Annotated in this window: 101 protein-coding genes and 1 tRNA gene (2 of these 102 only partly in view); 52 read left to right on the top strand and 50 right to left on the bottom strand. The window is 60.9% G+C overall.

The annotated features are described in order from the left end of the window. Positions 1-1,143: the 3' portion of a glutamate synthase subunit beta gene (locus BLX89_RS12815; RefSeq protein ID WP_075291300.1), read on the top strand. 315 nt of this gene lie to the left of the window's left edge; only the last 1,143 of its 1,458 coding nucleotides appear in the window; the start codon falls outside the window, past its left edge; it ends in the stop codon at positions 1,141-1,143. A 62-nt stretch (positions 1,144-1,205) separates the two neighbouring features. Here the strand turns inward: BLX89_RS12815 and BLX89_RS12810 are convergent, their stop codons facing one another. Both BLX89_RS12810 and BLX89_RS12805 read right to left on the bottom strand, forming a co-directional pair. Beyond that, on the bottom strand, positions 1,206-2,438 hold the full coding sequence (locus BLX89_RS12810) for an SGNH/GDSL hydrolase family protein (RefSeq protein WP_083637474.1): 1,233 nt from the start codon (positions 2,436-2,438) through the stop codon (positions 1,206-1,208). 165 nt (positions 2,439-2,603) lie between these two features. Further along, positions 2,604-3,827: a lytic murein transglycosylase gene (locus BLX89_RS12805; RefSeq protein WP_075291533.1), complete on the bottom strand. Its 1,224-nt coding sequence runs from the start codon at positions 3,825-3,827 to the stop codon at positions 2,604-2,606. Between the two features lie 298 nt (positions 3,828-4,125). Between BLX89_RS12805 and galU the strand changes: the two genes are divergently transcribed. Then, entirely contained in the window at positions 4,126-5,016 is an 891-nt protein-coding gene (galU, locus tag BLX89_RS12800; RefSeq protein ID WP_075291299.1) for a UTP--glucose-1-phosphate uridylyltransferase GalU, read from the top strand. A gap of 72 nt (positions 5,017-5,088) precedes the next feature. On the opposite strand, the gene BLX89_RS12795 is transcribed toward galU, so the two are convergent. The 8 genes from BLX89_RS12795 to BLX89_RS12760 all read right to left on the bottom strand — a co-directional run bounded on the left by BLX89_RS12795 (position 5,089) and on the right by BLX89_RS12760 (position 15,453). Beyond that, on the bottom strand, positions 5,089-6,516 hold the full coding sequence (locus BLX89_RS12795; RefSeq protein WP_245292821.1) for an outer membrane beta-barrel protein: 1,428 nt from the start codon (positions 6,514-6,516) through the stop codon (positions 5,089-5,091). A gap of 129 nt (positions 6,517-6,645) precedes the next feature. Continuing rightward, a complete protein-coding gene (locus tag BLX89_RS12790) occupies positions 6,646-7,104 on the bottom strand; it encodes an NfeD family protein (protein WP_075291297.1) in 459 nt (152 codons plus the stop codon). 3 nt (positions 7,105-7,107) lie between these two features. Continuing rightward, on the bottom strand, positions 7,108-8,112 hold the full coding sequence (locus BLX89_RS12785; protein ID WP_075291296.1) for an SPFH domain-containing protein: 1,005 nt from the start codon (positions 8,110-8,112) through the stop codon (positions 7,108-7,110). Between the two features lie 95 nt (positions 8,113-8,207). Then, a complete protein-coding gene (hemH, locus tag BLX89_RS12780; protein ID WP_075291295.1) occupies positions 8,208-9,242 on the bottom strand; it encodes a ferrochelatase in 1,035 nt (344 codons plus the stop codon). Between the two features lie 129 nt (positions 9,243-9,371). Then, positions 9,372-11,264, bottom strand: coding sequence for a 5'-nucleotidase C-terminal domain-containing protein (locus BLX89_RS12775; RefSeq protein ID WP_075291294.1), 1,893 nt, complete (start codon positions 11,262-11,264; stop codon positions 9,372-9,374). A gap of 1,052 nt (positions 11,265-12,316) precedes the next feature. After that, positions 12,317-12,682 carry an outer membrane lipoprotein Omp10 gene (gene omp10, locus BLX89_RS12770; RefSeq protein ID WP_075291293.1) on the bottom strand — a complete coding sequence of 122 codons (366 nt, stop codon included), beginning with the start codon at positions 12,680-12,682 and terminating at the stop codon, positions 12,317-12,319. Positions 12,683-13,032: 350 nt separating this feature from the next. Beyond that, positions 13,033-14,484: a homospermidine synthase gene (locus tag BLX89_RS12765; RefSeq protein WP_075291292.1), complete on the bottom strand. Its 1,452-nt coding sequence runs from the start codon at positions 14,482-14,484 to the stop codon at positions 13,033-13,035. Between the two features lie 129 nt (positions 14,485-14,613). Continuing rightward, positions 14,614-15,453, bottom strand: a complete 840-nt coding sequence (locus tag BLX89_RS12760; RefSeq protein ID WP_075291532.1) for a heme-dependent oxidative N-demethylase family protein — start codon at positions 15,451-15,453, stop codon at positions 14,614-14,616. Positions 15,454-15,667: 214 nt separating this feature from the next. Here BLX89_RS12760 and BLX89_RS12755 point away from each other — a divergent pair, with 214 nt between their 5' ends. Then, on the top strand, positions 15,668-16,576 hold the full coding sequence (locus BLX89_RS12755; protein WP_075291291.1) for a GGDEF domain-containing protein: 909 nt from the start codon (positions 15,668-15,670) through the stop codon (positions 16,574-16,576). Positions 16,577-16,721: 145 nt separating this feature from the next. Here BLX89_RS12755 and BLX89_RS12750 read toward each other — a convergent pair whose 3' ends face one another. From BLX89_RS12750 to BLX89_RS12740, 3 genes are all read right to left on the bottom strand, one after another. Then, the gene (locus tag BLX89_RS12750; protein ID WP_075291290.1) at positions 16,722-17,354 is read right to left on the bottom strand and encodes an aminotransferase class IV family protein; all 633 of its coding nucleotides are present in this window, start codon (positions 17,352-17,354) and stop codon (positions 16,722-16,724) included. Then, positions 17,351-18,508 carry an aminodeoxychorismate synthase component I gene (locus BLX89_RS12745; RefSeq protein ID WP_075291289.1) on the bottom strand — a complete coding sequence of 386 codons (1,158 nt, stop codon included), beginning with the start codon at positions 18,506-18,508 and terminating at the stop codon, positions 17,351-17,353. Before BLX89_RS12745 ends, BLX89_RS12750 begins: the two co-directional genes overlap by 4 nt. 301 nt (positions 18,509-18,809) lie before the next feature. After that, the gene (locus BLX89_RS12740) at positions 18,810-20,672 is read right to left on the bottom strand and encodes a M3 family oligoendopeptidase (protein WP_075291288.1); all 1,863 of its coding nucleotides are present in this window, start codon (positions 20,670-20,672) and stop codon (positions 18,810-18,812) included. A gap of 558 nt (positions 20,673-21,230) precedes the next feature. On the opposite strand from BLX89_RS12740, the gene BLX89_RS12735 reads away from it, so the two are divergent. Continuing rightward, positions 21,231-22,775 carry a sigma-54-dependent transcriptional regulator gene (locus BLX89_RS12735; RefSeq protein ID WP_075291287.1) on the top strand — a complete coding sequence of 515 codons (1,545 nt, stop codon included), beginning with the start codon at positions 21,231-21,233 and terminating at the stop codon, positions 22,773-22,775. Positions 22,776-22,957: 182 nt separating this feature from the next. Beyond that, complete coding sequence (locus tag BLX89_RS12730) at positions 22,958-24,811, top strand: peptidoglycan L,D-endopeptidase MepK (RefSeq protein ID WP_075291286.1); 1,854 nt, start codon at positions 22,958-22,960, stop codon at positions 24,809-24,811. A gap of 75 nt (positions 24,812-24,886) precedes the next feature. On the opposite strand, the gene BLX89_RS12725 is transcribed toward BLX89_RS12730, so the two are convergent. The 3 genes from BLX89_RS12725 to BLX89_RS12715 form a co-directional block, all read right to left on the bottom strand. Beyond that, complete coding sequence (locus BLX89_RS12725; protein ID WP_075291285.1) at positions 24,887-25,150, bottom strand: DUF2312 domain-containing protein; 264 nt, start codon at positions 25,148-25,150, stop codon at positions 24,887-24,889. Positions 25,151-25,256: 106 nt separating this feature from the next. Further along, the gene (locus BLX89_RS12720; protein ID WP_075291284.1) at positions 25,257-25,550 is read right to left on the bottom strand and encodes a DUF1244 domain-containing protein; all 294 of its coding nucleotides are present in this window, start codon (positions 25,548-25,550) and stop codon (positions 25,257-25,259) included. A 14-nt stretch (positions 25,551-25,564) separates the two neighbouring features. Beyond that, on the bottom strand, positions 25,565-26,359 hold the full coding sequence (locus BLX89_RS12715; protein WP_075291283.1) for an N-formylglutamate amidohydrolase: 795 nt from the start codon (positions 26,357-26,359) through the stop codon (positions 25,565-25,567). Positions 26,360-26,600: 241 nt separating this feature from the next. Between BLX89_RS12715 and BLX89_RS12710 the strand changes: the two genes are divergently transcribed. Both BLX89_RS12710 and pyk read left to right on the top strand, forming a co-directional pair. Then, positions 26,601-27,029, top strand: coding sequence for a DUF1036 domain-containing protein (locus BLX89_RS12710; RefSeq protein ID WP_143523622.1), 429 nt, complete (start codon positions 26,601-26,603; stop codon positions 27,027-27,029). After that, positions 27,029-28,468 (top strand): pyruvate kinase, encoded by a 1,440-nt coding sequence (gene pyk / locus BLX89_RS12705; protein ID WP_075291282.1) that lies wholly within the window; start codon positions 27,029-27,031, stop codon positions 28,466-28,468. Before BLX89_RS12710 ends, pyk begins: the two co-directional genes overlap by 1 nt. Positions 28,469-28,518: 50 nt before the next feature. Here the strand turns inward: pyk and BLX89_RS12700 are convergent, their stop codons facing one another. The 6 genes from BLX89_RS12700 to BLX89_RS12675 all read right to left on the bottom strand — a co-directional run bounded on the left by BLX89_RS12700 (position 28,519) and on the right by BLX89_RS12675 (position 32,406). Next, positions 28,519-29,547, bottom strand: a complete 1,029-nt coding sequence (locus tag BLX89_RS12700) for an alpha/beta fold hydrolase (protein ID WP_245292820.1) — start codon at positions 29,545-29,547, stop codon at positions 28,519-28,521. A 37-nt stretch (positions 29,548-29,584) separates the two neighbouring features. Beyond that, positions 29,585-30,181: a tetratricopeptide repeat protein gene (locus tag BLX89_RS12695; RefSeq protein ID WP_143523605.1), complete on the bottom strand. Its 597-nt coding sequence runs from the start codon at positions 30,179-30,181 to the stop codon at positions 29,585-29,587. Between the two features lie 159 nt (positions 30,182-30,340). Then, a complete protein-coding gene (ykgO, locus tag BLX89_RS12690) occupies positions 30,341-30,466 on the bottom strand; it encodes a type B 50S ribosomal protein L36 (RefSeq protein ID WP_018327898.1) in 126 nt (41 codons plus the stop codon). Between the two features lie 177 nt (positions 30,467-30,643). Then, a complete protein-coding gene (locus BLX89_RS12685) occupies positions 30,644-31,693 on the bottom strand; it encodes a 5-(carboxyamino)imidazole ribonucleotide synthase (RefSeq protein WP_075291281.1) in 1,050 nt (349 codons plus the stop codon). Next, complete coding sequence (gene purE, locus BLX89_RS12680) at positions 31,690-32,154, bottom strand: 5-(carboxyamino)imidazole ribonucleotide mutase (protein ID WP_075291528.1); 465 nt, start codon at positions 32,152-32,154, stop codon at positions 31,690-31,692. The genes BLX89_RS12685 and purE overlap by 4 nt, the downstream gene beginning before the upstream one ends. 48 nt (positions 32,155-32,202) lie before the next feature. Next, positions 32,203-32,406 (bottom strand): YdcH family protein, encoded by a 204-nt coding sequence (locus tag BLX89_RS12675; protein WP_075291280.1) that lies wholly within the window; start codon positions 32,404-32,406, stop codon positions 32,203-32,205. Between the two features lie 213 nt (positions 32,407-32,619). Between BLX89_RS12675 and BLX89_RS12670 the strand changes: the two genes are divergently transcribed. Further along, a complete protein-coding gene (locus BLX89_RS12670) occupies positions 32,620-32,793 on the top strand; it encodes a YdcH family protein (RefSeq protein WP_075291279.1) in 174 nt (57 codons plus the stop codon). A gap of 60 nt (positions 32,794-32,853) precedes the next feature. Here the strand turns inward: BLX89_RS12670 and BLX89_RS12665 are convergent, their stop codons facing one another. Beyond that, positions 32,854-33,114 (bottom strand): ArsR/SmtB family transcription factor, encoded by a 261-nt coding sequence (locus BLX89_RS12665; protein ID WP_075291278.1) that lies wholly within the window; start codon positions 33,112-33,114, stop codon positions 32,854-32,856. A gap of 131 nt (positions 33,115-33,245) precedes the next feature. Next, positions 33,246-34,025: a sulfite exporter TauE/SafE family protein gene (locus BLX89_RS12660; protein WP_075291277.1), complete on the bottom strand. Its 780-nt coding sequence runs from the start codon at positions 34,023-34,025 to the stop codon at positions 33,246-33,248. Between the two features lie 97 nt (positions 34,026-34,122). Here BLX89_RS12660 and BLX89_RS12655 point away from each other — a divergent pair, with 97 nt between their 5' ends. The 6 genes from BLX89_RS12655 (at position 34,123) to BLX89_RS12630 (ending at position 41,060) form a co-directional block, all read left to right on the top strand. Next, on the top strand, positions 34,123-34,776 hold the full coding sequence (locus BLX89_RS12655; protein WP_075291276.1) for a thiamine phosphate synthase: 654 nt from the start codon (positions 34,123-34,125) through the stop codon (positions 34,774-34,776). A gap of 9 nt (positions 34,777-34,785) precedes the next feature. Beyond that, positions 34,786-35,952, top strand: a complete 1,167-nt coding sequence (locus tag BLX89_RS12650) for a tetratricopeptide repeat protein (RefSeq protein ID WP_075291275.1) — start codon at positions 34,786-34,788, stop codon at positions 35,950-35,952. 291 nt (positions 35,953-36,243) lie between these two features. Continuing rightward, complete coding sequence (locus BLX89_RS12645) at positions 36,244-37,044, top strand: inositol monophosphatase family protein (RefSeq protein WP_075291274.1); 801 nt, start codon at positions 36,244-36,246, stop codon at positions 37,042-37,044. A 137-nt stretch (positions 37,045-37,181) separates the two neighbouring features. Beyond that, positions 37,182-38,270, top strand: coding sequence for a MotA/TolQ/ExbB proton channel family protein (locus BLX89_RS12640; RefSeq protein ID WP_075291273.1), 1,089 nt, complete (start codon positions 37,182-37,184; stop codon positions 38,268-38,270). Positions 38,271-38,273: 3 nt separating this feature from the next. After that, positions 38,274-39,305, top strand: a complete 1,032-nt coding sequence (locus BLX89_RS12635) for a peptidoglycan -binding protein (RefSeq protein ID WP_075291272.1) — start codon at positions 38,274-38,276, stop codon at positions 39,303-39,305. Positions 39,306-39,422: 117 nt separating this feature from the next. After that, complete coding sequence (locus BLX89_RS12630; protein WP_075291271.1) at positions 39,423-41,060, top strand: FAD-binding dehydrogenase; 1,638 nt, start codon at positions 39,423-39,425, stop codon at positions 41,058-41,060. Between the two features lie 15 nt (positions 41,061-41,075). Here the strand turns inward: BLX89_RS12630 and BLX89_RS12625 are convergent, their stop codons facing one another. Further along, the gene (locus BLX89_RS12625) at positions 41,076-42,875 is read right to left on the bottom strand and encodes an ABC transporter transmembrane domain-containing protein (RefSeq protein ID WP_075291270.1); all 1,800 of its coding nucleotides are present in this window, start codon (positions 42,873-42,875) and stop codon (positions 41,076-41,078) included. Between the two features lie 205 nt (positions 42,876-43,080). On the opposite strand from BLX89_RS12625, the gene rpmE reads away from it, so the two are divergent. Together rpmE and BLX89_RS12615 are read left to right on the top strand one after the other, a co-directional pair. Next, on the top strand, positions 43,081-43,302 hold the full coding sequence (rpmE, locus tag BLX89_RS12620; RefSeq protein WP_023516320.1) for a 50S ribosomal protein L31: 222 nt from the start codon (positions 43,081-43,083) through the stop codon (positions 43,300-43,302). Positions 43,303-43,477: 175 nt separating this feature from the next. After that, positions 43,478-44,485, top strand: a complete 1,008-nt coding sequence (locus tag BLX89_RS12615; RefSeq protein WP_075291269.1) for an alpha/beta fold hydrolase — start codon at positions 43,478-43,480, stop codon at positions 44,483-44,485. Positions 44,486-44,500: 15 nt separating this feature from the next. On the opposite strand, the gene hisN is transcribed toward BLX89_RS12615, so the two are convergent. Further along, complete coding sequence (gene hisN / locus BLX89_RS12610; protein WP_075291268.1) at positions 44,501-45,274, bottom strand: histidinol-phosphatase; 774 nt, start codon at positions 45,272-45,274, stop codon at positions 44,501-44,503. Between the two features lie 429 nt (positions 45,275-45,703). After that, the gene (locus BLX89_RS12605; protein WP_075291267.1) at positions 45,704-46,588 is read right to left on the bottom strand and encodes an N-formylglutamate amidohydrolase; all 885 of its coding nucleotides are present in this window, start codon (positions 46,586-46,588) and stop codon (positions 45,704-45,706) included. Positions 46,589-46,782: 194 nt separating this feature from the next. Here BLX89_RS12605 and cpdR1 point away from each other — a divergent pair, with 194 nt between their 5' ends. The 3 genes from cpdR1 to ilvD all read left to right on the top strand — a co-directional run bounded on the left by cpdR1 (position 46,783) and on the right by ilvD (position 49,641). Further along, a complete protein-coding gene (gene cpdR1 / locus BLX89_RS12600) occupies positions 46,783-47,145 on the top strand; it encodes a response regulator CpdR1 (RefSeq protein WP_056324737.1) in 363 nt (120 codons plus the stop codon). 107 nt (positions 47,146-47,252) lie between these two features. After that, positions 47,253-47,327 (top strand) — tRNA-Val (locus BLX89_RS12595). Positions 47,328-47,796: 469 nt separating this feature from the next. Next, positions 47,797-49,641: a dihydroxy-acid dehydratase gene (gene ilvD / locus BLX89_RS12590; protein ID WP_075291266.1), complete on the top strand. Its 1,845-nt coding sequence runs from the start codon at positions 47,797-47,799 to the stop codon at positions 49,639-49,641. A 68-nt stretch (positions 49,642-49,709) separates the two neighbouring features. Here ilvD and BLX89_RS12585 read toward each other — a convergent pair whose 3' ends face one another. The 4 genes from BLX89_RS12585 to BLX89_RS12570 form a co-directional block, all read right to left on the bottom strand. Then, positions 49,710-50,912, bottom strand: coding sequence for an OpgC family protein (locus tag BLX89_RS12585; RefSeq protein ID WP_075291265.1), 1,203 nt, complete (start codon positions 50,910-50,912; stop codon positions 49,710-49,712). A 142-nt stretch (positions 50,913-51,054) separates the two neighbouring features. Next, the gene (locus BLX89_RS12580; protein WP_075291264.1) at positions 51,055-52,029 is read right to left on the bottom strand and encodes an alpha/beta hydrolase; all 975 of its coding nucleotides are present in this window, start codon (positions 52,027-52,029) and stop codon (positions 51,055-51,057) included. 176 nt (positions 52,030-52,205) lie between these two features. Further along, positions 52,206-52,613, bottom strand: a complete 408-nt coding sequence (locus BLX89_RS12575) for a VOC family protein (protein ID WP_075291263.1) — start codon at positions 52,611-52,613, stop codon at positions 52,206-52,208. Between the two features lie 53 nt (positions 52,614-52,666). Beyond that, entirely contained in the window at positions 52,667-53,113 is a 447-nt protein-coding gene (locus BLX89_RS12570; protein WP_075291262.1) for a MarR family winged helix-turn-helix transcriptional regulator, read from the bottom strand. Positions 53,114-53,187: 74 nt separating this feature from the next. On the opposite strand from BLX89_RS12570, the gene BLX89_RS12565 reads away from it, so the two are divergent. From BLX89_RS12565 to BLX89_RS12500, 14 genes are all read left to right on the top strand, one after another. After that, positions 53,188-53,916, top strand: coding sequence for a DUF899 domain-containing protein (locus BLX89_RS12565; protein WP_198935149.1), 729 nt, complete (start codon positions 53,188-53,190; stop codon positions 53,914-53,916). Positions 53,917-54,034: 118 nt separating this feature from the next. Continuing rightward, the gene (locus BLX89_RS12560; protein ID WP_083637512.1) at positions 54,035-54,805 is read left to right on the top strand and encodes a VOC family protein; all 771 of its coding nucleotides are present in this window, start codon (positions 54,035-54,037) and stop codon (positions 54,803-54,805) included. Positions 54,806-54,990: 185 nt separating this feature from the next. Next, positions 54,991-58,323: a transglutaminase family protein gene (locus BLX89_RS12555; protein ID WP_075291259.1), complete on the top strand. Its 3,333-nt coding sequence runs from the start codon at positions 54,991-54,993 to the stop codon at positions 58,321-58,323. A gap of 5 nt (positions 58,324-58,328) precedes the next feature. Beyond that, a complete protein-coding gene (locus tag BLX89_RS12550; protein WP_075291258.1) occupies positions 58,329-60,743 on the top strand; it encodes a circularly permuted type 2 ATP-grasp protein in 2,415 nt (804 codons plus the stop codon). A 61-nt stretch (positions 60,744-60,804) separates the two neighbouring features. Next, positions 60,805-61,683, top strand: a complete 879-nt coding sequence (locus BLX89_RS12545) for a transglutaminase family protein (protein ID WP_075291257.1) — start codon at positions 60,805-60,807, stop codon at positions 61,681-61,683. Between the two features lie 173 nt (positions 61,684-61,856). Continuing rightward, a complete protein-coding gene (locus BLX89_RS12540; protein WP_075291256.1) occupies positions 61,857-63,077 on the top strand; it encodes a vWA domain-containing protein in 1,221 nt (406 codons plus the stop codon). A gap of 238 nt (positions 63,078-63,315) precedes the next feature. Next, the gene (locus BLX89_RS12535; RefSeq protein ID WP_075291255.1) at positions 63,316-65,781 is read left to right on the top strand and encodes a glycogen/starch/alpha-glucan phosphorylase; all 2,466 of its coding nucleotides are present in this window, start codon (positions 63,316-63,318) and stop codon (positions 65,779-65,781) included. Further along, positions 65,778-67,976: a 1,4-alpha-glucan branching protein GlgB gene (gene glgB / locus BLX89_RS12530; RefSeq protein WP_075291254.1), complete on the top strand. Its 2,199-nt coding sequence runs from the start codon at positions 65,778-65,780 to the stop codon at positions 67,974-67,976. The genes BLX89_RS12535 and glgB overlap by 4 nt, the downstream gene beginning before the upstream one ends. A gap of 99 nt (positions 67,977-68,075) precedes the next feature. After that, complete coding sequence (gene glgC, locus BLX89_RS12525; protein WP_075291253.1) at positions 68,076-69,335, top strand: glucose-1-phosphate adenylyltransferase; 1,260 nt, start codon at positions 68,076-68,078, stop codon at positions 69,333-69,335. 2 nt (positions 69,336-69,337) lie between these two features. Further along, the gene (glgA, locus tag BLX89_RS12520; protein ID WP_075291252.1) at positions 69,338-70,777 is read left to right on the top strand and encodes a glycogen synthase GlgA; all 1,440 of its coding nucleotides are present in this window, start codon (positions 69,338-69,340) and stop codon (positions 70,775-70,777) included. Positions 70,778-70,781: 4 nt separating this feature from the next. Next, the gene (locus tag BLX89_RS12515) at positions 70,782-72,410 is read left to right on the top strand and encodes an alpha-D-glucose phosphate-specific phosphoglucomutase (protein ID WP_075291251.1); all 1,629 of its coding nucleotides are present in this window, start codon (positions 70,782-70,784) and stop codon (positions 72,408-72,410) included. Positions 72,411-72,435: 25 nt separating this feature from the next. Further along, positions 72,436-72,843, top strand: a complete 408-nt coding sequence (locus BLX89_RS12510; protein WP_075291250.1) for a GFA family protein — start codon at positions 72,436-72,438, stop codon at positions 72,841-72,843. 99 nt (positions 72,844-72,942) lie between these two features. Next, positions 72,943-74,922 (top strand): glycogen debranching protein GlgX, encoded by a 1,980-nt coding sequence (gene glgX, locus BLX89_RS12505; RefSeq protein WP_075291249.1) that lies wholly within the window; start codon positions 72,943-72,945, stop codon positions 74,920-74,922. Positions 74,923-75,004: 82 nt separating this feature from the next. Next, entirely contained in the window at positions 75,005-75,493 is a 489-nt protein-coding gene (locus BLX89_RS12500) for a MaoC family dehydratase (protein ID WP_075291248.1), read from the top strand. 160 nt (positions 75,494-75,653) lie between these two features. Here the strand turns inward: BLX89_RS12500 and soxG are convergent, their stop codons facing one another. Genes soxG through BLX89_RS12475 form a run of 5 tightly spaced genes read right to left on the bottom strand, consistent with a single transcriptional unit; the run spans position 75,654 to position 81,126 of the window. Then, the gene (soxG, locus tag BLX89_RS12495; protein WP_075291247.1) at positions 75,654-76,202 is read right to left on the bottom strand and encodes a sarcosine oxidase subunit gamma family protein; all 549 of its coding nucleotides are present in this window, start codon (positions 76,200-76,202) and stop codon (positions 75,654-75,656) included. Beyond that, positions 76,195-79,188 (bottom strand): sarcosine oxidase subunit alpha, encoded by a 2,994-nt coding sequence (locus BLX89_RS12490; protein WP_075291246.1) that lies wholly within the window; start codon positions 79,186-79,188, stop codon positions 76,195-76,197. The genes soxG and BLX89_RS12490 overlap by 8 nt, the downstream gene beginning before the upstream one ends. Beyond that, positions 79,185-79,523, bottom strand: coding sequence for a sarcosine oxidase subunit delta family protein (locus BLX89_RS12485; RefSeq protein ID WP_075291245.1), 339 nt, complete (start codon positions 79,521-79,523; stop codon positions 79,185-79,187). The genes BLX89_RS12490 and BLX89_RS12485 overlap by 4 nt, the downstream gene beginning before the upstream one ends. A gap of 55 nt (positions 79,524-79,578) precedes the next feature. Further along, complete coding sequence (locus BLX89_RS12480; RefSeq protein WP_075291244.1) at positions 79,579-80,832, bottom strand: sarcosine oxidase subunit beta family protein; 1,254 nt, start codon at positions 80,830-80,832, stop codon at positions 79,579-79,581. A 42-nt stretch (positions 80,833-80,874) separates the two neighbouring features. Further along, positions 80,875-81,126 carry a hypothetical protein gene (locus tag BLX89_RS12475; protein WP_075291243.1) on the bottom strand — a complete coding sequence of 84 codons (252 nt, stop codon included), beginning with the start codon at positions 81,124-81,126 and terminating at the stop codon, positions 80,875-80,877. A gap of 62 nt (positions 81,127-81,188) precedes the next feature. On the opposite strand from BLX89_RS12475, the gene rpsU reads away from it, so the two are divergent. From rpsU to BLX89_RS12460, 3 genes are all read left to right on the top strand, one after another. Next, the gene (rpsU, locus tag BLX89_RS12470) at positions 81,189-81,425 is read left to right on the top strand and encodes a 30S ribosomal protein S21 (protein WP_075291242.1); all 237 of its coding nucleotides are present in this window, start codon (positions 81,189-81,191) and stop codon (positions 81,423-81,425) included. A gap of 276 nt (positions 81,426-81,701) precedes the next feature. After that, positions 81,702-82,571 (top strand): tetratricopeptide repeat protein, encoded by an 870-nt coding sequence (locus BLX89_RS12465; protein WP_425348614.1) that lies wholly within the window; start codon positions 81,702-81,704, stop codon positions 82,569-82,571. A gap of 88 nt (positions 82,572-82,659) precedes the next feature. After that, positions 82,660-83,733, top strand: a complete 1,074-nt coding sequence (locus BLX89_RS12460; protein ID WP_075291241.1) for an NAD(P)/FAD-dependent oxidoreductase — start codon at positions 82,660-82,662, stop codon at positions 83,731-83,733. 54 nt (positions 83,734-83,787) lie between these two features. Here BLX89_RS12460 and BLX89_RS12455 read toward each other — a convergent pair whose 3' ends face one another. The 3 genes from BLX89_RS12455 to BLX89_RS12445 all read right to left on the bottom strand — a co-directional run bounded on the left by BLX89_RS12455 (position 83,788) and on the right by BLX89_RS12445 (position 87,454). Continuing rightward, complete coding sequence (locus BLX89_RS12455) at positions 83,788-84,012, bottom strand: aa3-type cytochrome c oxidase subunit IV (protein WP_075291240.1); 225 nt, start codon at positions 84,010-84,012, stop codon at positions 83,788-83,790. 202 nt (positions 84,013-84,214) lie between these two features. Then, entirely contained in the window at positions 84,215-84,982 is a 768-nt protein-coding gene (locus tag BLX89_RS12450; RefSeq protein WP_075291239.1) for an N-acyl amino acid synthase FeeM domain-containing protein, read from the bottom strand. Positions 84,983-85,144: 162 nt separating this feature from the next. Continuing rightward, positions 85,145-87,454, bottom strand: coding sequence for a putative bifunctional diguanylate cyclase/phosphodiesterase (locus tag BLX89_RS12445; RefSeq protein ID WP_075291238.1), 2,310 nt, complete (start codon positions 87,452-87,454; stop codon positions 85,145-85,147). 394 nt (positions 87,455-87,848) lie between these two features. Here BLX89_RS12445 and BLX89_RS12440 point away from each other — a divergent pair, with 394 nt between their 5' ends. Then, positions 87,849-88,613: a gamma-glutamyl-gamma-aminobutyrate hydrolase family protein gene (locus tag BLX89_RS12440; protein WP_075291237.1), complete on the top strand. Its 765-nt coding sequence runs from the start codon at positions 87,849-87,851 to the stop codon at positions 88,611-88,613. Between the two features lie 8 nt (positions 88,614-88,621). Here BLX89_RS12440 and BLX89_RS12435 read toward each other — a convergent pair whose 3' ends face one another. From BLX89_RS12435 to BLX89_RS12425, 3 genes are all read right to left on the bottom strand, one after another. After that, positions 88,622-89,593: a 2-hydroxyacid dehydrogenase gene (locus BLX89_RS12435; protein WP_075291236.1), complete on the bottom strand. Its 972-nt coding sequence runs from the start codon at positions 89,591-89,593 to the stop codon at positions 88,622-88,624. A gap of 28 nt (positions 89,594-89,621) precedes the next feature. Beyond that, complete coding sequence (locus tag BLX89_RS12430; RefSeq protein WP_075291235.1) at positions 89,622-90,650, bottom strand: LacI family DNA-binding transcriptional regulator; 1,029 nt, start codon at positions 90,648-90,650, stop codon at positions 89,622-89,624. A 77-nt stretch (positions 90,651-90,727) separates the two neighbouring features. Further along, positions 90,728-91,237, bottom strand: coding sequence for a MarR family winged helix-turn-helix transcriptional regulator (locus tag BLX89_RS12425; protein WP_075291234.1), 510 nt, complete (start codon positions 91,235-91,237; stop codon positions 90,728-90,730). A gap of 95 nt (positions 91,238-91,332) precedes the next feature. On the opposite strand from BLX89_RS12425, the gene BLX89_RS12420 reads away from it, so the two are divergent. From BLX89_RS12420 to BLX89_RS12410, 3 genes are all read left to right on the top strand, one after another. After that, positions 91,333-92,124 (top strand): creatininase family protein, encoded by a 792-nt coding sequence (locus tag BLX89_RS12420; RefSeq protein WP_075291233.1) that lies wholly within the window; start codon positions 91,333-91,335, stop codon positions 92,122-92,124. Positions 92,125-92,219: 95 nt separating this feature from the next. Continuing rightward, entirely contained in the window at positions 92,220-93,329 is a 1,110-nt protein-coding gene (locus BLX89_RS12415; protein WP_075291232.1) for a CobW family GTP-binding protein, read from the top strand. Then, the gene (locus tag BLX89_RS12410) at positions 93,329-94,318 is read left to right on the top strand and encodes a WD40 repeat domain-containing protein (RefSeq protein ID WP_075291231.1); all 990 of its coding nucleotides are present in this window, start codon (positions 93,329-93,331) and stop codon (positions 94,316-94,318) included. Before BLX89_RS12415 ends, BLX89_RS12410 begins: the two co-directional genes overlap by 1 nt. Positions 94,319-94,357: 39 nt before the next feature. Here BLX89_RS12410 and BLX89_RS12405 read toward each other — a convergent pair whose 3' ends face one another. Together BLX89_RS12405 and BLX89_RS12400 are read right to left on the bottom strand one after the other, a co-directional pair. Next, positions 94,358-94,813, bottom strand: coding sequence for a glyoxalase superfamily protein (locus BLX89_RS12405; protein WP_075291230.1), 456 nt, complete (start codon positions 94,811-94,813; stop codon positions 94,358-94,360). A gap of 273 nt (positions 94,814-95,086) precedes the next feature. Further along, positions 95,087-95,380, bottom strand: a complete 294-nt coding sequence (locus BLX89_RS12400; protein WP_075291229.1) for a hypothetical protein — start codon at positions 95,378-95,380, stop codon at positions 95,087-95,089. Positions 95,381-95,547: 167 nt separating this feature from the next. Here BLX89_RS12400 and BLX89_RS12395 point away from each other — a divergent pair, with 167 nt between their 5' ends. Together BLX89_RS12395 and BLX89_RS12390 are read left to right on the top strand one after the other, a co-directional pair. Continuing rightward, complete coding sequence (locus BLX89_RS12395; protein WP_143523604.1) at positions 95,548-96,777, top strand: hypothetical protein; 1,230 nt, start codon at positions 95,548-95,550, stop codon at positions 96,775-96,777. Between the two features lie 248 nt (positions 96,778-97,025). Further along, a complete protein-coding gene (locus tag BLX89_RS12390; RefSeq protein WP_075291227.1) occupies positions 97,026-98,942 on the top strand; it encodes a hypothetical protein in 1,917 nt (638 codons plus the stop codon). Positions 98,943-99,052: 110 nt separating this feature from the next. Here BLX89_RS12390 and BLX89_RS12385 read toward each other — a convergent pair whose 3' ends face one another. Continuing rightward, the gene (locus BLX89_RS12385) at positions 99,053-99,643 is read right to left on the bottom strand and encodes a GNAT family N-acetyltransferase (RefSeq protein WP_075291226.1); all 591 of its coding nucleotides are present in this window, start codon (positions 99,641-99,643) and stop codon (positions 99,053-99,055) included. A gap of 94 nt (positions 99,644-99,737) precedes the next feature. After that, positions 99,738-100,871: an ornithine/lysine decarboxylase gene (odc2, locus tag BLX89_RS12380; protein ID WP_075291225.1), complete on the bottom strand. Its 1,134-nt coding sequence runs from the start codon at positions 100,869-100,871 to the stop codon at positions 99,738-99,740. A 733-nt stretch (positions 100,872-101,604) separates the two neighbouring features. On the opposite strand from odc2, the gene BLX89_RS12375 reads away from it, so the two are divergent. From BLX89_RS12375 to BLX89_RS12365, 3 genes are all read left to right on the top strand, one after another. Further along, positions 101,605-102,498 carry a LysR family transcriptional regulator gene (locus BLX89_RS12375; protein ID WP_075291224.1) on the top strand — a complete coding sequence of 298 codons (894 nt, stop codon included), beginning with the start codon at positions 101,605-101,607 and terminating at the stop codon, positions 102,496-102,498. 106 nt (positions 102,499-102,604) lie between these two features. Further along, a complete protein-coding gene (locus BLX89_RS12370; RefSeq protein WP_075291223.1) occupies positions 102,605-103,246 on the top strand; it encodes a DUF1007 family protein in 642 nt (213 codons plus the stop codon). Between the two features lie 41 nt (positions 103,247-103,287). Further along, positions 103,288-104,262: a nickel/cobalt transporter gene (locus BLX89_RS12365; protein WP_425348613.1), complete on the top strand. Its 975-nt coding sequence runs from the start codon at positions 103,288-103,290 to the stop codon at positions 104,260-104,262. 17 nt (positions 104,263-104,279) lie between these two features. Here BLX89_RS12365 and BLX89_RS12360 read toward each other — a convergent pair whose 3' ends face one another. The 3 genes from BLX89_RS12360 to BLX89_RS12350 form a co-directional block, all read right to left on the bottom strand. Next, a complete protein-coding gene (locus tag BLX89_RS12360; protein WP_075291221.1) occupies positions 104,280-104,495 on the bottom strand; it encodes a hypothetical protein in 216 nt (71 codons plus the stop codon). Positions 104,496-104,639: 144 nt separating this feature from the next. Continuing rightward, positions 104,640-105,383, bottom strand: a complete 744-nt coding sequence (locus BLX89_RS12355) for a tellurite resistance TerB family protein (protein WP_075291220.1) — start codon at positions 105,381-105,383, stop codon at positions 104,640-104,642. Positions 105,384-105,500: 117 nt separating this feature from the next. Next, a complete protein-coding gene (locus BLX89_RS12350) occupies positions 105,501-106,139 on the bottom strand; it encodes a 2-dehydro-3-deoxy-phosphogluconate aldolase (RefSeq protein WP_075291219.1) in 639 nt (212 codons plus the stop codon). A gap of 220 nt (positions 106,140-106,359) precedes the next feature. Here BLX89_RS12350 and BLX89_RS12345 point away from each other — a divergent pair, with 220 nt between their 5' ends. From BLX89_RS12345 to BLX89_RS12320, 6 genes are all read left to right on the top strand, one after another. Continuing rightward, a complete protein-coding gene (locus tag BLX89_RS12345; RefSeq protein ID WP_075291218.1) occupies positions 106,360-106,833 on the top strand; it encodes a CYTH domain-containing protein in 474 nt (157 codons plus the stop codon). Between the two features lie 78 nt (positions 106,834-106,911). Continuing rightward, on the top strand, positions 106,912-107,871 hold the full coding sequence (trhO, locus tag BLX89_RS12340) for an oxygen-dependent tRNA uridine(34) hydroxylase TrhO (RefSeq protein WP_075291217.1): 960 nt from the start codon (positions 106,912-106,914) through the stop codon (positions 107,869-107,871). 244 nt (positions 107,872-108,115) lie between these two features. Further along, entirely contained in the window at positions 108,116-109,174 is a 1,059-nt protein-coding gene (locus tag BLX89_RS12335; protein WP_075291216.1) for a LacI family DNA-binding transcriptional regulator, read from the top strand. A gap of 9 nt (positions 109,175-109,183) precedes the next feature. Beyond that, positions 109,184-110,635: a xylulokinase gene (gene xylB / locus BLX89_RS12330; RefSeq protein WP_075291215.1), complete on the top strand. Its 1,452-nt coding sequence runs from the start codon at positions 109,184-109,186 to the stop codon at positions 110,633-110,635. Positions 110,636-110,667: 32 nt separating this feature from the next. Beyond that, positions 110,668-111,975, top strand: a complete 1,308-nt coding sequence (gene xylA / locus BLX89_RS12325) for a xylose isomerase (protein ID WP_075291214.1) — start codon at positions 110,668-110,670, stop codon at positions 111,973-111,975. A gap of 317 nt (positions 111,976-112,292) precedes the next feature. Next, positions 112,293-113,807 carry a methyl-accepting chemotaxis protein gene (locus BLX89_RS12320; RefSeq protein ID WP_075291526.1) on the top strand — a complete coding sequence of 505 codons (1,515 nt, stop codon included), beginning with the start codon at positions 112,293-112,295 and terminating at the stop codon, positions 113,805-113,807. Positions 113,808-113,840: 33 nt separating this feature from the next. On the opposite strand, the gene BLX89_RS12315 is transcribed toward BLX89_RS12320, so the two are convergent. Next, positions 113,841-114,872 carry a LacI family DNA-binding transcriptional regulator gene (locus tag BLX89_RS12315; protein WP_075291213.1) on the bottom strand — a complete coding sequence of 344 codons (1,032 nt, stop codon included), beginning with the start codon at positions 114,870-114,872 and terminating at the stop codon, positions 113,841-113,843. A gap of 166 nt (positions 114,873-115,038) precedes the next feature. On the opposite strand from BLX89_RS12315, the gene BLX89_RS12310 reads away from it, so the two are divergent. Continuing rightward, a protein-coding gene (locus BLX89_RS12310; protein WP_075291212.1) for a sugar ABC transporter ATP-binding protein crosses the window boundary here: on the top strand, positions 115,039-115,343 show its beginning. The gene runs 1,222 nt beyond the window's last position; the window shows 305 of its 1,527 coding nt (coding positions 1-305); the start codon lies at positions 115,039-115,041; the stop codon falls past the right edge of the window.

Raw genomic sequence — 115,343 nt, 5'->3', positions numbered from 1 at the left:
GCTTGCACGCTGAACCTCGAGGACGCCCCGGTCTCGATCAAGACCGTGGAGCAGGCAATTGCCGACAAGGCCTATGAGATGGGCTACATCGTGCCGCAGCCGGCCGTCGTGAAGACCGGCAAGAAGGTCGCGATCATCGGGTCTGGTCCCGCCGGCATGGCGGCAGCCCAGCAGCTTGCCCGCGCCGGCCATGAAGTTCACGTCTTTGAACGCGAAACCAAGCCGGGCGGCCTGCTGCGCTACGGCATCCCGGACTTCAAGATGGAGAAGAACTTCATCGACCGCCGTGTCGACCAGATGCGCGGCGAAGGCGTCACGTTCCATTGCGGCGTCAATGTCGGTGTCGATCGCACCGTAGACAGCCTCATCGAAGAACACGATGCCGTGCTTTACTGCGGCGGCTCGGAAACCCCGCGCGATGCTGGCATTCCCGGTGTCCAGTTCGCAGGCGTGCATGACGCGATGCCCTATCTCGTCCAGCAGAACCGCCGCGTTGGCCGCGAAAACATCGACAGCGTCGGCTGGCCGTCCGATCCGATCCTCGCCGGCGGCAAGCATGTCGTCGTCGTCGGTGGTGGTGACACCGCGTCCGACTGCGTCGGCACCGCGTTCCGCCAAGGCGCCGTCAAGGTCACCCAGCTCGACATCCGCCCGCAGCCGCCGGAAAAGGAAGACAAGCTTGCCGTCTGGCCCTTCTGGGCGACCAAGATGCGCACCTCCTCCAGCCAGGCCGAAGGCGCGATCCGCGAATTCCAGGTCGCGACGCTTGAATTCGTCGGCGACGAGGATGGCATCCTGACGGGCGTGAAGTGCTGCCAGGTCGACGAGCGTCGCAAGCCGATCGCCGGCACGGAGTTCGTCATCAAGGCGGATCTCGCCTTCATCGCCATCGGCTTCCGCGGCCCCTTCACCGACAGTGTCCTCAAGGATCTCGGCGAGCGTCTGGCGATCAACACCGACAAGCGCGGTTCGAGCAACGTCATCGCCGATGACAACGACTACAAGACCTCGGTCGACAAGCTTTGGACGGCCGGCGACGTTCGTCGCGGCCAGTCGCTCGTCGTCTGGGCCATCCGTGAAGGCCGTCAGGCGGCCCGTGCCATCGATGAGGCGCTGATGGGCTCGACCGTCCTGCCGCGTTGATCGAACCATTGATGAATCACGAAAGGCCGGAGCTATTCCGGCCTTTTTCATTTTTCAGCCGATCAGTTACGGATCACCGGGTTGCTCAGGATCGTCGCGGGTTTCGCCAGCCGGAAATCATCCACACGGCCTTCCGGGGCGGCCGCGACCTCTCCCTTCTCGACCAGCAGGTCGCGCGGGCTCTTGCCGCTGACGACAGGGATGGCGGCGGCGTCCATCAGCGCATTGCCGCCGTCGAGATCAGGATCGCTGAGGCTGATCGGCTGGGTCTGAATGATATCCTCGTTCGCCGCCGGCGCATTGACGATCAGATCCTTCAGATCATCCCCGCTCGGAATGTCGGAGTTCGCGGCGGCCGCATCGCCAAGTATCTGGCGGATGTCCTTCTCCACATAGAATGCAAGTTTGCGCTTGCCTGCCTTCGTCAGGTTGATGCCGTCGGAGCCGCGCAGGCGCACCTGCTGGCCGTTGATATCGGAGCCGGTGATGATGAACTTGCCGCCCTCGTCTACGAAGCCGTCCCAGACATCCACGAATGTACCGCCGACCTTCTCCGTCTCGGTGCGAAACAGCGTATTGAAAGTGACCATGTCCGCCGTCATCGCCGTGGATTGAAACGCGGGCATGCCGACCCAGAGCAAGGGCGTGCCGTTGCCGCGCACCACAGATGCCAGCGCCGCGGCACGGCGGGTATATTCGTTAATCCAGACTTCGGTTTTGAATTTTTCCTTGGCCGTGCCGATTGCCATCTGCTGGCGATCGTTTGCGCCAAGGCTGATGATGATGAGGTCAGGCTTCAGTTCTTCGATATAGGTGGGCAGCGTTTTCTGCCAGTTGAAGTAATCCTCCCGCACCAGACCCGAGGAGCCGCTGGCGCGACTTTCGACGACGATGCCGGGCGTGGTTTCGAACGCGCTGTCCAGTCCATCCGCGAGGCTGCCGGCAACGAAATCACCGACGACAAGGACCTTTTTGGCGGCCGCAGACTTCTCCACCACCGGCTTCGGAGGTTCCGTCGTCACGGTCACAACGGACTTCTGGCGCTTCTTCTGGTTCCGTGGCTGTTGTTGCCGCTGGCGCGATTGCCGCGGCTCCAAGGCCGGAACGTCATCATAAACGGGAGGCCGCTGTTGCCGGCGCCCGAAGAAGAATTCGAGCAACGTCCGCCGTTCCTGCGCGTTGGCCTCCCGAGGAACGAGAACGACCAGCGGCGGCGCGACGAATGCGAAGGCCATGACGACCAGAACGACGGAACGCTGGTATCGGCGAAAACTGAAAGCGGCCATCTTGTCCATTGTTGTGTTTCAACCCAGCCGTCAAGCGCTTCGACCCGTTGGCGAGTCAGCTCCCGCCAGAATGCAGGATGAATGCGCCGGAAAATGGGAGCATGACCTATATTGCCGCCAATGACTACCGCCTGCGCAAACGGGGGACAAATGTGCCCCCCGAACGCCGAAGGATCAGTTCCTGAGAGCCTTGAGCAATTTCTGTGTCGGCTGGCCATCCGGGGTCATGCCAAGGCGGTTCTGAAACGCCTGGATTGCCGCTTTTGAGCCGGAGCCGAAATTGCCGTCGACTTCGCCTTCATAATAGCCAAGTTCCTTCAGACGGCTCTGGAGCTCGAACTTCTGCTTGATATCCAGCGAACCATCCGGTCGTGCCCAGGCCTGCTGCATGCCGCCATAGCCGGCGATTTCGTCGGCAAGCAAGCCCACGCCGAGCGCGTAGGAATCCGAAGCGTTATAGCGTTTGATGACGAAGAAGTTCTTGGTCATCAGGAAACCCGGGCTGCCGGCACCGCCGGGCATCTTCAATTCGGCGCGTTGGCCGGAATTGCGGAAGCCCTTGCCATTGGGACGGGTAAAGCCGAGCGCTTCCCATTGGCCAAGCGTCTTCGTCTGGCCGGCATACTGGCCGCCGTTCTTCGGGACCGCGATTTCATAGCCCCAGGTCTGCCCCGTCTGCCAGCCGTTCTTCTTCAACAGGTTGGCGGTTGTTGCCAGCGCATCCGGGATCGAGTTCCAGATGTCGCGATGCCCGTTGCCGTCGGCATCGATCGCATAGAGCAGGTAACTCGTCGGAATGAACTGGGTATGCCCCATCGCGCCTGCCCAGGAGCCGTTAAGCTCGCGCGGCGTCACGTCTCCGGACTGCAGGATTTTCAAGGCTGCGATCAGCTGGGTCTTGGCGAATTTTGCCCGCTTCGGATCGGCATAGGCAAGCGTTGCGAGCGCTCGCGGCACGTAGTGAAGCCGGTCGTCCTTTTCGAGCACGGCACCGTAGTTCGACTCCATGGACCAGATCGCCAACAGAACGGACCGCTCGACACCAAAATGGCGCTCGAGAGCGGTAAGCGTCTTGGCATGCTTCACGGCCATTTCCTGCCCGATCCGCACCGTGTACGGATTCACCCGGCTATCGACATATTCCCAGATCTTGTGTTTGAATTCCGGCTGATATTGCGCCTTCTGCAAAACCGACGGATCTGGCGTCTTGATGCCCGCAAACGCGGCCCTGTAGGTCGCCTTGGTGATGCCAGCCTTTGCGGCGGTGTCGTAGAAGCTGTTGATCCAGGTCTGGAATCCCTGATCGGCAAAAGCGGGTGTCGACGCCATAACAGCGGCAGCTGTCATGAAGGCGGCGGTTGCGGCGCGGCAAAGCAGGGATGTGCGGTTCTTCGTCATCGGCGTCGTTCCGTTTTCATCGCCGCTTCGCCTGGAGAACACGAAGCGGATCAGGTCCACATTTACTGACTTGCAACGGACCTCTCGTGAAAATATGAGAAATCTATTGCGTCGTTTCGAGGCATTCTGCGTTAACAGCGATGCCGAAAGCGAAGTCTAGGAAAATGAGGTCAACAAATTCTTTACCATGAAGGGGCGGATTCGTCTTCCTTTGTAAAAAAATAGCAATTTCCCTGTATTCCCGCCGCATTGCTACCAATTCAATTAAAAGTCACATTATCGTGATTCGGAGATGTCAATGACTGACAAGCGTAAAGTTCGTAAAGCCGTGTTCCCGGTTGCCGGTCTCGGCACCCGCTTCCTGCCGGCCACCAAGGCCGTGCCGAAGGAAATGCTGACCGTCGTGGACAAGCCGGTCATCCAGTATGTCGTGGACGAGGCTCTCGAAGCCGGCATCGAACATCTGATTTTCGTCACTGGCCGCGGCAAGGCCGTCATCGAAGACTATTTCGATATTCAGGTCGAACTCGACCAGACCCTGCGCGAGCGCAACAAAAAAGCCGAGTTGACACTGCTCGATGGCATTCTGCCGCCCGCCGGCACCACCAGCTTCACCCGGCAGCAATCGCCGCTCGGCCTTGGCCATGCGGTGTGGTGCGCCCGAGAGCTGGTTGGAAACGAGCCTTTTGCGCTGCTTCTTCCCGACATGATCATGCAGGGCGAAAAAGGCTGCCTCAAAGGCATGGTTGAACTGTACGAGCAAAGCGGCGGCGGCAATGTGATCGCGGTTGAGGAATGCGCCCCCGATCAGGCCCACAAATACGGCATCGTCGGCGTGGGCGACCGCATCGGCGAAGGCTACAAGATCACCGGCATGGTGGAGAAGCCGGCGCCGGGCACGGCTCCCTCCAATTTCTACATCAACGGCCGTTACATCCTGCAGCCGGAAATCTTCCCGATCCTGGCAACGCAGGAACGTGGCGCCGGCAACGAAATCCAGCTGACGGACGGCATGATCAAGCTTGCCAACGAACAGGACTTCGCTGCCTACCACTTCCAGGGCACCACCTACGACTGCGGCGCCAAGGACGGTTTCATTCTGGCCAACGTCGCGTTCGCGCTGCAGCGTTCGGACATCCGCTCAGTGGTCGAAGGGCCGCTCAAGGAACTGGTCGCCGGCCTCAAGTAACTGCGGGCTGCGAAATCTCAAATATGCGCCGTGCATCCCTCCGATGCGCGGCGCTTTTGCGTTATGCACCGCTTATCGCCGCAAGGTCAGGCCGACACCAAGCTTGGTAACGCTGGACGACGGGCTGCTGTCCTGATCGGTCTTCTCGTAGCTGACATCGCCGGTCAGTGCGAGATAACGGTTCAGGTCCCAGGTGAGACCCGCGCCCGTATTCCATACGGTCTGGTCGCTGGAAAGGCTGTCACCGGAATAGTTGCGGAACGTGTAGCTGTTTGAGAACCGCGCCATCAGGTTGGAGCGCAGTTCATGGGTTGTCTGGGCGTTGAGCGTATAGACCAAGGCGCCGTTTTCGCCCGCCGTGGTCGATGGCTCTATGCCTGTCGAAAGGCCGTAGGCGATATTGGTTCCGCGCAGGGGCGACCAATTGAGCGTGCCGTCTACGGTAAAGCCGTCCAGGTCATTCAGGCGATCGTCATCGAACCGGTAGGTTTCGTAGCCGAGGGCGATTTCGCCGTTGACCTTCTCACCGAAATCGACCTGCACCCCAGCCCGCCCGGCATAGGTGTCAGAGGAGCGCTCGTAGCCGAAGCGGTCGAATTGCTCGTCATAGATCGACTTGCCGGCGGCGGCCTCGAGGAAGGGAATGATCGCAGGCGAAATCTCGTAGCCGATCCGTCCCGTAACCGTGCCGGCATTCCGGTTCCGGTCATCCATGGAAATGGTCGTGCCGCTGTCGAACTCCGCATCGCCATACTGGTAGCGGTCGAAATCGACCCGCGCCGAGCCGCGCAGCAATCCGAAATTATGTTCGATGCCGGCGCCGAGCGTATATTGGTTGATGCCGGATTGGGTCGTGGCCGCCTCGATCGCGTTCGGATCGGTCGAATCTTCCCGCTCGAAGTGGTAGCCGGCCCGCAGGCGGCCAATCGTTTCTTCGCTGAAATCCAGACGAAGCTCGGCTTCGACGTCGGCGAGCGGCTCGGTTTCGGCGTCGCCGGAGACGTTCTTCTGCCAGATGCCCTCGCCTGTCACGGTAAGCTGATGCCGGGACCAGTCCGAGGTCAGCGTGCCCTTCAAGCCTGTTTCGAGGTAACTGCGATCGTCCTCGCCGCTATCCTTGTTGATTTCGTGATTGAAGCTCTGGCCGAGAGTCGGCTTCAGAATGAAGGTGCCGATGCGGACGCCCGACGCGTCATCGCGATTGTTGTCATAACGGGTGCGCAGGCCATCGACAGTGCCTTCCCGCAGGTTCATGCGGCCGAAATCGTCGGGTATGGCGGCCTCTGCCCCCGGCGCATCGACCAGATCGGCCTCCTGCCCTGCAAGCGCCTGATCGGTTACCGCCAGCCCGCCGGGCTGTGTCGCGACGGGATCGACTGACAACGGCGCACCGTAAGGCTGCTGGGCAGGTTCGCCGGAAAGGCTCTGGGCAAAGGCGAAGCCCGGAAATACCACGGCGCAGCCTGCCAGCAGCACGGCAAGCCGCGTTGCCGGGCGCAAGCCGTTGCGACCTCTGGTCGGTTGAAAATCTGGCGTTCTCTGCCGCATAAGCTCGCAAACCGTCTTAAAGTGTTGATCAACCGTAAACCGTTGTGGTTAATCAATCCTTTAAACGGCGCGGAATTCCGCTCAGGCGGCCTCCACGGTCAGCTGTCGCCCACTGCTTGCCACCACGCGAACCCGCGTTCCCGCAGGCATGTCGGGTCCGTCCACCGGCCACGTCGTGTCGTCGAGCCGGATGCGGCCGCGGCCCTCGCTGATCGGCTCTTCCAGAACGGCAGTGCGCCCGACAAGCCGGGCGCCTCGCTGGTTCAACAGCGGTTCGTCGGTCACCTGACCGGAGCGGGCAACAAGCCGACGCCCGATCAGCACCGCCGCCACCGAAAACAGCGCAAAAATCACCAGCTGCATCTGCCACAGCCAGAAGTCAGAAGACCAGAAAAGCAGGGAGAGAACGCCGACGAGGATTGCAGCGATACCGATCCAGACTATAAACACCCCAGGCAGCACCATCTCGGCGGCCAGCAGGATCAGGCCGAGAACCCACCACGCCCAAGGGCCGAGTTCGAAGAGAATACGCTCGATCATCGATCAGGTCTCAGTGCGGGAGGGATCGAAGGGGTTGCGCACGGTGGGTGTTCGCGAGGCGGCAGGTCGAGGTGGTTGGGCCGGGCCGGCATCGCCGAAGACGTCGCGCGCGATCGCGCCGATCCCGCCGAGCGAGCCGATGAGCGATGATGCTTCCATCGGCATCAGAACGATCTTGGAGTTGCCGGCCGTGCCGATCGCGGTCATCGCTTCTGTGTATTTTTGCGCCACGAAGTAGTTGATGGCCTGCACGTCGCCGGAAGCGATCGCCTCGGACACCATCTTGGTCGCCTTGGCTTCGGCTTCCGCCAGACGCTCGCGGGCTTCGGCATCCCGGAACGCAGCCTCGCGTTGGCCTTCCGCCTGAAGGATTGCCGATTGCTTGGCGCCTTCGGCGCGCAGGATCTGCGCGTTGCGGGCACCTTCCGCCTCCAGCACCTGGGCACGTTTTTCACGCTCGGCCTTCATCTGCCGGGCCATGGCATCGACAAGATCCTTCGGCGGCTGGATGTCCTTGATCTCGACACGCGTGACCTTGATGCCCCAGGGACCAACCGCCTCGTCCACGACCCGCAACAGGCGATCGTTGATGGTATCGCGGTTAGAGAGCAACTCGTCGAGATCCATCGAACCCATGACCGAGCGGATGTTGGTCATGGTGAGATTGAGGATGGCGCTTTCCAGGTTGGACACCTGATAGGCGGCCTCGGCCGCATTGAGGATTTGGTAGAAGGCGACGGCATCGGCCGAGCAGCTGGCATTGTCCTTGGTGATCACCTCCTGCGTCGGGACGTCGAGCACCTGCTCCATGACGTTCATGCGCGCACCGATCTTGTCGATGAAGGGTATGATCAGGTTGAGCCCCGGTTCCAGCGTTCGGGTATAGCGGCCGAAGCGCTCCACCGTGTAGCGAAAGCCCTGTGGCACGGTCTTGATCCCGGCAAACAGCACCAGGATGACGAAGACGACGAAAGCAATGACGGCGATATCGAGACCGGCTAAAGGCATGGTTCTTCCCCCTTTTTGGCAGAAACGCCAAAACATCTGCTGTCAAGACGTGGGACATCCCACGATTATTTGCAACCCGCCGTCGCTCGTAAAGATCAGACCCAGCCTTGCAATTCCCGGCGCACGACATGCTCGAGCACGGCCATGCCATCCGCACTGTCGTTCAGGCAGGGGATATGGGTGAACTTCTCGCCGCCGGAATGGTGGAAGCTCTCCGCCGCCTGCTCGGCGATTTCCTCTAGCGTTTCCAGGCAATCGGAGACGAAGCCGGGGTTCAGCACGGCGATACGCTTCACGCCCTCCTGCGCCAGCTTTTCGACCGTCTTGTCCGTGTAGGGCTGAAGCCATTCCTCAGGCCCGAAACGGGACTGGAAGGTGACCTGCAGCTTTTCCTTCGACCAGCCGAGCTTCTCGCGCAAAAGCCGTGCCGTTTTCTGACATTGGCAGTAGTAGGGGTCGCCCTTGTCGAAATAGGATTTCGGGATGCCGTGGAACGAGGTCAGCACGACTTCCGGCTCCCAATCCAGTGTCGACAGATGCTGGGTGATCGAATTGGCAAGCGCATCGATATAGACCGGATCGTCGTGATAGGGCGGCACGGTGCGCAGCGCCGGCTGCCAGCGCATCTTCAGCAGCGCCTTGAAGGCCTCGTCGTTGACTGTCGCCGTGGTTGCCGCCGCATATTGCGGATAGAGCGGGAACACGAGAATCTTTTCGCAGCCCTTTTTCTGCAAAGCCTCGATGCGCGAGGGGATGGACGGCTGGCCATAGCGCATGGCCCAGTCGACCACGACGTTGCTGTGGCCTGCAAGCGACGTTGCAATCAGTTCCGCCTGGCTGCGGGTATAGGTGCGCAGGTAGCTCTCGTTGCGGTCCTTGTTCCAGATCGTTTCATAGGCCTTGCCAACCTTGGCCGGGCGGGTGTTGAGAACGATGCCGAACAGGATCGGATACCAGAAGAACGGCGACCACTCGATGACCCGGCGATCCATCAGGAACTGCTTGAGATAACGCCGCATCGACACCTTGTCAGTACCATCGGGTGTGCCGAGATTGACCAGCAGCACCCCGACCTTTCCAAAGGCGACGGGGGGATGATTGACGGGGAGCGTTGCGACAGCGGTGGACATGGGGGTTCCTGCAAAAAAATCGGGTTGCGGCGCTTTTACGGATGACGCGACCGTTGGGTTTCCGTTCTTTAAAAAGAAAAGCCGGTCCGGGAAAGCCCAGACCGGCTGGGTTTGTCGAGACAAATTGTCTTATTTCGCCGGAATCGTCAGTTCCGTTCCCACCAGAAGCCGGCGCGGCGTCGGGTTTCCATTGGCGTCGGAAATACGGCGCCACTCCTCGCCATCGCCATAGGCGGTTTCGGCAAGGTCCCAGAGCGTATCGCCCTTAACGATCACATGCTTCGTTTCGGCAGCCGGAGCAGCCGCCGTTTCCGCGACGGGCTCCGCAGGCTTTGCTTCCGTCGCGGTGGCCGGCTGGGCGGCAGGTTCGGCCGGTTTCGCCTCTGATGCGGGCTCGGCCGGTGCGGCTGCGGCAACGGCGGTGATGCGACCGTCGGTATAGGGCGCGTAAGGCCGGTTCGCCGACAGATAATCGGCAACGACGGATTCGAGATTAGGCCCGAAGTCGTAAGCGTTCATGCCGGCGGTCGCAAAAACCCCGTAGCCATCGCCGCCGGAACGCATGTAGTTGTTCGAGACGACGCCGTAGGTCTTTGCCGTATCCAGCGGCACGAAGGTCTCGCCTTCCTTGACCTCGACCGAAACCACCCGGCTTCCCGGCGGCTTCGATTTATCGAAACTGTATTTCAAGCCGGCGACCTGCGGGAAGCGGCCTGCACCCTCTTCGATCTGGCTGAGGCCGTTCTCCAGTGCCGCAACCACGTCCGAACCCTTCAGCTGGAAGGTGGCAAGCGAGTTCTGGAACGGCAGCACCGTCAGCACCTCGCCCATCGTCACCACGCCCTTGTCGATCGAAGCGCGAAGGCCGCCACCGTTCTGAATGGCGATGGAAATACCCTGAGACTTCACGCGATCGAGGATCGCATCCGCGACGAGATTACCCATGCTGCATTCCTGGGCGCGGCAAGTCTCGCGGGAACCGTCGATCGCCTCGGAGGTTTCGGAGACCTCCTTCTTCTTCAGTTCCTCGATCGGCGCGCCGAGTTCCTTGACGCGCGCGACGTAACCGGCATCCGGCGTGATCGACGCATCCAAGAGAAGGGGCGCGCCCGTCGAGGACTTCACCTTGCCGCCGTCGTCAAAGACAACTTTCAGTTCGCCGAGGTATTTGGAATAGGCGTAGGCCTGCACGATGGGCACTTCGACGCCAGCGGGGTTCTTGACGATGGTCGGGTAGGGTCCGGCAGCCTTTTCATCGGTGCTGGACAGCAGGGTATGGCTGTGGCCGCCGACGATGACGTCGATACCATCGACCGCAGCGGCGATCTCCTGATCCTTCTTGTAGCCGACATGGGACAGCAGGATGATCTTGTTGACGCCTTCGGCTTCGATCGTCGGAATGACGCCCTTCAGATAGGCGATCTCGTCCTCGAAGAAGACGCTTTTGCCGGGCGAGGAAGTCTCGGAGGTGTCCGTTGCGAGAACGGAAACCACGGCAACCTTCTGGCCGCCGATGTCTTTCACGATATAGCCCGGGATTCGGTTGGCGATCGGCGTATCGGCGCCAGCGACGGTGTTGCCCGAAATGACAGGAAACTTGACCTGGTCGAGGAACTTGGCGAGTTCTTCCGGCCCATCGTCGAATTCGTGGTTGCCCACGGCCATCGCGTCAAAGCCGATGCCGTTCATGAACTCGGCAACCGCCTCGCTTTTGTAGGTCGAGTAAAACAGCGAGCCCTGGAACTGATCGCCCGCATCGAGAACCAAGACATTCGCTTTGGCATCGGTGAGCTTTTTGCGCTGCGTATCGATCGCCGTCTTCACCCGCGCGATCCCGCCGAAGCATTCGTTCTTGCCTTCTTCCTCGGCCGAGCAGGTGGAATCGTATTTGTTGATCGCCTCGATGCGCGAGTGCAGATCGTTGATATGAAGGATGTTCAGCTCATAATCGGCAAAGGCGGCGCCAGATGAGAGGGCAAGGATCGAGGCCGTCATCAGCCCGGTTCGCAAATGTCTGATCATGGAAGTCTCCCGTTTTCGGATCGCCGATTTCCGGCGGCGGCTTGGAGCGCCGCGCGTCTTGGGACATCGCGGCTCGACAGGGATCGTTTCATCCGATCGCGCCGACATCAAGCCGTAATTTCGATTCGGCCACCGAAAGCGTATCGCGATCTTCCAGATTCGCTCCTATGCTTTAGGTCTTTGTTTTAACGCATGTCTTCCCCAAAATCGCAGTGCACTTTTGCGAGACGTGCGTTCGTCGATTCGCTTTTCCATTTCCGTCCGTGACCAGATTTAGCGAACCGTGCGGATCGGGGGCGAGCCGCAAGCATCCCGGCCATCCGGAGCGCACACTTCCCGCCGACGTGGCTTTTCCGGCGGCGGACACACGTTTTCGGCCCGCCGGGTGCGGGTTGGAGGTCAAGGGGACGGGGCACTGGAAAGGGCCTCTATGATTTGTAAAAATGTGGCTCTCGCCAGCGCCCCGTTCAGTGGTTTTTGCCCGCAACTCCGATCCCTCTGCTTCCCTTTCCTGAGAAAGGGCGTTGTGTGCCGCACAGGCACGCCCGAAGCGAGAATCGGAAACCGGCTTTCACCGGCCCCGCCGTCTCCGGAAGGGGACCATTTTCTGCGGACCCCGAGGGGATGGCTTTGCGTCTGCTCCATCCACCCGGCACCGGCCCCGCCTCGCCATCACGCCTGACGGCCTATCCTTGCGACGGGACGAGGCCAGTATGGCGCCGGCTTTTGGCAAGGGGATTTTCGGGGATGAGATTTTTCGTACTCTGGGCATGAGGCTGCCGAGAGGCCGTATGAAGGGGGACGCACACTCTGGATTCGCGGCCTCACCCCCCTCTGTCACGCAGTGACAGAGGGGGGTAATACCGCAAACTCCGAGATTGCCTCCACCTCTCCTTTTCAGAGAAGAACAGCGGGCATCTCCCCATCAAGCGGAAGAAGGGGGATGCCAGGCCAAGCTGGAGTGCCGGGTACTGTGTTCGGGTTTAATGGACAAGCTGAAGCCAGCGTAGACACGTTACGGCCGGCTCTCGGAATTGGGAGATGGACTGGCGTCAGACGCGACGGGTCAGCGAGAACTGGGCGCCGCTGTCGGTCGTGCAGTTGAGCTGCGACGGGGTGACGAGCGCGCAATTAACCTTGGACTGGGTGTTGCGGACCATTGAGGTCATGTTGATCTCTACGAGAGACGGGGAGACGTTGATGTAGTTGCCGGAGGCGAGCAGCTGGTTGGTATCGGTCGTGCGCGTAGCGAACGTGCCACCCGAGAAGGTGGAGACGATGCCGTTCGGATCGACCCAGTTGCCTTCGACACCGATGGGCGCGACGCGCTGCGGCTGGGAAACCCGCACCTCCCGTGGCGCCTGGCAGGCGGCAAGACCGACTGCGGACAGGATGGCGAGGATGGTCATCGGCTTCATTACTATCTCCCGGAATGCGCGAAAAAGCGCGCGTCTTTTCGTAAAAACCATGCCGCGAACGCTGGTTGAATGCAAGTGCAGCCAAGCCACGGTCATCGGTCTTAAAGTAGGTCGCGATCTTTCGGATCACAGTACATTGCACACCATTTCTGGTGCGGCCTTTGCCCCTCAACCTAACCCCTCCCCGCAGGCAAGGAGAGCGGAGGACTGAGTTTACCGCTTGCCCCTTCTCCCCGTTCTGCGGGGAGAAGGTCGCCGACAGGCCGGATAAGGGGCAGACATTTATGCCAAATGAAAAACGCCCGGGGATGTTCCCCAGGCGTCTTCGAATATTCAATCGGCAGCAGAGCTTAGCGAACGAGGATGTTCTTGAACTGCCACGGATCCTTCTCGTCCAGGTCTTCCGGGAAGAGACCCGGACGGCCGTCGAGCGGGGTCCAGTCGGTGTAGTGGCCTTCCACCGGGCCGAGATACGGCGTCTGCACTTCGAGGCAGCGCTTGTAGTCGATCTCGTCAGCTTCGACGATGCCGGCCTTCGGGTTTTCGAGAGCCCAGACCATGCCGGCGAGAACGGCAGACGTCACCTGCAGGCCGGTCGCGTTCTGATACGGTGCGATGCGGCGGGTTTCTTCCAGCGACAGGCGCGAACCGTACCAGTAGGCGTTCTTGTCATGGCCATAGAGCAGCACGCCAAGCTCATCCAAGCCATCGACCAGTTCGTTCTCATCGAGAACGTGGAGAACCGGCTGCGGCTTGCCGCCATTGCCGAACATTTCGTGCAGCGACAGCACGGCATCGTTGGCCGGGTGATAGGCGTAGTGGCAGGTCGGACGGAAGGTGACGTCGCCGTCCTTGTCGCGGACCGTGAAGTAATCGGCAATCGAGATCGACTCGTTGTGGGTGACGAGGAAACCGTATTGCGGGCCGGGGGTCGGGCACCAGGTACGGACACGGGTGTTGGCGCCCGGTTGTTCCAAATAGATGGCAGCCTGGCAGCCCTTCTTGTGCTTCTTGGCGTTCTTCGGCATCCAGTTTTCGTGCGTGCCCCAGCCAAGCTCTGCCGGCTGCAGGCCTTCCGAGATGAAGCCTTCAACCGACCAGGTGTTCCAGAAGACGTTCAGCGGCTTCGGGTTCTTCGTCAGCTGGGTGTCGCGCTCGGCGATGTGGATGCCCTTGACGCCGACCTTCTTCATCAGCTTGGCCCAGCCTTCGCGGTCGTGCTGATCCGGCTCTTCGAACTTCAGTTCGAGATCCTTGGCAAGGTTCACCAGCGCCTGCTTGACGAACCACGAGACCATGCCCGGATTTGCGCCGCAGGTGGAAACGGCGGTGGCGCCGCCCGGGTTCTTGGCCTTTTCCTTGCGAACGGTTTCACGCAGCGCATAGTTGGTGCGGTCGGCGTTCTTCATGCTCTTGTCGAAATAGAAGCCGAGCCACGGCTCGACGACGGTATCGATATAGAGCACGTCGAGCTTGCGGCAGAGCTTCATCAGGTCCAGCGAGCCGGTATCGACCGAAAGGTTGACGCAGAAGCCCTGGCCTTCACCTTCGGTGAGCAGCGGCTTCAGAAGATCCTTGTAGTTGTCCTTGGTGACATGCGCCTTGATGTGGCGAACGCCGTGCTTGGCAAGGATTTCCATATCTGCAGCGTCATCACGGGGATCGATGACAACCATCCGGCTCTTGTCGAATTTGAAGTGGCGCTCGATCAGCGGCAGGGTGCCGCGGCCGATAGAGCCGAAGCCGATCATGACGATCGGGCCGGTGATTTCACCATGAACCGGATAGGTGGTTTCTGCCATTTTGGGTTCTCTCCTACGGACAGCGCGTTGTTTTGGGGCAAAATCGCCCCGATATGTGCCTTTGCAAGGCCCTAGAGCATAGTTCTCTGTCACAATAAAGAGGTGCCCGGCAAGGGGCATCCATCGTGCTTAATCGTCGCAAATGCTTCGAAGCGCTTTGAAAAGAGCCTCCTTTTTGCTGGCCAGCCCCTTATACGCCGCCTCTTGTGGCTGGAGCGCCTCCAGTTGCGCGGCAAGCGACGCCGCAAGCGTGGTACGGTCCGGCCGCCCCTTCAGAACCGTGATGGGATCAGAATAGATGCGGATTGTGAAGACGATATCGCCGCTAGTTGGCAGTTTGCGCAATGTCTGCCGCTCGACGCGCAGGAAGATCTTATCCTCCGTGAGCATGACGGCCTTTGCCGCCATCTCTTCCGATTTCGACTTCGGCAGGTGCAGCGCGCCTTCGGAATTGATCGCCCAGTTGAAGCGTTCGACAAAGCGGCCGGGCGAGAGATTGTCGAACATGCGCGAGATCAGCTCCGCATTGCGGGTGCCGGCCTCGAAGCCCGGCACGGGCGCATGGATATCCTCCATGCTGCGGCCGTATTTCTCGGCCAGCGACCAGGACGAGGGAAAGGCGATAAAGGCGGCGACCAGATGCCAGCCGGTCTCCTTGCGCCGCATGATGGCGAAATCATCCTGGACAAGCAGGCCTGCGGTGACGAGCGGGGCCTCCCCGGAGAGCGGCACGGTGCGGCCGGCGATTTCAATGGCATCGTTGCGGCGGCAGTAAAGCGAGGGATGCTGCCGCGGCAGGAAGTCGGCGAGCAGATCGAGCAGCTCCCGCTGCGCATCTTCGGTGCCCGGTTCTGCGGCGAAGACTGTCGCGCGGGCAGTTTCGAGGAGAGCGCGCTTTTCGGCGAGATAGGTTTCGAGATCATCATCCGGCTCGATCCAGTGATCGGGATCAAGCTGCGCAAGCCCGATGGTGAAAGGCCTGGAGGAGCCGTCATAGGGGTGTGCGCGGGTTTGGTGACGATGCGCTCTTCCATGCGCGGCCTGTTCCTTATCCGGACAATTCCGGCTGTTTGTTAGCCATAGGCATGGCACGGGCGCGCGTCAGCACGCAATCCATAATATTTTGCGGTTCAAGCGATTCCCCCTTGGCTGTAGAATCGGCCGCGCACGCAGGACCGATGCCATGGATGAAATAGCTGCCAGCTTGGCCGAATTGCGGGACAGGACGGATGTCTTGATCGCCCTCTACGATGCCGAGGACTGGCTGCGCTATGCCAATGTCGCCTTCCGCAGCACCTTCGCGCTCGAACCAGACGAAACCCCGCTCTGGCCGGAGCTGATGCGACGCAACAGGGCGCGGGGCTTGGGCACGATTATCCGCGTCGACGATTTCGAGGCCTGGGTAACCTCCGCCCAATCCCGCCGCGGCAAGGTGCCGTTCCGGGCCTATGAGACCGATCTGGTGGACGGACGGTGGCTCTGGATGACGGAAACGGTCAATCGTGGCGGCTGGATGCTCTGCATCGCCAGCGACATCACCCATCTGCGTGCCGACGAACGCGACCTGCGCCAGGATCGCGATCTTGCCATGCGCGCCTCGCAGACGGACGAGCTGACCGGCATCTCCAACCGCCGCTATGTCATGGGCAAGCTGGAAGAGATGACGGTCAGCAACCTGCCGCAGCAGCCGCGCGATGGCTGCCTGTGCATTCTCGATATCGATTTCTTCAAGGGCATCAACGATCTCTATGGGCACCAGACCGGCGATGAGGTGTTGCTCGACTTTGCCCGCCGGGTGCAGCCGATCGTGCGGCGGCATGACTGTTTCGGCCGGGTGGGCGGCGAGGAGTTCATGCTGCTCCTGCCGGACACGACGATCGAGGAGGCGGAGGGCATCATTCGCCGGATCATGGAGATCATCAGGGCCTCGCGTCCGCTCACCGGCGCGCCGCTGTTTCGCTACACCTGCTCGGCCGGGCTGGCCGCGATGGTCTTGGGCGACAGCGCAAAGGCGCTCTACGGCCGCGCGGATGCGGCGCTTTACAATGCCAAGCAGTCGGGGCGGGACCAGATTATCATTGCAGCAGCGTGATCTTCAGGATCAGAATTGCCCCTCACCCTGGCCCTCTCCCCGCCTGCGGGGAGAGGGGACGACGGAGCGCGCCGCTTGTCCCTTCGCCCCGTTTACGGGGAGAAGATGCCCGACAGGGCGGATGAGGGGCCAGGCGGGCTTCGGTTCAGATTTCCAGCCTGCAGCTAATCAGCCCGCGCAGGGAATTGCCCATCAGCAGTTTGCCGGTTTGCAGATCGGCAAGCGTCAGCCTTTGTACCCGTGCGCGGCGTTCGCAGATGAACTGCGTGCGCAGGACGCCGGCCAAAAGGCCGCTGGAGATCGGCGGGACTTTCAGGACACCGGAGCCGTCATCGACGAAGCAGGAGGTGATCGTCCCCTCGCAGAGTTCATCCTTCTCATTGAGGAGAAGCACCTCATCGGCCTGATCGGCACTATATTCCGCCCGCGCCGAGTCATAGACGGCGCGGCGGGAGGTCTTGTAGCGCAGAAGCGGATCGCCGGAGTTCAAGCGTTGCGCAGCGATGCGCACCCGCCACATGGTGCTTTGCGCCAAGGGCGCGAAGGGCGCTGTGGTGATGGAGATTTCGCCCGTAGGAGACAGCGTCAGGCGGACCCGCAAAGGCTGTGCTGGTTGCGTTTCCTCAAGCGTCTTTGCTAAAGCGGCCTTTGCTTTGTCCGCACCCAAAAAGCCGAGGCGCGCGGCCGAGCGCTGCAGGCGGGCGAGATGCAGGCGCTCGCGGACGATGCCCGTGTCCGGCTCGTAGCGCATCGTCTCGATCAGCGAAAAATCCGTCATTGCTCGACCGTCATGTCGCCCAGCGCGAAACGGGCCTTGAGAAGGCATTCGGCATATTCGGATTCCGCATCCGAATCGAACACGATGCCGCCGCCGACATGGAAGACGGCCCTGCCCTCCGGGAAAAGCGAGACAGTGCGGATGGCGACGTTGAAGCGCATGGTGCCATCCGGCGCGATGAAGCCGATGGCGCCGCAATAGGCGTCACGCGGGCCGTCCTCGAGGTCGTGAAGGATTTCCATGGCGCGCATCTTCGGCGCGCCGGTGATGGAGCCGCACGGGAACAGCGCCTCGAAGATATCGCGGATGCCAACCTCGGGAAGCAGCTTTGCTCGAACGTGGCTGACCATCTGGTGCACGGTCGGATAGGTCTCGACATCGAAAAGCTTCGGCACATCGAGCGTGCCGACTTCGGTGATGCGGGAGATGTCGTTGCGCAGGAGATCGACGATCATGCGGTTTTCGGCCTGGGATTTCGGATCGGCCTTCATTTCGGCGATGAGGGCCTCGTCCTCGGCCGCCGTCGCGCCGCGTGGGGCGGTGCCCTTCATCGGATGGGTCTCGATCCATCGATCCTTGTCCACCCGGAAGAACAGTTCCGGCGAGCGCGAGAGAAGCATAGGGCCGTCGAGCTTGGCGAAGGCGCCGTATTTCACTGGCTGGCGTTCGATCAGCGACCAGAAGGCGGAGAGCGGATCGCCGGACCAGCGGGCGGTGATCGGCATGGTGAGGTTTGCCTGATAACAATCGCCCTGCCGCAGATGCTGGTGCAGTTTAAGGAAGCGCTCGCGATAGGTGGCAAAATCCCAGCCGGCCTTTGGCTCAGTCAGGAACGGTTCGTTCTCGACGCGCCGCTTCGGTTGCAAAAGGACGTGATCCTCCTGCGGCGCATCGAAGACGCCGAAGGACATCAGCGGGGTTTCGCGATTTTCGTCGGCGAAGGGGGCAAGCTTGTCTTCGAACAAATGGCCGGCCTCGTAGCTCATGAAGCCGGCAAGCCATTTGCCTGAACTTTGAGCCTTTTCCATTTCGGCAAGACCGCGCCAGAATTCGGACTTGGTGCGCGCGGTGATCACGCACGACGGCGCAGCGAAAACAGTGGTTCTGTCTTCGCTGTCATCCCGGAAGAGGACGAAGGGGTCGTGATCAGTCATCTCTTAACCTGAGGCTAATGCATTTCCGGTGAACTCCTAATTCCACAATACACGACACTCACCAAAGCCTGCGGCCAATATCCGCCCCTCATCCGCCCATCCTTGCTGGAGGAGAAGGGACAAGCGTCAAACTCCGTCGTCCCCTCTCCCCGCCTGCGGGGAGAGGGTTAGGGTGAGGGGCAACGGACATGTGGAATGTTGTGTCGTGTACTGTGTCGGAATTCACCGGAAATGCTCCAGTTTTTTTTGTTTCTGGCGCATTATCCGACGCCGAAGCGATGCCGCTTCGGCTGAAAATGCTCTACGCCTTATCAAGCCCTTCCAGCTCGTCGATCAGGCCTTCCAGCATCGACAGGCCCTTTGCCCAGAACGACGGATCGCTGGCATCGAGGCCGAAAGGCTTGAGCAGCTCGGAATAATGCTTGCTGCCGCCGGCCTTCAGAAGCTCGAAATACTTGTCCTGAAAACCGCTCTCGGCCTTCTGGTAGACGGCATAGAGCGAGTTCACGAGGCAATCGCCGAAGGCATAGGCGTAGACGTAGAAGGGCGAGTGGATGAAGTGGGGGATATAGGACCAGTAGGTCTCGTATCCCTCCGAAATGCGGATCGCCGGCCCGAGGCTTTCCGACTGCACGGAGAGCCAGAGCTTGCCGATATCCTCGGCGGTCAACTCGCCCTCCTTGCGGGCGGTATGCACCTTGCGCTCGAACTCGTAGAAGGCGATCTGGCGCACGACCGTATTGATCATGTCCTCGACCTTCTGGGCGAGCATCGCCTTGCGCTCTCGTCTGTCCTTCGTTTTTTCAAGGAGGGCGCGGAAGGTCAGCATTTCACCGAAGACGGAGGCGGTTTCGGCAAGCGTTAGCGGCGTCGATGCCATCAGCGCGCCCTGTTCGCCGGCCAGAACCTGATGCACGCCATGGCCAAGCTCGTGGGCGAGGGTCATCACGTCGCGCGGCTTGCCCATATAGTTGACGAGCACATAGGGGTGCGCCGACGGCACAGTCGGGTGCGCGAAGGCGCCCGGCGCCTTGCCGGGACGGACCGGCGCATCGATCCAGCCGCCGTCGAAGAAACGGCCGGCAATGTCAGACATCTCAGGGGAAAAGCCGTGATAGGCGGACAGAACCGTGTCCTTGGCATCTTTCCACGAGATCAGCGCCGTCGGGGTTTCCGGCAGCGGCGCATTGCGGTCCCAGAATTCCATCTGTTCCATGCCGAGCCACTTGGCCTTCATCTTGTAATAGCGATGGGACAGGCGCGGATAGGCGTCCTTCACCGCGGCAGCCAGCGCATCGACGACTTCGCGCTCGACGCGGTTGGCAAGGTGGCGGCTGTCGGCAATGTCCTCGAAACCGCGCCAGCGGTTTTCGATGTCTTTGTCCTTGGCGAGCGTGTTGGTGATTAGCGTGAAGATACGGCTGTTGGCCTTGAAGGTCGCGGTCAGGGCTTCGGCTGCCTTCCGGCGGGTATCGGGATCGGCTTCCTGCAGCATGCTGAGGGTTACTTCGAGCGGCAGCTCCTCGCCATCCACGGTGAAGGTCAGCGAGGCCATGGTCTCGTCAAACAGTCGGTTGAACGCGCCGGAGCCGGTCATCGATTTTTCAAGGAAGAGCTGCTCCAGCTTGTCGTCGAGCTGGTAGGGCTTGTCGAGGCGCAGGTCGATCAGCCATGGGCGATAATGCGCGGCGAGCGGATCGGTCGCGAAGGCGGCATCAATGACGGCATCATCAATGCGGTTCAGCTCCAGCGCAAAAAACAGGAGGTGGCTGGCGAGATCGGTAAGCTTGGCCTGCGCATCGCCGTAGAACTTGCCGTTGGCGGGGTTTGTCGTATCGGAGAAATAGGTGAGGCCGGCATAGGAGCCGATCTTGCCCATCAGGTCTTCCAGTGCCTCGAATTCCCTGATGGCAGCACCAAGGCCGGCATCACCGGTCTTCGTTGCGGCGTCTGCGAGCTTGCCCTTCCATTTCGCCTCAAATGTCAGTGTGTCAGCCTCAGCCTTGGCGAGATCGTCCAGATATTCCTTCGAGGTCGGTGCCGGATAGAGGTCTTCCAGCCGCCAGTTCGGCAGGTCTCCGAGATCGGCCTTTGCCTGCGCGCCACCGGCAGCGGCCGTGAAAACAGGGGTGTTCGGGATCAGGGCGGCAAACGGACGATACATGGCTTTCACTCTCGTTTCGGGGCACTTCCGCTTCGATAAAGCGGCGCGATGGGTTGCGACCCTAGCCTATCACTTCAGAAACCGGAACCGGTTTTGACGGCGATTTCCTTTCGGATTTCGAGACGTGATGTGCCTCGGGAGGCGCTGTTCACAGTGTGTGAAGGGTTGATGGGGTGCACCTTCTGAAGGTGCAGCCTTCACCCCCCTCTGCCCTGTCGGGCATCTCCCCCTCAAGGGGGGAGATCGCAGGAGGCAGGTTCTCGCTTCAATCACGGGAGCCGGCTAGGAAAAGAATGATCTCCCCCCTTGAGGGGGAGATGTCACACAGTGACAGAGGGGGGTACGGCAAACTCTGTCGTTCCTTCTCCTTGGCTGGGGGCAGGACGAGGGGCAAAAAAAATCTGGCGATGTTGTGTTGCCTCCCGTGAACGTTGTTAGGCTTCGTTAAAATGCGAGCATTTCTCAAAAGAGGATGTTCAGGGCTCATGTGACAGGAATGTCTCATCGTGCGGCACATGAGGGTTGCCGTGTTGTCGAAACAGTGAGCAGGAGGCTTCCATGACGTCACAGATTCTTGTCATTGATGATGATCCGGTCCAGCGTCGGCTTTTGACCAACATGATCGAGCGGCTGGGCCATATCGCCCACATCGCCGACAACGGTCGCAGCGGTCTGGAGCTGCTGGAACGCAAGCGCGGCAATATCAGCGCCATCCTGCTCGATCTGATGATGCCGGAAATGAACGGCCACGGCTTTCTGGAAGCGATCGCCGAACGCGGCATCAATATTCCCGTGATCGTCCAGACGGGACAAGGCGGCATCGAAACCGTGGTGCTCGCCATGCAGGCCGGCGCTTTCGATTTCGTCGTGAAGCCGGTTTCGCCCGAGCGTCTTTCCGTCGCGCTGACCAATGCGCTGAAGATGGAAAATCAGGAGACGCGCCAGCGCCCCGCAAAGCGGTCGCGTTCCGGGGCGGTTGGCTTTGACGATGTCGTTTCCGCAAGCCCCGCGATGATCCGCGTGCTGGATCTTGCCCGCCGCGCCGCCCAGTCGAATATTCCGATCGTGCTGGAAGGCGAATCCGGCGTAGGCAAGGAAATGGTGGCACGCGCCATCCAGGCCGCCAGCGACCGCCACAGCCGACCCTTCATCACGGTCAATTGCGGCGCGATCCCGCACAATCTTGTCGAGAGCATTCTCTTCGGTCACGAGAAAGGCGCCTTCACCGGCGCGACCGAGAAGCACACCGGCAAGTTCGTCGATGCGGATGGCGGCACGCTGTTCCTCGATGAAATCGGCGACCTGCCGCTTGAAGTGCAGGTCAAGCTGCTGCGCGCGGTGCAGCAGGGCGAGATCGAGACCATCGGCGCCCGCCATCCGCAGAAGGTCAATGTCCGGCTGATTTCGGCCACCAACAAGGACCTGATCAACGAGGTGCGTGAAGGCCGCTTCCGCGAAGACCTGTATTACCGCCTGAACGTTTTCCCGATCACCATTCCGGCGCTGCGCAAGCGCAAGGAAGACGTGCCGGTTCTGGTACGGTCCTTCGTCGAGCGCTTCTCTGCCGAGCAGGGGCTTCCCGCACCGCTCACCGTGACATCCGGCGCGCTGGCGCTGCTGACCGCGTACGACTGGCCGGGCAACATCCGCCAGCTGGAGAACGCGATCTTCCGCGCGGTCGTGCTCGCGGAAGGCAACGAGCTGACGGTCAAGGATTTCCCGCAGATCGCAACCCAGATCCCGGGCTATGTCGTGGCCGAAAAAACCGGCTTCAGCTGGGGCGAATCCGGCCCTTCCGCGATGCCGATCGTCGGCGCCCAGCCCCTGCCCCCGGTCTATCCGGATTTCGGTCCGGCCGAAAAACCTGTCGCGGCGAGCGAGGCCGACGCCTCACCGGGCAATGCGATCTCCAGTGTCGATGGCGGTGGAAATGTTCGCAAACTCGCCGATGTCGAGGAAGAATTGATTCGCTTCGCGCTGAAATTCTATCGCGGCCAGATGAGCCAAGTGGCGCGCAAGCTCGGCATCGGGCGCTCGACGCTGTACCGGAAACTCAAGGATTACGGCATCAATCCGGACGATCCGTTCAGCGAAGCCGCATAAATCTAGGGATAACGAATCATTACGATCCGTCATATTCCACAGTCGTCGTTTAGACCTTGTTAGTGATCCGTTCACTATATTATAAGGATAAGTGACGACTGTGGCATATTTGCCATGCTGTTACCTTAATTGACAGTCAAAGGCAGCCACTGGACACGTTGTCCGTCGGACGGGGATCAGGTTTGAAAAATTTGTTCGGATTGAGACAGCCCAACGGCACGGCGCTCCGCAACTTTTGCGGCCGCGCTGCCCGTAAGATGCCGCGCATTTTTGCTTCGCTTCTGCTCGCGGCTTCCATGGTGACACCTCCGGGTTTCGTACCGCCTGTTGAAGCAGCCGGCCAGACCCGCACGCTGAAGATCTATTTCATCCATACCAAGGAAAAGGCGCAGATCACCTACAAGCGCAATGGCCGCTACGACCAGAAGGGCCTGCAACAGGTGAACCGCATGCTGCGCGACTGGCGCCGCAACGAGCCGACCAATATGGATCCCCGCCTGCTCGACCTGATCTGGGAAGTTTACCAGAAGAGCGGATCACGCGATTACATCCACGTCGTTTCCGCCTATCGCTCGCCGGCCACCAACAACATGCTGCGTTCGCGCTCCAAGGGTGTCGCCAAGAAGAGCCAGCACATGCTCGGCAAGGCGATGGACTTCTACCTGCCCGACGTGAAGCTGAAGACGCTGCGTGAAATCGGCATGAAATTCCAGGTGGGCGGCGTCGGCTATTATCCGACCTCCGGCTCACCTTTCGTTCATATGGACGTCGGCGGCGTGCGCGCCTGGCCGCGCATGAACCGCAACGACCTGGTTCGCCTGTTCCCCGATGGCAAGACCCTGCATGTTCCCTCCGACGGCAAGCCGTTGCCCGGATACGAACTGGCTGTGGCCGACTACAAGCGCCGTGTCGGCGACAAGACGATCGAGGTTGCCGGCGGCGGCACCAAGGGCCCGGGCGACAAGGACACGACCAAGCGCAAGGCGACGCTGTTTGCCATGCTGTTCGGCCAGGGCGGCGACGAGGATGAAGAACCCGAAGCCATCGCCAGCGGTGCCTCGGACGAAGGCGGCGGCGACGAACAGCCGGTCGCCAAGCCCGCACCCGCCGCAAGCGAACAACAGCAGCAGCCCGTTCTGGCAGGCGTGATCGGCGCGGAAAACCAGCAGGTCGCGCTCGCCGAGACAGAGGTCAGGGCTCCGGTTCCGGCCGTGCGTCCGGCCTTCAAGGAACCGGCGGCCCAGGATGGCGTTGCGGTCGCGCTCGTCGCGCCGACCCAGAACCCGGCTCAGGAAGCGCTTGCCGCCGCCATGCCGGTCGAAGAGACCCAGCCCGAATTTGCCGATCTCAACGGCTACAAGATCCCCGTGCCGCAGATGCTTGGACCGCGTGGTCTGAATGGCGATGCGGGCAGCGAAATGTTGCTCGCCTCTGCCGAGACGACGGACGCGGATGCCGAGGCACTGGGCTTCGTGCCGGTTCCGGCCATGCGCCCGGCTGGCGAAGCTGCTATGATGGCGGCGGCCGCAGCCTACGTGGCCGTACCCGAATTCGTCGAACACGCAAAGCCGCAGGGCGAAGCGCTGGCGCAGGAGCCGGTCGAGGCGAAGGCCGCAACCCGGGTCGCGCTTGCCACCCCGACGGAACGACCGGTCGAACTGGCCGCCTATGCGCCGCAGTCAGCCGCCGACACCCGCGCAACCGCTTTCGACGACGTCTTTCACGGCGCGGCCCAAGCGCCTGCAAAGGGCAAGCGCCCTGACAAGCAGGAAGCGGCAGCCGCTGCACCATCTTCCGTGCGCACCGAGCCGAAGCTGACCCAGCAGATCATTTCCGAATGGGCGCTGACCACCGGTCGCATGGCGACGCTTTCCAAGCCGGTGAAGGCGCCGCGCTTCGTCAGCAAGACGCTTCGTGCCTCGCCGACCACCGTTTATTCCGCTGGCTTTCAGACGACGCCGGGAGCGATCGATACGGCCCGCTTCAGCGGCACGGCTGTCAACTTCATGGAAGTGAAGCGCTTCGACACCAATTGATCGCATCAACTGATCTGAGCGCGATACGCATAAAAAAACCCGCCGGCGGCGGGTTTTTTTGTGAGGTGTGATGGCTTATTCGGCGTCCGGAGCGTCGATCATGCCGAGCGCGGCGAGATAGGTATCGAGGATCGCTTCCTGTTCCATGCGCTCGTCCTTATCCTGCTTGCGGATCTGGATGACCTTGCGCAGGATCTTCGTGTCGAAGCCGGTGCCCTTGGCTTCGCCGTAGACGTCCTTGATATCGTCCGCGATGGTCTTCTTTTCTTCTTCGAGGCGCTCGATGCGCTCGATGAACGAGCGGAGCTGGTCGCGTGCGACGCCGTGTGCATCCGACATGATGATCTCCTTCTGGGGATAGAAATTCGAAGGCTGTGACCTGCCGCGAAGTCGGGGCGAGGTCAAGGGAGATTGCAGTGGAAACCGCGCAATTCTCGAAATCGCCTTATTCTTTGGGGCGGTTCTGCTCGAAGGCCACCTGCTGCTGCGGCGACGCTTCGCGCTGGTTCATCTGACGCCATTCCTCATAGGGCATGCCGTAGACGATCTCGCGCGATTGCTCCTTGTCCATCTCGACACCGGCGGCATTCGCCGCTTCGCGGTACCAGTTCGACAGGCAGTTCCGGCAGAAGCCGGCCAGATTCATCAGGTCGATGTTCTGCACGTCGCTGCGCTCGCGCAGATGGGCGACCAGGCGGCGAAAGGCGGTGGCTTCAAACTCGGTCTGCGGATTGCTCATGATGGTCTCCTGCCTCAGAAGGCATAATCGCCGGTGCGCGAAGGATGGCGTTCGATAACGTGAAGATCGGGGCGAGCGTTCAGATCGTCAAGGATCGGGGCAAGCCGATTTTGCCATTCGGCGACGCCGGCATCGTCGCCGATCAGATCCTGCCGTACCTCGATCAGCGCATGGGGAATGCCGGTTTCCATGCAATGCCTGTACATCGTATCGCCCCGCAGTGCGCCGTCGTAAGGCTCGTTGTTGCCGATCAGCACATCGCCCGGCGCCTCCAGCGCCTTTATCAGAGGATGCACGGCGCGAGGATCGCCGTCCCACAGAACCGCCGCATGCCACGGGCGGGGCACACCCTTCCAGGCCGGCGTGTAGGAATGAAGCGAAATGACCAGCGGCGCCTTGCCGCTTTCGGCGCCAACCCGCGCGATCACTTCGGACACGGCGCGATGATACGGCCGGTGAAAGCGATTGAGGCGGTTTTCCCATTCCTGCGATGTGATCGGATGGTTGCCGGGGATGATCGCACCGTCGGAAATCTTCATGATCAGCGTCGGATCGTCTTCGCCGCGATTGGGGTCGATCAGCAGGCGGGAAAAGCAGCTCATGACCGCTGGAACGCCCAAACGGGCAGCGAGGCCACGGGTCAGCGCCTCGATCCCGATGTCATAGGCGATGTGACGCGCGAAAGCGCTGGCGGGCAGGCCAAGACTGCCATATTCCGGTGGCAAGCGATTGGTAGCGTGATCGGCAAGAACGACGAGACCGCGCGTGGCATCACCGTCGATGATTTCAAAAGCCTGGGTATCCTGCATGTGCCGCTATCTGTGTTTGCCGTTCCTGAAAATTTGATGACATGCCATCAGGGGGATCGCAAGGAAAAGCCCGGTTTTCATGTTTCTGTTCAACAAAAAGCCCGATGTAATCGATTAGACTTTCGTTGACTTTCAAACCGCACCGTCGCAAGAAAGTGCCTCGACAAATCGCAACGGAGACCCAGTGGAAACCGTGTCCGACCATCCTTCCAAAAGGTTCACCATGCCGCGCCGTTTTCTGATGGCGCTGATGTTTTTCCTGCTTGCCGGAGGCGTGCCTCTCCTGATGCCGCAAGAGGCCCATGCCGAGTTCCGCGTCTGCAACGGTACCCAGAATCTGGTCGGCGTCGCCATCGGGTATCGCGCCAAGGAAGGCTGGATCACGGAAGGCTGGTGGCAGGTTCCGGCAACGACCTGCGCGACGCTGATCGAAGGCGAACTGCAATCGCGCTATTATTATCTTTATGCGGAAGATGCGGCCCGTGGCGGCCGCTGGACAGGCGACATTAATATGTGTGTCGCAGAAAACGAGTTCAAGATAACCGGCGTGCAGGACTGCTTCGCACGCGGCTTCCAGCGCATGGGATTCAAGGAATACGACACGGGTCGTCAGGGAAGCTGGATGGTTCAGCTTTCCGATACCCCCGGCACACAAGAGAGCCCAAATTGATGAGACGGAACAGAAAAGCCAAAATCCTCGCCACGCTCGGCCCCGCCTCGGGCGAAGAGGAGATGATCCAGAAGCTTCATGAAGCAGGGGCCGATCTTTTCCGCATCAACATGAGCCACGCCAGCCACGACCTGATGCGCACGCTGATCAAGCGCATCCGCAACGTCGAGGCGCGCTGCGGCCGGCCGATCGGCATTCTCGCCGACCTGCAGGGTCCAAAGCTGCGTGTCGGCAAGTTCGCGGAAGGTAAGGTCGATCTGGTTCCCGGCCAGACCTTTACGCTCGACAACAACGAAGCGCTGGGTGACAACACCCGCGTCTACCTGCCGCATCCGGAAATTCTGGAAGCCGTGAAGGCCGGCCACCGCCTGCTGATCGACGACGGCAAGCTGCATCTCGAGGCCGTCAGCTCCGATGGCAAGAAGATCGTCTGCAAGGTCATTTCCGGCACGAAGATTTCCGACCGCAAGGGCGTCAGTCTGCCGGATACGCTGCTTGGCGTCGGCGCGCTGACGGAAAAGGACCGGGCCGACCTTGATGCGGTTCTGGAAACCGACGAAGTCGACTGGGTGGCCCTCTCCTTCATCCAGCGCCCGGAAGACCTTTCCGAAGTGCGCAAGGTTTCGCGCGGCCGCGTCGGCCTGATGTCGAAGATCGAAAAGCCGCAGGCGATCGAACGGATCGACGAGATCATCGAGCTTTCCGACGCACTGATGGTGGCGCGCGGCGACCTTGGTGTCGAAATGCCGCTGGAAGCCGTTCCCGGCCTGCAGAAGCAGCTGATCCGCGCATGTCGCCGCGCCGGCAAGCCGGTTGTCGTTGCAACCCAGATGCTGGAATCGATGATCTCCGCCCCGGTTCCGACCCGTGCGGAAGTCTCCGACGTCGCAACGGCCGTGTTCGAAGGTGCGGATGCCGTGATGCTCTCGGCCGAATCCGCTTCCGGTGACTATCCGGTCGAGTCCGTTGCGACCATGGCGTCCATCGCCAGCAAGGTCGAGCGCGATCCGCATTACTCCGGCATCATCTATGCCCAGCGCACCCCGCCGGAAGCGACCGGCGCCGACGCCATTTCGCTCGCAGCCCACCAGATCGCCGAAACGCTGAAGCTTTCGGCCATCGTCTGCTACACCTCGTCCGGCACCACCGGCCTGCGCACTGCGCGTGAACGTCCGCAGGTGCCGATCCTCGCCCTGTCGCCCGTCATCCAGACCGCACGCCGCCTGTCGGTGGTCTGGGGCCTGCACTGCGTCGTCACGGGCGACGCGACCGACCTCGATGACATGGTCAACCGCGCCTGCCGCATCGTCGCTGCCGAAGGGTTCGGCAAACCGGGCGATCGTGTGATCATCTCGGCCGGTGTGCCGCTCGGAACGCCTGGCGCGACCAACATGCTGCGTATCGCCTATATCGGCTCTGATGGCCTGAGCGGCATCTGATTGCGGCTCATGGAATGACGAGGCCGGCCGCTGTCGAAGCGGCCGGCTTTTTATTGACCGTCGCCGGCGATCCGCGCCTCCACCGCGCGGGTGGCCGCATCGAGATCGCGCGGCTTTCCAGCGAGCGTCTCGATGGCCGCGACCGCAAGATCGGTCGCCACATAGTCGGGCTTGTGGCCAAGATTATGCACGGTGATCAAGCGCGATCCGGCGATCGCCTCGTGAAGCTGCTTCGAGTGGATATGGGCGTAGACGACGCCGTCGCGATCGCCGGTCAGGATGATCGTTGGCGCCTCGATCTCCCGATAACGCGGCGCAACGCGCGTCACGTAGTCGAACAGATTGGCGACATCGGTGGCGTTGTTGCGAAACGCGGCCGGGCGCAGGGCGAGAAACGTATTCGTCTCCTCGATATAATCGGCAGGAACCTCATTGGGTGCGAAGACGGACCCGACGCCTTTTTCTAGCAGCAGACTTCCGACCGGCGCGGCGATGAGCCTTGAGAACCACCAGCCGACGAACGGCATCCGCGTGATGCCGTAGTACCAGTCGAGGCCCCCTGGCCATGGGTGTGTCGCCGGGGCGAGAAAGAGCATCGCCTCTACCTTTTCAGGATGATAAAGTGCGAAACTGGCCGCGATCGCGCCGCCGAAGGAGTGGCTGACGATGATCGCTTTCCCGATGCCGCGCTTTTCCATGAGCGTCGCAATGGCGCGCGCCTGCCCGTCCGGAAAGGCATTTTCCGGCCCTCCCCGCTCGGAGTAACCCAGACCGGGCCGATCGAGAAACAACATCTCCGCCCGGCCGGAAAGGGGTTCTAAAAACGCATGAAGCGGATCCAGCAAACTGCCGCTGGCGCCATGGATGAAAACGATGGGCGGCAGATCGGCGGTGGCGGGACGGGGCACATGAACGCTGTTCATGCGGAAACCGCCCACATCGATCAGCTCGCCCTCATTCTTCCGGCGTCCCTCGAAGAGACCGGACTGGTAGGCGCTGTATCCATAGCCCGTGGCGATGACGAGAAGAGCGAGAGAAGACAAAAGCAGCATCAGACGCGCCAGAAGACGAAGCACCATTGCGAATATGTTGGAATGACCGGGCGTCTCAACGATGTCAGGTCCGGTTGCCGGCAAGCTTTTCCTCGATCTCGCCGAACTGCTCCTGCGCCTTGCGATCGGCCGGGTACACCGTCAGAAACTCCTCCCAGGCCCGCAGGGCCAGTTCATCCTTGCCTGCGGCGGAAAGAATTGCCGCCATGCCCGCCAAAGCACCGAAATGGCGCGGCTCCAGCGCCAGTACATGGTTGATATCCGACATCGACTTGCGATAGTTGCCCATCTGATAGTGCAGCGTGGCCCGCTGGTTCCAGCCTTCCACGTAATCGGGGGCGAGCGCGATCGCCTGATCGTAAAGATCGAGCGCGACCGACCGCTTGTTGGTTTCGGTCGCCTTCGCCGCCCATTGCATCAGCAGATTGACGGAGGCGCTGCCGGAATCCTGCCACTCCGTACGGATGCGGTCGGCGACATCCTTTGCTTTGTCCGAATCGCCGGTTTTCTTCAACTCGGAGAAAAGCGTATCGAGGCGCTGCTTCTGTGTGGGCAGCTCCGCAGATGCGGCTGCGGGCGTTGTCGCCGTATCGGCAGCGCGCGCGGCAGGAAGGGTCGGCGCGACAAGAACGGCGAGAACGAGGAAGAGATATGAAGACATGCTTTTAGCCATGACGAAAGGGTATCGCGCCATGACCGAAGTTCAAATCAAATTTATGGTATCAACAAACGAATAAGGCGCCGGGATCGGCAAAGATGCCCCGCGCCTGTCCGCATGCCCGCTCGTTCCGCCGGAGATACCTCCGGCAGGAAACATCAATCAGCCCTGACGAGCCTTAAAGCGCGGGTTCAGCTTGTTGATGATGTAGATACGGCCCTTGCGGCGAACCAGACGGTTTTCGCGGTGACGAGCCTTCAGCGACTTGAGCGAATTTTTGATCTTCATTTTTCTGATCCGCAGTTTCGGGGGAACACGTTCCCGGGTCTTTAACAATCAAAAGCGCACCGACAGGCCGATAAGGACGGGTGCGCTCTTAGGTTGGCAGGCAAGTAACCCGAGGGCGGAAAATTGTCAACCGCGATGAGCCGGTTTTCATCTGTTCGACCGGCTTTTCTGTGGCTTTCAGGCTCTCGTGAGCCAGGTGACATGGCCCATTTTGCGGCCAGGACGGGCTTCGTTCTTGCCATAGAGATGGACAAGCGTCGACGGTTTTGCCAGCCATTCCGGCACATCGTCGATATCGTCGCCGATCAGGTTTTGCATCACGCAATCGGAGTGGCGCGCGCCATCCGACAGTGAAAGGCCGGCAACGGCGCGGATATGCTGTTCGAATTGCGAGACCACGCAGGCCGCTTCCGTCCAGTGGCCGGAATTGTGCACGCGCGGAGCGATCTCGTTGGCGATCAGCCCACCGTCTGCCGTCACAAAGAACTCGACGCCGATGACGCCGACATAATCCAACGCCTCAAGAATCGCCTTGGCGGCTGCCTTCGCAGCGGTTCCCGTTTCTCCGGAAATGGCGGCTGGAACCGTCGACGTGTGGAGAATGCCGTTGCGATGAACATTTTCGGCCGGATCGAAACAGGCAATGGCCCCATCCTGGCCGCGGGCGGCAATGACCGAGATTTCGCGCACGAAGGGCACGAAGCTTTCGAGAATCATCGGTACGCCCCCGAGTGCGGCGAAGGCACCGGCGGGGCTATCGCCGTTGAAGACGCGCTGGCCCTTGCCGTCATAGCCGAGACGCCGGGTTTTCAGGACGCCCTTGCCGCCGAAATCGGCAAGCCCGGCATCGAGATCGGCCTGGCTGTCGATGACGTGGAACTTTGCCGTCTCGATGCCGCTCTCGTTGAGAAAGCGCTTTTCCGTCACCCGGTCCTGCGCGACTTCCAGCGCCTTCGGTGGCGGATAAACCGGCTTTGAACGAGCAAGAAGCGTTGCGGCGGCAACCGGCACGTTTTCGAATTCATAGGTGATGATGTCGCAAGCGCCCGCAAGCTGCGCGAGCGCGGCCTCATCGTCATAGGCGGCAACGATCTGGTCGTTTGCCACCTGCGCCGCCGGGCAATCCGCCTGCGGCTCGAGGATCACGGTGCGAAAATTGAGACGCGCGGCGGCCATGGCCAGCATGCGGCCGAGCTGGCCGCCACCGATGATGCCGATGGTCTTCATGCCTGATCGACCGGATATTCGGCGACCGATGCCGACTGCGCCTCGCGCCAGTCGTCAAGCCGACCGGCAAGCTCCGGATCGTAGAGCGCAAGAACGGCAGCAGCGAGCAGCGCGGCATTGACGGCGCCGGCGCGGCCGATGGCCAGCGTGCCGACGGGAATGCCGGCCGGCATCTGCACGATGGACAGCAGGCTGTCCTGACCGGAAAGCGCCTTGGACTGGACGGGCACACCGAAGACCGGCAGCGGGGTCATGGCAGCCGCCATGCCCGGCAGATGAGCGGCACCGCCGGCGCCGGCGATGATGACCTTGAACCCCTCGTCGCGCGCGCCCTTTGCAAAGCTCACGAGCCGGTCCGGCGTCCGATGGGCGGACACGATGCGCGCCTCATAGGCGATGTCCAGCGCATCAAGCGTATCGGCGGCGTTCTTCATGGTTTCCCAGTCGGACTGGCTGCCCATGATGATGGCGACGGGCGGGGTCGCGTCTTTGGTCAAGGCGTCGATTCCTCAGGCAATGATATCGGGGATGATCTGGTCTTCCATCTTGGAGATCTTGTCCTTGATGACCAGCTTCTTCTTCTTCATCCGCTGGATGCGAAGCGCATCGCAGCCGGTCTGAATCATGGCGTTGATCGCCACGTCATAATCTTCATGCTCCTGCCTCAGCCGTGCTACGCCCAGTCTGAGTTCGGCCTGATCCTGATCTGGCATTCACTTGTCCCCGTCGGCGACTGCGGTGGCGGTTTGTCCGCCACTCGCGTCAATTTTCGTCGCTCTAGCACAAAATGGTCGGTAACGGGAAGTTATCCTTCGTCACGATTTCGCCTTCGACAAATGAAAAATAGCATGGCACACTTCGCGTGTTAAACCTGGAACACCCGGCTCTCAAAAGATCGGGTGCAAGCTAACGGAAGGGACTGCCACATGACCATTGAGGCTCATCTTGCAACGCTTGAGAAAAAACATGGCGCACTGGAGCAGGAGCTCCACTCAGCGCTCATTCAGCCCTCCACGAGGGACCAGGACATTGCCGATATCAAGCGGCGCAAGTTGCGCTTGAAGGATGAGATTGAGAAGCTGCGTAGCTCGTCCCATTAACCGATCTGAGATTAACGAAAAGACGCCGCCCGGAGCCCTCGCTTCGGGCGGTTTGCGTTTTCAGGACCAGAACTGGTCGAGCCACAGATTGACCCGGTCGAAGCCCGGCCGGTTGATGGCATAGATGCGCTTGGTACCGCTGGCCGACACCGATACGAGATTGGAATCCAGCAATGCTTTCAGATGCTGGGACACTGCCGGGCGGCTGATCGGCAACCCCTCCGCAAGTTCATTGACGGTTCGCGGTGCACGCCGGAGCTCCTCCAGCAGATGCCGCCGGTTTGGATCGGAAATTGCATCGAAGGGATCAGCGTTTGACATGAGGGAAAGCTAAGTGAAATCCGGAAATCCGGCAAGCAAATTGTGCGTTGCAAGGTCATAATTTCGCAATCGCAGCAATTCATGAAGGCGCATATTTTTCAAGGCGCGGCTGGGACGTGGCGCGCTGGGCGTCAGCTTCCGGCAAACAGCGCCTGCACGCCGTCATAAACAAGCTTCGTGCCCGCGAGAAAGGCCATCGTGTACATGAAAGGGTAGAAAACCTGCGGTCGCATGCGCTTGACCATCCATGCTCCGGCAACCGTCGCCAGCATGGCCGGCGGAAACAGGGTGACGGATGTCTTCAGGTTGCTGAAATCAAGCTGTCCCAGGGCGAAATACGGGACGAGCTTCACCACGTTCAGGATGGCAAAGAAGCGGACGATCGTTCCCGTGTATTCCTTCGGCGGCAACTGCAGCGGCAGGGTATAGATCTGGAAAGGCGGCCCGCCGGCATGGGCGACGAAACTGCCGTAGCCGGCAAATGCGCCGAGGATCGTGGCCGGCCCTTTTCTCTGGGGCTTCGCGGCAATGACCACGCCGCGCCGCGCGCGCCAGAGATTGTAGGCATAGCGCAACACGAAGAGAACAACGATGACGCCGATAATCAGGCGCAGCGCGTCGCGCTGGACATAGGCGGCCGTTGCCCAGCCTACGACGATGCCGAGCATCGCGCCCGGCAGGAGGATGCGCAGCGTCTTGCCGTCGCCGTGCTGACGCCACATCCACAAAGACACGAGATCCATGGCAATGAGGATCGGCAGGAGCAGGGCCGCGGCCTCGACCGGCGGTACGACAAGCGACATCAGCGGCACGCCCATCAGCGACAACGCCTCCCCCATGCCGCCTTTTGCGAAGCCAACCAGAAGAACCGCGGGGATGGCGATCATATAGAAATCGAAATCGGGAAGCATGCGTGTCAGTTGATCCTTTTGCCCGCTCGGTCTATCGCTTTTCCAAAATGAAATCGAGTAGGGCCCGCGATCTGCGTCCCCTCAAGGAGCAGATACCATGAGCAATTCAGACAACCGCTGCCGGCTTGTTCTCATCGCGCCGGATATGGCCGACGCAAAGGACTGCGCTGTCATCATCGGAGACGCGTTGCGCGGCGGCGATGTCGCCTCCGTCATCCTGCCGCAATACGGTCTGGACGAGAACGCCTTCCAGAAGCACGCGGAAGCGCTCGTTCCGGTCATCCAGAGCGCCGGCGCAGCAGCGCTCATTGCCGGCGACAGCCGCGTGGCCGGCCGGGCGAAGGCCGACGGCCTGCATGTGACCGGCAATGCCGAAACACTGGCCGAGGCGGTTGAAAAATTCACCCCGAAGCTGATCGTCGGCGGCGGTAATGCTGCCGATCGCCACCACGCACTGGAAATGGGCGAGGTGCGCCCCGACTATATCTTCTTCGGCAAGCTGGATGGCGACATCAAGCCGGAAGCGCATCCGAAGAACCTCGCGCTCGGCGAATGGTGGGCGTCCATGGTGGAAATTCCGGCCATCGTCATGGGCGGCACGGATCCTGCCTCAGCCCTTGCCGTGGCCGAAACCGGTGCGGAATTCGTCGCCCTGCGGCTTGCCGTGTTCGGCGAGCCCGGACAGGCCGCTTCCATCGTTTCGCAGGTGAATGCGCTTCTTGACGAAAAAGCGCCACGGTTTGAAGATTAAGACCATTCCATGTCAAACCGTCCCCACCTGATCGCCGGTGTGCTCTGCCTCAGCCTGACCCTTGGTTCGGCCATCGGCATGCATTCTACAGCTTCCGCTCAGGAAGACCTGCCGGGCGTCGATCAGGACATCGACGAAGGCCCGGCTGCGAAGCGCGGGCGCATCACGCCGTTCAACGGTGCGGCCCTGCCGGAAAACGAAGTGCCGCCGCTCCAGCCTCCGATCGCCGCAAAGAAGGTCGAGACGAAAGCCGAAAAGCCGGTCGCCCCTTCCGCCGGCGTCGGTGTCTTCGACCGCATGGGGGCAATGCTGCCGGCCTTGCCGGCCGAAAAGCCGTTCGACGGCAAGCCGGACGATGCCTACGGCGCCTTCCAGCGCGGCTATTATCTGACGGCACTCGAGATCGCCCTGCCCAAGGCGCAGCTTGGGGACGCCGCAGCTCAGACGCTGGTTGCCGAAATCTTCTCGCAAGGGCTGGGTGTCGCCAAAAACACCAAGGATGCTGCCTTCTGGTATGAGCAGGCCGCCAATGCCGGCAATCCCTCGGCGATGTTCAAATACGCGCTGATCCTGATGGAGGGCCGCGACGTTCCGCGCGATCGCAAACGCTCCGAAGAACTGATGAAGAAGGCTGCCGATGCGGGAAATGCCCTGGCGCAGTTCAACTATGGCCAGATCCTCGTTGCCGACAATCCCGGGCCGAAGGGCTTGAAGGCCGCCCAGCCCTATTACGAAAAATCCGCCGAGCAGGGCATTGCCGATGCGCAGTATGCGCTGTCGCAGATCTACTTCAATGTCGATGGCATCGAGGAAAGCAAGCGCGAAACGGCCCGCCAGTGGCTGGCGCGCGCCGCAATGGCCGGCTACGACACCGCCCAGCTCGATCTGGCCATCTGGCTCGTCGACGGCATCGGCGGCGATCGCAACCTCGAAGAGGGCTTCAAGTGGATGCGCCGCGCCGCCGAGCGCGGCAATGTCGTGGCGCAGAACAAGCTGTCCCATCTCTATATCAATGCCATCGGCACGCGGCCGAACCCGGTCGAGGCGGCCAAGTGGTATGTTCTGTCGCGACGTGCCGGCCTCACCGATCCGGCCCTTGAGGATTTTTATCTAGGACTCGAGGAAGCCCAGCAGAAAGCAGCCCTCGATGCTGCCAACAAACATCGCGCCTCTTGAGCTTTCGCCTGCTTTTTCATCGCAAGGCTTGAAGTTTCACCGCTTTTGTGGTCTTGAAGCGCCCGGTCGGCTGATCACGGGTCAGCCAACCGGCAATGCTGTGGACCTCGGGTCATGAACCTTCGACGGTCCGGCGACGCCTGATACCTCCAGATGACGTCATCCGAGGTTGATATCCCGACGTAAGATTAAGGCGAGTATGCCCGCATCGACTTGCGATGGGGCGCTCAAAGAGTATGTTTTCTGCCGGTCGTTTGCGCGGCCGGCATTTCCGTTCCGAAGGAAGCCAAGATGGCCCGTTCTGCTCTTCTCAATGTCATGGTTCAGGCCGCATTCAAGGCCGGCAAGGGTCTGGCCCGCGATTTCGGCGAGGTGCAGAACCTGCAGGTTTCGCTGAAAGGACCGGGCGATTATGTCTCGCAGGCTGACCGCAAGGCCGAAAAGCTGATCCGCGAAGAGCTTTTGAAGGCCCGCCCGACCTATGGCTTCCTCGGCGAGGAAAGCGATGAGATCATCGGCACCGACGGCGCCCATCGCTGGATCGTCGATCCGCTCGACGGTACCACCAACTTCCTGCACGGCATTCCGCATTTCGCCATTTCGATCGCGCTGGAGCGGCAGGGCGAAATCGTTGCCGCCGTCATTCTGAACCCGGCGACCGACGAACTCTTCACCGCCGAGCGCGGCGGCGGCGCCTTCCTCAATGATCGCCGCCTGCGTGTGGCCGCCCGCAAGAACCTGTCGGATGCGGTCATCGGCACCGGCACGCCGCATCTCGGCCACAGCAACCACGGCACCTATCTCGTCGAGCTGCGCCACGTCATGGGCGAAGTTGCCGGCGTTCGCCGCATGGGCTCGGCCGCACTTGATCTCGCCTATGTCGCCGCCGGACGATTCGACGGTTTCTGGGAACGCGATCTCTACCCCTGGGACCTCGCAGCCGGCATTCTTCTGATCCGCGAAGCCGGCGGCTGGGTCGCCGATATCGACGGCGGCAACAAGCCCATGGAAGACGGATCTATCGTGGCCGGCAACGAATACATCCGCAAAGCCCTGCACGACGTGCTGCACCGCCCTGTCCCGGGCAAGTAAGACCTGTGCCACGGCGGTGCAAACTGGCGTGATAGCTCTTCAATTCGGCACAAAGTTACTCTAGTCTCCGGCCACATCGGAACGCGCCGCTTTCGGCGGGCGTTACGGTGCAGTGCAAAAGCGGAGACTGAAGCCTCATGGCGAAAGTGGAACTGTCGGGTTGGGATGCGGCCAGCGACCTGGGTGATGGTTACAATCCCCACAAACTGACCAGTCCCATGATCTTCTTCTGGATCATGGTGATTTTCCTGATCATCGTCGGCTTCGTCGGCGCCATCCTTTTCAGGCAGGCCCATACGGCCTTCATGAGCAATCCCGGCCTTAACGGCCTGATTCTCGGCGTCTTGCTGATCGGCATCATGCTGGTTTTCAACCATGTGCTGGGTCTTCGTCCGGAAGTCCGCTGGTTCAACTCGTTTCGTGCGGCAGGCAGCGCAGACAAGGTGGGCCGGGATCCGGTTCTTCTTGCCCCGATGCGGTCCCTCATCGGCAAGCGTCACTCCATGGCGATCTCGACCACGGCACTGCGCTCGATCCTCGATTCGATTGCGACCCGTCTCGACGAATCCCGCGACACCTCGCGCTATCTGATCGGCCTCCTTGTCTTTCTCGGTCTTCTCGGAACGTTCTGGGGCCTGCTCGGCACGATCGGTTCCATCAACACGGTGATCCAGTCGCTGGATGCCGGCTCCGGCAGCACGGACGATGTGCTCTCTGCCCTGAAGACCGGACTTTCGGCTCCGCTTTCCGGGATGGGGACGGCTTTTTCCACCTCGCTGTTCGGTCTGTCCGGATCGCTGATCCTCGGCTTTCTCGACCTGCAGGCCGGTCGCGCGCAGAACCGTTTCTACACGGAGCTTGAAAACTGGCTCTCCTCCGTCACCGACGTTTCATCGGATCTTGCGATCGTTTCGGACAACCCGGCAGTCGCGCCGACCGAGGAACTGCGCGCCCTGACGGAGCAACTTGCCCGTCTCAACCAGGACGGCGGCATGAGCCAGCGCACGACGGCGGCCATGGCAAGCCTTGCCGAAGGCATCCAGGGTCTCGTCAAGAACATGCGTGGCGAGCAGCAGATGCTACGCGACTGGATCGAGGCGCAGCAGGAAGAGGCGAAATCCATGCGCAAGACGCTGGACAAACTCGCCGCCCGCATCGGGGAGAAGCCCTCCCAAGGAGAGCGCGCCAGCCACGGCCGCGCCATACGCGACGAAGCGGGAGAATAACCCATGGCTCTGGCGCGCAAGGGCCGAAGCCAGCGCACGGTCGATTACTGGCCCGGTTTCGTCGATGCCCTCTCCACCCTGCTTCTGGCGATCATGTTTTTGCTGTCGGTGTTCGTGCTGGCGCAATTCCTGCTGAGCCGCGAAATCAGCGGCAAGGACGACGTTCTGAACCGGCTGAACAGCCAGATCAACGAGCTGACCCAACTGCTTGCGCTTGAACAGAGCGGCAAGCAGGATCTGGAGGATTCGCTCGCCAACCTGCAGGCATCGCTGGCGACCTCCGAGGGCGAACGGTCTCGCCTTCAGGCATTGCTGGACCAGGGCGCCGGGAGCTCCGACGCCGCCAACCAGCGGATCGGCGACCTTTCCGGGCAACTGGATGCCGAAAAGCAGGTCAGCGCCCGGGCTATGAGCCAGATCGACCTGCTGAACCAGCAGATCGCGGCGCTCAGGAGCCAGATCGCAGCGATCGAGAATGCCCTGCAGGCTGCCGAGGCGAAGGATACGGCCTCCCAGACCAAGATCGCGGATCTTGGCCGCCGGCTCAACGTGGCGCTTGCCCAAAGGGTTCAGGAGCTGAACCGCTACCGTTCGGACTTCTTCGGCCGTCTCAGGGAAATCCTCTCGGATCGCGAGAATATCCGCATCGTCGGTGACCGCTTCGTGTTCCAGTCGGAAGTTCTGTTTCCCTCCGGCGGCAACGAGCTCAATCCGGCGGGTCAGGAGGAAATGGCCAAACTTGCCGCCGCCCTGCTCGATCTCGCCAAGGAAATCCCCTCCGAGATCAACTGGGTGCTGCGGGTTGATGGCCATACCGACAACGTGCCGTTGTCGGGCTCCGGTCGCTATGCGGACAACTGGGAGCTTTCCTCGGCCCGCGCAACTTCGGTGGTCAAGTTCCTGATCTCCAGGGGAGTACCAGCCGACAGGCTGGTGGCCGCAGGCTTTGGTGAATTCCAGCCGATTGCCGAGGGAGACAGCAAGGAAGCGCGTGACCAGAACCGACGCATCGAGCTGAAGCTGACGGAAAAGTAAACAGTTTGACTTCTCCCCGCAGGCGGGAAGCGGGGATCACACCATCCGCCTGCCCTTCCCTGTTGCATTACCTTTACGTCCGCGTAAGCTCACGATCGGAGTTTCGGGAGGGAAAACATGGATTGCGAAGTCCTTGTCATCGGTGCGGGGCTTGCGGGCCTTGTCGCCGCGACGGAAGCCGCGGAACGTGGCCGCAGCGTCATCGTTGTGGACCAGGAAGGCGAGCAAAATCTGGGCGGGCAGGCCTTCTGGTCGCTGGGCGGCCTGTTCTTCGTCGATAGCCCCGAACAGCGCCGCATGCGCATCCGTGACAGCCTTTCCCTTGCCAGACAGGACTGGATAGGCTCCTCCGGCTTCGACCGCCCGGAAGACCATTGGCCACGGCTCTGGGCGGAAGCCTACCTCGATTTTGCCGCCGGCGAAAAGCGCGCCTGGCTTCATGGGCTGGGCATGCGCTGGTTTCCGGTTGTGGGTTGGGCCGAGCGTGGCGGCGGGCTTGCGCATGGGCATGGCAACTCCGTGCCGCGCTTCCACGTCACATGGGGTACCGGACCGGCCGTGCTGGAACCGTTCATTCGCAGGGCAAGGGCGGCGGAAGAAAAAGGGCTGCTGCGTTTTCGTTTCCGCCACCGCGTCGATGAACTGATCGTGCTCAACGAGGCGGTCTGCGGCGCTGCGGGCGCGATCCTCAAGGACGATCCTGTGTCGAGGGGCCAGAAGAGCAGCCGCGACGTGACCGGTGATTTCGAAATCAGCGCCGGCGCCGTTATCGTCACCTCCGGCGGCATTGGCGGCGATCACGAACGCGTACGCCGCGCCTGGCCGGTCAAGCGGCTGGGCCCTCCCCCGCAATCAATGGTGAGCGGCGTTCCCCACCATGTCGACGGCCGCATGCTGGACATTGCCAGCCGCGCCCGCGGCTCGATCATCAACAGCGACCGGATGTGGCATTATACAGAGGGCCTGAAGAACTTCGCGCCGATCTGGCCGGATCACGGCATCCGCATTCTTCCCGGGCCCTCTTCTTTCTGGTGCGATGCCAACGGCAACCGTTTTTCCGCGCCGGCCATGCCCGGCTTCGATACGCTCGGAACGCTCGCCGCCATCCGCCGCACCGGTCACGAATACAGCTGGTTCATCCTCACGAAAGCGATCATCAAGAAGGAATTCGCCCTTTCCGGTTCGGAGCAGAACCCGGATATCACGGGCAAGAACATTCCGCTGCTCCTGAAACGTCTCGGGAAAAACCCGCCCGGCCCGGTTCAGGCCTTCATGGACAAGGGCGAGGATTTCATTGTCCGCGATAGGCTTGAGGATCTGGTGAGCGCGATGAACACGCTGACCGGCGAGGCCCGTATCTCCGAAGGAAACCTGCGCTGGCAGATCGAAGCCCGCGACCGGGAAATCGAAAACGCCTATTCCAAGGATGCACAGGTGACGGCCATCCGCGGGGCACGCAACTACCTCGGCGACCGGTTGATGCGCACGGCCAAGCCGCATCGGCTGCTGGACCCGAACGCGGGACCGCTCATCGCTGTCAGGCTGCATATCCTGACGCGCAAGACGCTCGGTGGTCTCCAGACCGATCTTTCAGGCCGCGTTCTCGAACTTTCCGGCAAACCGGTGGAAGGGCTCTACGCCGCCGGCGAAGTCGCGGGCTTCGGGGGTGGCGGCATGCACGGATACAATGCGCTGGAAGGCACGTTTCTCGGAGGCTGCATCTTCTCCGGTCGCGTGGCGGGCCGGAGCGTCTGAGACCATCGGAAGATCTCAGCTTCCGACGACGCGCAGCTCTTCGGCAGCATGATCGAACTGCAGGCGCGCGAGCTTGGCATAAAGACCGCCCTGCCGAACGAGGGAGGCATGGTTGCCCTCCTCGACAATCCGCCCCTGATCCATGACGAGGATGCGGTCCGCCTTCAGCACGGTTGCCAGGCGATGGGCGATGACGAGCGTCGTACGACCCTGCATCAGGTCGTCGAGTGCCTTCTGAACCAGCACTTCGCTCTCCGCATCGAGCGCGGAGGTTGCCTCGTCGAGCAGCAGGATCGGCGCGTTCTTGAGGATCGCGCGGGCAATGGCGATACGCTGACGCTGACCGCCCGAAAGCGTGATGCCGCGTTCGCCGACCTGGGTGTCGTAGCCTTCGGGGAGCCTTGAGATGAACTCGTCGGCCTGTGCCGCGGTCGCGGCTGCGCGAACGGCTTCGCGCGTCGCATTCGGCAGGCCAAAGGCGATATTGTCGTGCACCGACGTCGCGAAGATGGTCACATCCTGCGGAACGATGGCGATACGCTGGCGCAGCGCATCCGGATCGACCGAACGCGCATCCACCCCATCGACGGACACCGTTCCTCTGACCGGATCGTAGAAGCGCAGGAGCAGCGAGAAAACCGTGCTCTTGCCGGCGCCGGACGGGCCGACGATGGCAACGGTCTCGCCGGGTTTGACGGAGAAGTTGAGGCCCTTCAAGCTTTTTTCATCCGGGCGAGCGGGATAGGCGAAGTAAACGTTATCGAAGACGACCCGACCTTCCGCCGGGACAGGAAGCGGCACGGGATCGACCGGAGCGGCGATTTCAGGCTTCTCCGCCAGAAGCTCGCTCAAGCGTTCGGCCGCGCCCGCGGCCTGCGAAAGCTCGCCCCAGACTTCAGACAGCGAGCCGAGACTGCCGGCGGCAAAGACCGAATACAGCAGGAACTGGCTGAGCGTGCCGGGCGATGTGGTGCCCGCGAGCACATCCTGCGCACCGAACCAGAGTACGGCGACGACGCTGCCGAAGATCATGGTGATCGCAAAGGCCGTCAGAACGGAGCGTGCCTTTACGGCAGCGCGTGCCGCATCATACGCGTTTTCGACGGCGGCGGCATAACGGGACTGCGCGGCGTATTCGCCATTGAAGGCCTGCACCGTGCGGTTGGCGGAAATGGCCTCGCTGGCATAGGCCGAGGCTGCGGCCAACGTATCCTGCGCTTCGCGCGAGCGACGGCGCACCGACCGGCCGAAGGCAACGAGCGGGAAGACGATGAGCGGGATTGCCGCGAGCACAAGGCTTGAAAGCTTGGGGCTGGTGTAGACCATCATGGCGATGGCCCCGAGACAGAGGATCAGGTTTCGAAGCGCGACCGACGCGGTCGCGCCAACGGCCGACTTCAGCTGCGTCGTGTCGGCCGTCAGCCGCGAGACGATCTCTCCCGACTGGTTGACGTCAAAAAACGAGGCGGAAAGCTTGGTGACATGGGCGAAAACATCACGCCGCAGATCGGCGACGATGCGCTCCCCGATGGTGATGACGAAATAATACCGTGTGGCGCTCGCCAGCGCGAGCACGACCGCAAGCGCCATCAGCATGCCGAAATAGGTGTTGATGAATCCGGAATCCGATGTCGAGAACCCGTGATCGATCATGCGCCGGACGGCCATCGGCAAGGTCAGAGTGGTCGCGGCTGCAACAACAAGCGAAACCAGTGCTCCGATCACCAGAAGACGGTATCGCCTGATGTAGGGGAGAAGTTGTCCGAGGGGACGCAGCGACGTTCTTCTTGTCGCCGGGGATACCTCGTGTGCCACATGACCTCCAATTGCGGAAGAAGCGGCGAAACTCGCATGAACCTTCTTCGGCGGTACTTGTTATCCGGGAGACCATCATGTATAGGCACGGCATCAAATTGGGAAGCCGTAGCCCGCAATCGGTCTGCGGCTTCATTTACGTGTTCGGTCCGCCTGCCGCAATGCCTTGCGACAATTGGACCCTGGAACTTGCAGGAAGATTGTTATGAAGGCTGATATCCATCCCGCTTACCACACCATCAAGGTCGTGATGACTGATGGTACCGAATACGAAACCCGCTCGACCTGGGGCTCGGAAGGCGCGACCATGAACCTCGAAATCGACCCGAAGTCGCATCCGGCCTGGACCGGCGGCAACCAGCAGCTCATGGACCGCGGCGGCCGCGTTTCCAAGTTCAAGAAGCGCTTCGAAGGCCTCGGCCTCTAAGATTTCGCATTTCTGCTTCGGCAGCATGCGTCCGAAAGCCCGGCATCGTCCGGGCTTTTTCCGTTGCGGCCCCATTTTGCGCACACTCCACTGGTCTCTTTCATACCGCTAAACCATATCGTAATCCGTCGGACGCAAAGTTCCCGCATGCTCCGCGCCAACCAGACGGAAAACGATGACAGCCATCCTCCACCCGACAGCCGACAATCCCATTCCCCCGGGCAAAGTGCATGGACACACCGTCAGCTTTTTCGAAGGCGCGGACGGCCGCAAGATCCGCTATGCGATCTTCCGCTCGGATGCAGCCGTTGCCAAGGGAACGGTCGTCGTGCTGCAGGGACGCAATGAATCGATCGAGAAGTATTTCGAAACGATCGGCGAATTTCTGGAGCGCGGGCTTTGGGTCGCCACCTTCGACTGGCGTGGACAGGGCGGATCGGATCGCATCCATAAAGTCACGCGCCGCGGCCATGTGCGCCGCTTCTCGGACTATGAGCGGGACCTGTCGCTGTTTCTCGAAAAGATCGTGCTGCCCGACACCCGCCTGCCCTTTTTCATGGTCGCTCACTCCATGGGCGCGCTCGTGGCGCTCTCGCAGGCGCCTTATCTCGCCAGCCGCATCGACCGGCTCGCCGTTCTCGCACCCTTCGTGGAACTTGGTGGCCAGGCGATAGGACATCGCAAGATCGGCATGCTGGCCGCCATCGCCACGTGGTTCGGCTTCGGCTTCCTGCCGCTGACGCGCGACAAGGGCTCTCTGCCCTTCTCGCGCAATCTTCTGACCCATGATCCGGCTCGCTTCGCCCGCAACACGGGCATTACCGAAGCGCAGGCAGCCCTTGCGCTCGGGCCTCCGTCCGCACGCTGGCTGCATGAAACCTTCAAGGCCATTCGCCGCATCACGCGCCAGGAGCATCTGACGCAAATCCGCGTTCCGACGATCCTGCTTGCGCCGACCCAGGATCGGCTGGTTCCCTACAGGGCCATGGAAGCCCTTGCGCGCAATTTCCGCGCGGGGCACCTGATACCCATCGATGGCGCCCGCCACGAATTGCTCCATGAAAGCGACCTCTACCGGGCGCAGGCGATTGCCGCCATCGAAGCCTTCATTCCAGGCAACGCCGCCGACCTGAATGAGGACATCGCCGCACAAGGCACGATGGAGGCAACCGCCGAGCAATGACGCGCGGCCGCACCCTCAGCTGTTGAGAAAAGCCAGAGTTTTTTCGTGAAGCGTGGGATCGCCGGCGGCGAGGATCTCGCCCCCCATCTCCGCCGGGCCGCCATCCCAGTTTGTGATGACACCGCCGGCCTGCTCGATCAGGGGGATAAGGCCTGCGACATCATACGGCTTGAGCCCCGCCTCGATGACCAGATCGACATGCCCACCGGCCAGCAGCGCGAAAGCATAACAATCGCATCCGTAGCGCGACAGGCGAACCTTGCTTTCGACCGTTTCGAAACGACGCTTCAGATCACCGGGATAGAGATGCGGCGATGTCGTAAACATGATGGCATCGGAGATATCGGCGCAGGTCCGCGTGGCGAGGGTCTTTTCCCCTTCCGGCCCGCGATACATGGTGCGCGCACCGTCGGCGAAATAACGCTCGCCGGTAAAAGGCTGGTCCATCAGGCCCATGATCGCCTCGCCGTTCCGGTAAAGACCGACCAGGGTTCCCCACACCGGCAGGCCGGAAATGAAGGCGCGCGTGCCATCGATGGGATCGATGACCCAGACGAATTCCCGATCGAGGCCGACGCTGCCATGCTCCTCGCCGAGGATGCCATGGCCCGGAAACTCCCGCTCGATGAGGGCGCGGATTGCCGTTTCGGCCGCCTGATCTCCCTCCGTCACCGGATCGAAACTGGCGGCTTCCTTGTTGGCAACGCTGATGCCGGTGCGAAACCGCGGCAGGGTTTCCGCGCGGGCTGCATCGGCGAGGCGGTCGAAGAACTCACGATCTGGCAGCATGGGAAACCTCACAGACTGGAAAACACGCCGTCTCGGCGGCGGAAATGGGCGGAAAACAACGGCCGGTTCGTGTTTAGAGGAGTTTTTTCAAAAAAAGAAGAGGAACGAAAATTTGCGAAAATGAACGCGTTTTTTGCGAACCTTCGCTCATTCCCGGCTGGAATCCTTGAAAGCGCATTCAAAACTTCAAGAATCTGTCACGAATCGCCCAATTTTCCCTCAAAATCAGGAGGGATCGCTTTTGCGCAGCGCAGCATTGTGGCCGAAAAGCGGCTTGACAATTGTGCGATGCAATATTAACTTTTTCGTACAGTCACTTGTGGCTGTAAATACCCTCCTTGGGTGTTTCCTCCCTAGACTTCAACCGCGCCCCGTGCGCGGTTTTTTTTGCTTCGAAAAAGCAAGAATAGCCGGGAGACGGGAGGAATTTTACTCGGCGGCAAGCGCCGTGCCGTCGGCATATTTTTCGACATACAGCGCGAAGGCCGCCAGGAAGCTGTAAAGTGCTTCGGCAAACAGCGAAAACTGCGGCTTCTTCTCCAACGTCGCCTCATCGACATAGAGTGAGCGGTTGATCTCGATCTGCAGCGCATGCAGCCCGCGTGCGGGGCGGCCATAATGCTCGGTGATGAAGCCGCCGGCATAGGGCTTGTTACGCGAGACGGAGAAACCAAGCTCTTCAAGCAGGCTGACGGCCGCCTGGCAGATATCGGCGGAGACGCTTGTTCCGTAGCGATCGCCAATGATGAAATCCGGCCGCTGGCCGCTGCCGGCCAAGCGGATATTGCCGGGCATCGAGTGGCAATCGACCAGAACCGAAAGACCGAACTCGACATGGGTGCGGGCGATCAGCTTGCGCAGGCAGGCATGATACGGCTTGTAGATGCTTTCCACACGATCGAGCGCCTGTTCCACTGGCAGCCGCGTCTTGTAGATATCCATGTTTTCTGCAACGAGACGCGGGATCGTGCCGAGACCGCCGGCAACCCGCATCGAGCCGATATTGGCATAAGGCGGCAACTGTCCGTCGAACATCCTTGGATCAAGCTCGTAGGGCTCGCGGTTGACGTCGAGAAAGGCGCGCGGAAAGTGCGCCAGCAGCAGCGGCGCGCCGAGATCGGTCACGCAACCGAACAATTCGTCCACATAGTGATCTTCGGAACGGCGGATTGCCATGGCATCGAGCCGTGACTGTTCCAGAAAGGCACGACTGTAGCGGCGCCCGCTATGCGGCGAATTGAAAACGAAGGGGATACGCTGGGTTTGCGGCTCGCGAACCTCGAACAGATCGATGTCGCCGTCGTGCTCGCTCATGGGAGCCCTTTTACCATGTCATCATGTTGCAGTTTCATGTATGTTGCCAGCAGACGGCAACTGTGTCCATAGTTGCGCCTTGCCGGTTGCGCGAGGCTTGACGCCTGCTCTTCACCGGATATTTACCCAACAGCGGTTTCATGGTGCAACCGCGCATCCTGATATCTCGACGCTACAAGCAACGGCTTAATTACATGAATCCCAAAATCCTTCTCGCCGAAGACGACAACGACATGCGCCGCTTTCTGGTCAAGGCCCTCGAAAAGGCCGGCTACAAGGTGCAGTCCTTCGACAATGGCGCCAGCGCCTACGACCGTCTGCGCGAAGAGCCCTTCTCGCTGCTGCTGACCGACATCGTCATGCCCGAAATGGACGGCATCGAACTGGCGCGCCGCGCCACCGAACTCGACCCGGACCTGAAGGTGATGTTCATCACCGGCTTTGCCGCTGTTGCGCTCAACCCCGATTCGAAGGCCCCGAAGGACGCCAAGGTCCTCTCCAAGCCCTTCCACCTTCGCGACCTCGTCGATGAAGTGAACAAGATGCTGGCGGCCTGAGCCTGTAAAACAAGGGCTCGCGAAGACTTCGAAATTTCCTGTCAAAAAGCGCAACAAAGCCTATTGACGCCGGAAAGGGTTTTGTGGTCTATGCGCCGACATCGGATGGGCGTGTAGCTCAGCGGGAGAGCACTACGTTGACATCGTAGGGGTCACAGGTTCAATCCCTGTCACGCCCACCATCCAGTTTATAAGGCCTTTCGAGTGATCGAGAGGCCTTTTTGATGTGTGGAGATCAGAAGCGTCACCCTATCAATTGAACGCTACCCTGCCGCTTTCCAAATCAGTGCTCCCGAATAAAAAAGCCCCTCTTCCGTGGCTTGAAGAGGGGGCTTTGATAAAGGTCTTGGTACTGAAATAAGCCAGCCTAGCAAAGTGTCTGGCCGCATGACTGAAACCGAATTCAGCTTTTCCCGCATCCCCCAAATGGGGGTAAGCGACATGATTTTGCCTCAAATCAGGCTCTCGCTGAATGACAGGTGCCGAAAGGCAACAGCGGTCCTCCGCCGAAATAATTCAGCCGATCGCGGCCAACCGAACCAAATATCGTTTCAGTGACAGTGACGGCCCCGCGGTTTTGCGGTATTGACCAGCGCTCGCGATCAAGGGATCGCCCGAAAAATCCCTCGTTGACGTTCAAGGAAGACGACCATGCCAGCCTATCGCTCCCGAACCACCACCCACGGCCGCAACATGGCCGGCGCGCGCGGCCTGTGGCGCGCGACGGGCATGAAGGACGGAGACTTTGGCAAGCCGATTATCGCGGTGGTGAACTCGTTTACCCAGTTCGTGCCCGGCCACGTCCACCTGAAGGACCTTGGCCAGCTTGTTGCAGGCGAAATCGAAGCCAATGGCGGCGTCGCCAAGGAATTCAACACGATCGCTGTCGATGACGGCATCGCCATGGGCCATGACGGCATGCTCTATTCGCTGCCGTCGCGCGAAATCATCGCCGACAGCGTCGAATACATGGTCAACGCCCACTGCGCCGACGCCATGGTCTGCATTTCGAACTGCGACAAAATCACGCCCGGCATGCTGATGGCGGCGCTGCGTCTCAATATCCCGGTCATCTTCGTTTCCGGCGGCCCGATGGAAGCCGGCAAGGTGGTGCTCTCCGACGGCAAGACCCATGCGCTCGATCTCGTCGATGCGATGGTTGCCGCCGCCGACGACAAGGTGAGCGACGAGGACGTCAAGGTCATCGAACGCTCCGCCTGCCCCACCTGCGGCTCCTGCTCCGGCATGTTCACGGCAAACTCGATGAACTGTCTGACCGAAGCGCTGGGACTTTCCCTGCCCGGCAACGGCTCGACGCTTGCGACCCATGCCGATCGCGAAAAGCTGTTTCGGCAGGCCGGCCGCGATATCGTCGGCCTGACCAAGCGCTACTACGAAGCCGAAGACGTGACCGCGCTGCCGCGCACCATCGCCTCGAAGGGCGCCTTCGAGAACGCGATGGCGCTCGATATCGCGATGGGCGGCTCGACCAACACCGTTCTGCACATTCTTGCCGCCGCCCACGAAGGCGAAGTCGATTTTACCATGGACGACATCGACCGCCTGTCGCGCAAGGTGCCGTGCCTTTCGAAGGTCGCGCCGGCCAAGGCCGACGTGCATATGGAAGACGTGCACCGCGCCGGCGGCATCATGGCGATCCTCGGCGAGCTCGATCGCGCCGGCCTGATCAACCGCGATCTGCCGACCGTCCACGCCAAGACGCTGGGCGACGCGCTTGCCAAATGGGACATTGCGGTGACCGACAATCCGGCCGCCTTCGAACTCTTCAGCGCCGCGCCGGGCGGCATCCCGACCCAGGTCGCCTTCAGCCAGAACGCGCGCTGGAAGGAACTCGATATCGACCGCGAAAAAGGCGTCATCCGCGATGCCCAGCACCCGTTCTCCAAGGATGGCGGTCTCGCCGTCCTCAAGGGCAACATCGCGATCAACGGCTGCATCGTGAAGACGGCCGGTGTGGACGAATCGATCCTGAAGTTTTCCGGCCCGGCCCGCGTCTTCGAAAGCCAGGACGCCTCGGTCAAGGCGATCCTTGCCAATGAGGTCAAAGCCGGCGACGTCGTCGTCATCCGCTACGAAGGCCCGAAGGGCGGCCCCGGCATGCAGGAAATGCTCTATCCGACGAGCTACCTGAAGTCCAAGGGCCTCGGCAAGGCCTGCGCGCTGATCACCGACGGACGCTTCTCGGGCGGCACCTCGGGCCTTTCGATCGGTCACGTTTCGCCGGAAGCCGCCAATGGCGGCGTGATCGGTCTCGTGCGGGAAGGCGACATGATCGATATCGATATCCCGAACCGCACGATCAGCCTGCGCGTTTCCGAAGAGGAAATCGCCGCCCGTCGTGCCGAGCAGGATGCCAAGGGCTGGAAGCCGGTCGAGCAACGCAAGCGCAAGGTCACCACGGCACTCAAAGCCTATGCCGCTTTCGCGACCTCCGCCGACCGCGGCGCCGTTCGCGATCTGGGCGATTTCGGCTGATCGCCAAGTCCCCAAATGAAAAGACCGCATCTGGCGCCAGATGCGGTCTTTTCTATCGAGCCTTGGTCTCAGTTGCCGCCGGCGGGCAACGTTGCCTTCTGCGGCGGCTTGCTGAGCCACTTGTCCCGCTCGCGCCACAGCGCCGGAAGTGCAAGGGTCGCTACCGCGAAAAGCGCGATCAGCGTCTTTTCCAACTGACTGAAGATGGGCGTCTGCTGGTCGATGTAATAGACGCCGTAGACGATCGCGACGTGCCAGACATAGACGTGCAGCGAGTGGCGACCGAGCAGGCGCAGGAAGCCGAGGGTAAAGACCCAGTGCAGGACGGCGGCGGCCTTCCGGACCGCAACATGGCTGTGCTTCGGGCCCGCCACGATCAGCCAGGTGACGAGGAAAGCTGCGGCCGGGAAGCTCAGCAGATAGACAGGGCCGAAATCGGCACGGACTTCCATCGTCGCGAACTTGGCAAGCACGGCTTCGGGCATCAGGTCATGCGCGGTCAGAATACGAAGCGGCAGGAAGAACAGAAGAACGGCAGCCGCAACCTTGGGGAAAAAGGTCTTCTGTGGATCGAAGACTTTATCCCACTCAATCTTGTTTGCTGAGGTCAACACCCCCAGAACGAGGCCGGAGAAGAACACGATCTGCCAGCCGAGCAGGTTGAAGCTGACACGGATGCCTTCCTTGTCCGGCCCCATGATCCAGCTATTGACCGGATCGGTGACGAGGCGCTGGAGCCCGAGCTGGCCCGCAAGCCACAGGAGCAGCGACACGGTCATGACTTCTGCCCAGCGTCCTTTCAGGCAGAGCCAGATCACCGGCGGCGCAAACAGCATGTAGACGACATATTGCGGCAGGATATCCATGAACGTCGGCTGGAACAGGAAGGTCGCGACGGCGGCAAGACGCATCGGATCGTCGAAATTCGTCGAACCGATCCAGTTGAACCAGGCCTGCGGCGCGTTCGGCAGCACCAGTGCCACGGCAAGCACTGCAATGACGATACCCATCGCATAACGATAAAGCTCGAAGGCACGAGCGGTTACCTTCTCGCTGCCGGCGAAGTAGCCGTCCTTCATCATTTTGCGGCTATAGACCATGCCAACGAGCAGGCCCGACAGGAACACGAAGCCCTGGGCATCTTCCACGAAGGCGAGCTGGTTGTGATTGGCGAACAACAACCAGTACCCGCCGGTGAAGACGAGATGGTTGATCAGCATGAAAACGAGGAAGTAACCTCGCATGCCATCCATGATTTCATAGCGTTTCATAGCACCATCCCATCGGCGGTTTTTTAACCGTATAAAGGGTAGAGCGCCTGGATGAACCGGCAATGAACGGGTTACTTTCGGCATTTCCAATTGAAATGCCGATTATATTAGTGTCACAAAACTGTAATACTCGGAAATGGCGTCACTGTTTCGCCATAATCTCGCCCGTTGCCAACTGTTTGTCGATAAACTTTAGCACATTTGCAATTTCGCTGCGCCACACGCTCCAGTGATGATCGCCATCGGTCAGGCGCAACTCGGCGGTGCGGCCGTGGGCCTGCAGCATATCGTAGAGCGCGATCGCGCCGCGCCAGAGGCGGAAACCGTCATCGTCGCCGCAGGTCAGATAGGTCGGCGGCAGGGAGCCGCCCTTGCCCAGACGGCGCGCGGCGATGGTGAAGATGTTCTTCTCGTTGAAGATGCGCGCATTGAACGGCGTGCCGAAGGACCCGGAGAAATGATCGCCGACCGAGGGCAGCACGATGCCGGCAAGGATCGTCTCGGGATTGACCTTGTGGAAGAACATATTGTCGTGAATGAGCTTGAGGTCCGCGGGGGTCTTGGAAAGCTCGGTTTCCGGGATGTTGTGCCAGATGGCGCCCGACATGCTGGCGACGGAATCATAGAGGTCGGGATGGCTGTAGGCGAGACGTAAGGCGCCGTAGCCGCCCATGGACAGACCGGCGATGGCGCGACCGTCCCGATCCTGGCGTACCGGCAGCGTTGCCTCGATCTGCTTGCGGAGATCGACCGTGATTGCGGTTTCGTAATCGCCGGGGCCGCCGGCAGGACCGGAATCGACATACCAGCTGTTTTTCGCAGCCGGCATGACCACCACCAGCGGCTTGATCGTGCGGTTGGCGATCATGCGGTCCAAAGTCGGCTGGATCTTGCCGAGATCGCGCCAGCTGTTCTGGTTTCCGCCATGACCATGCAGGAGATACAGCACCGGCCAGCCCTCCAGCGGCGGGCGGCCATCGGGGATGTAGACATTGACATTCAGGTCCGCGCCGAGGGTCGGGCTTTTGAACGTCGCGTCCCGCAATTCTCCGGCCAAGGCGAAGCAGGGCAGAAGCAGGATCATCAGGAAAGCAAGCAGGGGCTTTGGCCGGTGCATGAGGCAAGTGTCTCCAAGGCAAGGTGTTTTGCAAAGGTGCAGCCGGGTTCGTCGCGAAACTAGCAGTCCAAAGCCCTTTGGATCAAGGCACCCGGAGCTTGGTCCATATCCCTAATTCTCGCCATGTCGCTGAAGTTGCCGAAGAAGCCGCCCGCGATTCCAGCGGGAAGTTTCGATCACGCCGGGGGTGCCTGCGGCTCCATGTAGGAAAGCTCCCAGACGTGGCCGTCGGGATCCTGAAAGCTGCAGCCATACATGAAGCCATAGTCCATGATCGGCAGCCAGGGCTTGCCGCCCAGTTCCAGCGCCTTGGCGAGCGTGTCGTCCACGTCCTTCCGGCTCGATACCGAAAGGCATGTCAGGACTTCCGTTCCCTTCGAGGTGTCGCTGACCTCTCCCTTGAGAAATCCCTTGAAGCGATCTTCGTGCATGAGCATCACGTAGATGTTCTGCTCGATGACCATGCAGGCGGTCGATTCGTCGGAATATTCGTCGTTGAAACTGAACCCCAATCCCAGGCCTGAAAAGAACGCCTTCGATCGCGCGACGTCCTTGACCGGAAGGTTCACAAAAATCATGCGCATGGGCAGTCTCCTCCTGCTGTTGTTGCTCGTTCTATTTGATCGGGGAAAAATGGTCAGGCCAAGGCCATGAGGTCGTTGCGCAAGCGCGCGGGCACGCCCTCGCCGAGGCCCGCATCGACCTCCGCATGGGTCTTCTTCCAGATCGGCAAAGCTTGCGACAGCAGAAGATGCCCGGCAGGCGTCAGCTTCATGCGGCGCTGGCGGCGATCGGCGTGATCGACGAGAACAACGACGAGACCGCGCTTCTCCAGAGGCTTCAGCGCCGCCGTCAATGTCGTGCGATCCATGGCGAGAAGATGGGCGACAGGCGCCATCGGCGGCGGCTCCGGTCGATTGAGGGACATCAGCAGGGAAAACTGGCCATTGGTGAGGTCGAGCGGGCGCAGCGCATCGTCGAATTTGCGCGCCAAGGCTCGCGCCGCGCGCTGCACATGCAGACACAGGCAGGTGTCTCGAACGTGAAGCGTGGTCTCGAACGGGATTACGATATGCTTTGACATGGCCGAATAATGTTGATATCAACCTTTTCAGTCAACGGGAACGAAACGTGATTTCTGAGGAGGAATGACCGATGTTGAGCAATCCGGTTGTATCGCGCGAGGAGTGGCTTGAAGCACGGCGCAGTCTTCTGGCCGTCGAGAAGGAGGAAACGCGCCTTCGCGACAAGATTCGCGCCGAACGGCAGGCCATGCCGTGGGTGAAGATCGACAAGGCCTACACATTCGACAGCCCCACGGGCAAGAAGACGCTGGCAGACCTTTTCGAAGGCCGCAGCCAGCTGATGATCTATCACTTCATGTTCGGCCCGGACTGGGATGCCGGCTGCCCCGGCTGCTCCTTCCTTGCCGACCATCTCGGCGGCGCCCTCGTCCACCTCAACAATCACGATGTTTCGCTGGTGATCGTTGCACGCGCGCCGCTCGACAAGATCGAGGCCTACAAGAAGCGCATGGGCTGGGATTTCCCGTGGGTGTCATCCTACGGCAGCGACTTCAACTCCGACTACAACGTCTCCTTCACCAAGGAGGAACTGGAAAGCGGCAAGGTCTTCTACAATTTCCGCGAGACCCCGAGCGAAGACGCCCATGACGAGCTGCCGGGCATGAGCGCCTTCTACAAGGACACCGATGGCGCGATCTATCACACCTATTCGGACTATGCCCGCGGCGGCGAAGAGATCCTCAGCACGCTGATGATCCTTGACCGCGCACCGAAAGGCCGGAACGAAACCTCGACCCTGAGCTTCGTGAAGCGCCACGACGAATACGAGCAGCCGGCCAAGACGCAATCCTGCTGCGCCTGAGCGCCTCGGCCACCATCAGCACGTCACACAATCGATAACAAGGCGGCGGATGCTTGTTCGCCGCCGTGGTCTTTCACGTCCTTTCAAAGCGAAGATTGAGGAGAGCAGAATGCCGGATATGCACGGGAACTTCGTATGGTACGAACTGATGACGACCGACACGAAGGGGGCTGATGCCTTCTATACGACGGTGACCGGATGGGGATCGAAAGATTCCGGCATGCCTGGAGCCGACTACACTCTCTTTACGGCCCCGAGCGGCGAGCAGGTCGCCGGCCTGATGACAATGCCTCAGAGCGCGCTCGACATGAACATCCCGCCGGCATGGCTGGGCTATATTGCTGTGCACGATGTTGATGCCGCTGCAGCGGATGTCGCGGCCAATGGCGGCACGGTGCACCGCGCGCCGGACGATATTCCGGGCGTCGGACGCTTCGCGGTCGTCACCGATCCACATGGCGGCGTCTTTGCGCTGTTTCGCGGAACGGATGGCGACATGCCGCCGACGGCCCCGATGGGAACGCCGGGCTTCATCGGCTGGCACGAGCTGATGGCCGGCGACCTCGATACCGCCTTCGCCTTCTATTCCAAGCTGTTCAACTGGATCAAGTTCGAAGCCATGGACATGGGGCCGATGGGCATCTACCAGCTTTTCGGCACGGGCGAGGCCGCGTTCGGCGGCATGATGACAAAGTTCGCTTCGATCCCCGCGCCGCCCTATTGGAGCTTCTATATCAACGTCGAGGCAATCGATGCCGCCATCGAGCGCATCCATTCGGCCGGCGGCACGGTCGTCAACGGCCCGATGGAAGTGCCGGGTGGCGCCTGGGTCGTGCAGGGCACCGATCCCCAGGGTGCCTTTTTTGCATTGGTAGCTCCCAAGCGATAGGTCCCCACGCTTGCTACCGATCTGCCGGGCGGCCCGCCTCAGCCGTCCGGCAACGTCCTGTCCCGCCTGCGACGGCTATACTACCGCATTTGCGGCACGGGGAATTCGAGCCTTGCAATCTCTCTTCGCATTGCACAAACTTGCGAAAATGACGGCAAAGACCGTCCCGAGGGGTAAAGAACTGCATGGCAATCAAGGCTGCGATCTATCATCTCACCCATTATCAGTATGACAAACCGGTCCGTCTCGGGCCGCAGATCATCCGGCTCAAGCCTGCAGCCCATTCCAAGACCAAGGTTATCAGCCACTCGCTGCGGGTTTCGCCTTCCGATCATTTCGTGACGTTGCAGCAGGATCCCTACGGCAACTACCTCGCCCGCTACGTCTTTCCCGATCCCGTCTCCGAACTGAAGATCGAAGTCGATCTCGTCGCAGACATGACGGTGTACAATCCCTTCGACTTCTTCGTGGAAGAGGAGGCGGAGACGTGGCCGTTCGACTATGCGGAAGAGATCAGGGACGACCTGAAAATCTACATGAAGGCCGAGCCAGCCGGCCCTGCCCTGCAAGCCTATCTTGATCAGATCGACCGCACCCCGCAACGAACCGTGGATTTCGTGGTTGGCCTGAACGCCCGCCTGCAGCAGGCGGTCAACTACGTGATCCGCATGGAGCCCGGCGTGCAGACCCCGGAGCAGACGCTGACGCTGGCGCTCGGCTCCTGCCGCGATTCCAGCTGGCTTCTCGTGCAGATTCTCCGGCATCTCGGGCTGGCCGCCCGCTTCGTCTCGGGCTATCTCATCCAGCTCGCGCCTGATCTCAAGGCGCTCGACGGGCCTTCCGGCACCGAGGTCGATTTCACAGATCTGCATGCGTGGTGCGAAGTCTACATCCCCGGCGCCGGGTGGATTGGCCTCGACCCGACCTCCGGCCTTCTGACGGGCGAAAGTCATATTCCGCTCGCCGCAACGCCGCACTACGGAAACGCCGCTCCGATTACCGGCGGGCTCTACGGCGATGTCAACACCACCTTCGCCTTCGACATGACGGTCTCGCGCGTGGCCGAACATCCGCGCATCACCAAGCCGTTTTCGGACGAAAGCTGGGAAGCGCTAAATGCGCTGGGCGATCATGTCGACCAGGTTCTGAACGGCGCCGATGTCCGCCTCACCATGGGCGGGGAGCCGACATTCGTTTCCATCGACGATTTCGAATCCGGCGAATGGAACACCGATGCCGTGGGCCCGACCAAGCGCGAAATGGCCGACAAGCTCATTCGCCGCCTGCGCGACCGCTTCGCGCCCGGTGGTTTCCTGCATTACGGCCAGGGCAAATGGTATCCCGGCGAAAGCCTGCCGCGCTGGACCTTCTCGCTTTACTGGCGCAAGGACGGCAAGCCGATCTGGCATAATCCGGAGCTGATCGCCGCCGAGGGCAAGGATACCCGTGTGACCGCCAAGGAGGCGGAGGCCCTGATCGCCGGCATTGCCGCCGAACTCGAAATTCAGAATGACATGATCATTCCCGCCTTCGAGGATCCCGCCGAGTGGATCATCAAGGAAGGCAGCCTTCCCGAAAACGTCGATCCGTCCAATTCCAAACTCGAAAGTCCGGAAGAACGCGCCCGGATCGCCAAGGTCTTCGAACGGGGACTAACGACACCCACCGGCTATATTCTCCCCGTCCAGGCGTGGAATGCGCGAGCCGGCGGCCAGAAATGGATTTCCGAAAAATGGCGCACGCGACGCGGCAAGATCTTTCTGATCCCAGGCGATAGCCCGATCGGCTTTCGCATGCCGCTTGGCACCCTGCCCTATGTGCCACCATCGCAATATCCCTATATCCACGAGGCCGACCCATCGATCGAGCGGGAAGAATTGCCCGATTACGGCGCGCCGGCGCGTGCATTGGCTGAAGCATCGCGAAAGGCCGCTGCGGAAGAGCGCCAGAAGCGCGTCGAGCAGGTGCTTGAAGCCGCAAACGCCGATATTCGCGGCGCGGTGCGCACGGCGTTGAGCGTCGAGCCGCGCGACGGGCGGCTTTGCGTCTTCATGCCGCCCGTCGAGCGGGTGGAGGACTATCTCGACCTGATCGCCGCCGCAGAAAAGGCCGCATCGGACCTGGGGTTGCCGATCCATATCGAAGGCTATTCGCCGCCACAGGACGAACGCATCAACGTCATGCGTGTCGCTCCAGACCCCGGCGTGATCGAGGTCAATATCCACCCCGCCTCCAACTGGAAGGATTGCGTGGAGATCACAACCGCGATCTATGAGGAGGCCCGTCAGACACGGCTTGGCGCCGACAAGTTCATGATCGATGGACGCCACACCGGCACCGGCGGCGGCAACCATGTGGTTGTAGGTAGCAACAACCCCAACAACAGCCCCTTCCTGCGTCGTCCTGATCTGCTGAAAAGCCTGATCCTGCACTGGCAGCGTCATCCCTCCCTGTCCTACCTCTTCTCCGGCATGTTCATTGGCCCGACCAGCCAGGCACCGCGCATCGACGAAGCGCGCCACGACACGCTTTACGAAATGGAAATCGCCATGGCGCAGGTGCCGCTGCCCGGCATGGCGCAGGCGCCGCTGCCGTGGATGGTGGACCGGCTGTTCCGAAATCTCCTGACCGACGTGACCGGCAACACCCACCGCTCGGAAATCTGCATCGACAAGCTGTTTTCGCCGGATGGCCCGACCGGTCGTCTTGGCCTCGTCGAATTCCGCGGCTTCGAGATGCCACCGAATGCCCGCATGAGCCTTGCCCAGCAACTGCTGGTGCGCGCCCTCATCGCCCGTTTCTGGCAGAACCCCGCCGATGGCGGCCTCGTGCGCTGGGGCACGACCCTGCATGATCGGTTCATGCTGCCGCATTACGTCTGGCAGGATTTTCTCGACGTGCTTGCCGACCTGAGGAGCAACGGTTTTGACATCCGGTCCGAATGGTTCGAAGCTCAGCTCGAGTTCCGTTTTCCGTTCTGCGGCGAAGTGGAATACGAGGGCGCCAAGCTCGAGCTGCGTCAGGCGCTGGAACCCTGGCATGTCATGGGCGAACAGGGCGCGGTGGGCGGCACGGTGCGGTATGTCGACAGTTCGGTCGAGCGCCTGCAGGTCAGGCTGGAAACCGCCAACCCCGAGCGCTACACGGTCGCGTGCAACGGCCGTCCCGTTCCGCTGAAGCCGGCCGGCATGTCGGGCGTCGCGGTGGCCGGCGTGCGTTACAAGGCGTGGCAGCCGGCATCCGGTCTGCATCCGGTTCTTCCCGTTAATACGCCACTTACATTCGATATCTATGATACATGGTCGAAGCGTTCGATCGGCGGCTGCATCTACCATGTTGCCCATCCGGGCGGACGCAGTTACGACACGTTTCCGGTCAACGGCAACGAGGCCGAAGCCCGCAGACTGGCGCGTTTCGAGCCCTGGGGACATACTCCCGGCGGCTATCTCCTCACCCCCGAGACCCCATCGCAGGAGTTTCCCCTGACGCTCGACCTCAGGCGTCCGGCAGGGTTATAGACAGAATGGCAAAGACGAAGACCAGCGAAGCGGCAACACAGGAAAACCGGATCACGGACGATCCGGTTTTCGGCTATCGGGCCTTGCCCGGCATTGCCGACGAGATGGTCGATATCCACGGAAACGTGCGCTCCGTCTGGCAGCACCTGCTCGCCAGCATCGGCCGTATGGACGAGACCGAACTTTCCAACCGCTTTGCCCGCGCCGACCGCTACCTGCGCGATGCCGGCGTCTTTTACCGTGCCTATGGCAGCAAGGAAAGTTCGGAGCGAAGCTGGCCCCTCTCCCATGTACCGGTCCTGATCGACGAGGACGAATGGGCAAATCTGAGCGCCGGGCTCGTACAGCGGGCCGATCTCCTGGAAAAGCTGGCGGCCGATATCTACGGACCTAACCGTCTCGTATCCGAAGGCGTCGTTCCGCCCTCTCTGGTGGGGGCCAATCCGGAATTTCTGCGCCCCATGGTCGGCGTCAAACCGGCCGACGATCACTTCCTGCATTTCTGCTCCTTCGAGATCGGCCGCGGGCCGGACGGTAACTGGTGGGTGCTGTCCGATCGCACCGAAGCGCCCTCCGGCGCCGGCTTCGCGCTCGAAAACCGGGTTGCGACGACGCGCGCCTTTTCCGATCTCTACGCCGAAACCCATGTGCACAGGCTTGCGGGCTTTTTCGGCGCCTTCCGGGACATGCTGCAATCGCGCAAGCGACACCCTGACGACCGTATCGCCGTCCTGACGCCGGGCCTTGCCAACGAAACCTATTTCGAGCACGCCTATATCGCCCGCTACCTCGGCTTCATGCTGCTCGAAGGCGAAGATCTGACGGTGGTTGACGACCGGGTAATGGTGCGCACCGTCGCCGGCCTGAAGCCGGTCGGCGTTCTCTGGCGCCGCCTCGATGCCGCCTTCGCCGATCCGCTGGAGCTCAACCAGCGCTCCCATATCGGAACGCCGGGACTGGTCGAGGCCCTGCGCGCCGGCTCCGTGACGATCGTCAACGCGCTTGGATCCGGCATTCTGGAAACCCGCGCCTTCCTCGCTTTCATGCCGGTGATCTGTCGCCAACTCCTGGGCGAAGACCTGCTCCTGCCGAGCATCGCCACCTGGTGGTGCGGGCAGCAGCCCGAGCGCGACCATGTGATGGGCAACATCGAGAAAATGGTGATCGGCCCAGCCTATTCCACCCGCCCCTTCTTCGACGACAACGGACAATCGGTTCTGGGTTCGTCGCTGCGCGACACCGCCAAGCTTTCGGTGGCCGACTGGCTGAAAACGGACGGCGCAAAGCTTGTCGGTCAGGAAGCGGTGACACTGTCGACGACGCCCGCCTGGATCAACGGCAAGCTGGTGCCGCGGCCGATGAGCCTTCGTGTCTATGTTGCCCGCACCCGCGAAGGCTGGCAGGTCATGCCGGGCGGTTTCGCCCGGATCGGCAGCGGCGCCAACGCAGCCGCAATCGCGATGCAAGCCGGTGGTTCCGCAGCCGACGTCTGGATCGTCAGCAATCGCCCCGTGGAACGCACGTCGCTGCTTCCGCCCGAGGAAAGCTTCATCCGCACCATGCCCGGCAGCCTGCCGAGCCGCGCAGCGGACAATCTCTTCTGGCTGGGCCGCTACATCGAGCGGGCGGAAGGGGCATTGCGCATCCTGCGCGCCTGGAACGGCCGGTTCGCGGAGACCGCGGACCCGAACATGCCGCTCTTGAAGGATGTCTCGACCTATCTCTCCGCCCTGGATATCGACACCAAGCAGGCGGTGCCCGACAGCCTGATCGCCAACATCAACAGCGCGCTCTTCAGCGCCGGCAACATCCGCGATCGCTTTTCCGCCGATGGCTGGCTGGCGCTGAACGATCTCGCCAAGACGGCGCGCAAGTTTCAGGCGACCGTCGAGGTGGGCGACGACGCCACCCACGCGATGACTGTGCTGCTGCGCAAGCTCGCGGGCTTTGCCGGCCTGGTGCATGAAAACATGTATCGCTTCACCGGCTGGCGCTTCCTTTCGATTGGCCGCTACCTGGAACGCGGCCTGCACATGACCCGGCTGCTCGGCCATATGACGGGTGAAGACACGCCTGACGGCGCCTACGACATGCTGCTTGAAATCGGCGACAGCGTTATGACCCACAGGCGGCGCTACAACGTCAATACGGCCGCGCTGACCGTCACCGACCTGCTGGCGCTCGATCCTCTAAACCCGCGCTCGGTTCTCTATCAGCTCAACGAGATAAAGACGGAGGTTGAACAACTGCCGAACGCCTATGGCAACGGCCAGATGTCGTCGTTCTACCGCGAGGCCATGCGCCTGCATGCCGGCCTTGCGGTGATGACGCCGGATGGCATGAACGCGGCGGTGTACAAGCGACTGGAACAGGAGCTGGAAAGATTTTCCGATATCCTTGCCCAGACCTATCTCAACTGATCATATCCAGGCTTGTCCGCTGCGGGTTACGGACAAACCTCGAAAGAGCCTCAAGGCGCCCATGCTCTACGATATCAATCTCAAGATCACCTACGCCTATGAAGTGCCGGCCTCGGGCGGGCGTCACGTCGTAAGGGTACTGCCGGTTTCGCTGCCGGATCGTCAGCGGCTCATAGCCGGTTCCGTGAGCTTCGCGCCGAACCCCGAAGAGCGCAGCGACAACATCGACTTCTTTGCCAACCCGACGACGTCGATCACTTTTCGCTCCGCCCACGACAAGCTGGTCATTCGCATGCAGGCCCGCGTCCAGCTCGATCCGCAGCCCATGACCGCGGATTTCTCCCCGAAACTTGCCGATTTCCCGCCCGAGATCGTCAATGTCTGGTCGATTGCTCCCGATTCTCCGCACCATTTCCTGGGCCAGAGCCCGCTGCTTCCGGACGACCCGTCGATTGCCGCCTATGCGGCGTCGATCGTCAAGCCCGACATGACGATCCGCCAGATCGCCCGGGCGATCTGCGAGCGTATCCACCGGGACTTCACCTACGACGCCAAGGCGACCACGGTCGATACGCCGCCGAAGGAGGCCTTCAGGCTGAAGCGCGGCGTCTGCCAGGATTTCGCCCATGTGATGATCACCGCGTTGCGCAGCCTCGGCATCCCCGCCGGCTATGTCAGCGGTTTCCTGCGCACCATCCCGCCGCCGGGAAAGGAGCGCCTCGAAGGGGCCGACGCGATGCATGCCTGGGTCCGCTTCTGGTGCGGACGCGCGGACGGATGGATGGAACTCGACCCGACAAACAATATTTTTGCCGGCGCTGATCATATCGTCGTCGGGCATGGTCGCGACTACAGCGATGTTGCACCGGTGATCGGCGTCCTGAAAAGCTACGGATCCCATGAAACGGAACAGGCCGTCGACGTGCTGCCGGTCGTCTGACCGAAAATGATACAGCGCGCCGTCCCGTTTTCAGACAGGTGCATCCGGTTGAAAGGCAAGCTTTTCCGGGGCCTGCGGACAACAGTCTAAAATTTTAGCAAAGTCGAAAACGAGACCGTAAGTTTCGCCTGTTAGTGTCCGCCCATCGGCAATGATTTCCGTGGGTGGACGTGATGTTGAAGCAATCGAAGATCAAAGCGACCGGGCGTCGCGTACTTGCAGACCGCAAGGGCAATTTTGGCATCATGGCGGCCATCGCCTTGCCGATCATTCTTGCCACGGGTGGCGTCGCCGTCGACGCAACCAATCTGATCATGGCCAAGAACCACCTGCAGGATGCGACGGACTCGGCGGCCCTTGCCGCATCGTCCGCCCTGGTCAACAAGGAGATGTCGATAGCGGATGCCAAGCTTCTCGCTGCCAATTACCTGAAGGCCCAGATGTACAACTGGCAGTCGTCGGGCATGAGCGAAGAAGAAGCCAAGGCACTGGCGGAAGACTTCGCGGCGAACACCGTTGTCGACATCAAGGAGACCGCAGGGCTCGGCAACAGCAAGAGCTTCTCCGTCGACGTCACGACCAAGTTTTCCGTCGGGCTCAACCCGCTCACGCAGATCATCGGCCAGAAGACGGCCGCCGTGAGTTCCCACAGCAAGAGCGAAGCCTCGACGGAAGCAAAGAACGCGCTCTCCATGTATCTGGTTCTGGACCAGTCCGGCTCGATGGCGAGCATGACCTCGACCCTCGACCCGAGCAATCCGAGCAGTACCTACACTTGCGGCAAGAAGACCTGCACGACCTACAATTACCTGTCCAAGATCGCCGCCCTGAAGCTGGCGACCGCCGATCTGCTGACGCAACTACACACCGCCGACCCGACCGGTACGCTGGTGCGCACGGGCGCCGTTTCCTATAGCTCCAAGATGATGTCGCCGCTTCCCCTTGACTGGGGTGTCAGCAGTGTCCTGAGCTATGTGAACGCTCTGCCGGCAAGCGGAAGCACAGATTCCAGTGGCGCTTTCGCAAAGGCTTACACGCTCACGTCGTCTTCCAGCGAAGAGGCCAAGCACAAGAACAAGAATGGCCAGGTGCCGACCAAATACATCGTCTTCATGACCGACGGCGAAAACAACTATTACAACAACAAGTCCACGAGCAGCTCCGGCGACCAGTCCGACAATGCCACGAAAAAATCCTGCGATGAGGCAAAAGCGGCAGGCATTCAGGTCTACAGCGTGGCTTTCATGGCGCCGAGCCGCGGCAAGAAGCTTCTGACATACTGTGCATCTTCGTCGGATCATTACTTTGCCGCAGAAAATGCCGCTGAACTCACCGAAGCTTTCAAATATATCGGCGAAAAGGCCTCCCAGCAGATGGTTCGCCTGACTCAGTAATCGCCAAAAAAAAGATCTCAGATCGCGAACCGCTCCGACCTTCCGGGGCGGTTTTTCATTGGCGATACGGCTAACGGACAGGCCTCCATACCGCCTTCGAAAGTGATCGCGGTAGAAATTTCATCCCCTTGAAAACATTTATTGCAAGCGCTTCGCATCGGTGCATAAATTGCTCATATGCTCCGTGGGCGTTCGCCTCCGGTTTCCCGAAACACCACAGAGAAGGATCAATCTCTTCATGGTGAACCGTACGGTCAATGAGGCAATCCCCCACGCCGCACCCCGAGCTTCCAATCCCGGCATTCTCGCCAATGAAATCATCGAACGCCTGACCTACCGCATCGGCAAGGACCCGAAAGTCGCCAAGCCGCACGACTGGCTGACAGCGGCAATCCTCGTCATTCGTGACCGGATTACCGACAACTGGATGGAATCGACCCGGCAGGTTTATGCGACCAACGCCAAGCGCGTCTATTATCTATCGCTGGAATTTCTGATCGGCCGCCTGATGCGCGACGCGGTTACCAATATCGGCCTGATGGAAGAACTGCGCGACGCGCTCGCCTCCTTCGGCGTCGATATCAATGTCATCGCCGGGCTTGAGCCGGATGCGGCGCTTGGTAACGGCGGCCTCGGTCGTCTCGCCGCCTGTTTCATGGAATCGATGGCAACCGTCGATATCCCGGCCTATGGCTACGGCATCCGTTACGTACACGGGCTTTTCCGCCAGCAGATGGCGGATGGCTGGCAGGTGGAACTGCCGGAAACCTGGCTCGCCCACGGCAATCCGTGGGAGTTCGAGCGCCGCGAAAGCTCTTATGAAATCGGCTTCGGCGGCTCGGTGGAAACCGTCAATATCGACGAGGAAGTCACCCGCTACGTCTGGAAGCCGGCCGACCGCGTGATCGCGACCGCCTGCGACACTCCCGTTGTCGGATGGCGCGGCAAGCGCACCAACACCCTGCGCCTGTGGACGGCCTATCCGATCGATCCGATCCTGCTCGATGCCTTCAACGCCGGCGACCACATCGGCGCTCTGCGCGAAAGCAACAAAGCGGAGAGCCTTGCCCGTGTGCTTTACCCGGCCGATGCCACGCCTGCCGGACAGGAATTGCGCCTGCGCCAGGAATTCTTCTTCTCGTCCGCCTCGCTTCAGGACATCCTGCGGCGCCACCTGCAGCAATACCCGGATTTCACCTCGCTTCCAGACAAGGTGGCGATCCAACTGAACGACACCCATCCCGCTGTTTCGGTTTCCGAGCTTGTTCGCCTGTTGACGGATATCCACGGCCTTGATTTCGAAACCGCGTGGGACATCACCCGCCACACCTTTGCCTATACCAACCACACGCTTTTGCCGGAAGCGCTGGAAACCTGGCCGGTGCCGCTCTTCGAACGGCTGCTGCCACGCCACATGCAGATCGTCTATGCGATCAACGCCAAGATCCTGCGCGAAGCCCGCAAGGAAAAGGGTCTGAACGACGCGGAAGTGCGCAGCATATCGCTGATCGACGAAAGCGGCGAACGGCGGGTGCGCATGGGCAACCTCGCCTTTGTCGGCTCGCACTCGATCAACGGCGTTTCGGCTCTTCATACCGAGCTGATGAAGGAGACGGTGTTCGCCGACCTCCACAAGCTCTACCCGACGCGCATCAACAACAAGACCAACGGCATCACCCCACGCCGCTGGCTGATGCAGTGCAACCCGGACCTGTTCAACCTGATCCGCGAATCCATCGGCGACGAGTTCATGGACAATGCCGAAGCGCTGCAGGCGCTCGATCCTTATGCCGACAACAAGGATTTCCAGGAGAAATTCGCCGCCATCAAGCGCAGCAACAAGGTGAAGCTGGCTCAGCTCGTGCAGTCCCGCATGGGTATCCGCCTCGATCCGTCGGCAATGTTCGACATCCAGATCAAGCGCATTCACGAATACAAGCGCCAGCTGCTCAATATCATTGAGGCCGTGGCCCTGTACGACCAGATCCGGTCGCAACCGGAACGGGACTGGGTGCCGCGCGTAAAGCTCTTCGCCGGCAAGGCGGCGCCGAGCTATCACAATGCCAAGCTGATCATCAAACTCGCCAACGACGTCGCCAAGGTCATCAACAACGACCCGGCCGTGCGGGGCCTGCTGAAGGTGGTGTTCGTTCCGAACTACAACGTCTCGCTGGCCGAAATCATAGTCCCCGCCGCCGACCTTTCCGAGCAGATTTCGACCGCCGGCATGGAAGCCTCGGGAACCGGGAACATGAAGTTTGCGTTGAACGGTGCATTGACGATCGGCACGCTCGACGGCGCAAACGTCGAGATGCGCGATTGGGTCGGGGAAGAGAACATCAAGATTTTCGGAATGACGGCAGAAGAAGTGACCAAGGTGCGCGCGGAAGGCCACAACCCACGCGCCATCATCGAGCAGTCGCGCGAGCTTGCGCAGGCGCTGCAGGCAATCGCCTCCGGCGTGTTCTCGCCCGACGATCGCAATCGCTTCACCGGCCTGATCGACGGCATCTATAACCACGACTGGTTTATGGTCGCCGCCGATTTCGATGCCTATGCCAAAGCCCAGCGCGAAATCGATACGCTGTGGACGGATACCGGCAGCTGGTATTCGAAGACGGTCCGCAACACGGCACGGATGGGATGGTTCTCCTCCGACCGCACAATCCGGCAGTATGCCGGGGAAATTTGGAGAGCCGGATGACCTCAGCTCAGAAAGACGCCATGCAGCGCAAACCGGCTGCGGAGGAGATGGCGGCTCTTCTGGCGGGGACCCACGGAGATCCCTTCGCGGTTCTTGGCGTGCATGCGGCGGGCAAGGAATTCGTTGCCACCTGCATCATTCCCGGCGCAGAAACCGTGACAGCCGAGACGCTTGCCGGAAAGCCGATCGGCACACTGGAAAGGCTGGATGATGCCGGCTTTTTCCAGGGAACGGTCGCGATCCGCAAGCAGCAGCCTGTTCGTTACCGCGCCCGCAACGAGGGTGGCGAATGGGTGATCGTCGATCCCTACAGTTTCGGTCCGGTGCTCGGCCCGATGGACGACTATTACATCCGCGAGGGTTCGCATCTGCGGCTCTTCGACAAGATGGGCGCGCACCCGCTCTCTCATGAAGGTGCCGATGGTTTTCATTTCGCCGTCTGGGCACCGAACGCCCAGCGCGTTTCCGTCGTCGGCGATTTCAACGGCTGGGATGGTCGCCGCCATGTGATGCGGCTGCGCCGCGATACCGGCATCTGGGAGATCTTCCTACCGGGCATCGAGCCGGGCGCCATCTACAAATACGAGATCATCGGCAAGCACGGCGAACTGCTTCCGTTGAAGGCAGACCCGTTTGCCCGTCGTTCCGAACTGCGCCCGAAAAACGCCTCGATGACCACGGCTGAAATCGACCAGACATGGGAAGACGAGGCTCACCGCGCGCATTGGGCGAGCACCGATGCCCGCCGCCAGCCGATCTCGATCTATGAGGTGCATGCCGCCTCCTGGCAGAAGAGCGACAGCGGCGAGATGCTGACCTGGGACGAGCTTGCCTCGCGGCTGATCCCCTACTGCGTCGATATGGGATTCACCCATATCGAGTTCCTGCCGATCTCCGAGTACCCCTTCGATCCCTCCTGGGGATACCAGACGACCGGCCTTTACGCACCGACCGCCCGCTTCGGCGAGCCGGAAGGCTTTGCCCGCTTCGTCAATGGCGCCCACAAGGTCGGCATTGGCGTCATTCTCGACTGGGTGCCGGCCCATTTCCCGACCGATGCGCACGGGCTGCGCTGGTTCGACGGCACCGCGCTCTACGAACACGAGGATCCGCGGCAGGGCTTCCACCCCGACTGGAACACCGCGATCTACAATTTCGGCCGGGCCGAGGTGTTTTCCTACCTCATAAACAATGCGCTCTATTGGGCCGAAAAATTCCACCTCGACGGCCTGCGCGTCGATGCCGTCGCCTCCATGCTTTATCTCGACTATTCGCGAAAACACGGCGAATGGGTGCCGAACGAATATGGCGGCAACGAAAACCTAGATGCCGTGCGTTTTTTGCAGGCGATGAACCGCGAGGTCTATGGCAGCCATCCCGGTATCCTGACGATTGCGGAAGAATCCACCTCCTGGCCGAAGGTTTCCGCCCCCGTGCATGAAGGCGGGCTCGGCTTCGGCTTCAAGTGGAACATGGGCTTCATGCACGACACGCTGCAGTATTTTTCGCGTGAGCCCATTCACCGCAAGCATCACCACAACGATCTCACTTTCGGCCTGATCTACGCCTTCTCGGAAAACTTCGTTCTGCCGCTCTCCCATGACGAAGTGGTGCACGGGAAAGGCTCGCTGATCGCCAAGATGGCCGGCGACGACTGGCAGAAATTTGCCAACCTTCGCGCCTATTACAGCTTCATGTGGGCCTATCCCGGCAAGAAGCTGCTGTTCATGGGGCAGGAATTCGCCCAGTGGCGGGAATGGTCGGAAGAGCGCTCCCTCGACTGGAACCTGCTCGAATACCCGATGCACGAGGGCATCCGCCGGCTGATCCGCGACCTGAACGGCACCTATCGCAACAAGGCGGCTCTGCATGCACGGGACTGCGAGGGCGAGGGGTTCGAGTGGCTGATCGCCGACGACCGCGACAATTCGGTCTTTGCGTGGCTGCGCAAGGCACCGGGCGAAAAGCTGATCGCCGTCGTCTGCAACTTCACCCCGGTCTACCGCGAAAACTACAATGTGCCGCTGCCGGTCGAAGGGCGATGGAGGGAAATCCTCAACAGCGATGCCGAAATCTACGGCGGATCGGGAAAGGGCAATGGAGGAGCCGTGAAGGCGATCAGGCGTGGTTCGGGCGCAATTGCTGCCTCGATCACCTTGCCGCCGCTTGCAACACTCATACTTGAGCAGGACTGACACCCACCCGATCCGGGCGGGATTTGAAGAAGAGCAATAATAGAGCAATGGCCCGACCCAAGGGGCCAGCGCTCGGGGATAATTTTCGGGAGGAAACCAATGGAAAAAAGATCGCAGCCGCTTGCCCGTGATGCCATGGCCTATGTTCTCGCAGGGGGCCGGGGAAGCCGCCTGAAGGAACTGACCGACCGGCGCGCAAAGCCCGCCGTCTATTTCGGCGGCAAGGCGCGCATCATCGATTTCGCGCTCTCCAACGCGCTCAATTCGGGTATCCGCCGCATCGGTGTGGCGACGCAGTACAAAGCGCACTCGCTGATCCGTCATCTGCAGCGCGGCTGGAACTTCCTGCGCCCCGAACGAAACGAGAGTTTCGACGTTTTGCCGGCCTCCCAGCGCGTTTCGGAAACGCAGTGGTATGAAGGCACGGCCGACGCCGTCTACCAGAACATCGACATTATCGAGGATCATGGCGTCGAGTACATGGTGATCCTTGCAGGCGACCATATCTACAAGATGGACTATGAATTGATGCTGCAGCAGCACGTCGATTCCGGCGCTGACGTCACCATCGGCTGCCTCGAAGTGCCCCGCATGGAAGCCACCGGCTTCGGCGTCATGCATGTCGACGACAAGGACCAGATCATTGCGTTCGTCGAGAAACCCGCCGATCCGCCGGGTATTCCCGGCAATCCGACCATGGCGCTTGCGTCGATGGGCATCTACGTGTTCCACACCAAGTTCCTGATGGACCTGCTGCGCCGCGATGCCGCCGACCCATCCTCCAGCCGCGATTTCGGCAAGGACATCATTCCCTACATCGTCCAGAACGGCAAAGCCGTCGCGCACCGGTTCAGCGAATCCTGCGTGCGCTCCGATTTCGAACGCGAAGCCTACTGGCGCGACGTTGGAACGATCGATGCCTACTGGCAGGCCAACATCGACCTGACGCATGTGACGCCGGAACTCGACATCTACGACAGCACCTGGCCCATCTGGACGTTTGCCGAAATCAAGCCGCCGGCAAAATTCGTTCATGACGACGAAAACCGGCGCGGCTCGGCGACGTCCTCGCTGGTCTCAGGCGACTGCATCATTTCCGGTGCGTCGCTCAACAGAAGCATGCTGTTTACCGGCGTTCGCGTGAACTCCTTCTCGCGGCTGGAAAATGCCGTCATCCTGCCGAACGTACGCATTGGCCGCCATGCCCAGCTCAAGAACGTCGTCATCGATGCCCGCGTCGTCATTCCGGAGGGCTTGGTCGTGGGTGACGACCCCGAGTTCGACGCCAAACGCTTCCGCCGTTCCGAAGGCGGCATATGCCTGATCACGCAGGCAATGATCGACAAGCTGGGCATGTAGCGATGCAGGTCCTTTCGGTCGCCTCCGAAGTGTTTCCGCTCGTCAAGACGGGTGGGCTTGCCGATGTGGCGGGCGCTCTCCCGGGGGCGCTTGCGCCCCATGGTGTGACGATGCGCACGCTGATGCCGGGCTATCCGGCCGTGATGCGGGCGATCGAGGGAGCAAAGGTTGTCGGCGGTTTTCCGAACCTGTTCGGAGCGCCGGCCTCCATTCTTGCGGTCGATCACAAAGGGCTGGACCTCCTGGTGCTCGACGCCCCCCATCTCTATGACCGCGACGGGGGACCCTATATGGACCGTGCCGGTCGCGATTATCCCGACAACTTTCGCCGTTTCGCCGGGCTTTCGCTGGCGGCAGCGGAAATCGCAGGCGGCGACGTCATCGACTGGAAACCTGATATTGTCCATGTGCACGACTGGCAGGCCGCGCTCACGCCGGTCTACATGCGCTTCGGTGCCGCGCATCAGACGCCCTCGGTGCTGACCATTCACAACATCGCCTTCCAGGGACTATTTGGCCCGAATGTGTTTCCGGAACTGGCCCTTCCGCCCGAAGCCTTTTCCGTCGATTACGTCGAGTATTACGGCAATGTCAGTTTCATGAAGGGTGGTTTGAAAACCGCCTGGGCCGTGACGACCGTCAGCCCGTCCTATGCCCAGGAAATTCTCACCCCCGAATTCGGCATGGGGCTGGAAGGCCTGCTTGCAGCCAGGCTCTCCACCCTCCACGGCATCGTCAACGGCATCGATACCGATATCTGGAACCCGCAGACGGACGCCAATCTTAAGACGACCTATGGTCCATCCGGCATCAAGAAGCGCGAAGCCAACAGGCAGGCGCTCTCCGCCCGCTTCGGTTTCGACCTGACGCCCGGCCCGATCTTCTGCGTTGTCAGCCGCCTGACGTTGCAGAAGGGCATGGACGTGCTGGCCGAGGTGATCGACGATCTCGTCGAGGCCGGCGGCAAGCTGGCCGTTCTGGGGTCCGGCGATCAGGTTCTGGAAGCTGCGTTCCTGTCTGCCGCCGCCCGCCATCCCGGCCGCGTCGGCATCGTCATCGGCTATGACGAGCCGCTTTCCCATCTGATGCAGGCAGGATCGGACGCGATCCTCATCCCGTCCCGCTTCGAACCTTGCGGTCTCACCCAGCTTTACGGCCTGCGCTATGGCTGCGTACCGGTGGTTGCCCGAACGGGCGGGCTGGCCGACACCATCATCGATGCCAATGAAGCGGCCCTTGCCGCCGGTGTCGCGACCGGCTTCCAATTTTCGCCTGTGACGGCCGATGGCTTGCGGCAGGCTCTCCGGCGCGTCTTCGCGCTCTATCACGACACAAAGGCCTGGAACCGCATGCAGGTTCAGGGCATGAAATCCGATGTTTCCTGGGATCTGAGCGCCGGCCGTTACGCTACGCTCTATTCAAGGCTTCTTGCGAAAGGCTGACACCATGATCAAAACCGTTGAGACGACACCCTACAACGACCAGAAGCCCGGCACGTCCGGCCTGCGCAAGAAGGTTCCGGTCTTCCAGCAGAAGAACTATGCCGAGAATTTCATCCAGTCGATCTTCGATAGCCTCGACGGCTTCAAGGGTGAAACGCTGGTGATCGGCGGCGACGGGCGTTACTACAACCGCGAAGCCATCCAGATCGCCATCAAGATGGCGGCGGCCAACGGTTTCGGCCGCGTGCTCGTTGGTCGCGGCGGCATTCTTTCGACGCCGGCCGCCTCCAACGTCATCCGCAAATACAAGGCCTTTGGCGGCATCGTGCTGTCTGCCAGCCACAACCCCGGCGGCCCGACCGAAGATTTCGGTATCAAGTACAATATCGGCAACGGCGGCCCGGCACCGGAAAAGATCACCGACGCCATCTATGCCCGCACCAAGGTCATCGACAGCTACAAGATCGTCGATGTCGCCGACATCAATCTCGACAGCGAAGGCAGTCAGGATGTTGCCGGCATGGAAGTCGTGGTGATCGACCCGGTTTCCGACTACGCCGAGCTGATGGAACAGCTTTTCGATTTCGGCGCGATCCGCCGGCTTCTGTCCAGCGGCTTCCGTATCGTCTTCGATGCCATGAGCGCCGTGACCGGCCCCTATGCCAAGGAAATTCTCGAGAACCGTCTCGGCGCAGCCAAGGGCTCGGTGCTGAACTTCATTCCGCTGCCGGATTTCGGCGGCCATCATCCCGACCCGAACCTTGTCCACGCGCGCGCCCTCTATGAGGAGATGATGGGCGACGACGCGCCGGACTTCGGCGCGGCTTCCGATGGCGACGGCGACCGCAACCTGATCATCGGCAAGGGCATCTTCATCACCCCTTCCGACAGCCTCGCCATGCTCGCCGCCAATGCCCAACTCGCGCCCGGTTACTCCAAGGGTCTTGCCGGCATCGCCCGCTCCATGCCGACTTCGGCGGCCGCCGACCGTGTGGCGGAAAAGCTGGGCATCGGCATCTACGAGACCCCGACCGGCTGGAAATTCTTCGGCAACCTGATGGATGCCGGCCTCGTCACCATCTGCGGCGAGGAAAGTGCGGGCACCGGCTCCAACCATGTGCGCGAGAAGGACGGTCTCTGGGCCGTGCTGCTGTGGCTCAACATCCTCGCCGTGCGGCAGGACAGCGTGCAGGAGATCGCCCGCCAGCATTGGATGATCTACGGCCGCAACTACTATTCGCGCCATGACTATGAGGAAGTGGATTCGGCCGCTGCCAACGGCCTTGTGGACGCGTTGCGCGCCCAGCTCGCCACCCTGCCCGGCAAGAGCTTTGGCGCGCTGAAGGTCGCAGCCGCCGACGACTTCTCCTACAACGATCCGGTCGACAAGTCGGTGAGCAACAACCAGGGCATCCGCATCCTGTTCGAGGGCGGCTCGCGCGTCGTGTTCCGCCTCTCCGGCACCGGCACGTCGGGCGCGACTCTGCGCGTCTATATCGAGCGCTACGAGCCCGATGCCGCCCGCCATGACATCGACACGCAGGAGGCCCTGGCTGACCTTATCGCCGTCGCGGACGAAATCGCCGGCATCAAGGAGCGGACCGGCCGTAACGAGCCGAGCGTCATCACCTGAGGCAAAAAGCTCAAGGAGGCGAAGCATGGTCACACGGATCGCCTCATGCGTTTGCGGGCAGCTGAGCATCGAGGTCAGCGGCGAACCTCTGGGCGTCGGGGTTTGCCACTGCCTTGCCTGCCAGCAACGAACCGGCAGCGTCTTTGCCGCGCTCGCTGCCTTCAAGGCACCTTATGTCGTGCGTGGCAAGACGACCGAATTTCTCCGCCTTGGCGATCAGGGCGGGCGCTTTACATTCCGCTTCTGCCCGGTCTGCGGCACCAACCTTTTCCATACGGAGGAGGGATATGAGGAGACATCCGTCGGCGTCGCCGTGGGTGCTTTCGCCGATCCGGATTTTCCGCCTCCGACCGACTCCGTCTACGACTGCCGCCGGCATGGCTGGGTGCAACTGCCGCCCGGCACCATCGTTTTCGACAAAGACCCGGAATGATCCCCTCTGCAAGGGATACGGAAAGCCGCTTGCCTTGAACGCCGGAACCGGGACACAGTCCGTAACGCCCCGTCCCTCACGCCTCATCGGGATATTGCCATGCCGAACGACACTTCGCCCGCAGCCCTTGGCGCCATCATCGGTCCCGATGGCACGAGTTTTTCCGTCTACTCGACGACCGCGAGCGGCATCGAACTCTGCCTGTTCGACGACACCGGCGAGACCGAACTGCGCCGGCTGCCGATGCAGCGCGGCGAGGACGATATCCATCGGCTGACTGTTGCCGATGCCGATGCCGGCGCCGGTACGCGCTACGGCTACCGCGCCCGGGGACGCTATGCGCCGGATGAAGGCATCTGGTTCGATCCCGCCAAGCTGCTGGTCGATCCCTACGCCATCGAACTCGACCGCCCGTTCCGACACGATACCCGCCTCAGCCAGTTCGGCGAAGACACGACCGATCTCGTGCCGCGCGCCATTGTCACCAGGCCTCATCATCTTGAGCCGGAGACCGTGCGCTTCACGCCGGGCGGTCTCGTTTATGAGGTTGCGGTCAAGCCCTTCACGATGCGTCATCCGGACGTGCCGGAGGCGATCCGTGGCACGGTCTCGGCACTCGCCCATCCGGCCGTGATTGCGCATCTGAAACACATCGGCGTTTCGGCCGTGGAGCTCATGCCGATCACCGCCTGGATCGACGAGCGTCACCTGCCGCCGCTCGGGCTCTCTAACGGCTGGGGTTACAATCCGATCGCGTTCATGGCACTCGATCCACGTCTCGTTCCCGGTGGCGTCAGGGAATTGCGCGAAACCGTCAGTGCACTCCACAAGGAAGGCATCGGCGTCATCCTCGATCTCGTCTTCAACCACTCCGGCGAGAGTGACCGCTGGGGCACGACCGTCTCGATGCGCGGGCTGGATAATCTCACCTACTATCGCCACGCGACCGACCGACCCGGAGAGCTGATCAACGATACCGGTTGCGGCAATACGATTGCCTGCGACAACCCGGTCGTGCGCCGGCTGATCCTCGACAGCCTCCGGCATTTCGTTCTCTCCGCCGGCATTGACGGCTTCCGCTTCGATCTCGGCTCTATCCTCGGCCGCGACATGAACGGCTTCAGCCGGGATGCGGCGCTGCTGCAGGAGATGCTGGCCGATCCGGTTCTGAAAGATCGTGTGCTGATTGCCGAACCCTGGGATATCGGACCGGGCGGCTACCAGCTCGGCAATTTCCCGCCGCCCTTCCTTGAGTGGAACGACCGCGCCCGCGACGATATCCGCCGCCACTGGCGCGGCGACGAGTACACCGTCGGATCGCTGGCGACCGCGCTCGCGGGCTCCTCCAACATCTTTTCCAGTCACGGGCTGACGCACACGCGCAGCGTCAATTTCATCGCCGCCCATGACGGCTTCACGCTGATGGACCTCGTTTCCTACGCCGAGAAGCACAACGAGGCGAATGGCGAAGACAATCGCGACGGCCACAACGAGAACTATTCCTGGAACAACGGCGCGGAAGGCCAGACGGACGATGCGGAAGTGCGCGCCTGGCGCAAGCGCGATGTGAAGGGCCTGCTCTCCACCCTCTTCGCCACCCGCGGCTCCATCATGCTGACGGCCGGCGACGAGGGCGGACGCAGCCAGCGCGGCAACAACAACGCCTATTGTCAGGACAACGACATCACCTATGTCGACTGGAATTCTCTCGATGGTGAGCTGATCGATCACACGGCCGCGCTTTCCGCGATCCGCATGCGTTTCGATGCCCTGCGGCAATCCGCATTCTTCACTGGCAATGGCGATATCGAATGGCTGCGCTTCAATGGCACGCCGATGACGACAGGCGATTGGGAAAGCCCGCAGACGGACACGCTGCTGATGCTGGTCGCAACGCAGGATGCGGTTCAAGAGAGACAGACCCGGCTCGCCATCGCCATCAACCGATCCCACGCGCCCCATGGCACCGAACTCCCGGCAAACGATGGCGCGCGCTGGCAACTGCTGCTGGGCGAAGACGCGGGCAGACCGGGCGTCACACCCGCGCGAAGTGTCAGTTTTCACGTCGAAATTTATTGATCCTCCCCTGAATGCGGCAATTGCGGGATATCCGCTCCGCGGCATATAACAACGCACGGGAGGCCATTCTCTTGAGGGATCCATGCCGCAGGAAATTTCACTTTCGGATGTCAAAGGCCTGGTCGGCAAGGAGATCGGCGTCTCCGACTGGATCACCGTCAGCCAGAAAGTCATCGACAGCTTTGCCGATGCGACGGACGACCATCAATTCATCCACACAGACCCGGTGCGCGCTGCGGCCGAGACCCCCTTCGGCGGCACGATCGCCCATGGCTTCCTGTCGCTGTCGCTGCTCTCAGCCATGAACTACAATTGCCTGCCCAAGGTGCGCGAGCAGACCATGGGCCTCAACTACGGCTTCGACAAGGTGCGCTTCATGACGCCGGTGAAAAGCGGCACCCGCGTCCGCGGCCGTTTCACCATGGCCGAAGCCCGCTTTCGCGGCGCCGGCATGGTGATGGTCACGTATGATGTTACGGTGGAAATCGAAGGGGAGCGTAAGCCAGCGCTGACGGCGAATTGGCTGACAATTATTCAGTTCGATCCCAAGGATCGGCCGGTGGACGCTTGAGCGTCCTACTTGCTCCGTCGTCCCCTCGCCCCGCTTGCGGGGAGAGGGTTAGGGTGAGGGGCAAATTTTCATCCTTGAGAATGCCAAGGCCCTGCCCCTCATCCGGCCTGTCGGCCACCTTCTCCCCGCATGCGGGGAGAAGGGATACGCGGCACCTGTTTCAATGCCCGGAATCTTCCGCGCCTTCAGCCAACAACCCCGAGACGTAAGGCGAAAACGAGCGCCAGCATTCCACCCGAAAAGCATCTTCCGCCGTGCGCATCAGCACGATCTCCGCCTTGCCGAAAACCGTGCGCGAGCAGGCGCCGACCGGGAAGACCGCCAAGGACAGGTCCTGCGGGCAGCCGCTGTTGAGGGTCGCTTCCGCACCGCGGCCCTTGACGAAGAGCGCCGTGTTGCGGTGGGAAATATCCGTTCCTGAATGCAGGACACCGCTGGAAACGGCGGCCGTCAGAAGATCGGCTTCCGTTTCATCGATGATCAGCCACTCATCCGGCCCGAGCCAGAGCGCGTGACGGCTGCCGGATGAGGCGGATGTCTTTGGCCGGGTCGGCAGATCGACGCCCAGCGCAGCCGAGAGGCTTGCGACGGCATCCGGCTTTGCCCGGAGCGACAGGCGGCTTGCCGGGGCGGCCGGAGAAACCGAGGCGGAGGCGGAGCCGCCGTGAAAGCCGGACAGCGGCAATGTGCGCGTTGCGAGATCAGCCATTGAGCCGCACTCCTTCCTTGTCGATAAACACCATCTCGCTCACCTCGACCGCAATCGTGCGATCGGGCATCGGGACATACAGCGTCTGGCCAAGCTTGGCCCTGCCATCGACGACAAGTGCCATGGCGATGGAGCGGCCGCAATTCTCCGACCAGTAGGACGAGGTGACATGGCCGAGCATGGTCATGGGCTTCGGCTGGTTCGGATCGGCAACGATCTGCGCGCCCTCCTCCAGCACCACATTCGGGTCCTTGGTCTTGAGGCCGACGAGCTGCTTGCGGCCGGACCGCACGAGATCCGGGCGCTTCAGGCCGCGGATGCCGACGAAATCCGGCTTCTTCTTGCCGACGGCCCAGCTGAGGCTCGCATCATCAGGCGTAACCGTACCGTCCGTATCCTGGCCGACGATGATATAGCCCTTTTCGGCACGCAGGATGTGCATGGCCTCGGTGCCGTAGGCGCAGCCGCCGGCCTTTTCGACTTCCGCACGGATGGCGTCCCAGACCGCCGGACCGAAATCAGCGGGCACGTTGACTTCGAAGCCCATTTCACCGGTGAACGACATGCGGAACAGCCGGGTCGGCACGCCGCAGATCTTGCCTTCACGCACGCTCATATGCGGGAAGGCCTCGTTGGAAAGATCAATGCCCTCAACCAGCGGCGCGATGACGTCGCGGGCCTTCGGCCCTTGAACCGCGATCACCGCCCACTGCTCGGTGGCCGACGTCAGCCAGACGTTCAGATGGGGGAACTCGGTCTGCAGATAGTCTTCCATGTGGTTCATGACGCGCGCGGCACCGCCCGTCGTCGTCGTCACGTGGAAACGATCTTCCGCCAGGCGGCCGACGACGCCATCGTCATAGACGAAACCATCTTCGCGCAGCATGATGCCGTAGCGCGTGCGGCCCGGCTTCAGCGTATCCCAGCTGTTGGTATAGATCAGGTTCAGGAAGGCGGCCGCATCCGGGCCGACGACCTCGATCTTGCCGAGCGTGGAGGCATCGAACATGCCGACGGTTTCGCGAACGGTCCTGCACTCACGGTTGACCGCCTGGTGCATGTCTTCGCCGGCGCGCGGATAGTACCAGGCGCGTTTCCACTGGCCGACATCCTCGAACACGGCACCTTCCGCTTCTTCCAAAGCATGCATCGGCGTCTTGCGGGTGGGGTCGAACAGTTCGCCACGCGAATGGCTGATCAGCGTGCCGAAGGTGACCGGGGTATAGGGTGCGCGGAAGGTGGTGAGACCCACTTCCGGGATACCGCGTCCCAGCGCTTCAGCCGCGATCGCCAGACCATGCAGGTTGGAAAGCTTGCCCTGATCGGTCGCCATGCCGTTGGTGGTGAAGCGCTTGATATGCTCGATCGAGTGCATGCCTTCGCGCACGGCCAGACGAATGTCCTTGGCGCAGACGTCGTTCTGGAAGTCGATGAAGGCCTTGACGGTCGTGTCTTCGCCCGCACCTTCCGCCGCACCGGACATGCCGCCGGTCCACTGGAAGGCGTTGGTCGCCTGCAGCTCGACCTTACCGGTCGCTTCAAAGCCAGAGGCCTTGGCCATCAGTTCGCCGGCTGCCAGCGCCTCCTCAATGGTGGCCTGCAAATCCGTCGTGCCGTTGCAGGCGCCGATGGACAGGCAATCCTGCGCATAGACGCCCGGCAAGAACGAGCCGCTTTCCGCATCGTAAGCGACCTTGCCGCGCGACTGGGAGAACATATGGACGGAGGGGGTCCAGCCGGCCGAGGTCAGGAGCGCATCGATCGCGATATTGCGCTTGGCGCTCGAACCGTTGCGGGCAACCGACATACCGGCGACACGCAGCTTGCCGGAGGTATCGATAACGCTGTGGCCGGTCAGCACTTCGATGCCGAGCGAACGGGCTTCGGCGAGAACGGCTTCGCCCGGCTTTTCGCGGCAATCGACGATGGCGGCGACGGTGACGCCGGCGCGCTTCAGGTCGAAGGCGGCCTCATAGGCAGAGTCGTTGGCGGTGTAGACGCCGACCTTGCGGCCGACGGCGACGCCGAAATGGTTGAGGTAGGTGCGCGCCGCCGCAGCCTGCATGATGCCGGGACGGTCGTTGTTGGCGAAGACCATGTGGCGCTCGATAGCACCGGTAGCGATGATCACACGCTTGGCACGGACCTGCCACATGCGCTCACGGGGCAGACGACGATCGGGCTTTGAAATGTGATCCGTCACGCGCTGCACGAGGGCGACGAAATTCTGGGCGTAGTACCCGAAGGCCGTCGTGCGGGTCAGCACCGTCACGTTCGACATCTTGGCAAGATCAGCCGCCGTCTTCTGCGCCCAGGTGAAGCCATCGACGCCATCGACGGTGACGCTCTTGTCGTAGTGCATCGCGCCGCCGACTTCCGGCTGCTCGTCGCAGAGGATGACGCGGGCGCCGGTCTTTGCCGCCGCAAGGGCCGCCGAAAGACCGGCGATACCGCCGCCGATCAACAGCACGTCGCAATGGGCGTAACGGCTGGAATAATGATCCGGGTCTTCTTCCTTCGGCGAAACGCCGAGGCCGGCGGCCGCGCGGATCTGCGGCTCGTAGATGTGCTTCCACGCCTGCTTCGGCCACATGAAGGTCTTGTAGTAGAAGCCGGCGGCGAAGAAGGGCGACAACAGGTTGTTGATCGAGCCGACGTCGAAGGAGAGCGACGGATAGCGGTTTTGCGAGATCGTCTTCATGCCGTCGAAGACTTCCTGCACCGTGGCGCGCACGTTCGGCTGCTGGCGGGCAGCGTCGCGCTCCACGCCGATCAGCGCGTTCGGCTCTTCCGGGCCTGCGGAGACAACGCCGCGCGGGCGGTGATACTTGAACGAGCGGCCGACGAGATGAACGCCGTTGGCCAGCAGCGCCGAGGCGACGGTGTCGCCCTCAAGCGCGTTGTAGCTCTTGCCGTCGAAGGTGAAGCGGGCGGTCCGTGCCGGGGTCAATCGGCCAGCGCCGGGAATGCGGTTTGCGCCGGTCATTTCGCGTTGGACTCCGTGGCTTCATAGGTTTCGACAGGGGCAGCCGGCGTTGTGGCATCCAAGTCCGGCTTCGGCAGGCCGGCCTTGTAGGTCAACTTGAACTTGTCGCTGACGGTATCGCGCGCCGCATTGAAGAAACGGCCGCAGCCATGGATATGGCGCCAGCGCTCGAAAATCAGCCCTTTCGGGTTGTCGCGCAGGAAGAAGAACTCTTCGAACTCTTCATCCGAGATATCGGCGATATTGGTCGGCCGGGCGATATGGGCATCGCCGGCGCCGCGGAATTCGAGCTCGGAACGCTCTTCCTCGCAATAGGGGCAATAGATCAGCAGCATGGGAAGCTCCCGGCACTTTGAAAGTCAGAAAACGAAATGTGCATGACAACCACCCTCAATGCGCCACGGCAGCCGCAGCCGCCTCATCGATCAGGCGTCCCGAGCGGAAGCGATCGAGGGTGAGGCCTGCAGCCAGCCGGTGCGGTTCGCCCTTGGCGATGAGATGGGCGAAGAGGTTGGCCGAGCCGGGGGTCGCCTTGAAGCCGCCGGTGCCCCAGCCGCAATTGACGAACAGGTTCGGAACCGGCGTCACGCCCTGGATCGCCGAACGATCCGGCGTGTTGTCGGTGATACCGCCCCACTGGCGCATCATCTTGACGCGGCGGAAGATCGGGAAGAGCTCGCAGATCGCATCCAGCGTATGGGTGATGATCTGCAGGCCGCCGGTCTGGGAGTAGGAGTTGTACTGGTCGGTGCCTGCGCCGATGACCAGTTCGCCCTTGTCGGACTGCGAGATATAGGCATGCACCGTGTTCGACATGACGACGCAAGGGAAAATCGGCTTCATCGGTTCCGACACCAGCGCCTGCAGCGGCACCGAATGCAGCGGCACGCGTACATCGGCCATCGCCATGACGACGGAGTTGTGACCCGAAGCGGAAACGCCGATCTTCTTCGCGCCGATAAAACCGCGGTTGGTATCGACACCCGTGACTTCACCGTTCGGGCCGCGACGGATGCCCTTCACTTCGCAGTTCTGGATGATGTGCACGCCGCGATCGGCAGCCGCACGGGCATAGCCCCAGGCGACGGCATCGTGACGGGCCGTGCCGCCGCGGCGCTGGAGGGCGGCGCCATTGATCGGATAACGCGCGCCGGCCGAGATATCGAGCGGCGGGCAGTAATCGCGCGCCTGCTCCGGCGTCAGCCACTCATTATCGATGCCGTAGAGGCGGTTGGCATGGATATGGCGCTTGAACACCTGCTGGTCATGGACATTGTGCGACAGCATCATGACGCCGCGCGGCGAATACATGACGTTGTAATTGAGCTCCTGGCTGAGATTTTCCCAAAGCTTCAGCGAATGCTCGTAGATGTCCATGCTCTCTTCATAGAGATAGTTGGACCGGATGATGGTGGTGTTTCGGCCGGTGTTGCCGCCGCCAAGCCAGCCCTTTTCCAGGACGGCGACATTGGTGATGCCGTGCTCCTTGGCGAGATAATAAGCGGCTCCGAGGCCATGACCGCCACCGCCGACGATGATGACGTCATATTCCTTGCGTGGCTCGGGCGAGGTCCATTGCGCTTCCCAACCCTTGTGGCCCCGCATCGCCTCGCGTGCCACGGCAAAAACCGAATATTTGCGCATCCGCCTCTTAAACTCCGTCCATCCGGGGAATTCCGTATTGCCCTAGAAATCGCAAATCCAGCCGATCCGCAACGGCTCTTTTGCGACGAAATCCGCCGCGCCTTGCACGTCTTGCGACATCGGTTCGCCGCGGATAATTTTGCCGGATTGCGGCAGCAACAGGTCTCGCTCAGCGAAAAATGCACGCCACGCCGCAATTTTCCGCCATCCATCCAGATCGCGGCTGGACTTCAGCGGGACGATCTGGTATCCGCTCTCCCCAATCGTAAAGCCTTCGGGCTCCGCGAACATCATTTTATTGCCTCGTCGACCTGACTTCGTGAGGCGGATAACTCGAACAAAGGAACGGGATTAACGTGCAGGTACTAGTCCGCGACAATAACGTCGATCAAGCGCTTCGCGCACTCAAGAAGAAGATGCAGCGCGAAGGTATCTTCCGCGAAATGAAGATGCGCGACTACTACGAAAAGCCTTCCCAGAAGCGCGCCCGCGAAAAGGCGGAAGCCGTTCGCCGCGTTCGCAAGCTGGCTCGCAAGCGCATGCAGCGCGAAGGCCTGATCAGCGGTGGCCGCACCGCAACAGCTGCACGCTGATCCGCGGCCTCGACGATTAGTTGGCATACCCGGCGGGGGCGACATGTCGCCACCGCCTTTTCTGTATGTGGCAGGCTCTCCTGCCAGCAGCCTGGTTAACCGATCATTCGGTTCGGGCGACGGCGTGCAAGACGCGCCATAATGTCTTCGGACATGGAGCGTAGCATCGACGGAGATGCTCCCGATTCGCTCTTCACTGGAAGTGCACATGGCTTGAGCGGGTACCGTCGGCGCATGTGTGACGAGCATCGCTTAATTGAGGAATCGATCTTGACATTGACTGCCAGGACTGCGGATTTTTCCGGTAAAATCTCCTTCGCGCGGCTGATCGGCCTTGCCGGCATCTTAACCGTGGCCGCGATCGGTCTTTCCGGCTGCCAGACGGCAGATCCGTCGGCCAACATGATGCGGGTGGAACGCGAGCAAGGCTCCGAACAGAACATCGCTTCCCTGTCGAACGTCATCGCGGCCAATCCCAACGATCCGGAAGGCTACAATGTCCGCGGATCGGCCTATGGCCGCGCGGGCGAGTTCCGCCGCGCCCTCGCAGACTTCAACAAGGCGCTCGAACTGAACCCGCAGTTCTACCAGGCGTACGCCAACCGCGCGCTGGTCGAGCGCAACATGGGTGACCAGGCGCAGGCGCAGGCCGATTACAACCGCGCCCTGCAGCTCAACCCGCGCTACGACGTCGCCTATATCGGTCGCGGCAATCTCTATCGCCAGGCGGGCCAGCTCGATGCGGCCTTTGCCGATTTCAACAAGGCAATCGACCTCGATACGACCGATCCTCGCGCGTATCACAATCGCGGCCTGATCTATCAGGCCCGCAACCAGCATGGGCAGGCGATCGAGGATTTCTCGACGGCGATCTCGCTGGCACCGAATTCGCCCGAGCCCTATAACGGCCGCGGCATTTCCTATGTCGCGCAGAACGACAACGACAACGCCTTTGCGGACTTCAACACCGCGATCACGCTCAACGGCAACATCGCAGAATCCTGGGCCAATCAGGCGCTGGTCTATGAGCGCCAAGGCAACCTTGAAAAGGCCAAGCGCTCTTACGCGCATGCGCTGAAGCTCGATCCGAAATACGAACCCGCGAGCGCCGGACTCGCACGCGTCAAGGGCGGCGGCGGCGCCTGACCGGGAAATCCGATATCGATCATTGACTTGCCGGAAAGCGGCAGCCTATCGTCCCGGAGAATTTTCATTCTCCGGGATTTTTCGTGGCATGAGCTCCAAGAAGGTAACGGTCGTGGGCGCCGGGATTATCGGCGCATCGATCGCATGGCATCTGACAGAGGCAGGCGCCGAGGTCACCCTTATCTCCAGCGAGCGCGGCGGTGTGGCAACCCCGCGCTCCTTTGCCTGGATCAATGCAAGCTGGGGCAACAGCCACGCCTATTTCGGCTTTCGCGCCCGTGCGATGCAGGAGTGGAAGCGGCTTGCAGCAGCGGTTCCAGCCATCCCCTACACCGAATGCGGCGGGATCTGCTGGGACCTGCCGCCCGAGCAGTTGAAAGCCTATGCGGAAGAACATGCCGGCTGGGGCTACGATATCCGGACCGTCACCCGCGAGGAGATCGCCCGGATGGAGCCGCATCTGGCCGACCTGCCGCAATTCGCTCTTCATGCCGCCGGCGAAGCCGCAGCTGACCCGCTGGCAACGGCGCAGGCGCTGATCGATGGTGCGAAGGCCAAGGGCGCCAAGCTGCTTGAAGAAACTGTCCTGTCACTGGACATGGAGAACGGCCGCATCATCGGACTTGCGACATCCGAGGGCAACCACGAAACCGACGAGATCATCCTCGCCGCAGGCGTCGGCGCCGTCAGTCTCGCGGCCACGGCTGGTATCACCCTGCCGGTGAAATCACCGCCGGGCCTGCTCGTTCATTCCAAGCCTACTGGCAAAATCCTGAACGGCCTCGTCATCGGAGAAAAGGCCCATATTCGCCAGACCGGCGATGGCCGCATCGTTGCCGGCAGCGACTTTGGCGGGACGGACCCCGGCACGGAACCCGACAAGGCCGCTGCGGAACTCTTCCAAACGGTACAAGCCATGCTGCCGGGCGCCGGGCTTGAACTGGATCACTATACGGTCGGCTACAGGCCGACGCCAAAAGACGGCCTGCCGATTATCGGGCCCACCAGCTGCGAGGGGCTTTACGTGGCCGTCATGCATTCAGGGGTGACACTGGCGCCACTGGTCGGCAAGCTTGTCGCGGCCGAAGTCCTCGCAGAACCGCAGGACGAGCTTCTTGCGCCGTATCGGCTTTCGCGGTTCGCCTCGATCGCCGACGCATAACCGGCATCAAAAAGGGCGGCCACGTCGTGCGTGGCGCCCTTCAGCAGTTTGCGCTTAACGCAGCAGAACGAAGCCGGCGATGTTCAGAAGGACAAACAGAACAAGAGCTGTGAAAAAACCGGCGCTTGTAAAAAAGCCGGCAGCCATGGCGATCAGCAGTGCAACGCAGAACAGCGTGCCGTACTTCGTTGCGCCCAGGAAGAAATTGTATGTCTTCTCGTGCTCGGCGTAATCCATCGGCGCGCCTGTTTCGACCGGTCCGGTATGATGCTCAGCCATCGTCCATTGTCTCCCTGATATCCGGCAATGCGGGCCGCAGGCGGCATCGCCGTCACAATTCACTGCAAAGGCGGCATGCCGAACACCTCATCTCGACAGCCCCTAGCTGCCCTTACACAAAGCCGTGGGAGAGCGCAACGAAAACCCGCGAAACGGGCTGCGGCAGATGGCTGCGCCCGGCCTTTTGAACAGCTATCGCCGGTCAGGTCCGACGCCCCGAAAGATGAGACCGCGCCCTGCTCTGCGTATTCATCGCCAGACGCGCCGTTGGAAGTATGGTGAGGGGCGTCGGCTTTGCCCGCCGGTCGCCGAACATCATGCGACGCTCGAAAGGCTCGCTGTCGAAAAACGGAAAGCGCTTGTAAAGCCAGGGCCTGATCTCGCGCACACGCGCCGCAAGCAGGGTCAGATCGATCCTGTAGTCGCCGCAGTTCTTCTGCGGCTCGACAATGGTGTCCGCATCGAAGACCCGCCGATAAAACGCTGCGTGCTGCGGCTTCACCAGCGACAGGCAGCGATCGACGTCGAAATGCTCCGATGCCATCGTCGCCACGCGCAGCGTCAGGTATGGAATGGCCGGCATTTCCTTGAGCACCAGCGGATCTGCGGCAAGGCGGACAGGATCGATCAGGCTCATGCCGGCATCCAGAAACGCATTGATCTCCTTGCCGAAAATGCCCGCGGAGGAACTGACGCGATGATCAGGCGTGACGTGATGAACACGCACCGTGCTGATCAGCCGCTCCCTGTAATAGATACCGAAAACGTAGGCTTGACTGTCGAAATCGACCTCGTCGATCAGACTGTTGCCCGTTACCGGCAGGATATCGGCCATCTTGTAGGCCTTCGCGCGGATACGGGCGACCTCTTCCATATCCTCGCCCGTTTCGACGCGGCGATACTCGACCCGATCCAGAATTTCCAGCAGCCGATCAGCAAACCGGCTCTCCGACGCATTACTCACACTCATGGACGACGCCCCTCTGACGGAACAGTCATCCTACAAACGGCGGGCCCTCACAATAATTTTAATAAAATCTTAAGGGTAAACCATTTGTTAACCTTAACAAATGGTTAACGCTAAAGTTCGCGTCCGCTTACATAGTTGGAAACAGGCGCGCAACCCGCGGGATCAGGCAATCAGCTGGCCGCGGCCCTTCGGCAATCGGGAGCTCCGCTCCAGCGTCTCGGTCAGCGCCTCGACGGCTTGCGACGAGATCGGCGCGGAAAACACATAGCCCTGCACCAGGTCGGCGCATTTGAACTCGTTGATCAGCGCCAGCTGGTCCGTGGTTTCGACACCTTCGATCACTGTCTTCAGCCCGAGTTCGCGGGAAAGATTGACTGTGCCGCGCAGGAGTTTGAATCGCCGCGCATCCTCACGGATGTTGCGGACGAAAGATCGATCGATCTTGATGATGTCGAGCGGCAGGGCATCGAGATAGCTGAGGCTTGAATAACCCGTGCCGAAATCGTCGATCGCAATGGTAATACCGCGCGCGCGCAGTTCCTGCAGGATGGTCTGGACCTTTGCTGTCTCCTCCATCAGGCAGCTTTCGGTGACTTCAAGATGCAGGCGCGACGGCGGCAAACCCGTTTCCGCGAGCGTCTCCATCACGACGGAGATGATCTCGCTGCTGCGAAGATCGAGAACCGAGAGATTGACGGACACCGACATATGCCCCGGCCATGTCATGCAATCGCGGCAGGCTTGCCGCAGCACGAACCTGGTGATGTCCGTCACCAGACCGATTTCCTCGGCAAGCGGGATGAACACGATCGGGGACACCGGGCCGCGTTCAGTGTGATTCCAGCGTGCCAGAGCTTCGCAGCACTCGATCCGCGACCCATCCGGCACGAACATCGGCTGATAGGCGACCGAAAGCCCATCCTTGTCCACCGCTTCGCGCAGATCGGCCTTCAGCGCCTGCCGATCGAGATAGGTCGCATCCATCTGCGCCTCGAAGGCCGTGCATCCGCCCTTGTTGCGGTTCTTGCTTTCAAACAGAGCAAGATCGGCCTTGATCTGGGTGTCTTCGATCCGGAAATCGGTGCTGGGGAGGATCACGTAGCCTGCGCTCATAGAAATGTTGAACGTAAAGCCATCGGCCTGATAGGCACCGCGCAACTGGGAATGCAGGCCGCGCATGCGTGCCTCAAGGTCACGCCGGTTACCCTCATTCGGAAAGAAGAGAACGAACTCGTCGCCCATCAGGCGCGCGACGATCGCCTTGTCGGCGCTCAGCCGCTTCAATCGCTCGGCAATCGCAGCCAGAAGGCGATCGCCGACAATATGGCCGCGGGTGTCGTTGACATGCTTGAACTCGGCGACATCGACGACCATGTAGCCGACCTTGCCGGGCCGTTTGCGCTCCGCAAGCGCGTTCTGGACCAGATCGGCAAAATAATCGCGATTTGGAAGGCCTGTGAGCGCGTCGAAGCGCACCATCTGAAGGATTTTCTTTTCCGCAAGCACGCGCGCCGTCACATCCTCGAAGATGAGCACGATGCCGCCATTCGGCCGGTTGCGGGCGGCAAATTCCAGATAAAGATCATCCGAGAAAGGGATAAGCGCGCGCGACCGCTGTCCTTTCGTCAACTCGTCGAGCTGGCGAAGAACCTGCTTGGCCTGATCCATTTCCAGGAAGGTGTGGCGGACCCCGTAGCGAAGCACGGCGTCGAGGTGGCAGTCCTTCAACCGCTCCTGATCGCCAAGATTGAGAAGCTCGCATGCGCGCTTGTTCACGACGAGGATGCGGCCCTTTTCATCGAGCATGAAAAGGCCGTGCGTCATGTTGTTGAGCGCCAGATCGAAGCGCTCGGCGATCGTCGCGATCTCCCTTGCCGCCACCACATTCCTGTGCAGGAACTCCCGAACACCTTTTGCCATCTGCCAGGTGGTGACGATGAACGGCACCATCAGCACGGCAAGCAACGCCATGAACCGATCCTGCGTCGCCAGAAGACCGATGATGATCGGACCGCAGGCCGAGAGTGTCATGATGATCACGGCGCGCGCCGAGCCGTAGTTGCGGCCGACGATCGATACCATGGTCGCGAGCGTCACCGAGATGCAGGCCAGCTCGGCAAAGGCATCGCGACTGACGAGAATGCTGTAACCGCACGCGGTTCCCAGCGTCACCGTCGCGCAGACGGCACCGATGTTGTAGCGGTTTTCCCACCGGCGGATACCGTCATGGGAGAGAGCCGCTATATCGATGCGGTCGAACTGGCGCATGCCGGTCGTACGGACCGCCCAGATCAAGGCGATACAGAACCCGCAGCCAAGGTAGAACGGATCGCTCGTCTTTGCGAAAACGAGCAGATAGGTCACGACATGCGACAGCATGCCGACCAAAAGCGTCCGCCTGTTTTCATAAAGAGAGCCGACAAACGACCGATACACATCGATCGAAAGAGCGCCCTGTTCATTAGAATTCATGAACCTTCTGCTCCGGTTTGTCGAAGTGTTATTCCCGAGGGTTTAACGAAAGATTTCGCAAAAAGGCCGGCTAAAAGGCGATCGCGCAGACATGCAATGCACTTAAAGATAGAAATTCAACCCAATATTGCAGTTGAACATGCAAGTTATTCTATTTCACAACCATACATGGGCGCAACGGCAGAAAACTCATATATTTCAACAACCCCTATATTTGTCGAAAAATATCATATCTCCCGAAATGGTTACCGTGTTTCTAAGAACAGACAGCTACATCTTGTTGCGGGCGCAACATGCTGCCTGCGGAACGACCGGCAGCGCTCGCTTGCGAGCCGGCTGGCAATAGGCTAGGCCAGTGCCCATATCCAGCGATAAGAATTTGCGGAGCCGCTGCATGTCAAAACCCTTTGTTGTGATCCCCGCCGATTTTCGGGCATTCGACGGCAATGTCTGGCATGCGGTTCCCCACCAATATGTTCGGGCAGCCGTCGAGGGGGCGGATGTCATGCCCTTTCTTGTGCCGGCGCTCGAAACCGGTAACGAGCCCGACGCCATTCTCGATCGTGTCGATGGCGTTCTGCTCAGCGGCTCGCGCACCAATGTCCACCCTTCCTATTACAAGGCCGAAGCGCGCGAAATCGACGGCCCCTTCGATCCCGGCCGCGACGCAACCGTGATGCCGCTGATCCGGCGCGCATTGGAAAGGGGTATCCCCCTCCTCGCGATCTGCCGCGGTATCCAGGAACTCAACGTCGCTCTGGGCGGCACACTCGCATCCGACATTCAGGAGCAACCCGGGATCTGGGACCATCGCAAACCGGACGTGCCGGAGCTCGACATCGCCTATGGCATTCGCCAGACGGTTCTGGTCAAGGAGGGCAGTTGCCTTGCCTCGGTGCTCGGAAGCGGTGAAGTGCGCGTCAACTCCCTGCACCGCCAGGCAATCTCGAGTGCAGCCCCCCAGCTTGCCATCGAGGCTCTTGCCGAGGACGGCACGGTGGAAGCGGTGTCGGTCATCGGGGCGAAGGCCTTCGCTGTCGGCGTGCAATGGCATCCGGAATACTGGGTCGGCAAGGATACGCCGTCCAACAAGCTGTTTGCTGCCTTTGGCGACGCCGTCAGGGCCTATGCCCAGAGCAAGACAAAAGTGACAGCGTAAGCTTTCACTTATCCTTTGTTGCGTTCGAACGGCGTTTCGGGCACAGGCGTCAGCGCCTCCCCCTTCGAAAACCACGCAATCAGATTGTCGACCACCAGATTGCCCATGGCATTGCGTGTCGCCTCGGAAGCCGAAGCGACATGCGGCAGCAGGGAGACATTCTCGAGTGCCATAAGGGCTTCGGGGACGTGAGGCTCGTTTTCGAAGACATCGAGGCCGGCGGCGGCGATGACGCCGTTCTGCAGGGCCGCGATCAGATCATTCTCATCGACCGTGCTGCCGCGGCCGACATTGATCAGAACACCGTTCTTCCCGAGGGCCGAAAGAACCTCTCCATTGACGGTCGCCCGCGTGCTTTCTGTTCCCGGCACGATGACGACAAGCGTATCGACCGCCTCAGCCAGCGCCTTCAGTGTTGGATAATGGATGTATTCGACATCATCGCGTCTGCTGCGGCTATGGTAGGCAATCGAAACGCCAAACGCTTCCAGCCGTCGCGCGATCGCAAGCCCGATGCGGCCCAGACCGTAGAGGCCGACCGACCTGCCCCTCAAGGTCAACGGCGAAAGGGGAAAGGCGCCATCCTTGACCCACCGCCCCTGGCGCAGATATTGCTCGGCCACCGGCAACCGGCGAAGCGTGTTCAGGAGGAGGCCAACGGCCGTATCCGCGACTTCGTCATTCAAGACATCCGGCGTGTTGGTGACGACAATGCCCCGGGATGCCGCGTGGCCCGCATCGACACCATCATAGCCAACGCCGAAGTTGGCGATGATTTCAAGTTTCGGAAAAGCATCCATCAGTTCCGTCGGCAAAGCGCCCTGAACGGCAATGGCCGACACGCGCTCAGCGACGTCTTGCGTTACCAGAGCCGGGTCGCTTGATGCCAGCCACACCAGCTCGAAGCTCTCCGGCAGTCTGTCGAGAACACGCTGGCTCATCTTGCCGGGAACGATGACGGTAGGGCGCGGATGGGCCATGGCTTGTCTCCGGAATGGAAGGGAAGGGTCAGTCGTGATGATTGGTCCGCAGCGGACCGGTCGATTGCCGGATGCGCATCTCCGGCTTGATCAGGTGAATACCGTCCGGTTCGTGGCTGCCGTTCAATTTGTCGAGAAGCGCGCGGGCAGCGCTGCGCCCGACCTCCGCCTGGCCGTTCCACACGGTGGTCAGCGCCGGGGTCGCGATCGAGGCGTCCTCAAGATCGTCGTACCCCGTCACGGATACGTCGCGCCCGGGGACCAGACCGGCGCGCGCAATACCGTTCATCATGCCGATGGCCACCAGATCGTTCCAGCAGACGACGGCGGTCGGCTTCTGCGGCAGGGAGAGAAGATGCACGGCCGCCTCGAAACCGCCCTGCATGGTGCGGGGACCCGGAATTCGCAGGTTCGGATCAACCTCTATATTGGCCTTGCGCAGAGCCATCACATACCCCTGATAGCGATCGCGGCCCGTTGATGTCTGGTCCGTACCGCCCACCATGGCGATGACCCGATGACCGAGGCTGATGAGGTGGTTTGTCGCGAGCGAGATTCCATAGGCGTCGTCACCCCGGAAAATCGGCACCTCCACCCCTTCGATGGAGCGGGCGACGAGGATGGCCGGCATGCCATTGTCTTCCGCAAGCTGGATATCCTCCGGCGGTGTGCCGATGGCTGGCGACATGATGACGCCGTCGCCACCAAGCTGCAGAAGGGTCTCGATAAAAGCGCGCTGCTTTTCGACGGAATCGTAATGATTGGAGAGAATGAAGGTCTGCCGGTCACGGTCCAGCTCAGCCTCGATGGCTTTCAGGATTTCGCCGTAGAACGGGTTCATGATGTCGTGCACGACGACACCGACAATGCCCGAACGCGACGTTCTGAGGCTGGCGGCCCGGCGGTTGTAAATATAGCCCAGAGCCCGCGCCTGCTCCTTGATCTTGTCGCGGGTGACGGCGGCAACAAGCGGGCTGTCACGAAGGGCAAGGGACACAGTTGCCGTGGATACGCCGAGCGTTTCGGCGATCGTCGAAAGCTTGATCTTCTGGGCCACGTCCCCTCCCCCGCGCTGGGCGCGGATATCCGTCTTTTTAAATTCCTCTTAAACTGTTTAAAAGCGTGCCGCAATCGTCAATCGTCGTCATCATCCTCAAGGGGGGTAACGCCCTGAAGGTTGCTGTCGACTGCCCGTAGCAGCTTCATCAGCGTCCTGACCTGTTTTTCGCTGAGGCCACGCGTCGCGATCTCCTCCGAGGCTTTGCCGGCTGCCGCGATGCTGTCGAGGCGATCACGTCCCACGGAAGTCAGGTAAACTTTCGTCAGCCGGGCGTCATCCGCATCGGCGCGGCGCTCAAGGAAGCCCTGTGCTTCCATGCGGCCGATCGTACGGGTCATGGTGGGTGCCTTGACGCCGAGCCGGGCGGCGAGCGCGCCCGCTGTCAGCCCATCCGTTTCGGCAAGCGAAAGCATCACCCCGTCCTGTCCGGCATAGAGACCGCTTTCCAGCAGATTTCGCGAAAGGACGGTCCGCATGGAGCGGGCTGCCTGCACCAGGGCCGAGGCGAGATCTGGCGCGCCGGCCGTCAGCTCATGCTTCTTCTTGCCCTTTGCTTTCTTTTCGGCCTTGCTTTTCTTTCCCATTGATCCTCCAGCAAAATGCTTGCGCGGCCTTACCCGCCTTGTATGACTCGAATAACCCGCAGACCGCAAGGTGCAAGCAGAGGCTAGGTAAACGCATGGCAAGGCCAGCAGTGCATTGGAAAGACAATACTTCCGCCCTCAACCCGAAAGAGCGGGCGCGGTGGATTGCCGTCTTGCCACTCGGCGCCCATGAGCAGCACGGCCCGCATCTGCCGCCGGAAACGGATACGATTATCGCGGAAGGCCTGGTAGAACGAACCATCGCGCGCTTGCCGGCGCATCTTCCGGTCACGTTCCTGCCCGTTGAGCCGATCGGCTATTCCGTCGAGCACCTCGATTTTGCCGGGACGAAAAGCTTCTCTTACAACGAGGCCATTACCCAATGGCTGGATAGAGCGGCGGAGCTTTCCAGCCTCGGCATCCGCAAGATGGTGATGTTCAACGCCCATGGGGGCAATTCGCCGCTGATGACAATCGTTGCGACCGAGGCCCGCGTGCGATGGAACATGCTCGCCGTCGCGACAAGCTGGACGCGCTTCGGTCAGCCCGATGGCTTTATCGACCCGAGAGACAAGGCTATCGATATCCATGGCGGCGATATCGAAACCTCGGTGATGCTGGCTCTCGCCCCTTCGCAGGTCGATATGGACAAGGCCGCGCCCTTTCCCTCGCGCCAAAGCCGGTTTGCCGCGGAATTCCGGCATCTGCGTGCCTATGGACCGCATGCCTTCGGATGGAAGATGCAGGATCTGAACGAGGACGGAGTGGCCGGGAATGCGTCCGCAGCCACCGCCGAACGGGGCGAACAACTGATCGAACATGCCGTTGGTGGCTTCATCGAGTTGCTGGAGGACGTCGACCGGTTCGACCTCTCCCTACTCCGCTAGACTTTTCACATCCGCTATTTGCGCTTGCCGCTTTCCTCTCCTATATCAGCAGCGACCGTGCCTGCAGGCACCCGTGAATTTCCCTCGAGGTTCCCATGACCGAAGCTTCCGTAAACAAGCCTATCCCCGTCACCGTTCTGACAGGCTATCTCGGCGCCGGAAAAACGACGCTCCTCAACCGCATTCTCTCCGAAAACCATGGCCGCAAATACGCGGTCATCGTCAACGAGTTCGGCGAGATCGGCATCGACAACGACCTGATCGTTGAGTCGGACGAAGAAATCTATGAAATGAATAATGGCTGCGTCTGCTGCACGGTTCGCGGCGACCTGATCCGCGTCGTCGAAGGCCTGATGCGCCGCCCCGGCCGCTTCGATGCCATCATCGTCGAAACCACCGGCCTTGCTGATCCGGTTCCTGTCGCCCAGACCTTTTTCATGGACGACGACGTGCGCGCCAAGACCGAGCTCGATGCCGTCGTGGCGCTGGTGGATGCCAAGCACCTGCCGCTGCGCCTGAAGGACAGCCGTGAAGCCGAAGACCAGATCGCCTTTGCCGACGTCGTGCTGCTCAACAAGACCGACCTCGTTTCGCCGGAGGAACTCGCGAAGATCGAGGCGACGGTGCGTGTCATCAACCCGTCCGCCCGCATCTATCGCACCCAGCGTTCCGAAATCGACCTGAAAAAGGTTCTCGATCAGGGCGCTTTCAATCTGGAACGCGCGCTCGAAAACGATCCGCATTTTCTCGATCACGATCATCACCATCATGATCACGCCTGCGGCCCGGATTGCGACCATGACCACCATCATCACGGTCACGATCATCATCACCATGATCATGGCCACCACCATCACCATGATGCGCCTTCGGCGATCCATGATGTGACGGTGCAGTCGGTATCGCTGCGTGGCGGTGAGATGAACCCGGACCGTTTCTTCCCCTGGATTCAGAAGATCACCCAGACGGAAGGGCCGAACATCCTGCGCCTCAAGGGCATCATCGCCTTCCAAGGTGATGCGGAACGCTATGTGGTTCAAGGCGTGCACATGATCATCGAGGGCGATCACCAGCGTCCGTGGAAAGATGGCGAGAAGCGCGAAAGCCGCCTCGTCTTCATCGGCCGCGAGCTTGATCGCGAAAAGCTGGAACGCACCTTCAAGGCCTGCGAGGCCAACGTGGCCGCCGAGGCACAGCCGAACTGATGCCGACAGTCGCTCCCCTCGATCTTGAAGGCCACGTCGTTGGCGTGGCCTATCTGAAGGACGTTCCGGTTTTTGCCGAGGCCTCCGGCCTCGTGCATCGCCTCGATCACGGCCATAAGACGGCTGAAGTTCACCAAGGATTGCTGGCAGCCGTTCATGATGCGGCGAGCGACACGCTGCTGACCGGCGGCGAAGACGGGCGCGTCGTGCGCACGACCGCTGACGGGACGACAACCGAGCTTGCCGCCGTTCCGCGCAAGTGGATTTCGCAGGTCGCAGCCGGACCGCAGGGCGCGGTTGGCTATGCTTCGGGGCGGACCGCCTATGTGCGGCTTGCGGACGGAACCATCAAGGAATTCACCGAGCAGCGCACGGTCGAGGGCATCGGCTTTGCGCCCAAGGGCATGCGTATCGCGCTCGCCCGCTACAATGGCGTGACGCTGCATTGGGTCGCGACATCCGGCCAGCCGGTCGATCTCGAATGGAAGGGCGCCCATACCGGCGTCAGCTTCTCTCCCGATGGCCGCTTCCTCGTCACCACCATGCAGGAAAATGCCCTGCATGGCTGGAAGCTCGACACCAAGCCCGGCGCGGAAACCCGCCACATGCGCATGACCGGCTATCCCGCCAAGGTGAAGTCCACCTCCTGGTCCGCCAAGGGCAAGTGGCTCGCCTCTTCCGGCGCACCGGCCGCCATCGTCTGGCCGTTCCAGTCGAAGGACGGACCGATGGGCAAAGCGCCGCTGGAACTCGGCACCCGCGCCAACATCATGGTGACGCAGGTCTGCTGCCACCCGACGGAAGAGATCGCCGCTCTCGGCTTCGCCGACGGCATGATCCTCGTCGTGCGTTTCGCGGACAGCAAGGAAGTGCTGTTGCGCCGTCCGGGCAAGGGCGCCATTTCCGCCATGGCCTGGAACAACGATGGCCGCCAACTGGCTTTCGGCAGCGAGACCGGCGACTGCGGCGTCATCGACATCGCCGGCTGAGTGTTCTGGCAGGCCCGCCGCATGGTGGGCCGTCATCGCCTACCAGAACAGTTCCAACTGCGGCCGCCCATTAGAGGTTTTCTCGACAGTCCGTCCGTTTTCCCCGATCGTGCAATGAACCCGCCGGCGAAAGGCCGAGAAGCTTTCGAAGGTCACGACATCGACGGGCTTTTCGAAATGCAGCGTCAGCCGGTAGCGGCCGGGCTGTGACTGCAACGCTTGAACGCCCAGGATTTCGGCCTCGAAGGGCTGCCCGAGGTAAAGCCCCTTCACTTTGGAGCCCAGCATCCACGGATTGAGCGGCGGTCTGTTGCCGACAGCGGCATGCAGTGTGTTCCAGTCTCGAAATCCATATTGGCTCGCGACAAGCTCCAGCGCTTTCGAATGGCTTGCTTGTTGCCCTTCGGCTTCCAGCGCGTTGCGCAGCCGCCTGGCCTGATCCTTCAGGCCCTCCAGGGAGGGCAGCGGCACGGAGCCGCTTGATGCAGTACCCATGACAGGTCTCCTCATCGGCATGCTTTGAAATGGAGGGGTCCGCATTGCCGCCGGGTCGCATGCCATGAAAATGGATGACCAGTCATCGTTCAAGAGCTTCACCTTGGCTTTCGCCAGCGGACGGCCGGGGCTCTTTCCCGTTGACCCGCCTCTAGGCCAAAGCCGCCTAGCTGTCAATGCAACACAGCAAAACGGCGGTGCCTGGAGGTTCGGGCACCGCCGCTTCGCGGTAACGCGGGGGAGAGACCGCCTCCCTCCCCCGCGCCTCTTGCATCAATGGCGACGCTTCTTGCCGCCATCGTTGCCGGAGAGAATTCCGAGGCCAAGCAACCCGGTGTTGTTCTGCGACAGGATGTTGTTCAGCGAACCGTTCAGCGCCTTGTTGAGCACGCTGTTGTCGGACAGCACATCACCGACATCCACCGAGGGAGCAACGACGATGCCGCCATTGGCGACGCCGATGTTCTTGCCCGAGAGGATGCTGAGGCCGCCGGCCGAAGCCGGCGAGATTGCGAGGATCGAGGATGCGGCTGCGACGAAAGCGATGATCGAAAGCTTGGTGTTCATTTCCGTTCTCCTTGTTGATCGTGCAAGTCGTTTGCACAACCAAAAGGATATGTATCAAAATGAAATCAGCAAGCGTCGATAGAAAACGTAATAAACAGTTAACCATAATAAATACAACTTTAAGATACACTCTCATAGAGAGATAATTCTGAAATAAGCAACCAGAGATGATCTCCCTTCGTCGTTTGTTAACCAAGCAAGGGCAGAGTTTTAAAATAAAATCTCAGGTTGATTCATTTGCCATGACACGCCGATTGAAGGTTCTGACTTTTGGCATAATTACCAGCTTTTCGCCCTTCGCACTGGCGGAAACCCGGCTGGATCATCTGTCCGAAATCGGGTATTCCAGCAATCTTTTCGAAGATCCGGATGCCCTATCCGGTTCATTTTGGCAAGAAACTCTGAAGCTGAGGGGCAGCCTGAGTGGCGATGACACGAAGTGGTCGTACGCTATGGGCCAGACGATAAGGCGAACCGGCGCCTATCGCTTCGGGGATACAAGCGCAAGCGAGTTCAACCTGGGATATGCGCATTCGCTCGATAAGGACACGTTGATAGAACTGGAAGGTGCTTATCTGCGCACTGAATCAGGAGACGTGCTGCTAAACCTAACCCAATCCGTCATCGGCTATGAAACCACCGATCACGCCTTTCAGGCAGCAGCAAGATACACAACCCAAAGCTTTATCGGAAAGACGGTGATATCCGCCAGGGCATCCACGATGAAGAAAGGCGATGCACGTTTTACGATTAGTTTGTTGCAGCCGACGAAACTCGATCCCGACGTGTCGCTCGCAAGCTTTTCCATCAATCACTACGTACCAGCCCTGGGCAGCGAACTGTGCTTCTGCATGGAGTATCAGCAGAGCTTCATTCCCTCCGACGAACAGAAGCGCTTCTTCCGCTTTCCGGCAACGATGCTGCGGGGCTCGCTGGCCTATGCGCGCGTGGCGGGCCCGCTGACGCTGGTCGGCGAGGCCGGCTTCTCCACCATCGACAGCGAGCATATTCCCCGCGAAAGCTATCCCTACCTGCGCGCCGAAGCGATCTGGAAGCTCAATACTGCGGTCGAAGCAGGGCTCAGCTACAAGAGAAGCCTCTCCATTGCGGATATCGACGATGCTCTCGGCGAGGATACCGATACATACACCGCCACGCTCGCCGTCAGACTGACCCCGTGGATGACGGCAAGCATGACTTACAGTCTGGCCGAGAGCGAATACGTTTACTACATCTACAACCGCGAACGCCGCACTCTGGCGGCAAAGCTTTCCTTCGGGGAAGAGAACAGGCCGAAGGTGGAGATCGAATATCTCAATACTGTTCAACGCGAGACCGACGCCAGCGCCGATTACCGCGCCAATAGCGTCGTCGCGCGCCTGCGCGGCACGTTTTGAAGGGCGCGTCGCACCTTCTGGATTGAGAGCGCCGCAGCCGCAATCATAGATTGACTAACCTTCGCGAGAGGAGGATTATATTATCATCTCTGCACATGGAGGCTTTCATGACGAATGCTTATACCCTGCGTGCCGTGACTATATTTCTGTTCACATTGACGATTTTGACCATACTGCTTGCGTCGGCCGAAACCGCGGCGGCGCAGAGTCCATGCGATCCTCGCATCAGCGTCTGCAAGTAGACCGGGATGGCCGAGGGCGACCTGGAGAAAGTCGCCACCCTCCTGGGTGAGCAGGGCTCGTTCGCGCTCTCGTTTGCGGTGGGTGCCGTCGTTATTGCCCTTTATTCCCGCAAACGTATCGAGGAATTCACCCGGCCGCCCAAAGGCGAGGAGTACGACTTCACCAAGATGCTGACGATGGGCGATATCGTCGGCCAATCGATCTTCTACAAGTCCTATGTGTTCTATACGGTCTTCCTGGAGTTCCTGTATTTCTTCATCTGCACCTCGAAGCCCCTTGTTCTTTTGATCGCCAGCGATCCGACCGGAGCGACTTTCGAGGGGGCCGCCTGGCCGCTTGGTGCCGCTCTTCTGGTTGTCGGCCTGCTTCCCTCGGTGCCAGCCGTGGCGGAGATCGAAAGGATGCTACGGGGGCTGGCCCAGCGTGTCGCAAGCATTCCCGGCGAATTCTACGATCGCGTCACGCGACTGTCGCGTAGCGAGATCGAGCAACTCGTTTCCAGTGCGCCCGAGTACAAGCCGGAACTCCGCTCCTTCCGCCGCATTCACAACCTTTTGCTGACCATTGGTTTTGCGGATGACGATGCGCGCCTGATGGCCCGAAGCTGCACTGCCGCCAAACTTTTCCCGCAGTGGACAATCGACGGCGGGCGTATCTGGTCATCGGAAGAGTTCGACAAATACAAGGACATCATCTCTGTCCTCCGGCCGAAGACGGAACTTCTGACAAGCGAGATCGACGCCCTGACGACTGCCACGATGAGACTTCCATCGACCAAAGCGATATTGACGAAGTTTGGCATCGACGATCCCTCGAAAGACATCACGCCGGAAATGATCGAAAAGATCATCGCCGAGGCGGATGCTCTTATCAAAGCAATGCCGGAGAACCCAGCGACGGAACCGGAGATAAAAGCCGCGCAGCTCTTCGAAAACACGGTGAAGCGCTGGAAGGCGGTCGCCATGGAATGCGACGTCTCGGCCAAGCGGCTTTCGGCCCTCTTTGCCATTCTCGCGCGCAATGACAAGGAAACCGCTGCCCAAATCCGCAAGGGCGCGCTTGCTCCCGTCATGGTCGGCGGTCGCAGACCGGATCCTGTCCTCGCAGCGCTTTTGAGATTGATGGACGAGGCCGAGGTGGCTTATCCGTGGAGCAATGCCGGCATTGTCGCGATCATCGTCGGCTTCGTTGGATGTCTCGCGCCGCTCTGCCTTTATCTCTACACGGTCGAATATCTGTTCAAGGTCGCCGACCCCGTCATAGGCTGGGCGCAGGCATTCCGCACGATCGACGCGACGACGATTATTCAGGAGGCGCTGTATACCTCCCTGACGATCGCCTTTATGTTTGCTATGGCCAGCATGGTTGCGCTCTTTCTCCGGTCCCTGAAACAGGAAGAAGGCACCTGGGAGACCTTCACGCGCTTCCGCCGCATTCCGGTTTCCAATTACCTCGCCATCGTCTGGTGGAGCAGCCTCGCGGCCTTCATGCCGCTCGTCATCTCCTATATCGGATATTACTACAAGGCCGGGGAGGTCTCCCTGCTCGCCAAGCTCGGCCCGTCCGACCTCGTGGAGACCCTGTTCTTTCGCTACGTTCTTGGCTTCAGCGCCGTCGCGTTCGGCATCGCCATCTGTATCCTCGCGGATATTATCGACACGAAGGCAGAGTTGAAACACGTCCGCGCGGTTTATCTGAGGGTCGTTCTCGGTGTGATGTTCATCGAGTTTCTGTGCCTGATCGTCAATCCGCTTTACAGCCTGGAAAGCCGGGCCTTTTGGCACAACATGGTGGCCGTCAGCTGCTATGCCTTCGTGGCCTTGAAAGCTTTCCAGATCAGCTACAGCGCCAACATCGAACCCACCGGGCGATCAGCACGGGCAACGCCGGATCCCGTTGCGGATGCCGACCCGGTGATCTGACGTGGAATTTATCAGGGAAAAGCAAGAACCGGTTTTCCGGAAGTGTGATCACCAAATTGAAAGCGCCCGGCCAATATCTATCCGGGCACCACCAAAAGAACTGCGCGCGATCAGGCGGCCTTGCGCAGCGACGGGCGCGCCAGTTTGCGGCCGCTCGGGGTCAGGAGGCCGACAGCGCCTTCCAGCCAACCGGCCTTCAGCTCGAGACCCAGGAAACGGTCGCGCTCGAACGGGCCGGGCATCACGAGATGGCGGGCCTTGTCGGCGAAAAAGCCGAAGCGCTCATAATACGGGGCATCGCCGACGAGCAGGATAGCGCCATGGCCACGCTTCTTGGCTTCGGCAATCGCCGCCCGCATTAGCGCGCCGCCAATGCCCTTGCCTTCCTGGGCACCGTCGACAGCCAGCGGGCCAAGCAGCACCGCCGGAACGGCACTGCCGTCGCGATCGACGCCGGCCTCGACGTTCCAAAGACGCACCGTGCCGATCACATGACCATCCGCATCGCGGGCAACCAATGCTAAGCCCTCGGCAGGAACGCGGCCACGACGCAGCGCTTCCGACGACTTGCGACGGCGGTTCGGACCCATGGCGCGATCGAGCAAGTTTTCACGCGCGACGACATCGCCCGGGTTTTCCTGGTCGACGGTGAAAGTGTTGTGCGCGAAAAACGCGCGGACAGAATCAAGAACAGCGGCCATCTTGGCCTCCGAAGCTCAAAACCGTTTCAGACGGCATCGAAAGAAAATTGTGAAGGTGCGGCGCCCGCCTCAAGGGCGCGGGAGCCGCAAAGGATCAGATCACGTAGGACTTCAGCGGTTCGAAACCGTTGAAGGCGACGGCCGAGTAGGTCGTCGTGTAGGCGCCTGTGCCCTCAATCAGCACTTCGTCGCCGATCGAAAGCGAGAGCGGCAGCGGGTACATGTTCTTCTCATACATGACGTCGGCCGAATCGCAGGTCGGGCCGGCCAAGACGCAGGCTTCCATTTCGTCAGCGTCATGGGCGGTGCGGATCGGGTAACGGATCGCTTCGTCCATGGTTTCGGCGAGACCGCCGAACTTGCCGATGTCGAGGAACACCCAGCGATGGCTGTCATTGTCCGACTTGCGCGAGATCAGCACAACTTCCGACTTGATCACGCCTGCATTGCCGACCATGCCGCGGCCCGGCTCGATGATGGTTTCCGGCAGGTTGTTGCCGAAGTGCTTGCGCAGCGCACCGTAGATCGCCTGGCCATAAGCCTCAGCAGACGGAACGTCACGCAGGTACTTGGTCGGGAAACCACCGCCCATGTTGACCATCTTCAGTTCGATGCCCTGCTTGGCAAGCGAGACGAAAACGCGCTTGGCATCCGACAGGGCTGCATCCCAGGCGTCGAGCTTGGTCATCTGCGAACCGACGTGGAACGAGACGCCATAGGAGACGAGGCCGAGCTGATGGGCGTAGACGAGAACGTCGACAGCCATCTGCGGAACGCAGCCGAACTTGCGCGACAGCGGCCATTCGGCACCTTCGCCATCAGTCAGAACACGGCAGAACACGCGCGCTCCCGGAGCCGCGCGGGAAATCTTTTCGACTTCCTCGTGGCTATCGACCGCGAAAAGGGACACGCCCAGCGCATGAGCGCGGGCAATATCGCGCTCCTTCTTGATGGTGTTGCCATAAGAGATGCGTTGGGCGGTCGCGCCGGAATCGAGCGCCATTTCGATTTCAGCGACGGACGCGCAATCAAAATTGGAACCCATGCTGGCGAGAAGGCGCAGGATTTCCGGCGCCGGGTTTGCCTTGACGGCATAGAAGATCGCGCTGTCCGGCATGGCATGACGGAACGCCTTGAAATTGTCTCTGACGACATCGAGATCGACCACGAGGCAAGGGCCGTCGGGACGTCGGGTGTTCAGAAAGTCGGAGATGCGTGCAGTCATCATGGTCGTATTCCCCATATTCAAAAGGCTCCGGAAACCCGGAGGACAAAGGGCATACGGGTGCACGTACAGGTACCAGCCGGTGGAGACCCCGGAACCATGACATGCGCTCGTACAGCGCGGATGATGGACCAACGCTCCGCCTAGAGCTTTGATCCGCTTTGTCTGCCATTGATTGGAGGGGAGAACCCGACCGCACTTCCGGCAATGAAGGTGTGCCTCTAAGTAACCCCGGCTGATGGAAAGCCGGCAGAGAACAAAAAGGCCCGCACCGTCGTTGCTTCAAGATGTCCTCGCATTTCCCGGTTGGCCGGAATAGCGACTGGAGCGGTTAGTTCCAGGTACCTTACCGATGACCTCACCTTAGGGACGTATCCCAGTTCGAGGGTCGGCGGACACCCACAGGCACGTGCGACTTTGGGCAAGGGGGAGATAAGAAAAATCATTGTCGTAATCAAGAGGATTTTGCGTGAGGGGGTATATTTTTTGGAATGAAACGAGAGACCAGTTTTCGTTCACATTTTTCGAACAATTTTCTTGACCTTCCCGAGAAAACCAACCTACTGTTTTCACATAATTTTCTTGGACGCAAAGAACGAAAAAACCAGGTCGGAAATCGATCTTTAAAAATGCGTTTATTTCAATACAACGGCGACGACCTCGCCCATATCTGGCTTGATGGCGAATCGAATCGTCGCAATCCTTGTCCTGGAAGCGTAGGAAACAGGAGAGCTGAATGGATACCTTGACCCGCATTCGCGCCTTCATCGATGTGGTCGATGCCGAAGGTTTCTCCGCTGCCGCCCGCAAGGTCGGACGCTCCAAGGCGTTGCTTTCCAAATATGTGCGCGAACTGGAAGACGAACTGGGCGCGCTGCTGCTCAACCGCACCACACGGCAATTCTCGCTGACCGAAGCTGGCCATACCTATTACCGTACGGCGTCCGAAATCCTGAAGGAGATCGACAACCTTGCCGATCTCGTGCGCGCCGGCAATTCCGACCTCAAGGGCAAGCTTCGGATTACTGCGCCACGAACCTTCGTGGATGCGGAGATTGGCCAGTCCTTGATCGATTTCGGCAAGGCGCATCCCGAACTATCGCTTGAGATCATCTCCGATGACCGTTTTGTCGATCTGGTGGAAGAAGGCTTCGACGTTGCAATCCGCATTACAAAGCTTGAGGATTCGGCGCTGATTGCCCGCAAGCTTTCCGACTTTCACCTGAAGATCTGTGCCTCACCACGCTTTCTGGCCATCACCGGACCGATCGTGCATCCATCCGAGCTTTCCAAGATCGCCTGCGTGATCGACACCAACGGCCGCTCCTACAGCAACTGGCGCTTTGTCGATCAGGACGGCACCAGCTTCAGCGTACCGGTCAGCGGGCCGATCGAAGTCAACAGCCCGCTCGCCGCCGTCCGCGCTGCCGAATCGGGCATGGGCATCGCCTCCGTGCCGGAATTCATCGCGCGCCCGAAGATTGCCGAAGGCAAGCTGGTCTCGCTGTTCGAGGATTACCTGCCGACGGACCGCGGCATCTATGCGATCTACCCGCATCGACGTTACCTGCCGACCAAGGTCCGCACGCTGGTCGATTTTCTCACCAACTGGTTCAGGAAGAACAGTTGAGCAGGCAAGCCGTTATACCCTCGCAGTCCCAATTCCGTCCAAATTGAAACGCATTGCAGCATGAACGGCCGGATGCCACTCCCATCGGCCAGGCAGGGGAAGCCCCATGAACCGTATCACCGTCGCCCTTACCCTCGCAGCCATGCTGGCGCCATCGGCCGCCCTCGCCCATCCGCATATCTTTGCCGAGGCACGGCTGGAGATCGTTTCGGACGAGAAGAACGAAATTTCCGAGCTGCGCAATGTCTGGCGTTTCGACGACCTGTTTTCCGCAAGCGTTGTGATGGATTTCGACAAGAATTCCAACGCTGAGCTCGATCCGGACGAGTTGCAGGAAATCGGCCAGACGGTTTTGGATTCGCTGCAGGAATACAATTATTACACGACGATCTCCGACAACGGCAAAACCATCGGGGTCAACAAGCCGGAAAGCATTGTTGCCGATTACAAGGACGGCCAGCTGCTGCTGATGTTTGCGGTCAAGCCGGCGCAACCGATGCCCCTCAAGGGCAAGCTCTCCTTCGGCGTCTACGATCCGACCATGTATACGGCGATCGACTTTCCGACGGACGGAGACCTTGCGCCGATCGGTGATCAGATCAACGCCTGCCAACACAAGGTCATCCGCCCCGATCCCGATGAGGTGCTGGCCGAAAACAAGGCAAGCCTGACGGATGCGTTCTTCAACGATCCGACGGGCACGGACATGTCGAAAATGTTTGCCACCAGGATCGAATTTACATGCTGAATGCGAAGAAGTCGCTCGCAGTCGTTTTGGCAGGTTTCGGCATGGCCGTCGCCTGCGTAAGCCTGGCCCACGCCCAATCGCCGCTCGGCATCGGCACCGCTGAACCGGGTTTCAACACGTCGGGCTTCTTTGGCGGCTTTTTCGCCTGGATCAACAACGAGCAGCAGGGTTTCTATCACACGCTCACCGCATCGCTCAAAGGCATGCGCGACAATCCCTGGCAACTCTGGTCACTGATCGGCCTGTCTTTCGCCTATGGCGTTTTCCACGCTGCAGGGCCCGGCCACGGCAAGGCTGTCATTTCCTCCTACATGATCGCCAACGAGACGGAGCTGAAGCGCGGCGTCGTGCTGTCCTTTCTGTCGTCGATCCTTCAGGGGATCGTCGCCATCCTGCTCGTCGGTGCCGCCTATCTGGTGCTGCGCGGCTCCTCGATCTCGATGACGCAGGCGACCCAGTTTCTCGAAATCACCAGCTACGCGCTGATCGCCGCGTTCGGTGGGTGGCTGCTCTATCGCAAACTGCGCGGCATGATCGCGCCAGTGTCTGCGCTTGTTCCGGCCATGGCCGGTGATGGTCACCATCATCACGATCATCATGGGCATCACCACCACGACCACCATCACGCCGCCGGAGAAGTCTGCTCCACCTGCGGCCACGCCCATGCGCCTGATCCCGCAATGCTCAAAGGCGATGATTTCGACTGGCGCGAAGCCTGGTCGGCGATCGTGGCGGTGGGCCTTCGCCCCTGCTCGGGCGCACTGATCGTGCTCAGTTTCGCGCTCTTGAACGGGCTTTATCTCGGCGGCGTGCTTTCGGTCTTCGCCATGTCGATCGGCACCGCCATCACCGTTTCCATCCTTGCGACGCTTGCGGTCACCGCCAAGGGTTTTGCCGTGCGCTATGCCAGCAATGCGGCGACGGCCACGCGGATCGGCAACGGCATCGAAATCTTCGGCGCCCTTCTTGTGCTGGTTTTGGGATTGGTCCTGCTGGGCGCGGCCCTGCAGGCATAGAACGGTCGATCCGGTGATCAGAGCCCGCGATTGCGCTGGTAGCGGGCGCGCAGCCAGAAGATCAGGAAGAAAGCGAGAACGCAGATCGCGCCAAAACCCGCCGCAAGCCACGGCGAAAATTCGCCGAGCCAGATCATGGCCTTCGGCAACAGGAAGAAACCGAAGCCGACGACAAGCAGGATCACGGCAGCAGCGATAGCTGGCGAGCGCTCCTTATTGTTGCCTTGCGTCATGTTCTTTCCCCTTCCATACGCCGTGCCTGCGCGCAGGCAGGAATGCCGGCCATCGCTAACGAAATTCCAAGGCGAAAACCAGTCACAAAAAACCTCCGCCCGGTTTTGACGAGCGGAGGCCGCAATTTTCGACCGCTTTGGAGCTTATGCCCAGGGGTTGGAGCCCGTCGGCTGTGGCTGAGCCGGCACCTTTGCCGCCGACACCGTCGCCTCGATGTGATCGACAAGCGCATCGGCAAGACCAAGACGCCCGGCAAGCAGATCGAGATAGCCACGCTCCGCCCGGCTGTCCGGCTCGATCGCAAGGCGAGACGCCGTGTAAAGCTCGACCTTTTCTTCTTCCGTCCGTGCGGCGGCAACGATGGCGTCGAGGTCGGTCGGCTTGGTCAGCTCATCGTTGAGAAACTGTTCGGCCTCCGCATCGAGCCCGGCGAGCTTCACCTTGTCCATGATGCGCGAACGCTCGCCATCATCGATATGACCATCCGCACGAGCCGCGGCGATCATCGCACGCACGAGAAACAGCACGAAATCGTTGCGCACGACGGCAGGCTCGGTGCTGAAGCCAGAATCGGCCGGAGGGGGCAGAAGTTCGGGTTGCGGTTGCGCCGGGTCCGGCTGGGCGACGGGCTCCTTGCCGGCCTGATAATTCTTGTAGGCCTGATAGCCAAGCCCGGCAATGGCAGCGAGACCTCCGAGCTTCACGGCCGTTCCGGCAACTTCGCGGCCGGTGCCCGTTCCGAGCAGGACGGCGGCGAGCGCGCCGGTCTTCCAGGGATTGTCCTTGGCCATCTGGATGGCTTGGCCCGCGCGATCCTTCACGCTGCCACCGGCACCCGGCACCTGGGAGCCCAAAAACTGATCCAGAAGTTTCTTCGCGTCGAACATATGGGTCTCACTCCCTGGCTGATTGAAATCGAATTGAGACATAGGAACGTGACGACGGGAATACAAACAGCAAGGCCGCCAAAAAGGCGGCCTTGAGAGAGAAAATGAAGCGATAAATCAGCCCTTGAGGGCGAAGGCTTCGGCAGCGAGCTTGGTGATGCCGGCCCAATCGCCTTTGGCAACGAGATCCTTCGGCGCGACCCACGAGCCGCCGACGCAAACGACGTTCGGTAGCGACAGGTAATCCCTGGCGTTCGACAGCGAGATGCCGCCGGTCGGGCAGAACAGCGTGCCGGCGAGCGGCGACGACAGCGACTTGAGATAGGCAGCGCCACCCGCCTGCTCGGCCGGGAAGAACTTCATCACGTCATAGCCTTCTTCGCGCAGGCCCATAACTTCGCTGGCGGTCGCGGCACCCGGCAGCAGCGGGATCTCGCTGTCATTGGCGGCATCGATCAGTTCCTGCGTCGTGCCGGGGCTGACGATGAACTGCGACCCGGCCTTGACCGCCTGCTCATACTGCGCGGCATTCAGGATCGTGCCGGCACCGGCGACGGCACCTTCCACCTGATCGGCAACGGCGCGGATGGCGTCCAGCGCTGCCGGCGTGCGCAGCGTGATCTCGATTGCCTTCAGGCCGCCGGCCACCAGCGCGCGGGCGAGCGGCACCGCGGTTGCAACGTCATCGATGATCAGAACCGGAACGACCGGCTGCAACTTGAGAACGGAAAGGAGTTTATCGGTCTTCGTGCTCATGCAGGGCCTCTTTGGTTTTTAAAACGATTGAAGTGATGCCGGAATACTCTTGTGCGCGCCTTCTGTCGAGGGTGCGCTGATCATTCCTGCCTTGCGAATATGATGCCACGATGAACACGTAATTTACCTGACGGCCAGAAAAGCAGGGTTTGCAGAGTATATATAATTCGTTAATCTCCGCCGACCTCGACCACAAGATCAACCATGCAAGGCAGAATTGATGGCCAAGGAAATAGAGCGAAAGTTTCTCGTCTCCAACGACCGCTGGCGCCGGCAGGCTGATGGCGGAACATCAATGAAGCAGGCGTATATCGTTGCCATGGACGATCGTTCTGTTCGCGTCCGCATCTCCGGAGGCAAACGAGCACAACTGACGACCAAGATTTCCAAGACCAAGCTGATCAGGGAAGAATTCGAGTACGACATTCCGCTCGATGATGCGGAAGACATGATGCGCCAGGCGATCGGCATCGTGATCGAGAAGACCCGATATCGCATTCCGACTGCTGGCTTTATCTGGGAAATCGATGTCTATCACGGCGACCTTTCGGGCCTGATCGTTGCAGAGGTGGAAATGAACAGCGAAAACGACAGGCCGCTGATCCCGGACTGGATCGGTCGCGAAGTGACCGGCAACTATCGCTATTCCAATCACTATCTGGCGCTCGAAGGCTTGCCGCAGATGTCGGCCTGAGCCGGCTAAATTTCTCCGGCCACCGTGCCGCAGGCCCGCCGATTGCGCGAAACGGTGGAACGCTGTATTTGAGCGGCCATGACCGACACGATCAACACCGCCCGCCCGGAAGCCGCCGCTCCCGAACACGACAGCCCGTTTCTCGTGGCTGCGCTCTATCATTTCGTTTCCTTCCCGCGTTTCGCCGAATTTCGCGCACCGCTGCAGGCGATCTGCGACGAAAACGGCGTGAAGGGAACGCTGCTCATCGCCCATGAGGGCATCAACGGCACGATTGCCGGGACCGATGCCGGCATTGCTGCCGTTCTCGCCTATCTGCGTTCGCAGCCGGAATTTGCGCGTCTCGAGCACAAGGAAAGCCGCGCTTCCACCATGCCGTTTCTGCGGATGAAGGTGCGGCTGAAGAAAGAGATCGTGACCATGGGTGTCGAGAACATCGACCCCAACAAGGTGGTCGGAACCTATGTCGAGCCGAAGGACTGGAACGCCTTGATCTCCGATCCGGAGACCATCGTCATCGACACCCGCAACGACTATGAAACCGCGATCGGCATCTTCAAGGGTGCCGTCGACCCGAACACGAAGACGTTCCGCGAGTTTCCGGACTGGGTGAAGAACAACACCGGCCTGCACAACAAGCCGAAGATCGCCATGTACTGCACCGGCGGCATCCGCTGCGAGAAGGCGACGGCTTTCATGAAGGAGCAGGGTTTCGACGAGGTCTATCACCTGAAGGGCGGCATTCTCAAATATCTCGAGACCGTGCCGGAAGAGGAAAGCCTATGGGAGGGCGCGTGCTTCGTCTTCGACGACCGCGTCTCCGTGACGCATGGGCTGAAAGAAGGCGAGCACACCCTCTGTCACGCCTGCCGCCAGCCGCTGACGCTGGAAGACCTGAAGTCTCCGCATCACGAGGATGGCGTTGCCTGCATCCATTGCTACGAGGTGCGCACCGACGAGGATCGCCAGCGCTACCGCCAGCGCCAGCAGCAGATCGAACTCGCCAGGAAGCGCGGCGAGAAGCATCTGGGTAGCTGAGGGCTGGGGTGAGGGGCAAAACTTTCATCCTTTAAGAATACTCATCATGGCCCCTCATCCGGCCTTTCGGCCACCTTCTCCCCGCATACGGGGAGAAGGAATATGCCGCCCTTACCGGCCAACCTTCACTCAAAAACTAGAAATTCTCTTTTTAAAACAATAATTTTCGCAACGATTCCTTTTCGCATCCAATTTCTGATTTACGTACATCAGAAATTCCTCTACACCTTGCCGCGGAGGAAAAATGCGACCAACCGTTCATGATATTGCCGCTGCCGCGGGGGTGAGCCTTGCGACCGTCGACCGGGTCTTGAACCTGCGTCCGGGCGTGCGCGCCGCGACCCGCGAGAAGGTGGAACAGGCGATCGAGCAAATCGGCTTCGTGCGCGATGTCGCTGCCGCCAATCTTGCCAAGAGCCGCGTCTATCCCTTCATCTTCATCCTGCCTTCCGGCGACAATTCCTTCATGCGCGGGCTGGAGACGGAAATCCGCGCGGCGATCGATCGTTCCGTTTTCGAACGCACCCAGATTTCCATCGTCACCGTGCCGGCGTTCGACGGCCCTGCCCTGGCGAACGCGCTCGATCAGGCGCGCCTCTCCCATCCCGCCGGGGTCGCTGTCGTCGCTGTCGATTCCCCCGAGGTCGCCGCAGCCGTCAACCGCTTGCGCACGGACAACATTCCGGTCGTGACGCTGGTGTCCGATCTTGCCGGCTCCGCGCGCGATCATTTTGCCGGTATCGACAACGCTGCGGCTGGGCGCACCGCCGCCGGCCTCATGGGTCGTTTTCTCCGCGGACGCCCTGGCCCTATCGCCATTCTTGCCGGCTCCATGCTGGTCCGCGACCATCGCGAACGTCTCGAAGGTTTTCGATCGTTGATCGAAACGGAGTTTCCCGGCCGCATGATCCTGCCCGTGCTGGAAGGCCATGACGACCCTGTCGAGGCTGAGCGTCTTGTAGGCCAAGCCTTGAAGAGCCATCCCGATATCGCCGGCATCTATTCGCTCGGCGCCGGCAATCGCGGTTTGATCGCAGCGTTGAAAGCGCACCAGTCCGGCGCCTCAGTGATCGCCCATGAGCTGACGCCCCATACCCGGAAAGCCCTGAAGGACGGCCTCATTGATGCCGTTCTCAATCAGGATGCCGGCCATGAAGTGCGCTCCGCCATCCGCGTGCTCAAAGCGAAAGCGGACGGTCAGGCTGTGCTGAGCGCGCAGGAACGCATCCGCATCGACATCTTCCTGAAAGACAACCTGCCCTTCGATGACGCCGCACCGGCGTCCGAAGGCGACGATATCTAGGAGAACAGCATGTATCTCGGTCTCGATCTCGGCACATCCGGGGTAAAGGCGCTACTGATCGATGACGCCCAGCGCGTTATCGGTTCGGCCTCCGGCGCCATGGACGTCTCCCGCCCGCTTCCCGGCTGGTCGGAACAGGACCCGGCCGCCTGGGTGCGCGCCACGGAAGAGGCTGTCACCGGGCTGAAAACCTCGCATCCAGAAGAGTTGGCAGCCGTGCGCGGCATCGGCCTTTCCGGCCATATGCATGGCGCGACGCTGATCGACGCCAACGATCAGGTGCTGCGTCCCTGCATTCTCTGGAACGACACTCGCAGTCATGCCCAAGCCGCACGGCTCGATGCCGATCCACAGTTCCGGGCGCTGACTGGCAACATCGTGTTCCCCGGCTTCACCGCGCCGAAACTCGTCTGGGTCGCGGAAAACGAGCCCGACATTTTCGCGAAAGTCGCCAAGGTGCTGCTGCCGAAGGATTTCCTGAGGCTGTGGCTGACGGGTGAGCATATCTCCGAAATGTCCGACAGCGCCGGCACCTCCTGGCTCGATACAGGCAAGCGCGCTTGGTCGGAAAGCCTGCTGGCCGCAACCGGCATGACCGTCAACCAGATGCCGTCGCTCGTCGAAGGCACCGACGTCGGCGGCACGCTGAAAGCCGACATCGCGGCGAAATGGGGTATGGGCGCCGGTGTCGTGGTTGCCGGCGGTGCCGGTGACAATGCGGCTTCCGCCTGCGGCATGGGCACGGTTGCCGAGGGGCAGGCCTTCGTCTCGCTCGGCACCTCCGGCGTGCTCTTCGCCGCCAATGCCAGCTACCTCCCGAACCCGGCCAGCGCCGTTCACGCCTTTTGCCACGCGCTTCCGGGCACATGGCACCAGATGGGCGTCATTCTCTCCGCCACCGACGCCCTCAACTGGCATGCGGGCGTGACCGGCAAAAGTGCCGCCGACCTCACCGGCGAACTCGGCGATACCCTGAAAGCCCCGACCAGCGTTGCCTTCCTGCCCTATCTCTCCGGCGAACGCACCCCGCACAATGATGCCGCGATCCGCGGCGTCTTTGCAGGCCTTGGCCATGAAAGCAGCCGGGTGGTGCTGACCCAGGCGGTGCTCGAAGGCGTTTCCTTCGCCATCCGCGACAGCCTCGAGGCCCTCAAATCCGCCGGCACGACGCTGTCCCGCGTCACCGCGATCGGCGGCGGCTCGCGCTCGCGCTACTGGCTGCGGTCGATCGCAACGGCGCTGAACCTGCCGGTCGATGTTCCCGCCGATGGTGATTTTGGGGCCGCTTTCGGCGCCGCGCGTCTCGGCCTCGTTGCCGCCACCGGCCGCGATCCGATCTCCGTCTTTACTCCGCCGGCAACGGCGGAAACCGTGGAGCCGGATGCCGCGCTCCGCGATGCCTACGAGACCGCCTACCAGCGCTACCGGCGGCTCTACCCCGCCATTCGCGACGCCTACTGATCCCCATTCAAAGACCAACACAGGAGACACCCATGAGCACCGGTTTCTTTGGCGATATCGCCAAGATCAAATATGAAGGCCCCGATAGCACCAACCCGCTGGCCTTCCGCCACTACAACCCCGACGAAGTCGTCCTCGGCAAGCGCATGGAAGATCATCTGCGCTTCGCCGTGGCTTACTGGCACACCTTCGTCTGGCCGGGCGGCGACCCCTTCGGCGGCCAGACCTTCGAGCGTCCGTGGTTTGAAGACAGCATGCAGGCCGCCAAGCTGAAGGCCGACGTCGCCTTCGAATTCTTCCAGCTGCTCGGCACCCCCTACTACTGCTTCCACGACGCCGACGTGCGCCCGGAAGGCAAGAATTTTGCCGAAAACACCAAGAACCTGAACGAGATCGTCGATTACTTCGCCGAAAAGCAGTCCCAAACCGGCGTTAAGTTGCTGTGGGGCACGGCGAACCTCTTCTCACATCGCCGCTATATGTCGGGTGCGGCCACCAATCCGGATCCGGACGTCTTCGCCTTTGCGGCCGCAACCGTAAAAACCTGCATCGACGCCACCCAGCGTCTGGGCGGCGAAAACTACGTGCTCTGGGGTGGCCGCGAAGGCTATGAAACCCTTCTCAACACCAACCTGAAGCAGGAGCTCGACCAGCTCGGCCGCTTCGTCAACATGGTGGTCGAATACAAGCACAAGATCGGCTTCAAGGGCGCGATCCTGATCGAGCCGAAGCCGCAGGAGCCGACCAAGCACCAGTACGACTACGACGTTGCGACCGTTTACGGCTTCCTCAAGAACTACGGTCTCGAGAACGAAGTGAAGGTCAACATCGAGCAGGGCCACGCCATCCTCGCCGGCCATTCCTTCGAGCACGAACTGGCGCTTGCCAACGCACTCGGCATCTTCGGCTCGATCGACATGAACCGCAACGACTACCAGTCGGGCTGGGACACCGACCAGTTCCCGAACAATGTTCCGGAAATGGCGCTCGCCTTCTATCAGGTTCTGGCAGGCGGTGGGTTCACCACCGGCGGCACCAACTTTGACTCTAAGCTGCGCCGCCAGTCGATCGATCCGGCCGACCTGCTGATCGGCCACATCGGCGGCATGGATTGCTGCGCCCGCGGCCTGAAGGCTGCGGCGAAGATGATCGAGGACAAGGCGCTTTCCGGCCCGCTCGACGCCCGCTATGCCGGCTGGAAAACCGCGGAAAGCCAGAAGCGCCTCACCAGCTCGTCACTGGACGAGCTTGCCGCCTATGTCGAACAGAACGACCTCAACCCGAAGCCGCGCTCCGGCCAGCAGGAACTGCTCGAAAATATTGTCAACCGTTACGTCTGATTCTGGATCGTAGATGGTCGTTTTGGGGGCGCTCCGGCGCCCCCTTTCCGTTGCGTCCCACCACCCGTCTCAAATATGAGACAATCGTAGGGTGCGGCATTTTGCCGAAGCCACCCCCAAAAATTCATCCACTATAACTAAAATAAACTTACAAAACATGGACTTAAATCTTCAATGAGTCCTGACGCGGCAATCGCCTCTTCAGTCATTCTTAACCATGGAAATCTAACACTCCCTGCAAAAGGCGCGTTCTCCCCTGCCGACATGACGTCGAAGCTGCAGCCCGCATGTTTCTCTTGATGTCAAAGGATGGCAGTATGACTGCAAATGGTTCCGTTAGCCGCGATCTCAGCGACCGGCTTGAATTCGTAGGTCTCGGCAAAGCCGAGCGTGATGCGCTTCGCCAGGCAAAACCCGTCATCGCCGCCTCGCTGGATAACGCCCTCGACACCTTCTACAGGAAGGCGACGGCCCATCCGGCCACCTCCAAATTCTTCGCCAGCGATGCCCATGTGAAAAGCGCGAAATCGCGTCAGGCAAAACATTGGGAAACGATCGCGAACGCCGATTTCGATGCCGGCTATGTGGAAGCCGTGACGGCCGTCGGCAAGGTCCATGCGCGCCTCGGCCTCGAGCCGCGCTGGTATATCGGCGGTTATTCGATGATCGTCGAATCGATTGTCCGCGCCGTGGTGGAAAAACATCTGGATGGTTTTCTCTACAAGAAGAAGGCCAAGGATGTCGCGCTCGATATCACCGCTGTCATGAAGGCTGCCTTCATCGACATGGATTACGGCATTTCGGTCTATCTCGAAGCCCTGCAGGAGGCGCGCGAGAAATCGGAAGCCGAACGCCGCGCCCTCGCCGAGCAGCAGGATCATGCGATGCACGCGATCGAATCCTCGCTGGCGCGTCTCGCCAAGGGCGATCTGACGGCAAAGATCACGGATGAACTCGCTCCCCAATTCGAGACCATGAAGGCGAATTTCAACTGCGCTCTTTCGACGCTCGATAAGGCGCTCGGCTCGATCGTCCAGGCCGCCGACGAAACCTCCGGCAACGCGAGCGAACTTGTCACCGGCACCGACAACATGGCCCGCCGCACCGAGCAGCAGGCCGCGTCGCTGGAAGAAACGGCGGCAGCACTCGAAGAGATCACCACGATCTCCAAGGAATCCGCCAGCCGCACGGAAGAAGCCCGCCGCGTTGTCGGCCATGCGACGGCAGAAGCCCGCAAGTCGGGAGAAGTGGTCGAACAGGCCGTTTCGGCCATGAGCGCCATCGAGGATTCCTCGCGCCGCATCACCCAGATCATCGGTGTGATCGACGAGATCTCGTTCCAGACCAATCTTCTGGCGCTGAACGCAGGCGTCGAGGCGGCCCGCGCCGGGGAAGCCGGCAAGGGTTTCGCAGTCGTTGCCCAGGAGGTGCGTCAACTCGCGCAGAAATCGGCGGATGCCGCCAAGGAGATCAAAGCCCTGATCGACAAGTCCTTCGCCGACGTCTTACGCGGCGTGACCCTCGTCAACCAGACGGGCGAAGCACTTACCAACATCGGCGAGCAGGTTGCCCACATCAACGGCCATATCGACGCGATCACCAGTTCGGCCCGCGAACAGGCGATCGGTATCGGCGAGATCAACACGGCAATCGGCAGCATGGATCACATGACCCAGCAGAACGCCGCCATGGTCGAGCAGACGAATGCCGCGACCCACAACCTGATGCGCGTGAGCACGACACTGACGGAACTGGCAGCCCAGTTCACCGTATCAAACGGACAGGCTTCGGAACCCGTTGCCCATCGCCCGGCGGCCCGTCGTTACGGCTGATGTTTTGAAATTGATCAGGCGCTGCTCGAAAGATCAGCGCCTGATCCACTGCCGCGACGGTGCGGCCACCGAATTGCGCACCACGAGATCCGGCCGCAGCAGGATCTCCGTTTCCGGCGGCTGTCCGTCGGTCAACAACTCCAGCAGCAAAGCCATGGCATGTTTGCCGATCAGGGTACGCGGCTGGCGGATCGTCGTGAGCGACGGCGACATGAAGGACGCCTGCGGCACATCGTCGAAACCGGTTACCGAAAAGTCGTTGGGAATATCGTAACCGCGCGCGCCGAGCCCGATCATCACCCCGATCGCCGTCTGGTCGTTGACGCACATGAAGGCCGTCGGCAGCGTGTCGCGCATGAAGAGCTGCTCGACGGCAAGCCGCCCGCTCTCGATCGTGCCGTCGCCTTCGAAGACGGTCCGCTGGTCGGGCGGCACATGCGCTGCATCGAGGCCCGCCTCATAGCCTTGACGACGTCGGTTGTAGGCCAGCCTCGTGCGGGAATCGCCGATGAAGGCGATCTTGCGATGGCCCTCCGCCAGCAGCAGGTCCACCACCTTACGTGCGCCCTCGGTGTCATCGACACCGACATAGGGGATGCCGCCATTGAACACAGGCTCGAACACGCCGACGCTGGGCGGCAGGTGTGCGGTCATCGTCTGATGGCCGAAGGGCAAAATGCCCGTGAAGAGGATGAGGCCGGCTGCCTGGTTTGAATTCAGGAATTTCAGATATTCGAGTCCGCGCTGGGCATCATTCTGCGTATGACCGATCAGCACCCCGTAACCATGAGAGCGCGCCTCGTTTTCCAGACCGACGAGAATATTGGAGAAATTGGGGTCACCGATATCCGGCGCCACGACCAGGATCATATTGGAACGGCCAAGCCGCAGGCTGCGCGCCATGGCGTTGGTCGTGTAGCCGGTGATGGCAATGGCCTGGCTGACCTTGAGGCGCGTGGAATTGGCAACCTTCTCCGGCGTGTGAATCGCACGCGAGACAGTCGCGATCGAAACCTCGGCGATCCGGGCGACATCTTCTATGGTTGCCGGGCTGGAATTCGACACTGCGCTCTGCCTTGAATTTGGTCTAGGCGGGACACTACACAGAGTTCCCCGGAGGTCAAAGGCCGACGGGAAATATTCCCCGTTACATCCCGATGTAAACCTTTACATGACCGATGTAAAGGTTTACACAACGTCTCAAGCGGATGGGAGCCGCAGGGAGGACATCATGAATTCGCAAGTGGGCGAAGGCGGCATCTCGGTGCTGTCTGCGAAAAGAATAAGCAAGTCTTTCAATGGCGTGCAGGTTCTTTTCAGCGTCGATTTCGAGCTGCGTGCTGGCGAAGTTCACGCGCTTATGGGTGAAAACGGCGCCGGCAAGTCCACTCTCGTCAAGATCCTTTCCGGTTTCGAGCAGCCGACCTCCGGCGAAATCTTGCTGGACGGCCAGCCGGTCAAGCTGCCGCCGAACGGTGCGGCCGAAGCGCTCGGCATCGTCATCATTCACCAGGAATTCAATCTCGCAGAGCATCT

The organism is Pararhizobium arenae, from assembly GCF_001931685.1.
GTDB classification, from domain to species: Bacteria; Pseudomonadota; Alphaproteobacteria; order Rhizobiales; family Rhizobiaceae; genus Pararhizobium; species Pararhizobium arenae.
The sequence above is the reverse complement of the archived record's forward strand: the minus strand, read 5'-3'. Positions and strand labels throughout refer to the sequence as shown.

What these genes read in the sequence shown, in the direction of transcription:
- BLX89_RS12480 (WP_075291244.1), bottom strand. Translation starts at nt 80,832, where the DNA reads ATGCGCAAATATTCGGTTTTTGCCGTGGCACGCGAGGCGATGCGGGGC.
- BLX89_RS12740 (WP_075291288.1), bottom strand. Translation starts at nt 20,672, where the DNA reads ATGTATCGTCCGTTTGCCGCCCTGATCCCGAACACCCCTGTTTTCACG.
- BLX89_RS12570 (WP_075291262.1), bottom strand. Translation starts at nt 53,113, where the DNA reads ATGTCAAAGCATATCGTAATCCCGTTCGAGACCACGCTTCACGTTCGA.
- BLX89_RS12385 (WP_075291226.1), bottom strand. Translation starts at nt 99,643, where the DNA reads ATGGCCGCTGTTCTTGATTCTGTCCGCGCGTTTTTCGCGCACAACACT.
- BLX89_RS12375 (WP_075291224.1), top strand. Translation starts at nt 101,605, where the DNA reads ATGGATACCTTGACCCGCATTCGCGCCTTCATCGATGTGGTCGATGCC.
- BLX89_RS12765 (WP_075291292.1), bottom strand. Translation starts at nt 14,484, where the DNA reads ATGGCAGAAACCACCTATCCGGTTCATGGTGAAATCACCGGCCCGATC.
- BLX89_RS12790 (WP_075291297.1), bottom strand. Translation starts at nt 7,104, where the DNA reads ATGATCGAGCGTATTCTCTTCGAACTCGGCCCTTGGGCGTGGTGGGTT.
- omp10 (WP_075291293.1), bottom strand. Translation starts at nt 12,682, where the DNA reads ATGAAGCCGATGACCATCCTCGCCATCCTGTCCGCAGTCGGTCTTGCC.
- trhO (WP_075291217.1), top strand. Translation starts at nt 106,912, where the DNA reads ATGACCGACACGATCAACACCGCCCGCCCGGAAGCCGCCGCTCCCGAA.
- soxG (WP_075291247.1), bottom strand. Translation starts at nt 76,202, where the DNA reads ATGGCTGATCTCGCAACGCGCACATTGCCGCTGTCCGGCTTTCACGGC.
- BLX89_RS12400 (WP_075291229.1), bottom strand. Translation starts at nt 95,380, where the DNA reads ATGAACACCAAGCTTTCGATCATCGCTTTCGTCGCAGCCGCATCCTCG.
- BLX89_RS12725 (WP_075291285.1), bottom strand. Translation starts at nt 25,150, where the DNA reads ATGTCGGATGCACACGGCGTCGCACGCGACCAGCTCCGCTCGTTCATC.
- BLX89_RS12640 (WP_075291273.1), top strand. Translation starts at nt 37,182, where the DNA reads ATGGCGAAAGTGGAACTGTCGGGTTGGGATGCGGCCAGCGACCTGGGT.
- BLX89_RS12575 (WP_075291263.1), bottom strand. Translation starts at nt 52,613, where the DNA reads ATGCGCATGATTTTTGTGAACCTTCCGGTCAAGGACGTCGCGCGATCG.
- hisN (WP_075291268.1), bottom strand. Translation starts at nt 45,274, where the DNA reads ATGCTGCCAGATCGTGAGTTCTTCGACCGCCTCGCCGATGCAGCCCGC.
- BLX89_RS12475 (WP_075291243.1), bottom strand. Translation starts at nt 81,126, where the DNA reads ATGATGTTCGCGGAGCCCGAAGGCTTTACGATTGGGGAGAGCGGATAC.
- BLX89_RS12460 (WP_075291241.1), top strand. Translation starts at nt 82,660, where the DNA reads ATGAGCTCCAAGAAGGTAACGGTCGTGGGCGCCGGGATTATCGGCGCA.
- BLX89_RS12695 (WP_143523605.1), bottom strand. Translation starts at nt 30,181, where the DNA reads ATGTCTTCATATCTCTTCCTCGTTCTCGCCGTTCTTGTCGCGCCGACC.
- BLX89_RS12535 (WP_075291255.1), top strand. Translation starts at nt 63,316, where the DNA reads ATGGTGAACCGTACGGTCAATGAGGCAATCCCCCACGCCGCACCCCGA.
- BLX89_RS12580 (WP_075291264.1), bottom strand. Translation starts at nt 52,029, where the DNA reads ATGCACCGGCCAAAGCCCCTGCTTGCTTTCCTGATGATCCTGCTTCTG.
- ilvD (WP_075291266.1), top strand. Translation starts at nt 47,797, where the DNA reads ATGCCAGCCTATCGCTCCCGAACCACCACCCACGGCCGCAACATGGCC.
- BLX89_RS12545 (WP_075291257.1), top strand. Translation starts at nt 60,805, where the DNA reads ATGCTCTACGATATCAATCTCAAGATCACCTACGCCTATGAAGTGCCG.
- BLX89_RS12605 (WP_075291267.1), bottom strand. Translation starts at nt 46,588, where the DNA reads ATGAGCGAGCACGACGGCGACATCGATCTGTTCGAGGTTCGCGAGCCG.
- BLX89_RS12455 (WP_075291240.1), bottom strand. Translation starts at nt 84,012, where the DNA reads ATGGCTGAGCATCATACCGGACCGGTCGAAACAGGCGCGCCGATGGAT.
- BLX89_RS12785 (WP_075291296.1), bottom strand. Translation starts at nt 8,112, where the DNA reads ATGCCTTTAGCCGGTCTCGATATCGCCGTCATTGCTTTCGTCGTCTTC.
- BLX89_RS12445 (WP_075291238.1), bottom strand. Translation starts at nt 87,454, where the DNA reads ATGAATTCTAATGAACAGGGCGCTCTTTCGATCGATGTGTATCGGTCG.
- BLX89_RS12415 (WP_075291232.1), top strand. Translation starts at nt 92,220, where the DNA reads ATGACCGAAGCTTCCGTAAACAAGCCTATCCCCGTCACCGTTCTGACA.
- xylB (WP_075291215.1), top strand. Translation starts at nt 109,184, where the DNA reads ATGTATCTCGGTCTCGATCTCGGCACATCCGGGGTAAAGGCGCTACTG.
- BLX89_RS12435 (WP_075291236.1), bottom strand. Translation starts at nt 89,593, where the DNA reads ATGGCCCATCCGCGCCCTACCGTCATCGTTCCCGGCAAGATGAGCCAG.
- ykgO (WP_018327898.1), bottom strand. Translation starts at nt 30,466, where the DNA reads ATGAAGATCAAAAATTCGCTCAAGTCGCTGAAGGCTCGTCACCGCGAA.
- BLX89_RS12440 (WP_075291237.1), top strand. Translation starts at nt 87,849, where the DNA reads ATGTCAAAACCCTTTGTTGTGATCCCCGCCGATTTTCGGGCATTCGAC.
- BLX89_RS12775 (WP_075291294.1), bottom strand. Translation starts at nt 11,264, where the DNA reads ATGATCAGACATTTGCGAACCGGGCTGATGACGGCCTCGATCCTTGCC.
- BLX89_RS12555 (WP_075291259.1), top strand. Translation starts at nt 54,991, where the DNA reads ATGGCAATCAAGGCTGCGATCTATCATCTCACCCATTATCAGTATGAC.
- BLX89_RS12540 (WP_075291256.1), top strand. Translation starts at nt 61,857, where the DNA reads ATGTTGAAGCAATCGAAGATCAAAGCGACCGGGCGTCGCGTACTTGCA.
- hemH (WP_075291295.1), bottom strand. Translation starts at nt 9,242, where the DNA reads ATGTCCACCGCTGTCGCAACGCTCCCCGTCAATCATCCCCCCGTCGCC.
- galU (WP_075291299.1), top strand. Translation starts at nt 4,126, where the DNA reads ATGACTGACAAGCGTAAAGTTCGTAAAGCCGTGTTCCCGGTTGCCGGT.
- BLX89_RS12630 (WP_075291271.1), top strand. Translation starts at nt 39,423, where the DNA reads ATGGATTGCGAAGTCCTTGTCATCGGTGCGGGGCTTGCGGGCCTTGTC.
- BLX89_RS12490 (WP_075291246.1), bottom strand. Translation starts at nt 79,188, where the DNA reads ATGACCGGCGCAAACCGCATTCCCGGCGCTGGCCGATTGACCCCGGCA.
- BLX89_RS12365 (WP_425348613.1), top strand. Translation starts at nt 103,288, where the DNA reads ATGGCCGTCGCCTGCGTAAGCCTGGCCCACGCCCAATCGCCGCTCGGC.
- rpmE (WP_023516320.1), top strand. Translation starts at nt 43,081, where the DNA reads ATGAAGGCTGATATCCATCCCGCTTACCACACCATCAAGGTCGTGATG.
- BLX89_RS12355 (WP_075291220.1), bottom strand. Translation starts at nt 105,383, where the DNA reads ATGTTCGACGCGAAGAAACTTCTGGATCAGTTTTTGGGCTCCCAGGTG.
- BLX89_RS12320 (WP_075291526.1), top strand. Translation starts at nt 112,293, where the DNA reads ATGACTGCAAATGGTTCCGTTAGCCGCGATCTCAGCGACCGGCTTGAA.
- glgX (WP_075291249.1), top strand. Translation starts at nt 72,943, where the DNA reads ATGCCGAACGACACTTCGCCCGCAGCCCTTGGCGCCATCATCGGTCCC.
- BLX89_RS12405 (WP_075291230.1), bottom strand. Translation starts at nt 94,813, where the DNA reads ATGGGTACTGCATCAAGCGGCTCCGTGCCGCTGCCCTCCCTGGAGGGC.
- BLX89_RS12360 (WP_075291221.1), bottom strand. Translation starts at nt 104,495, where the DNA reads ATGACGCAAGGCAACAATAAGGAGCGCTCGCCAGCTATCGCTGCTGCC.
- BLX89_RS12550 (WP_075291258.1), top strand. Translation starts at nt 58,329, where the DNA reads ATGGCAAAGACGAAGACCAGCGAAGCGGCAACACAGGAAAACCGGATC.
- BLX89_RS12660 (WP_075291277.1), bottom strand. Translation starts at nt 34,025, where the DNA reads ATGCTTCCCGATTTCGATTTCTATATGATCGCCATCCCCGCGGTTCTT.
- BLX89_RS12635 (WP_075291272.1), top strand. Translation starts at nt 38,274, where the DNA reads ATGGCTCTGGCGCGCAAGGGCCGAAGCCAGCGCACGGTCGATTACTGG.
- BLX89_RS12345 (WP_075291218.1), top strand. Translation starts at nt 106,360, where the DNA reads ATGGCCAAGGAAATAGAGCGAAAGTTTCTCGTCTCCAACGACCGCTGG.
- cpdR1 (WP_056324737.1), top strand. Translation starts at nt 46,783, where the DNA reads ATGAATCCCAAAATCCTTCTCGCCGAAGACGACAACGACATGCGCCGC.
- BLX89_RS12650 (WP_075291275.1), top strand. Translation starts at nt 34,786, where the DNA reads ATGTCAAACCGTCCCCACCTGATCGCCGGTGTGCTCTGCCTCAGCCTG.
- BLX89_RS12335 (WP_075291216.1), top strand. Translation starts at nt 108,116, where the DNA reads ATGCGACCAACCGTTCATGATATTGCCGCTGCCGCGGGGGTGAGCCTT.
- BLX89_RS12450 (WP_075291239.1), bottom strand. Translation starts at nt 84,982, where the DNA reads ATGAGTGTGAGTAATGCGTCGGAGAGCCGGTTTGCTGATCGGCTGCTG.
- BLX89_RS12665 (WP_075291278.1), bottom strand. Translation starts at nt 33,114, where the DNA reads ATGTCAAACGCTGATCCCTTCGATGCAATTTCCGATCCAAACCGGCGG.
- BLX89_RS12510 (WP_075291250.1), top strand. Translation starts at nt 72,436, where the DNA reads ATGGTCACACGGATCGCCTCATGCGTTTGCGGGCAGCTGAGCATCGAG.
- BLX89_RS12350 (WP_075291219.1), bottom strand. Translation starts at nt 106,139, where the DNA reads ATGAGCACGAAGACCGATAAACTCCTTTCCGTTCTCAAGTTGCAGCCG.
- BLX89_RS12390 (WP_075291227.1), top strand. Translation starts at nt 97,026, where the DNA reads ATGGCCGAGGGCGACCTGGAGAAAGTCGCCACCCTCCTGGGTGAGCAG.
- BLX89_RS12370 (WP_075291223.1), top strand. Translation starts at nt 102,605, where the DNA reads ATGAACCGTATCACCGTCGCCCTTACCCTCGCAGCCATGCTGGCGCCA.
- BLX89_RS12685 (WP_075291281.1), bottom strand. Translation starts at nt 31,693, where the DNA reads ATGAAGACCATCGGCATCATCGGTGGCGGCCAGCTCGGCCGCATGCTG.
- BLX89_RS12420 (WP_075291233.1), top strand. Translation starts at nt 91,333, where the DNA reads ATGGCAAGGCCAGCAGTGCATTGGAAAGACAATACTTCCGCCCTCAAC.
- BLX89_RS12395 (WP_143523604.1), top strand. Translation starts at nt 95,548, where the DNA reads ATGATCTCCCTTCGTCGTTTGTTAACCAAGCAAGGGCAGAGTTTTAAA.
- purE (WP_075291528.1), bottom strand. Translation starts at nt 32,154, where the DNA reads ATGGGCAGCCAGTCCGACTGGGAAACCATGAAGAACGCCGCCGATACG.
- pyk (WP_075291282.1), top strand. Translation starts at nt 27,029, where the DNA reads ATGAGACGGAACAGAAAAGCCAAAATCCTCGCCACGCTCGGCCCCGCC.
- BLX89_RS12745 (WP_075291289.1), bottom strand. Translation starts at nt 18,508, where the DNA reads ATGACTGATCACGACCCCTTCGTCCTCTTCCGGGATGACAGCGAAGAC.
- odc2 (WP_075291225.1), bottom strand. Translation starts at nt 100,871, where the DNA reads ATGATGACTGCACGCATCTCCGACTTTCTGAACACCCGACGTCCCGAC.
- BLX89_RS12500 (WP_075291248.1), top strand. Translation starts at nt 75,005, where the DNA reads ATGCCGCAGGAAATTTCACTTTCGGATGTCAAAGGCCTGGTCGGCAAG.
- BLX89_RS12755 (WP_075291291.1), top strand. Translation starts at nt 15,668, where the DNA reads ATGGATGAAATAGCTGCCAGCTTGGCCGAATTGCGGGACAGGACGGAT.
- BLX89_RS12670 (WP_075291279.1), top strand. Translation starts at nt 32,620, where the DNA reads ATGACCATTGAGGCTCATCTTGCAACGCTTGAGAAAAAACATGGCGCA.
- BLX89_RS12700 (WP_245292820.1), bottom strand. Translation starts at nt 29,547, where the DNA reads ATGGTGCTTCGTCTTCTGGCGCGTCTGATGCTGCTTTTGTCTTCTCTC.
- BLX89_RS12720 (WP_075291284.1), bottom strand. Translation starts at nt 25,550, where the DNA reads ATGAGCAATCCGCAGACCGAGTTTGAAGCCACCGCCTTTCGCCGCCTG.
- BLX89_RS12515 (WP_075291251.1), top strand. Translation starts at nt 70,782, where the DNA reads ATGATCAAAACCGTTGAGACGACACCCTACAACGACCAGAAGCCCGGC.
- glgA (WP_075291252.1), top strand. Translation starts at nt 69,338, where the DNA reads ATGCAGGTCCTTTCGGTCGCCTCCGAAGTGTTTCCGCTCGTCAAGACG.
- BLX89_RS12750 (WP_075291290.1), bottom strand. Translation starts at nt 17,354, where the DNA reads ATGACGGATTTTTCGCTGATCGAGACGATGCGCTACGAGCCGGACACG.
- BLX89_RS12560 (WP_083637512.1), top strand. Translation starts at nt 54,035, where the DNA reads ATGCACGGGAACTTCGTATGGTACGAACTGATGACGACCGACACGAAG.
- BLX89_RS12410 (WP_075291231.1), top strand. Translation starts at nt 93,329, where the DNA reads ATGCCGACAGTCGCTCCCCTCGATCTTGAAGGCCACGTCGTTGGCGTG.
- BLX89_RS12615 (WP_075291269.1), top strand. Translation starts at nt 43,478, where the DNA reads ATGACAGCCATCCTCCACCCGACAGCCGACAATCCCATTCCCCCGGGC.
- BLX89_RS12585 (WP_075291265.1), bottom strand. Translation starts at nt 50,912, where the DNA reads ATGAAACGCTATGAAATCATGGATGGCATGCGAGGTTACTTCCTCGTT.
- BLX89_RS12805 (WP_075291533.1), bottom strand. Translation starts at nt 3,827, where the DNA reads ATGACGAAGAACCGCACATCCCTGCTTTGCCGCGCCGCAACCGCCGCC.
- BLX89_RS12735 (WP_075291287.1), top strand. Translation starts at nt 21,231, where the DNA reads ATGACGTCACAGATTCTTGTCATTGATGATGATCCGGTCCAGCGTCGG.
- glgC (WP_075291253.1), top strand. Translation starts at nt 68,076, where the DNA reads ATGGAAAAAAGATCGCAGCCGCTTGCCCGTGATGCCATGGCCTATGTT.
- BLX89_RS12810 (WP_083637474.1), bottom strand. Translation starts at nt 2,438, where the DNA reads ATGGACAAGATGGCCGCTTTCAGTTTTCGCCGATACCAGCGTTCCGTC.
- BLX89_RS12715 (WP_075291283.1), bottom strand. Translation starts at nt 26,359, where the DNA reads ATGCAGGATACCCAGGCTTTTGAAATCATCGACGGTGATGCCACGCGC.
- BLX89_RS12710 (WP_143523622.1), top strand. Translation starts at nt 26,601, where the DNA reads ATGGCGCTGATGTTTTTCCTGCTTGCCGGAGGCGTGCCTCTCCTGATG.
- xylA (WP_075291214.1), top strand. Translation starts at nt 110,668, where the DNA reads ATGAGCACCGGTTTCTTTGGCGATATCGCCAAGATCAAATATGAAGGC.
- BLX89_RS12655 (WP_075291276.1), top strand. Translation starts at nt 34,123, where the DNA reads ATGAGCAATTCAGACAACCGCTGCCGGCTTGTTCTCATCGCGCCGGAT.
- BLX89_RS12645 (WP_075291274.1), top strand. Translation starts at nt 36,244, where the DNA reads ATGGCCCGTTCTGCTCTTCTCAATGTCATGGTTCAGGCCGCATTCAAG.
- BLX89_RS12675 (WP_075291280.1), bottom strand. Translation starts at nt 32,406, where the DNA reads ATGCCAGATCAGGATCAGGCCGAACTCAGACTGGGCGTAGCACGGCTG.
- BLX89_RS12485 (WP_075291245.1), bottom strand. Translation starts at nt 79,523, where the DNA reads ATGCTGCTGATCTATTGCCCCTATTGCGAGGAAGAGCGTTCCGAGCTC.
- BLX89_RS12425 (WP_075291234.1), bottom strand. Translation starts at nt 91,237, where the DNA reads ATGGGAAAGAAAAGCAAGGCCGAAAAGAAAGCAAAGGGCAAGAAGAAG.
- glgB (WP_075291254.1), top strand. Translation starts at nt 65,778, where the DNA reads ATGACCTCAGCTCAGAAAGACGCCATGCAGCGCAAACCGGCTGCGGAG.